The 115343-nt window shown below is 46.9% G+C and carries 105 protein-coding genes and 1 tRNA gene (2 of these 106 cut by a window edge); 11 read left to right on the forward strand and 95 right to left on the reverse strand.

Annotated features, from left to right (window positions below; genetic code table 11):
* The 28 genes from FJ444_RS01230 to FJ444_RS01365 form a co-directional block, all read right to left on the reverse strand.
* Positions 1-1028, reverse strand: the 5' end (the start) of a protein-coding gene (locus tag FJ444_RS01230; RefSeq protein WP_140956088.1) for a flagellar hook-length control protein FliK. The gene continues 1159 nt to the left of window position 1, outside the view; the window shows 1028 of its 2187 coding nt (coding positions 1-1028); it begins with the start codon at positions 1026-1028; its stop codon lies beyond the left edge, outside the window.
* 134 nt (positions 1029-1162) lie between these two features.
* On the reverse strand, positions 1163-1633 hold the full coding sequence (gene fliJ, locus FJ444_RS01235; RefSeq protein ID WP_140956089.1) for a flagellar export protein FliJ: 471 nt from the start codon (positions 1631-1633) through the stop codon (positions 1163-1165).
* Between the two features lie 4 nt (positions 1634-1637).
* Complete coding sequence (fliI, locus tag FJ444_RS01240) at positions 1638-2972, reverse strand: flagellar protein export ATPase FliI (RefSeq protein WP_140956090.1); 1335 nt, start codon at positions 2970-2972, stop codon at positions 1638-1640.
* Entirely contained in the window at positions 2962-3744 is a 783-nt protein-coding gene (gene fliH, locus FJ444_RS01245; RefSeq protein ID WP_140956091.1) for a flagellar assembly protein FliH, read from the reverse strand. Before fliH ends, fliI begins: the two co-directional genes overlap by 11 nt.
* 14 nt (positions 3745-3758) lie before the next feature.
* Entirely contained in the window at positions 3759-4805 is a 1047-nt protein-coding gene (fliG, locus tag FJ444_RS01250) for a flagellar motor switch protein FliG (protein ID WP_140956092.1), read from the reverse strand.
* 11 nt (positions 4806-4816) lie between these two features.
* A complete protein-coding gene (gene fliF / locus FJ444_RS01255; RefSeq protein ID WP_140956093.1) occupies positions 4817-6511 on the reverse strand; it encodes a flagellar basal-body MS-ring/collar protein FliF in 1695 nt (564 codons plus the stop codon).
* A gap of 15 nt (positions 6512-6526) precedes the next feature.
* On the reverse strand, positions 6527-6853 hold the full coding sequence (fliE, locus tag FJ444_RS01260) for a flagellar hook-basal body complex protein FliE (RefSeq protein ID WP_140956094.1): 327 nt from the start codon (positions 6851-6853) through the stop codon (positions 6527-6529).
* Positions 6854-7092: 239 nt separating this feature from the next.
* Positions 7093-7431, reverse strand: a complete 339-nt coding sequence (locus FJ444_RS01265; protein ID WP_140956095.1) for a 2Fe-2S iron-sulfur cluster-binding protein — start codon at positions 7429-7431, stop codon at positions 7093-7095.
* A gap of 32 nt (positions 7432-7463) precedes the next feature.
* Complete coding sequence (locus tag FJ444_RS01270; protein ID WP_140956096.1) at positions 7464-7889, reverse strand: tautomerase family protein; 426 nt, start codon at positions 7887-7889, stop codon at positions 7464-7466.
* 12 nt (positions 7890-7901) lie between these two features.
* Positions 7902-8654, reverse strand: a complete 753-nt coding sequence (locus FJ444_RS01275) for an SDR family NAD(P)-dependent oxidoreductase (protein WP_140956097.1) — start codon at positions 8652-8654, stop codon at positions 7902-7904.
* Positions 8655-8662: 8 nt separating this feature from the next.
* The gene (gene dmpG, locus FJ444_RS01280; protein ID WP_140956098.1) at positions 8663-9697 is read right to left on the reverse strand and encodes a 4-hydroxy-2-oxovalerate aldolase; all 1035 of its coding nucleotides are present in this window, start codon (positions 9695-9697) and stop codon (positions 8663-8665) included.
* Positions 9697-10611, reverse strand: coding sequence for an acetaldehyde dehydrogenase (acetylating) (locus FJ444_RS01285; RefSeq protein ID WP_140956099.1), 915 nt, complete (start codon positions 10609-10611; stop codon positions 9697-9699). Before FJ444_RS01285 ends, dmpG (FJ444_RS01280) begins: the two co-directional genes overlap by 1 nt.
* A gap of 2 nt (positions 10612-10613) precedes the next feature.
* Positions 10614-10853, reverse strand: coding sequence for a tautomerase family protein (locus FJ444_RS01290; protein WP_140956100.1), 240 nt, complete (start codon positions 10851-10853; stop codon positions 10614-10616).
* A gap of 24 nt (positions 10854-10877) precedes the next feature.
* Positions 10878-11672 carry a 2-oxo-3-hexenedioate decarboxylase gene (gene dmpH, locus FJ444_RS01295; RefSeq protein ID WP_140956101.1) on the reverse strand — a complete coding sequence of 265 codons (795 nt, stop codon included), beginning with the start codon at positions 11670-11672 and terminating at the stop codon, positions 10878-10880.
* Positions 11669-12466, reverse strand: a complete 798-nt coding sequence (gene dmpE, locus FJ444_RS01300) for a 2-oxopent-4-enoate hydratase (protein WP_140956102.1) — start codon at positions 12464-12466, stop codon at positions 11669-11671. Before dmpE ends, dmpH begins: the two co-directional genes overlap by 4 nt.
* A 9-nt stretch (positions 12467-12475) precedes the next feature.
* Positions 12476-13936, reverse strand: coding sequence for a 2-hydroxymuconic semialdehyde dehydrogenase (locus tag FJ444_RS01305; RefSeq protein ID WP_140956103.1), 1461 nt, complete (start codon positions 13934-13936; stop codon positions 12476-12478).
* Between the two features lie 187 nt (positions 13937-14123).
* Positions 14124-15185 carry an NADH:ubiquinone reductase (Na(+)-transporting) subunit F gene (locus FJ444_RS01310; protein ID WP_140956104.1) on the reverse strand — a complete coding sequence of 354 codons (1062 nt, stop codon included), beginning with the start codon at positions 15183-15185 and terminating at the stop codon, positions 14124-14126.
* A gap of 2 nt (positions 15186-15187) precedes the next feature.
* Positions 15188-15562, reverse strand: a complete 375-nt coding sequence (locus tag FJ444_RS01315) for a phenol hydroxylase subunit P4 (RefSeq protein ID WP_140956105.1) — start codon at positions 15560-15562, stop codon at positions 15188-15190.
* 76 nt (positions 15563-15638) lie between these two features.
* Complete coding sequence (locus FJ444_RS01320; RefSeq protein ID WP_140956106.1) at positions 15639-17153, reverse strand: YHS domain-containing protein; 1515 nt, start codon at positions 17151-17153, stop codon at positions 15639-15641.
* Positions 17154-17162: 9 nt separating this feature from the next.
* Positions 17163-17432 (reverse strand): MmoB/DmpM family protein, encoded by a 270-nt coding sequence (locus tag FJ444_RS01325; protein ID WP_140956107.1) that lies wholly within the window; start codon positions 17430-17432, stop codon positions 17163-17165.
* An 8-nt stretch (positions 17433-17440) separates the two neighbouring features.
* Positions 17441-18439 (reverse strand): phenol hydroxylase, encoded by a 999-nt coding sequence (locus FJ444_RS01330; RefSeq protein ID WP_140956108.1) that lies wholly within the window; start codon positions 18437-18439, stop codon positions 17441-17443.
* Between the two features lie 25 nt (positions 18440-18464).
* Positions 18465-18746: a phenol hydroxylase subunit gene (locus FJ444_RS01335; protein ID WP_140956109.1), complete on the reverse strand. Its 282-nt coding sequence runs from the start codon at positions 18744-18746 to the stop codon at positions 18465-18467.
* An 18-nt stretch (positions 18747-18764) separates the two neighbouring features.
* Positions 18765-19694: a catechol 2,3-dioxygenase gene (locus tag FJ444_RS01340; RefSeq protein WP_140956110.1), complete on the reverse strand. Its 930-nt coding sequence runs from the start codon at positions 19692-19694 to the stop codon at positions 18765-18767.
* 396 nt (positions 19695-20090) lie between these two features.
* The gene (locus FJ444_RS01345) at positions 20091-21806 is read right to left on the reverse strand and encodes a sigma-54-dependent Fis family transcriptional regulator (protein ID WP_140956111.1); all 1716 of its coding nucleotides are present in this window, start codon (positions 21804-21806) and stop codon (positions 20091-20093) included.
* 105 nt (positions 21807-21911) lie between these two features.
* Positions 21912-24326, reverse strand: a complete 2415-nt coding sequence (locus FJ444_RS01350; RefSeq protein ID WP_140956112.1) for an RND family transporter — start codon at positions 24324-24326, stop codon at positions 21912-21914.
* Complete coding sequence (locus FJ444_RS01355) at positions 24326-25456, reverse strand: YCF48-related protein (RefSeq protein WP_140956113.1); 1131 nt, start codon at positions 25454-25456, stop codon at positions 24326-24328. Before FJ444_RS01355 ends, FJ444_RS01350 begins: the two co-directional genes overlap by 1 nt.
* Positions 25457-25515: 59 nt before the next feature.
* Positions 25516-26865, reverse strand: a complete 1350-nt coding sequence (locus FJ444_RS01360) for a DUF1329 domain-containing protein (RefSeq protein WP_219993856.1) — start codon at positions 26863-26865, stop codon at positions 25516-25518.
* A gap of 20 nt (positions 26866-26885) precedes the next feature.
* A complete protein-coding gene (locus tag FJ444_RS01365; protein WP_140956114.1) occupies positions 26886-28565 on the reverse strand; it encodes a DUF1302 domain-containing protein in 1680 nt (559 codons plus the stop codon).
* Positions 28566-28844: 279 nt separating this feature from the next.
* Between FJ444_RS01365 and FJ444_RS01370 the strand changes: the two genes are divergently transcribed.
* Positions 28845-29762 carry a LysR family transcriptional regulator gene (locus tag FJ444_RS01370; protein WP_140956115.1) on the forward strand — a complete coding sequence of 306 codons (918 nt, stop codon included), beginning with the start codon at positions 28845-28847 and terminating at the stop codon, positions 29760-29762.
* Between the two features lie 61 nt (positions 29763-29823).
* Here the strand turns inward: FJ444_RS01370 and FJ444_RS01375 are convergent, their stop codons facing one another.
* The 4 genes from FJ444_RS01375 to FJ444_RS01390 all read right to left on the reverse strand — a co-directional run bounded on the left by FJ444_RS01375 (position 29824) and on the right by FJ444_RS01390 (position 35078).
* A complete protein-coding gene (locus FJ444_RS01375; RefSeq protein WP_140956116.1) occupies positions 29824-31170 on the reverse strand; it encodes a sigma-54 dependent transcriptional regulator in 1347 nt (448 codons plus the stop codon).
* Positions 31171-31173: 3 nt separating this feature from the next.
* On the reverse strand, positions 31174-32328 hold the full coding sequence (locus FJ444_RS01380) for a PAS domain-containing sensor histidine kinase (protein ID WP_140956117.1): 1155 nt from the start codon (positions 32326-32328) through the stop codon (positions 31174-31176).
* 247 nt (positions 32329-32575) lie between these two features.
* Positions 32576-34000 carry a sigma-54 dependent transcriptional regulator gene (locus FJ444_RS01385; RefSeq protein ID WP_140956118.1) on the reverse strand — a complete coding sequence of 475 codons (1425 nt, stop codon included), beginning with the start codon at positions 33998-34000 and terminating at the stop codon, positions 32576-32578.
* 277 nt (positions 34001-34277) lie between these two features.
* Complete coding sequence (locus FJ444_RS01390) at positions 34278-35078, reverse strand: flagellin (RefSeq protein WP_140956447.1); 801 nt, start codon at positions 35076-35078, stop codon at positions 34278-34280.
* 273 nt (positions 35079-35351) lie between these two features.
* Between FJ444_RS01390 and FJ444_RS01395 the strand changes: the two genes are divergently transcribed.
* The 3 genes from FJ444_RS01395 to FJ444_RS01405 are packed head-to-tail and all read left to right on the forward strand — an operon-like array spanning position 35352 to position 38643.
* A complete protein-coding gene (locus tag FJ444_RS01395; protein ID WP_219993857.1) occupies positions 35352-36407 on the forward strand; it encodes a zinc-binding dehydrogenase in 1056 nt (351 codons plus the stop codon).
* Positions 36400-37878, forward strand: coding sequence for a PfkB family carbohydrate kinase (locus FJ444_RS01400; RefSeq protein ID WP_181405020.1), 1479 nt, complete (start codon positions 36400-36402; stop codon positions 37876-37878). The genes FJ444_RS01395 and FJ444_RS01400 overlap by 8 nt, the downstream gene beginning before the upstream one ends.
* 3 nt (positions 37879-37881) lie before the next feature.
* On the forward strand, positions 37882-38643 hold the full coding sequence (locus FJ444_RS01405) for a nucleotidyltransferase family protein (protein WP_140956120.1): 762 nt from the start codon (positions 37882-37884) through the stop codon (positions 38641-38643).
* Here FJ444_RS01405 and FJ444_RS01410 read toward each other — a convergent pair.
* From FJ444_RS01410 to FJ444_RS01580, 35 genes are all read right to left on the reverse strand, one after another.
* The gene (locus tag FJ444_RS01410) at positions 38633-40423 is read right to left on the reverse strand and encodes a thiamine pyrophosphate-binding protein (RefSeq protein ID WP_140956121.1); all 1791 of its coding nucleotides are present in this window, start codon (positions 40421-40423) and stop codon (positions 38633-38635) included. The two genes, FJ444_RS01405 and FJ444_RS01410, sit on opposite strands and share 11 nt — an antisense overlap.
* A 2-nt stretch (positions 40424-40425) precedes the next feature.
* Positions 40426-41220, reverse strand: coding sequence for an SDR family NAD(P)-dependent oxidoreductase (locus FJ444_RS01415; RefSeq protein ID WP_140956122.1), 795 nt, complete (start codon positions 41218-41220; stop codon positions 40426-40428).
* 11 nt (positions 41221-41231) lie between these two features.
* On the reverse strand, positions 41232-42440 hold the full coding sequence (locus FJ444_RS01420) for a methyltransferase domain-containing protein (protein WP_140956123.1): 1209 nt from the start codon (positions 42438-42440) through the stop codon (positions 41232-41234).
* Positions 42433-43452, reverse strand: coding sequence for a 4-hydroxy-2-oxovalerate aldolase (gene dmpG / locus FJ444_RS01425; protein WP_140956124.1), 1020 nt, complete (start codon positions 43450-43452; stop codon positions 42433-42435). Before dmpG (FJ444_RS01425) ends, FJ444_RS01420 begins: the two co-directional genes overlap by 8 nt.
* Positions 43445-44329: an acetaldehyde dehydrogenase (acetylating) gene (locus tag FJ444_RS01430; RefSeq protein WP_140956125.1), complete on the reverse strand. Its 885-nt coding sequence runs from the start codon at positions 44327-44329 to the stop codon at positions 43445-43447. The genes dmpG (FJ444_RS01425) and FJ444_RS01430 overlap by 8 nt, the downstream gene beginning before the upstream one ends.
* Positions 44330-44409: 80 nt before the next feature.
* Positions 44410-45486 (reverse strand): alpha-ketoacid dehydrogenase subunit beta, encoded by a 1077-nt coding sequence (locus FJ444_RS01435; RefSeq protein ID WP_219993858.1) that lies wholly within the window; start codon positions 45484-45486, stop codon positions 44410-44412.
* The gene (locus tag FJ444_RS01440) at positions 45476-46435 is read right to left on the reverse strand and encodes a thiamine pyrophosphate-dependent dehydrogenase E1 component subunit alpha (RefSeq protein WP_140956126.1); all 960 of its coding nucleotides are present in this window, start codon (positions 46433-46435) and stop codon (positions 45476-45478) included. Before FJ444_RS01440 ends, FJ444_RS01435 begins: the two co-directional genes overlap by 11 nt.
* Positions 46432-47085, reverse strand: a complete 654-nt coding sequence (locus FJ444_RS01445) for a class I SAM-dependent methyltransferase (protein ID WP_140956127.1) — start codon at positions 47083-47085, stop codon at positions 46432-46434. Before FJ444_RS01445 ends, FJ444_RS01440 begins: the two co-directional genes overlap by 4 nt.
* A gap of 12 nt (positions 47086-47097) precedes the next feature.
* Complete coding sequence (locus FJ444_RS01450) at positions 47098-48087, reverse strand: GDP-mannose 4,6-dehydratase (RefSeq protein ID WP_140956128.1); 990 nt, start codon at positions 48085-48087, stop codon at positions 47098-47100.
* A complete protein-coding gene (locus tag FJ444_RS01455; RefSeq protein WP_140956129.1) occupies positions 48084-48647 on the reverse strand; it encodes an SIS domain-containing protein in 564 nt (187 codons plus the stop codon). The genes FJ444_RS01450 and FJ444_RS01455 overlap by 4 nt, the downstream gene beginning before the upstream one ends.
* Entirely contained in the window at positions 48647-49582 is a 936-nt protein-coding gene (locus tag FJ444_RS01460; protein ID WP_140956130.1) for an NAD(P)-dependent oxidoreductase, read from the reverse strand. Before FJ444_RS01460 ends, FJ444_RS01455 begins: the two co-directional genes overlap by 1 nt.
* Positions 49579-50847, reverse strand: a complete 1269-nt coding sequence (locus tag FJ444_RS01465; RefSeq protein WP_140956131.1) for a hypothetical protein — start codon at positions 50845-50847, stop codon at positions 49579-49581. Before FJ444_RS01465 ends, FJ444_RS01460 begins: the two co-directional genes overlap by 4 nt.
* A 20-nt stretch (positions 50848-50867) precedes the next feature.
* Positions 50868-53105 carry a bifunctional 2-polyprenyl-6-hydroxyphenol methylase/3-demethylubiquinol 3-O-methyltransferase UbiG gene (locus tag FJ444_RS01470; RefSeq protein ID WP_140956132.1) on the reverse strand — a complete coding sequence of 746 codons (2238 nt, stop codon included), beginning with the start codon at positions 53103-53105 and terminating at the stop codon, positions 50868-50870.
* 39 nt (positions 53106-53144) lie between these two features.
* On the reverse strand, positions 53145-55466 hold the full coding sequence (locus tag FJ444_RS01475; protein ID WP_255438879.1) for a hypothetical protein: 2322 nt from the start codon (positions 55464-55466) through the stop codon (positions 53145-53147).
* The gene (locus FJ444_RS01480; protein WP_140956133.1) at positions 55463-57367 is read right to left on the reverse strand and encodes a sulfatase-like hydrolase/transferase; all 1905 of its coding nucleotides are present in this window, start codon (positions 57365-57367) and stop codon (positions 55463-55465) included. The genes FJ444_RS01475 and FJ444_RS01480 overlap by 4 nt, the downstream gene beginning before the upstream one ends.
* On the reverse strand, positions 57367-58578 hold the full coding sequence (locus FJ444_RS01485; RefSeq protein WP_140956134.1) for an acyl-CoA reductase: 1212 nt from the start codon (positions 58576-58578) through the stop codon (positions 57367-57369). Before FJ444_RS01485 ends, FJ444_RS01480 begins: the two co-directional genes overlap by 1 nt.
* Positions 58579-58580: 2 nt before the next feature.
* Positions 58581-59684, reverse strand: a complete 1104-nt coding sequence (locus FJ444_RS01490) for an acyl-protein synthetase (RefSeq protein ID WP_181405021.1) — start codon at positions 59682-59684, stop codon at positions 58581-58583.
* 64 nt (positions 59685-59748) lie between these two features.
* Entirely contained in the window at positions 59749-63237 is a 3489-nt protein-coding gene (locus tag FJ444_RS01495) for a 6-hydroxymethylpterin diphosphokinase MptE-like protein (protein WP_140956135.1), read from the reverse strand.
* Positions 63238-63263: 26 nt separating this feature from the next.
* Positions 63264-64634 (reverse strand): AMP-binding protein, encoded by a 1371-nt coding sequence (locus FJ444_RS01500; RefSeq protein ID WP_140956136.1) that lies wholly within the window; start codon positions 64632-64634, stop codon positions 63264-63266.
* Positions 64631-65398 (reverse strand): SDR family NAD(P)-dependent oxidoreductase, encoded by a 768-nt coding sequence (locus FJ444_RS01505; RefSeq protein ID WP_140956137.1) that lies wholly within the window; start codon positions 65396-65398, stop codon positions 64631-64633. The genes FJ444_RS01500 and FJ444_RS01505 overlap by 4 nt, the downstream gene beginning before the upstream one ends.
* Complete coding sequence (locus FJ444_RS01510) at positions 65379-65621, reverse strand: acyl carrier protein (protein ID WP_140956138.1); 243 nt, start codon at positions 65619-65621, stop codon at positions 65379-65381. Before FJ444_RS01510 ends, FJ444_RS01505 begins: the two co-directional genes overlap by 20 nt.
* Before the next feature lie 2 nt (positions 65622-65623).
* Positions 65624-66214: a GNAT family N-acetyltransferase gene (locus tag FJ444_RS01515; protein WP_181405022.1), complete on the reverse strand. Its 591-nt coding sequence runs from the start codon at positions 66212-66214 to the stop codon at positions 65624-65626.
* Complete coding sequence (pseG, locus tag FJ444_RS01520) at positions 66207-67241, reverse strand: UDP-2,4-diacetamido-2,4,6-trideoxy-beta-L-altropyranose hydrolase (RefSeq protein ID WP_140956140.1); 1035 nt, start codon at positions 67239-67241, stop codon at positions 66207-66209. The genes FJ444_RS01515 and pseG overlap by 8 nt, the downstream gene beginning before the upstream one ends.
* The gene (gene pseI / locus FJ444_RS01525) at positions 67238-68311 is read right to left on the reverse strand and encodes a pseudaminic acid synthase (protein WP_140956141.1); all 1074 of its coding nucleotides are present in this window, start codon (positions 68309-68311) and stop codon (positions 67238-67240) included. Before pseI ends, pseG begins: the two co-directional genes overlap by 4 nt.
* The gene (pseF, locus tag FJ444_RS01530) at positions 68304-68996 is read right to left on the reverse strand and encodes a pseudaminic acid cytidylyltransferase (RefSeq protein ID WP_140956142.1); all 693 of its coding nucleotides are present in this window, start codon (positions 68994-68996) and stop codon (positions 68304-68306) included. Before pseF ends, pseI begins: the two co-directional genes overlap by 8 nt.
* Positions 68993-70138, reverse strand: coding sequence for a UDP-4-amino-4,6-dideoxy-N-acetyl-beta-L-altrosamine transaminase (gene pseC / locus FJ444_RS01535; RefSeq protein ID WP_140956143.1), 1146 nt, complete (start codon positions 70136-70138; stop codon positions 68993-68995). Before pseC ends, pseF begins: the two co-directional genes overlap by 4 nt.
* Entirely contained in the window at positions 70135-71133 is a 999-nt protein-coding gene (pseB, locus tag FJ444_RS01540) for a UDP-N-acetylglucosamine 4,6-dehydratase (inverting) (RefSeq protein WP_140956452.1), read from the reverse strand. The genes pseC and pseB overlap by 4 nt, the downstream gene beginning before the upstream one ends.
* 276 nt (positions 71134-71409) lie before the next feature.
* Positions 71410-71721 (reverse strand): hypothetical protein, encoded by a 312-nt coding sequence (locus FJ444_RS01545; protein WP_140956144.1) that lies wholly within the window; start codon positions 71719-71721, stop codon positions 71410-71412.
* Positions 71718-72146, reverse strand: a complete 429-nt coding sequence (fliS, locus tag FJ444_RS01550) for a flagellar export chaperone FliS (protein WP_140956145.1) — start codon at positions 72144-72146, stop codon at positions 71718-71720. Before fliS ends, FJ444_RS01545 begins: the two co-directional genes overlap by 4 nt.
* A 21-nt stretch (positions 72147-72167) precedes the next feature.
* The gene (gene fliD / locus FJ444_RS01555) at positions 72168-73619 is read right to left on the reverse strand and encodes a flagellar filament capping protein FliD (RefSeq protein WP_140956146.1); all 1452 of its coding nucleotides are present in this window, start codon (positions 73617-73619) and stop codon (positions 72168-72170) included.
* A 9-nt stretch (positions 73620-73628) separates the two neighbouring features.
* Entirely contained in the window at positions 73629-74078 is a 450-nt protein-coding gene (locus tag FJ444_RS01560; protein WP_255438881.1) for a flagellar protein FlaG, read from the reverse strand.
* A gap of 98 nt (positions 74079-74176) precedes the next feature.
* Positions 74177-75001, reverse strand: coding sequence for a flagellin (locus tag FJ444_RS01565; protein WP_140956148.1), 825 nt, complete (start codon positions 74999-75001; stop codon positions 74177-74179).
* Positions 75002-75976: 975 nt separating this feature from the next.
* A complete protein-coding gene (locus tag FJ444_RS01570; RefSeq protein WP_140956149.1) occupies positions 75977-76804 on the reverse strand; it encodes a flagellin in 828 nt (275 codons plus the stop codon).
* 465 nt (positions 76805-77269) lie between these two features.
* Positions 77270-78097: a flagellin gene (locus tag FJ444_RS01575; protein WP_140956150.1), complete on the reverse strand. Its 828-nt coding sequence runs from the start codon at positions 78095-78097 to the stop codon at positions 77270-77272.
* Positions 78098-78447: 350 nt separating this feature from the next.
* On the reverse strand, positions 78448-79272 hold the full coding sequence (locus FJ444_RS01580) for a flagellin (protein WP_140956151.1): 825 nt from the start codon (positions 79270-79272) through the stop codon (positions 78448-78450).
* Positions 79273-79526: 254 nt separating this feature from the next.
* Between FJ444_RS01580 and FJ444_RS01585 the strand changes: the two genes are divergently transcribed.
* On the forward strand, positions 79527-80471 hold the full coding sequence (locus FJ444_RS01585; protein WP_140956152.1) for a hypothetical protein: 945 nt from the start codon (positions 79527-79529) through the stop codon (positions 80469-80471).
* Here FJ444_RS01585 and flgL read toward each other — a convergent pair.
* From flgL to FJ444_RS01650, 13 genes are all read right to left on the reverse strand, one after another.
* Positions 80458-81681 carry a flagellar hook-associated protein FlgL gene (gene flgL / locus FJ444_RS01590; protein WP_140956153.1) on the reverse strand — a complete coding sequence of 408 codons (1224 nt, stop codon included), beginning with the start codon at positions 81679-81681 and terminating at the stop codon, positions 80458-80460. The genes FJ444_RS01585 and flgL overlap by 14 nt on opposite strands.
* A gap of 5 nt (positions 81682-81686) precedes the next feature.
* Positions 81687-83819, reverse strand: coding sequence for a flagellar hook-associated protein FlgK (gene flgK / locus FJ444_RS01595; protein WP_140956154.1), 2133 nt, complete (start codon positions 83817-83819; stop codon positions 81687-81689).
* Between the two features lie 26 nt (positions 83820-83845).
* Positions 83846-84799, reverse strand: a complete 954-nt coding sequence (gene flgJ / locus FJ444_RS01600) for a flagellar assembly peptidoglycan hydrolase FlgJ (RefSeq protein WP_140956155.1) — start codon at positions 84797-84799, stop codon at positions 83846-83848.
* On the reverse strand, positions 84799-85908 hold the full coding sequence (locus FJ444_RS01605) for a flagellar basal body P-ring protein FlgI (protein ID WP_140956156.1): 1110 nt from the start codon (positions 85906-85908) through the stop codon (positions 84799-84801). The genes flgJ and FJ444_RS01605 overlap by 1 nt, the downstream gene beginning before the upstream one ends.
* A gap of 9 nt (positions 85909-85917) precedes the next feature.
* Entirely contained in the window at positions 85918-86601 is a 684-nt protein-coding gene (gene flgH, locus FJ444_RS01610; protein ID WP_140956157.1) for a flagellar basal body L-ring protein FlgH, read from the reverse strand.
* Between the two features lie 18 nt (positions 86602-86619).
* A complete protein-coding gene (gene flgG / locus FJ444_RS01615) occupies positions 86620-87408 on the reverse strand; it encodes a flagellar basal-body rod protein FlgG (RefSeq protein ID WP_140956158.1) in 789 nt (262 codons plus the stop codon).
* 41 nt (positions 87409-87449) lie between these two features.
* The gene (gene flgF / locus FJ444_RS01620) at positions 87450-88193 is read right to left on the reverse strand and encodes a flagellar basal-body rod protein FlgF (protein ID WP_140956159.1); all 744 of its coding nucleotides are present in this window, start codon (positions 88191-88193) and stop codon (positions 87450-87452) included.
* Between the two features lie 125 nt (positions 88194-88318).
* Complete coding sequence (gene flgE, locus FJ444_RS01625) at positions 88319-89704, reverse strand: flagellar hook protein FlgE (protein WP_140956160.1); 1386 nt, start codon at positions 89702-89704, stop codon at positions 88319-88321.
* A 15-nt stretch (positions 89705-89719) separates the two neighbouring features.
* Positions 89720-90400, reverse strand: coding sequence for a flagellar hook assembly protein FlgD (locus FJ444_RS01630; RefSeq protein WP_140956453.1), 681 nt, complete (start codon positions 90398-90400; stop codon positions 89720-89722).
* Positions 90401-90435: 35 nt separating this feature from the next.
* On the reverse strand, positions 90436-90858 hold the full coding sequence (flgC, locus tag FJ444_RS01635; protein ID WP_140956161.1) for a flagellar basal body rod protein FlgC: 423 nt from the start codon (positions 90856-90858) through the stop codon (positions 90436-90438).
* Positions 90855-91259 (reverse strand): flagellar basal body rod protein FlgB, encoded by a 405-nt coding sequence (gene flgB, locus FJ444_RS01640; RefSeq protein WP_140956162.1) that lies wholly within the window; start codon positions 91257-91259, stop codon positions 90855-90857. The genes flgC and flgB overlap by 4 nt, the downstream gene beginning before the upstream one ends.
* A gap of 101 nt (positions 91260-91360) precedes the next feature.
* Positions 91361-92194 carry a protein-glutamate O-methyltransferase CheR gene (locus tag FJ444_RS01645; RefSeq protein WP_140956163.1) on the reverse strand — a complete coding sequence of 278 codons (834 nt, stop codon included), beginning with the start codon at positions 92192-92194 and terminating at the stop codon, positions 91361-91363.
* A gap of 20 nt (positions 92195-92214) precedes the next feature.
* The gene (locus tag FJ444_RS01650) at positions 92215-93141 is read right to left on the reverse strand and encodes a chemotaxis protein CheV (protein ID WP_140956164.1); all 927 of its coding nucleotides are present in this window, start codon (positions 93139-93141) and stop codon (positions 92215-92217) included.
* A 191-nt stretch (positions 93142-93332) separates the two neighbouring features.
* Between FJ444_RS01650 and flgA the strand changes: the two genes are divergently transcribed.
* The 3 genes from flgA (at position 93333) to flgN (ending at position 94904) form a co-directional block, all read left to right on the forward strand.
* Positions 93333-94019 carry a flagellar basal body P-ring formation chaperone FlgA gene (gene flgA, locus FJ444_RS01655; protein WP_181405023.1) on the forward strand — a complete coding sequence of 229 codons (687 nt, stop codon included), beginning with the start codon at positions 93333-93335 and terminating at the stop codon, positions 94017-94019.
* A 102-nt stretch (positions 94020-94121) separates the two neighbouring features.
* Positions 94122-94460: a flagellar biosynthesis anti-sigma factor FlgM gene (gene flgM / locus FJ444_RS01660; protein ID WP_140956166.1), complete on the forward strand. Its 339-nt coding sequence runs from the start codon at positions 94122-94124 to the stop codon at positions 94458-94460.
* Positions 94461-94472: 12 nt separating this feature from the next.
* A complete protein-coding gene (gene flgN / locus FJ444_RS01665) occupies positions 94473-94904 on the forward strand; it encodes a flagellar export chaperone FlgN (RefSeq protein WP_140956167.1) in 432 nt (143 codons plus the stop codon).
* Positions 94905-94931: 27 nt separating this feature from the next.
* Here flgN and FJ444_RS01670 read toward each other — a convergent pair whose 3' ends face one another.
* Positions 94932-96749, reverse strand: a complete 1818-nt coding sequence (locus FJ444_RS01670; protein ID WP_140956168.1) for a DUF885 family protein — start codon at positions 96747-96749, stop codon at positions 94932-94934.
* Between the two features lie 123 nt (positions 96750-96872).
* Positions 96873-97370: an LPP20 family lipoprotein gene (locus FJ444_RS01675; RefSeq protein ID WP_370298001.1), complete on the reverse strand. Its 498-nt coding sequence runs from the start codon at positions 97368-97370 to the stop codon at positions 96873-96875.
* Positions 97371-97590: 220 nt separating this feature from the next.
* On the opposite strand from FJ444_RS01675, the gene FJ444_RS01680 reads away from it, so the two are divergent.
* On the forward strand, positions 97591-98772 hold the full coding sequence (locus FJ444_RS01680) for a flagellar assembly protein T N-terminal domain-containing protein (RefSeq protein ID WP_181405024.1): 1182 nt from the start codon (positions 97591-97593) through the stop codon (positions 98770-98772).
* 30 nt (positions 98773-98802) lie between these two features.
* Here the strand turns inward: FJ444_RS01680 and FJ444_RS01685 are convergent, their stop codons facing one another.
* The 4 genes from FJ444_RS01685 to FJ444_RS01700 form a co-directional block, all read right to left on the reverse strand.
* A complete protein-coding gene (locus FJ444_RS01685) occupies positions 98803-99225 on the reverse strand; it encodes a group 1 truncated hemoglobin (RefSeq protein ID WP_181405025.1) in 423 nt (140 codons plus the stop codon).
* Positions 99219-100007, reverse strand: a complete 789-nt coding sequence (locus FJ444_RS01690) for a DUF3034 family protein (protein ID WP_140956170.1) — start codon at positions 100005-100007, stop codon at positions 99219-99221. The genes FJ444_RS01685 and FJ444_RS01690 overlap by 7 nt, the downstream gene beginning before the upstream one ends.
* Before the next feature lie 65 nt (positions 100008-100072).
* The gene (locus FJ444_RS01695; protein WP_140956171.1) at positions 100073-102388 is read right to left on the reverse strand and encodes an EAL domain-containing protein; all 2316 of its coding nucleotides are present in this window, start codon (positions 102386-102388) and stop codon (positions 100073-100075) included.
* Entirely contained in the window at positions 102385-103029 is a 645-nt protein-coding gene (locus FJ444_RS01700; protein WP_181405026.1) for a methylamine utilization protein, read from the reverse strand. Before FJ444_RS01700 ends, FJ444_RS01695 begins: the two co-directional genes overlap by 4 nt.
* 429 nt (positions 103030-103458) lie before the next feature.
* On the opposite strand from FJ444_RS01700, the gene FJ444_RS01705 reads away from it, so the two are divergent.
* Positions 103459-103535 (forward strand) — tRNA-Arg (locus FJ444_RS01705).
* A 142-nt stretch (positions 103536-103677) separates the two neighbouring features.
* On the opposite strand, the gene FJ444_RS21760 is transcribed toward FJ444_RS01705, so the two are convergent.
* Entirely contained in the window at positions 103678-103929 is a 252-nt protein-coding gene (locus tag FJ444_RS21760) for a helix-turn-helix transcriptional regulator (protein ID WP_140956173.1), read from the reverse strand.
* Between the two features lie 121 nt (positions 103930-104050).
* Between FJ444_RS21760 and FJ444_RS01715 the strand changes: the two genes are divergently transcribed.
* Entirely contained in the window at positions 104051-104869 is an 819-nt protein-coding gene (locus FJ444_RS01715; protein ID WP_140956174.1) for a hypothetical protein, read from the forward strand.
* Positions 104870-105453: 584 nt separating this feature from the next.
* Here the strand turns inward: FJ444_RS01715 and FJ444_RS01725 are convergent.
* The 8 genes from FJ444_RS01725 to FJ444_RS01760 all read right to left on the reverse strand — a co-directional run.
* Positions 105454-106770 (reverse strand): DUF6602 domain-containing protein, encoded by a 1317-nt coding sequence (locus tag FJ444_RS01725; RefSeq protein WP_140956176.1) that lies wholly within the window; start codon positions 106768-106770, stop codon positions 105454-105456.
* Between the two features lie 291 nt (positions 106771-107061).
* Positions 107062-107853: a M48 family metallopeptidase gene (locus FJ444_RS01730; RefSeq protein WP_140956177.1), complete on the reverse strand. Its 792-nt coding sequence runs from the start codon at positions 107851-107853 to the stop codon at positions 107062-107064.
* Between the two features lie 12 nt (positions 107854-107865).
* Complete coding sequence (locus FJ444_RS01735; RefSeq protein ID WP_140956178.1) at positions 107866-111153, reverse strand: type I restriction endonuclease subunit R; 3288 nt, start codon at positions 111151-111153, stop codon at positions 107866-107868.
* Entirely contained in the window at positions 111150-112682 is a 1533-nt protein-coding gene (locus FJ444_RS01740) for a nucleotidyltransferase (protein ID WP_140956179.1), read from the reverse strand. The genes FJ444_RS01735 and FJ444_RS01740 overlap by 4 nt, the downstream gene beginning before the upstream one ends.
* Complete coding sequence (locus FJ444_RS01745; protein WP_140956180.1) at positions 112679-113617, reverse strand: CBASS cGAMP-activated phospholipase; 939 nt, start codon at positions 113615-113617, stop codon at positions 112679-112681. The genes FJ444_RS01740 and FJ444_RS01745 overlap by 4 nt, the downstream gene beginning before the upstream one ends.
* Positions 113618-113625: 8 nt before the next feature.
* Entirely contained in the window at positions 113626-113859 is a 234-nt protein-coding gene (locus tag FJ444_RS01750; protein ID WP_140956181.1) for a DUF2188 domain-containing protein, read from the reverse strand.
* A complete protein-coding gene (locus FJ444_RS01755; protein ID WP_140956182.1) occupies positions 113859-115088 on the reverse strand; it encodes a restriction endonuclease subunit S in 1230 nt (409 codons plus the stop codon). Before FJ444_RS01755 ends, FJ444_RS01750 begins: the two co-directional genes overlap by 1 nt.
* Positions 115078-115343, reverse strand: partial view of a type I restriction-modification system subunit M gene (locus FJ444_RS01760; RefSeq protein WP_140956183.1) — the final stretch only. 1288 nt of this gene lie beyond the right edge of the window; only the last 266 of its 1554 coding nucleotides appear in the window; its start codon lies beyond the right edge, outside the window; it ends in the stop codon at positions 115078-115080. The genes FJ444_RS01755 and FJ444_RS01760 overlap by 11 nt, the downstream gene beginning before the upstream one ends.

Below are 115343 nucleotides of genomic sequence, written 5' to 3' on the forward strand. Positions count from 1 at the left end.
ATGGCTACCGACAAAGGCTGTGGTGAAAGCACGTCTGGGTTTTCTGTATTTTCTGTATTTTCCGCTACCGCGCCAACGTCAGCTTGAATTGTTGTGGTGCCCAATTTAGGTTCTACCGGCAATGCCAGCTCGCTGCCTTCATCATTGGCCGAATCGTTGGCTTGCTGCTTTTTAAGCTGTGCCACCAACGCCATAAAATCCGACAAAATCGCTTCGGACTGCTCAATGGAAATAACTGACGCATCTCCTTCCACATTACCCTCTGCATCGCCTTCTGCGTTCATTTCGGGCGAGTTAGCAATTTGCGCTATCAAGGCTTTAAGGTCAGTCTCTAGTTGTGCTTTGGCAGCATCCTGCTCTGCGGTTTTTACGGCGTCAGCCATTAAAGCAGCTGTAGATTCGCCATTGACTTCTTCGGTAACGCCAGTCGGTGAAGGTGACTGATGCTGTGTAGCGCCTGACCACTTTTGTTCAAACGCGCGCAGCGCGTCAACCAGTGCCAAATAGTCAGTTTCCCCGTTGACTGCATCCAATTCAATAGCAGGAACAGCGGATTCCAGGTCGTCCGCCAGGGTGGATTCAACCCACTCTGACTGCTCGATTTGTTCAGTACCCGATGTGTTATCTGCTTTGCTAAGTGTCGCGGTGTCTTCAACAACGTCTTTTGAGTCTTTGTTATTTGCAGTATAGGCTTCTTCAGCACCTGGCTTTTCAGAGGCTTCAGGCTTTGCCGCTGCTGATTTGGCGATGTCCTGGCGGTTGCTTACGGACGAATCAGACTGCGCAGTCTCTGCGCCTCTGCCTTTAACAGCAGGCTGTTCAGCAGATTGTTGATTGGCAGGCATTTTTGAGGCGTCTGCGGGACGACGGGGGGCTTGCTCTTTATGTGAAGCGGCTTGTTGCCCAGAGAACACGTCGGCAAACTGACGCCCGGAGGGCTCAGCAGTCACTGGCTCAGGCGAAAGCGTTACCGGATTATCCGGCAAGGCGGCAATTTGTGTACTCTGCGTGGCAAGCTGTTGCATCATAACCGTGTCCTCATCACCTAACTACTTGATAATTGGTGCTTGTTACTTTTATGCTAAACATAACAGCAAAGACCGTTCCAACTTTGGAAATAACCGTGCATATGCGAGCGCTAGGCGGCCTCATTGAGGTAACGTTAGCCCGCCAGATACTGATTTCGCAGAATACGCTGCAAAGCAAACTCGTCGTTCAGTTGTTGTTCCTGACGGTTTTCGAGTTGCACAAGTGTGCCTTGTTTTTTATCAATGAGCTTTTCAACGGCCTGCCGCTTGCGTTGCTGGGTTAGCCATTGACGCTTGCGTTGACTGGCAACCACACTGGCTTGGGCAATAATTTGATTTTGCTGCTCACAGGCCTTATCGAGTTTGGCCACAAACGACAACTTCTGTTGATAATGCCGTGCGCCAACACCCTTGCCACCTTCTTGCTGTAACTGACGCATGTACTCCAATCGGTACTGTTGCAAGCTCGCCAATTTGGCTTTTTGTTGCTGATGATATTGCTGGGCAATGTTGAACGCGTTAAGCGTATTTTTTTCTTTATCGATTTCAAATCGAAGTACTACCGACATTTGCTGAAGCGATTGGGCAACCTTAGTGCGGCTCATTTACTCACCCCTTTCCAAGGCCACCGGCCAGCTTTGCCATGGCCGCCAGACTCTCGTCATAGGGCAATACCTGTTTCATACCTTGCTGCAACAAGGCATTGATGGCGGGCTCTGCATTAATAGCAAGATCTACTCTGGGGTCGGTGCCACGGGTGTAGGCCCCCAGTGTGATCAGGTCTTTGTTTTGCTGATAAGTTGAATACACCTGCCGGATGCGACGCGCCTGCAACAAGTGTTCTTCACTGACGACTTGCGGCATAACCCTGCTAATGGACGCTTCGATATCTATAGCCGGATAGTGGCCACTGTCAGCCAATTGACGCGACAGTACAACATGGCCGTCCAATATCGCCCGCGCTGCATCGGCAATCGGATCCTGAAGGTCATCGCCTTCTGTTAATACAGTATAGAAAGCCGTAATTGCCCCCTGATTTTCGCTGCCATTGCCCGCGCGCTCAACCAAAGCTGGTAGGCGGGCAAACACTGATGGCGGGTAGCCTTTGGTTGCTGGCGGTTCCCCTACAGCCAGTGCTATTTCACGCTGCGCCATGGCATAACGCGTCAGAGAATCTATCAACAGCAACACATTCATACCCTGGTCGCGGAAAAATTCCGCCACGGTCACTGCGGTTTCGCAGCCTTTTAAACGCATTAACGGGGACGTATCGGCAGGCGCAGCCACCACGACAGCGCGCTCGCGCTCTTCAGGTGTCAGAATGTCGTGAATAAATTCTTTTACTTCCCGCCCCCGTTCACCCACCAGGCCAACCACCACTACATCAGCTTTAGCACCACGTGTCATCATGCCAAGCAGTACACTTTTCCCTACCCCGCTACCGGCAAACAGGCCCATTCGCTGACCAATGCCAACGGTGTTCAGGGCATTAATTGCACGTACCCCAACATCCATCGGCGTGTTAATCGGGCGGCGCGTAAGTGGATTGATAGGCGGCTTTACGGTAGGCACACGGGTGGTACTTTCCACCGGCCCCAGACCATCCAGCGGCTGACCGTTACCGTCAATGACGCGTCCCAGTAATCCCAGCCCAACCGCCAAACCGCTATCGCGGTTCAGGGGCAATACCCGGGAGCCCGGAACAATGCCGCGTACCGCTTCGGTGGGCATTAAATAGGTAATATGCTCACCAAAACCTACTACTTCAGCTTCAATTTCGCCGTCAACGGTTTGTACCATACACTGGCTGCCAACAGGCAACTGACAGCCTACTGCTTCAAGGGTTAAGCCAATACCACGAACCAGTTTCCCAGCCGCGACAATGGGAGGATTCGGTACCTGCTTTTGCAGTTGCTGCAGGTGTGAAAGCAAACTAACGCTCATCAGATAAGCCTTGCTCTAACAAGAATTTATCCAGTACGTTTTTACAGCGGCGTTCAACCGACAGATCCACGGCATTGTTTTTGGTAACAATGTCACATCCGCCGCGAGCAAGCGCCGGGGTTTCAATTAAGGTCCAGCCTTTGTTTTGCAGGGTATCTTCCCCGAAATGCGCAGTGACCAATGCAATATCGTCAGGGTGCATGTGAATTTTAAACTGCGTTTCTTCCACAGGCAGTGCCTTAAGCCCTTCGCTGAGGGCTTGCAAAATAACCTGTTCAGATAACGTCACTTCGGTACGAATAACCGAGCGCGCCAATGCTACCGCCAACTTAACGATTTCTTTGCGCACCTGTGCGTCTATCTGAAGCAAAGGTTCGTGCAGTTTATCGGCCAGGGATTGCCACAATTCAGATTGCTGATTGATCTGTGCCTGACCTTCCTCAAGCCCTCGCTTCAGGCCTTCGTCATGGCCTTGGGCCAGCCCTTCCGTTTTACCGGCTTCCAGACCTTCTGCTTTGCCTTCGTCGTATCCGGTTTGTTTACCTTCTGCGAAACCTTCATCGTAGGCGGCCTGGCGAATAGCTTCAATTTCTTCTGCGGTAGGGGGCAGAATTTCTATCGGCGCTTCGGGTGGTTCGTATTTCCAGTCACTGCGGCGATTTAACGCATTGGTGCGCGTAAGATCCAGCTCTTCGGGATTGTCAACATGGGGCAATTCCCAGTCACGGGCACCTTCGAGTTCTTCCAGCGTAAAACGTTTAATGGTTGTCATACATCATGCCGGTGTTAGAGGAACTCTTCACCACCGCCTCCGCCAAGCATAATTTCACCGGCGTCAGCCAGTCGGCGGGCCACAGACAGAATTTCTTTCTGAGCAGTTTCCACTTCACTGATCCGCACCGGTCCCAGCGCTTCCAAATCATCCACCAGCATTTCAGCCGCGCGTTTAGACATATTTTTGGTAATTTTGTTTTTAAGCTCTTCGTCGGCGCCTTTAATGGCTTTAAGCAGCGCGTCTTGCTGCACTTCTCGCAGAATGGCCTGAATTCCCCTGTCGTCCACATCCACCAGGTTGTCGAATACAAACATAAGATCCTGAATTTGTTGGCTCAGTTCTTCGTCTTGCTCGCGGATAGCGTCCATCAACTGTCCTTCGATATTGGTATCGAGGTAGTTCATGATATCGGCCGCCGACTTCAGGCCGCCCATTTTCGCTGCCTGCGTACCGGCCTGACCAGCGAATTGTTTCTCCATGATTTCGTTCAGTTCCTGCAAAGCTGCTGGTTGAACTTCTTCCAGGTTTGCCACACGCATTAACAAATCCAGACGCACTTTTTCCGGGAACTGCGACAAAATTTCGGCGGATTGCTCCGGTTCCAGATAAGACAATACGATAGTTTGGATCTGCGGGTGTTCGTTGCGAATGATGCTGGCAACCTGCTTGGAGTCCATCCATTTGAGCGAGTCCAGACCTTTGGCCCCGGAGCCCATCAGGATCTGATCGATCAGGTTGGCAGCTTTGTCCTCGCCCAATGCTGCGGTTAATGCGCGTTTTACGAAGTCCTGGCTTTGGAATCCGATGGTCGAGTAATTTTGGATCTCATCAATAAAGTTCTTATGTACGGCAGTAATTTTTGCTTGCGTCATATCCTCTATGCGGGCCATTTCGGCCCCTAGCTTTTGCACCTGTTTGGGTTCCAGGTGCTTGAGGATCTGTGCGGCATCTTCTTCAGACAAACTGAGCAGCAAAATGGCCGCTTTCTCGACGCCTTCTAATTTACTGACGTCGTAGGCAGGTTCTTTTTGTTGTTGTGTAGCGAGTTGTTCTGCCATGGTTTTACCCCTTACTCATCCTGCATTAACCAGCCTTTCACCACCTGCGCAGACAGCTCCGGCTCATTGGCCACCAGCGCGCGAACGGCTTTCAGGACATCTTCATCTTTATGTAAATCAGGTAACATCAGCGAGCCATCTGGCGCAAAGCCTACCTGACCTTCATCAAATTCCTGCGACAGCATATTAATAGTGTCGTCACCCAAATCCAGTCCTTCATCAGCGTCGAAGTCGTCGCCTGCTTTCGAATCGGCAGGGTTGATTAAGCGTGACAACATTGGACGGATCACAGCCAATATTAGCGTAAGTACCACTAAACCGCCCATTACCCACTTCACCAGTGGCATAAAAAACGGCTGCTCCCACAGCGGCAGTTCTTCTTCCATACCGGTATCGATGCGGCTGAAAGGCATGCTGACCACTTCTAAACTGTCACCACGGGTAACGTCAAAACCAATGCCGCCTTGTAATAAGCGACGAATACTTAACAGTTCTTCCGGGCTGCGGGCTTCGCTGGTTACCGTGCCATCTTCACCACTGGTTTGCAGATAATCCACCGCTACCGACACGCTTAATCTGCGAATCACACCGGTTTGCTGCTTAGTATGGCTGATAGTGGTATCCAGTTCATAGTTGCGGGTAGATTCTTTGGTGGTGCGACCCGGCACCGGCGCAACCTGGCCATTGCCACCGGCCTGCTCAGGTATGGTGGAATCAAGCGGCGGCTGATTACTTACTGCGCCGGGGATACCTGCCGCAATAGAGCCTACGGAGTTTTCTTCTACTACCATTTCACTGCGCACGGCAGGCAAATCCGGGTTGTAGCGGCGCTGAGTTTGCTCAACGGCGGTAAAATCCATGGTTACGTCAACCTGCGCAGTGTAGTTGCCAATCCCAATCACGGGGATCAGAATCGCGTCAATTTTTTCCTGATATTCGGTTTCGCGCTGACGCTCAATTTCATATTCTTTGCGCGCTCTGGCACTCAGCGAATCCTGAGAACCAGAATTCAGCAAGCGGCCGTTGCTATCGGTAACGGTTACACGCTCGGGTTCCATGCCTTGTACAGCAGACGCCACGATGTCTACCACCGCATCCACTTCTTCACCGCTGATCGCCGCACCGCGGTTGGCAGTAAGTACAACGGTAGCACTGGCCTTTTTCTCACGACGGGCAAACACATTTTCTTTGGGCAGCGCCAATAATACACGGGCCTTTTTAATACTGGCAATGTCTTCAATAGTGGCGGCAATTTGTTTTTCACGGGCGTGCTTTAAGCGCTCCATTTCAACCCGCTGACTCACGCCAAAGCCCATGTCCTGCATAATGATATCAGCGCCTTCCTGCTCGGCCTGCGCCAATCCCTCACGACTCATGCCCAGCTTGATTTTCTGATACTCATCTACGCGTACATGAACAATATTGCCTTCAAGCTTGTATTTAATTTGATTGGCATCCAGATAATCGAGCGTTTCGATCAGCTCTTCCGTATCCATTTTGGCTAATGGCCGTAAATCAGGTTCCTGTACAAATACAATGACAAAAATGGCAATCGCTACCGATATTACCAACACAACTACCAGAGTCATCTGACGCATCATGTCGGTATTATTAATGGTATCCATAAAGCCAGACTTTTGTTCAGTCTCGCCGCCAGCGCCCATTGAGTCGCTTACTGTCAGATTAGTACCCGTTGCTTCAGCCACAGTTAATTACTCCACTTACACCGGCATATTCATGATTTGCTTGTAGGCTTCCAGCACTTTGTTTCTTACCTGAACGGTCGCTTCAAAGGCGATCCCGGACTTTTCCTTGGCCAGCATGACATCTGCCATACTTAACGAGCGGTCACCCATTTCAAAGCGTTGCTGCATATCTTTCGATTCAAGCTGCATACCATTCACTTTTTCAATGGCATTATTCAGCAACTGTGCAAAGTCACTTTTGGAAGTATTCAGATCCAACTGAGGCTGCGGATTTACGTCCAGACGGGTCTGCGCGATCATAGCCTGCATTTCCTGATACAAACTGTTGGCTTTAACGTCCATAACGGCTCCTGAATGTGTGTATTTCACCGAACAATGAAAAACGGTGACAACTCTTTGACGATTATGACTGGATACAGCAAAAGCCAGACCAACTTGCAAATGCCAATAAATTCAAAGAGCTGAGTAGGATTGCCAAAAAAATGGCGGCGAAAAAATAAAGCGGGAATCAAAAAAGTAAATGCATGTCGTTTGCCAGAATGACATTTTCAATTAACGACATACAAATAGTCAGGAAAAACTTAAGGGGTATTTGATGCCAGGCTTTGCGTTGCCCCGCATTTTTCAATCCGGTATTTACATTTGCCAATGACATCGATTGTCATGTCTGAATCAGGGAATACCTTACACGCCAACACAATACCAGCACTAAGTTCATCTGTACTGACATGCTGCGCACTCATTTTCTTTGTTTGATACTCACCCGCTATTACTTCAATTTTGCACACACCGCAGCCACCACCTCGACATCCAACCGGGATCCCTTTACCTGCATAGCGCACCATGCCATGTAATAGTGATTCGTCAGGCCCGCAAAGAAAGTAATCCTGAGTATTGGCAATCTCGATCCTGAATGGCATAGCTGCGCCCCGCAGTGTTGTAAACCAATCAATCAGCCCGCTGATTGATTGGCCGCTCTGGCTTCGATTTCGGCTTTGCGCACGTCAGAAGCCAACTGACCGGCGATACACCAGTTTTCAGCCTCTACAGTGAAACAATTGCCACGAACATCACGCTTATTCACATTTAATACAGCAACCAGCATATCGGTGAAGCGGGCGGCAATGGCTTGCCGTTGCTCGATAGTGCGCCCCTTGAGCACTATAAACTCAAAAAACGGCGCGTTTGGACCGCCTTGACTCACCAGCTTGCCACCCACACCAACCAGGTTTGGCGCATGTAATTCAATAAATACGCGTATTCTGTCGATGGGGCTGTCCAGCACATCAGCATAAATAGCCGTAGCTTGTTCTACAATTTTCTCAATTTGCTCGTCACAAATATCGAAATCCACGAGATGAAATTTAACGATTGGCATAACAAAACACTCCTATGGCAAACCTTTACGACGGCCGGCATCCAACATGATAGTTGAGCCAGTCATACCAATTGCACGGTCATCCAATAAGTTGCACACAGCCCAGGCCACCTGATCAGCGGTAGTAAACTGGTGAATTGATGATTCATCGAGTAATTCATCCAGTACTTCTTCCACAGCCACACCGCGCTGTTCTGCCCGCGCAGTAACAACCCTTCGCAAGCGCTCGCTGTCAGCCGGTCCAGGCGCGATGGTATGAGCGCTGATTCCTCTGCGACCATAAGCAATGGATAGCTGGCGCATTACGTTCACCAATGCTGAATTTGCCACCCCTGCAGAGGCTGCGTACTCCGTTGGTTCCAATCCATAATGCCCGCCAATTGCTACGATGCGAGCGGATTGCGTAAAATGATCATCGGCAGCCCGGGTAAGCCGCAGAATGCCACCCACTTTAATATTCACCGCATCGACCATCGCTGAAGTTGGGGCGGTTAGAATTCCTCCCGCTACCGTCACACCCGGGCCATGAACAACCATTTTAACCGGGCGATCAATAGCTGCCCCGATAGCGTCTATCGCACTATCATTGCTTATATCAGCCTGGCAAATACTCACTTGGGCAAATTGCGAAGCGAGTGTCGTCAGCGCGTCTGCGCTTCGGCCAACCGCCAGTACATGCAAGCCCTGCTCCGTAAGTTGCCTGACAATTTCGGTACCGAAAGTACCGGTTGCTCCTACAACAATAGCTAAGTGTTGATACAACATTCGAGCACCTATACCGCTTCTTTCAGCAGGCCTTTGGCTTTAGCCAGGGTCATGGCTGTATCCTGGATCATGTCTTCCTGACCACCAATCATCTTCTTGCGCCCCAGCTCTACCAAAATATCGCGAGCCGATAACCCATACATCTGAGCTGCGCGTTTTGCGTGTAGCAAGAAAGTGGAATACACACCAGCGTAACCCAGCGTTAACGAATCCCGGTCAACCCTCACCATGTGGTCCATCATGGGTGTAATAATGTCTTCCGCGATGTCCATCAACTTGAACAAATCCGTCCCGGTGGGGATATGCATTCGTTCCAGTACCGCGGCCAGTACTTCAAGTGGCGTATTGCCAGCACCTGCACCCAATCCTGCAACCGATGCATCTATACGTGTCGCGCCAGCCTGAATAGCCGCAACCGAATTTGCCACCCCCATACCCAGATTGTGATGGCCGTGAAAGCCGATTTCGGTTTCAGGTTTCAGTTTGTCTTTCAGCATGGTAATGATTTCAGTGACATTTTCCGGCAGCATGTAACCTGCTGAATCGGTGATATACACCGTATTCGCCCCATAGGATTCCATTAATAACGCTTGCTCTGTTAAGCCCTTAGGCGTGTTCAGGTGAGACATCATCAGAAAGCCTGACGTATCCATGCCCAACTCTCTGGCAAAGGCGATATGCTGCGGCGAAGTGTCGGCTTCTGTACAATGAGTAGCTACATGTACACTTCTGGCGCCGGCTTCATAGGCCGACTTTAGTTCACTCATAGTGCCTAAGCCGGGGATCAGCAACACTGAAATTATCGTCTTCGAAACCGCGTCTGCCACCGCGCTGATATATTCTTCATTGGAGGCCAGTGCAAAACCATGTTGCAGAGAGTTCCCGCCTAAGCCGGCACCGTGAGTAACCTGAATATAAGGTACGCCGGCAGCGTCCATCGCCGTTGCGACTTTGACCATTTGTTCAACGCTGATTTGCTCTTTCTTGGCATGCATGCCATCGCGTAAACACATGTCATGCAAAATAATGTTTTTACTGGTCATTACGCAGCCTCCACAGGGGTTAAAGTGATTTTGCCATTGAGGATTTCTTCGGCGAACATCTCCGCCGTGCGGGTTGCGGCAGCCGTCATAATGTCCAGGTTGCCTGCATACTTGGGCAAATAATCCCCCAACCCGGCAACCTCCATAAATACCGCTACTTTGTTATCAAAAAACGTGGGGCCGTTTACCAGTTTGTAGCCAGGTACATATTTCTGTACTTGCTCAATCATGTTCAGGATGGACGCTGTGATCGCCGCCTTATCCGGTTCGCCTTCCGTCAGGCAATAAATCGTGTTACGCATAATGATAGGTGGCTCGGCCGGGTTAATGATGGCCAGTGCCTTGCCTTTTTTCGCACCGCCGACTTTTTCGATGGCGTTTGACGTAGTGAATGTAAACTCATCCAGGTTAGCGCGAGTACCAGCTCCAATGGATTTACTGGACAAGCTGGCAATAATTTCAGCGTATTCAACACCCTGAACCTGAGATACTGCGTTTACGATAGGAATAGTTGCCTGACCAGCACAGGAAATCATATTGACGTTCATTTCCTGTTTGTCGGCGTGCTCTTTCAAATTTACGGGTGGCACACACAACGGCCCAATTGCTGCGGGAGTAAGGTCAATCATCATTACGCCTTTTGCATTCAGTTTGCGGCTATTTTCCGCGTGCACATACGCACTGGTTGCGTCGAAGGCGATCTGGATGCCGTCCTCTTCCACATGAGGAAGCAAGCCATCCACTCCCTCAGCAGTGGTTTTCAGACCCAGTTTACTGGCTCTCGCCAGGCCTTCTGATGCAGGGTCTATGCCGACCATCCATACAGGCTCCAACCATTCACTGCGCATTACTTTATACATTAAATCGGTACCGATATTGCCCGACCCAATCAAAGCACATTTAATCTTTTTCATTTCTATTTCCCCTCTGCATTTGCTGGTAACGTCTGTACTACAGACTGTTGGGCACTCGCTCGCTCCGACATTGTCATGCCTGAGACAAAAAAGTCGTGTTCGCCATGTTCCGTGATCAAAATTCGAACCGACTCCCGTTTTACACCAAGGGATTCAACCAGGGCGTCAGTAACCGCTTTGGCCGCTGTCGCTTTCTGTTCTTTGGTTCGACCGGTCATCAGATGCATTTCAAGAATTGGCATGAATGTTTTCCCTCATCAGCCGGCTTACTCGAACCGAAGACTGACACTACCCAAATCCTGATAACGTGCGATGACGTTATCTCCCGGCTTTACCGCAACGGCAGCGGTAATCCCACCGCTCATTACAAAACTGCCAGCGGGCAGGATTTCACCCATGTCGTGCAGAATATTAACGACCATGGCTACCGCATCAGCCGGATGCCCCATTACGGCAGCGGACGATCCCATTTCAACAATTTCACCATTGAGCTCCATCGCTACACCAATGCCATCGACTTCGATATCATCAACATAGCGGGGACGACCACCTGCAACGAAGCGTGCCGACGAGCTGTTGTCTGCTATCACACTGGGTAAATCGAACTTGAAGTTTTCATAGCGCGAGTCAATTACTTCAACCGCAGGCATAACAAAATCCGTAGCGGCCAATACATCTGCGCGCGTGCAGGCCGGACCGCTTAAATCCGCTTTAGTGACAAAGGCCACTTCACATTCCACTCTGGGATGAACCATGTCGTGTGTGCTAATAGCGGTGTTTTCCGGGCGCGACATGGCGTCGGTCAGAAAGCCGATCGAGGGTTTATCTACGCCCATCTGCACCATTTTTGCTTTCGAGGTTAAACCCGCTTTCCAACCAATCAGTTTTTCACCTTGCTCAATAAATCGCGCCCGCAATGCATTTTGTACGGCATAGCCGTCTTCAACCGTCATCTGCGGAAATTCTTTGGTGAGCATCGCAATATCATGTGCGCGACGCTGAGCGCCTTCTACACGTTCACAAAAACGTACAATCTGCTCTTGCGTTAAGTTGGTTTTCATACTTTTGTGCTCCCGGCAAAATTCACTTTACAACCGCCCACTCCGGCGATGTGACACACCAGCTCGTCACCGTCGGTGACAGGGACCAGTGCAGACTGAGAGCCCGACAGGATCACTTCACCTGCTTTAAACGGAATGCCCAGTTCACCTAGCGTATTAGCCAGCCAGGCAACCGCATTAAACGGCGAACCCTGCACCGCAGCCCCAACGCCCGTTGAGAACAACTCGCCATTTTTGTAAAGCGTCATACCTGCCATAGTGATATCCACTTTACGTGGATCTGCCTTAATGTTGCTGACCACATAAACGCCACAAGAGGCATTGTCTGCAACCGTATCCTGGATTTTGATTTTCCAGTCATTGATACGCGAATCGACAATTTCGAAACATGGACTGACATAATCCGTTGCCCGGATAACATCGATGGCGGTGATCCCCGGACCAATCAGATCTTCTTTTAATACAATCGCCAGTTCCGCCTCTGCTTTGGGCTGAATCAGCTCATTCAAGTCAATCGTTTCGCCTTCCTGATACACCATCTTGTCGGTTAATTGACCGAAATCAGGCTGGAATACACCGAGAAAATCCTGCACGGCTTTACTGGTTACCCCGATTTTCTTACCAACTATTTTTTCGCCTGCATCGAGACGTCGCTGAATAAACTGCAACTGAATTTGATAAGCCTGTTCCAGCGTGATGTCGGGGTATTGTTCAGTGAACGGCACTAATGTATTGCGGGACACCATAGCTTCATACAAGGCATTCCCGAGTGTGTTAATTTGCGAATTATCCATGATGGTTCCCTATAGTTTTATGCACACGTTGCGCAATTCGGTATAGAACTCAAGGGAATGCACCCCACCTTCACGGCCTATGCCTGATTGTTTTGAACCACCAAATGCAGTGCGCAGGTCGCGCAGGAACCAACTGTTCACCCAGCAAATACCTACATCGATATTGGCCGCCATGCGATGAGCTCGGGGCAGATTGCTAGTCCAAATGGTAGTAGCCAGCCCGTACTCAGTATCGTTGGCAAGATTAACGACCTCTTCTTCCGTATCGAAGGGACGAATGTGGCAACAAGGGCCGAAGATTTCTTCGCGAACCACCGTTGCATCATCAGATAAGCCGGTCCAGATTGTGGGCTGGATCCAGTTGCCGCCTTTCAGCGCCTCAGGCACGTCAGGTACGCCGCCCCCTGTTACCACGGTAGCGCCCTCCTGAACTGCTTTGTTGTAATAGGACAGCACTTTGTTCTGATGCTCTTTACTGATTAGCGGGCCATAATTAACGCCTGCGTCTTCGGGCCTTCCGTAGTTAACGGCTTCTGCTTTTTCTTTCAGTGCGGATACGAATTTGTCGAAAATAGGGCGTTCAACGTAAACGCGTTCGGTGCCTAAACACACCTGACCGGAATTTAAGAACGCTGAACGTGAGATACCTTCGATCGCTTTATCGAAATCGCAGTCAGCAAACACGATACCCGCGTTCTTGCCGCCCATTTCAAATGACACATCGCGTGTGCCTTCCGCCGCGGCTTTCATGATGGCAGTACCGGTGCGGGTCTCACCGGTGAAGGTAATGGCATCGACATCTTTATGCTCAGTCAGGAATGCGCCTGCCGAATCCGGTCCAAAACCATTCACTACGTTGTAAACACCTTTGGGTACGCCCACTTTGTTCATCACTTCGCCCAGTAATACCGAAGTCAGTGGCGTTTCCTCTGAAGGTTTAACCACCACGGTATTCCCACATGCCAAGGCGGGCCCAACTTTCCAGGTCATTAACATGAATGGCGCGTTCCACGGACTGATAACGCCTATCACGCCTTTAGGGGTGCGAACACCGTAGTTCAGCGCGCCAGCGCCATCTGGTGTATCCAGCATGAAACTTTCCGTTGGCACGTTTTTGATAGTGTCAGCAAAGATCTTGAAGTTTGCCGCGCCGCGAGGAATAAAAACATGACGCATCACATGCGATGGCTGGCCGGTATCCGCCATTTCAGCTTCAACAAAGTCTTCGAATCGACGTGTTATTTCATCTGCCACTTCGTAGAGCATTTCAACGCGTTGATTGGTGGTAAATGTTGCCCATTCACCTGATAAAGCCGCTTTTGCAGCAAGTACAGCCTCATTCACATCACTGCGTCCAGCTTCGGCAATACTGGCGATAACTTTGCCTGTAACCGGAGATACTTTGTCAAATCGCTTACCATCTCTGGCTGCAACAAACTCCCCTCTTATAAAATTATCTACTTGGCGCATATCAATTCTCGCTTATGGCTTTGAGCAAGCCCTTAAATTTATATTTACATCTCAATAACACATAGGGTCAGTGTAAATCCCACTACACATACCGTCTAATACCATTTACCTGACAACTTAATACCCTGAGGGTATGAATTAAGTTACAAAAAAACACATCCCTGTGTGCAATGGTTGGGTAACCTGATTAAATGTTTTTGAACAATGGACTGCGCACTTGTTGCGCATCGGCAGCTGAGATAAATTTCTCGGTATAGATGTCTCTTTCAAATAGCCGCCCCTGCATTAGCGTGTTTATGCAGGCGTCGATCATAAGAGGCGGTCCACACAGATAGGCCTTATGGCCACTGAAGTTGCCGTCAAATGCCCGTTGAGCAGCTTCATGAACAAATCCGGTTTCGCCAGCCCAGTCGGGCTCATCACCAGGATCTGATAAAGCGGGAATATACGTAAAATTGCTGAACTTCTCTGCCAGCGCTAAAAACTCGTCGTGATAATAAAGCTCAGTGCGGGTGCGCTGACCATATACAAGCGTTATTGGGAGGTCACAGCCTTCCTCCAACAGCTCTACAATCATGGAGCGAGGACTGGATAATCCCGAACCGCCCGCCATAAATATCATGGGCATATGAGCGGATTTTTTCACAAAGAAGCGACCATATGGCCCACTCAGTGAAATGTCATCGCCCACTTGCAGTTGCTCGTGAATGAAGGCGGTGCCTACGCCTCCCGGCACTTTGCGGATATTCAATTCAATTTCACCGGACTCAGCAGGTGTACTGGCAATCGAGAATGCTCTGCTACCGATTTCATCAGGTAAATTCAAATTAATGTACTGCCCTGCCTGAAAATCAATGCCATCGACATCTTCCAGTTTTAACCAGATACCTTTAATGGTTGGGGTGAGATCTTCAATACGACTTACCGTACATTGATAATCCTTAACAGGCAGATTGCGGGAATCCGGATCGTCTTCAATCTCTGCTTCAATAACCAGATCGCTTTCTGGTATTGCGCAGCAAGCGAGACATTTATTCTCATCCCGCTCAAAGTCCATAAGAGCAAAACTCGATGCTTCGCCGTGATCAACCTCACCTTCAAGCACCTCAATTTTACAGGTAGCGCATAATCCATGGCAGCAGGCATGAGGCAGATAGATACCCGCCCGCAATGCCGCATCCAGAATTGTCTGGCCCTCATCCACTTCTACGGTTTGCCCCAGCGGTTCGATAGTGACTTCGAAGCTCATACTTATTCTCCCTGAGGCCTTTCTTGTGGCTTCACCAAGGTGGATAAACCCGGGGTTTTGAAACGAAATTGTTCCTTGTGAACCAACCCATTTTCCTTCACGGTTTTATTGAAATCCGGTGTCCAGGGTTTGCCGCTTTTGGTCCACTCAATGGTATCCCAATCGATTTTGTTGAAATCCGGGTCAGGCTGCATGAGCGGCTTAAGTTGCTGCTCAAGGATGTCTCCCAATTTCTGGTCGGGAGCACCAAATAACATAAAGGGAGCAGCCATAAGCATGTGGTGATCCCAACATGCAAATAGCAACTGATGCCCATAAAAATTTTCGACTCTGTCTTGGGAAGGAAATTTGTACTCGCCGTTTGCGACAACTGCCATAATTATTCTCCTGCTATCGCCTGTCTTATTGAGGCGTTGGCCACCTGCTGTAGAAGATGGCTGTTACATACTTTGGTTAGTCGGTAGACACCTGTTTACGCCATTTTTCGAAGTTTGCTTTGTCTTCTGAGTTGGCGTAGTCACCCGCTGCGGTTGGTTCAAGGCTTACCCATTCCATCCAGGCTGCCAGGTCACCTTTCAGCGGCGCTTGCATCAGCGCAGGCATGGGTAACCAGGCCTGAACATACTTTTCAGGCTCTTGGTCGAATACGTGCTGACAACCATCAGAACAGAAGTGATATTTTTCACCTTCAAATTCCGTTTCGCGATGAGCCAGTTGGGTAGGATCATCCGGCTCCGTAAACAAGCAGGGAAGCTGACAGGTCTGACACAGTTTGGGCAGACCAAAGTTATTGTATTCACCGCCTGCTTCTTTCTGAGCAATGGCATACTCCCAGCGGGGCAAATAGTATTGTTCGAAAGTTGTTGGATACTTTTCTTTTAACCACTCAATATCACTGGCGGTCGGTGTCCATGAATGGAAAGCGGTACCGAATTTCCACTGATACAATCCCAGCATGATTTGATGCGAAGTATGGTCAATTGACTTTTCTACATCATCCCAATGCATAGGTTGACGAATGCCATAGCGGGCTAAATCGCGGAATAATGCATTACCGTTTTCCACACCATAAATATTCCAGGCTTCACGCCAGGACATGACGCGCTTGGGCAACATGTAATCCATCATGGCAGCCACTAACGTCAACAAACGACAACCACGCCAGAACCACTTATCAATCCATTTTTGCACAATGGGAATGTTGGCCGGATCCTGTTCGAGCATAAACTTAATGCATTCAAGGCCCAGCGTCATATGACGCGCTTCATCAGATTGTGCAGAGAAGCCAAACGTACAGGTTGCCATATCTCCGTTGTATGCTGCACCGGACATAAAGGGCACAAACAGCAGGTTGGTAAGCACGTATTCAAAAGAGAAACCAATTGCAATCAAAAACTCAAACGGTCCGGCGGACATGGCATCATCAAAAAATGAACGCGGTACCGATGTGTACCAAATGCGGTCGCGCTGCTGCGCAAAATCCTTAAAGCCGTTATAGTACTTGTTGTAATTCGACATGGCATGAACCTGAGTCTGCGCGTGGCGAATTTCGTCAATCGACTGCATTTGACAGGCCACCTGAGGGCCTACTCCGGCAAACTCACGTCCCACTCGAGCAAACCCCCGGTGGGCAGCATATTCACCCGGACTAATCCCCTGCAGGAATAACTTGATTGCGGTTAAATAACGCGCGTCAGTCACATTCAAATGACCATTATTCTGCGCGTGAGCATCAATAATCGCGTAGTACTTGCGTTCCTTTTCAGCCTGGTATTTCCAGTACGCATCCATCGTTAAACGGAAAGGATCTTCCCATTTAGACCAATCGTGAATTTTAATGCCTTCGTAATCCACGTAGGGGTAGATTTCTTTTTCATCGCGATAACTTGGCTCCCAGGCCAGATCACGTGTCATCAAGCGATACTTCTCTTTAACGTTCAGTTTTCGAGGGGTCTTTTTAATATCCACAATAACCTCCTAGCTGTTCCAGGTGAGTGTCAGCGCGTCTTCGTCTTCATCGACGTTCCCGCTGAGCGTAATTAGGTTGATGTTGAGTTCCTGCATATCGAACTCACGGCCAATTTCTTCTTCGATGGTTTCGCGACGCACAACCAAACGCCCCTCAGCCTGCACTTTAACCATGGCGGGCTCGTGGATAACTTCAGCGAGTGGATTGTCCTGCTCGATGGCATCAACAATCGGGCGGGTATCTTCGTTAGCCTGTAAAATAATAAATACTGTTGACATGAGACTTCCTACCTGAACAGGCCTGCTTTACTGGCGCGTGTCATGAGTTCATCATGAACTTCACTCACCAGCTCGTCGGCATCATTGCCTTGGACAGCCAGCGCGACGACTGGCAATAACACAGAGGTGAAATGATTAGCAGCGCTACCTACCCACTCTTCCAGTACAGCTTTATTTTGCGGCGATTCATCGGCCATGGTTTTCAATACCGAGTCTACCCAGCGAACCGACTCCTGATACCAGTTGGTCATGAACTGGGTAAGAATGGAGATACCTGAGCCGCCAAGTTCTAACAGGTGTTTATCTGCGATGCGCTGATACACCAATGGGTAAAGCAGCCCGTCCAGAACAAAGTTCTGCTTAATAAATACTTCGACGGGATCGCGCACGCACATGAGATCTTCCAATGAACGACGCAGAGGTTGCCACGCATCACTGTTCATCCAGTCCTGTTTAGCAACTTCAAGTGATTCAACATCGCCGATCATCAGGCCCAGACGTGACAAATATTGGGCAATGCCAAGATTGTCCATGGCATGGTAAATACAGGGTTGGGTAAACACGGTACCGTAGCCGTAACCGCAAACCAGGGTGTTGTTTAAGTTTGACGCATAGTTAACGTGACGCAGAGGAATCAGCAGATCCTGAGCGATTTTCAGTACCTGATCGGGCAAATTCTCAATCAGATTAAGAGACTCAACCGTTTTGAAATTTGACTCCATGGTTTCCTGTTGCCGGGCCCGTGTCAGCGTGTAGGTGCTGTAATAAAACTGGCGTGGATCTTTTAAGTCATACCAATCAGTCATCCGGATTTTACTTAAATTGGGGTCGTAAAGTTCCTGTTCCGGTGCCCAGGTTGGCCTGTAGTGTAGATTTTCTGTGGCCTGCAGATCGTAGCTCGCCTCCTGATAGCGCGATGGTATTTTCTTGTCGCCGAAGCGACGTTTCAAATGTGTAAACGTCTGATTTTTCTGTTCGATATTGACGGTTTGTACATCTATTTGCATAACTCTTTCCTCTTAACCTGAATGGCTACTCACCACGAAAATGATGGGTGGCATCGTGCAGACTCCAATTGAAGGCGCGCTTTTCCTCGTCATCACAACCCTGGTTGTCCTGTTCAAGCAAGATCGCGTTTTGTTCGACACAGAACTGTTCAAAGTCGTGTTGCCGGAGCACCATTTCTAACGCCACTTCAGGCTGGCCTACACTAAAATCAAACTCGACAAATCCGTCGTCGCGCCTGCCCGTTACCCGCACAAAATGCAATGATGTGTCGAACTGTTCTTTGGGCGCTGCAATACTGTCGTTCATGATTTACCCTCCGGATCCTTAGCTCACTACGGTAAGGAAGCTTTCGTGTAATTTGCGCTGAGGGTAATCCAGGCCCTGAGCGAAGTTATCCCAGGTCCAGGTAATAGTGTCGTAGTCGGGGTAAGGGTGATAGCCGCCCATAAAGGTTTCAAAGCGGTTACCGGATGGATCCCAGGCGTAAATGGTGCAGCCTCGGGTGATACCATGGCGTGTCGGGCCAATATCAACAGCCACTTCGTTCATCGACATAATGTCACCTGCACGAAGCACCTGCTCCCAGCTATCCATTAAGAATGACGTGTGATGAAGTTTGCCTGGCTCAGGATATTCAACAAAAGCGATATCGTGTACTTTATGTGAACAGGACAGCCAAATTCCCATTTCAGTTTGATTGTCTTCCCCGAGCACGCGCTCAACCAGGAAAAAGCCCAGTACATCTTTAAAAATTGCTTTTACCTTTGCGATATCAGGTCCGTACAGCAGCATATGATCAAGGCGAAGTGGCGCAATTCCGTGCTCACTTTGGGAATACCAGGGCGCAGGGTTAGTGAGTCCCATGCCGTTGCCCACTTTCGTTTTCTCTGCAAACAACTCAAACTCGTGGCCCGATGGCAAGGTAAATCGAACACGCTCACCGGTTTCCAGCATATCACCCGCTTCAATACGACGAGTCTCCACGCCGTAGGCATTTAGGTCTTTTTCAAGCTTATTGAGGGTTTCACTGTTCAGCACTTTAAAGCCAACAAAATCCACACCGGCCTGATCGGCTTCGCGAATGATATAGCTGTTGTGGTCCTGTTCGTCCCAGCATTTAAAGTACACACGCCCCTGATCATCCCGACCAGTCTCAACAAGCCCCATCACCTCACCATAAAACTTAACGGCTTCATCCAAATCTAATACACGTACTGCAACATGCCCTGGCCGTAATACACCTGTCATCGCCATAATATGTTCTCCAATTTTTGTTTCTGTTTTTCATTTTTGAGTTACATTGCGTTAACTATTACAGATACCATGCCAACTATTTAAGTCGCTGAATTTATTAAAATTTATCAAATGTAAGTGTTTAAAACCGATCAATTGTTAATAAATATTTAACGATTTTGTTAAACGCTTTTAACGGCATTACATTTTTGTAATGCTGAGAGGAACAGTGACAATTTAGGGTTGAAGTAATGCGTGTATTAATGAGTAAGCACGCAACCAGAATTGAAGTGAAGTAAACGCAATTAAGACGAGAAAATTGTTCGTATGACGAAAATAAACACTGAGTGAAGGTGGCAAATAGCAGAGGTGAAACAGGTTGTCAGTGGGCTGCTGACAACCTGTATATAGAATGGCTTAACGGGGTTTTTCGTTGATTCGGTAGGCGAGTTGACGACGGGTTACACCCAAATACTGGGCGGCATGGGTCAGATTGCCATTGGCTTTTCGCACTGCCGCCTCAAAAATCTGTTGTTCGTGTTTGTGCAGATTAAACTCATCCTGCTCTATCAGCCCATCGTAATACTGATCACTTTGCGGGTCCTCACAGCTAAGGGGTTGAATCAATCCTTTGTCATTTACCTTACTGACACTGTGATGCTCAATATCAACATCAATGTCAGGCGGGCTGACAAACAAATGTTCCAGTTCGATTAAACCGCCTTCGGTAGCAAGTAATACACCCCGTTCAATAACGTTTTCCAGTTCCCGTACATTACCGGGCCAGTCGTACAATCGCAGAACCTGCATAGCCTGCTCAGACAGGCCTGACAGACGTTTTTGATAGCTTTGGGAAAACTTATCGATCATGGCATTGCATAAAAGCAAGATATCCGCCCGTCGATCCCGCAACGGGGGAATACTCACCGGATAAGTAGCAATGCGGTAATAAAGATCGGCGCGAAACTTACCCTCTTTAATAGCCTTTTGTAGATCTACGTTAGTCGCCGCAACGAGCCTGACATTGACTTTTCTGACTACATCATCACCGAGGCGTTCAACCTCGCCACTTTGTAATACTCGAAGCAGTTTTACCTGGGCTGAAAGAGGTAAATCACCCAGCTCGTCAAGAAACAGAGTTCCTCCATCAGCGCGTTCGAATCTACCCGGGCGGGATTCCTGGGCCCCGGTAAACGCACCTTTTTTCACCCCAAACAACTCTGCTTCTATGAGTTCGTGGGGAATTGCACCGCAGTTTACCGCAATAAATGCATTCTCTTTGCGGCCACTGTGTTCATGCAACCAACGCGCGAACACTTCTTTACCCACACCGGTTTCACCAAGCAAAAGCACATTGATAGGCGAATCAGCAGCGCGTTTTAACAAGTTAAGCGCACTGGTAAACTCTGGCGATGCTCCCACCAGTCCGTCAGTGTCGTAATTAGCCTGTCGTTTCCCCCGAAGCTGACTGAGTTCTTTTTCAATCTGACGTAAAGACGGATTCAGGGGGTCATCACGAAACAAGTCGATGTAGCTTTCGTCGTCCCAGCAATCGGCGGGTTTACCAACGAATTTACAATGATGATCACCTGTGCACATGCACTGGGTTTCTTTAAATACAATAAAGCGACGAAAGAAGCGGCTGGTATATCCGGAGGCGTAGCCAATAATTGTCCAGCAAGCCGGATCGTCAGACAGTCCCATAGATTGCAATTGCGCTTCTGCCTCCCAGGAATTTTCGACTATCACTTCACCGAAGAACCGCCCGGTCTCCCAGTCGATTTCCGCTTCGGTAATATGCGATCTGACATGCCCTTCAAAGGCGTGTAACTCTGGGCCGATGCGGAATACATCATAGCTGTTAATGTTGTCGGCGAGCTTATGCGCCAAGTCGGCATCCTGCTCACCTGCAACAAATCCTATGCGGATCAGTAATCGCTTTACCGTATCGTCATCCAAATAATCAAATAACTTGGTACGCAATTCCATTAACGCTTTGGCGTGTAGCAGTAATAGCCGGCTCTCGCCTAACCAAATTTTACCTGTTTCCTGATTAAAACGCAGTTTTGAGCGAAGATCGAAGCGGTCGACAACGTCTTTTTCTTCCTGCGCTATTTTTTGAGCTGCAATCATACTTCTTTCCAAAAACAGGGGTTAGGAGCAATTCGCTTCATCATACCTATTTACCGCAATAGTGTTAACACATTGTAAATGCAAAATACCGGCCATTGACAAAACCTATAATGCCTTTTCACGTTGCGTAATGTTTTTCACTGGCAATAAAAATCGCGCTAACGCGGGTAGCAGGATAAGTGCCCCTAACATGTTCCAAATGAACATAAAGGCCAGCAATATGCCCATATCAGCCTGGAACTTAATGGGTGAAAATACCCAGGTAGCTACTGCAATTCCCAGCGTAATACCTGTTAACACCACCACTTTTCCAGTAAACAGCAAAGCATCATAGTAGGCATCCGACAGGCTTAATCCATCCTGTAACCGGGTCTTCATAACAGTAAGAATATAAAGCGCGTAATCCACACCTATTCCGACACCCAGTGCAATAACGGGTAATGTGGCCACCTTTACGCCAATATTCAGCCAGACCATTAGGGCCTGACACAAAATGGACGTCAGCATTAGCGGCAAAATGGCGCACACTACGGCTCGCCAGGAACGGAAAGTAATGAAAGCAAGTACAATGACAGCCCCATATACATATAACAACATTTGGGTATTGGCTTTCTCCACCACAATATTTGTAGCGGCCTCTATACCAGCATTACCCGCCGCATTCAGGAACTGATATTTTTCGGTGTTGTACTGTGCAGCAAAGGCTTCAACTGTATGTACAACGTCGTTAAGCGTGTCAGATTTATGATCTGTCAGGTAGGCGAAAATGGTAAGCAAGTCACAGTTTTGATTGAACATTTCACGCGGAGCACGGGTAATGATAGCGTTTAGCATTCCCTGAGAACGCGGAATACCGTACCACTTTAAATTGCCTTCATTCATACCAGCATTGGCAACCTTGGCCAAACCCGCTAACGAGGACGTGGTAACCACCCCCGGAAGCTGACGTAACTCCTGCTCCAATGTATCCACCGCCATCAGGGTATCGTAATGGGCACAGGCATATTGTTCTGTCTTAACCATTACCACATAGACATCCGAACTGGTAGCGTAGTTTGCAGTCATGAAAGCATTGTCGAGGTTATAACGAGAGTCGGGCCTAAGCTCCGGTGCGCCCTGATCAGTGTCACCAATTTTCACATTCATACTGACTATACTGCCTGCAATACCTAAGAAGATGGCACTAACAACCGTAGCCGAGGCGTATTTTTTACGTGTAAACAGGTCCAGAAATGCCCAGAGTGGGTGCTTTTTGTGCGCTACATCAGCGTTATCTCGCAATTCTGCTTTAATACTCCGCTGCGCGGCAGATGCATCAACACCGGTGTAGGAGAGCAATACAGGGAGCAAAATAAGGTTGCTGAAAATCAGTACCGCAACACCAATACTGGCGGTCACCGCCAAATCCTGGATCACAGGAATATCGATGACCATCAGCACAGCAAAGCCTACGGCATCTGATATCAGCGCGGTTATCCCGGCCAGAAAAAGTCGACGGAATGTGTAACGTGCCGCCAGAAGTTTGTGAATCCCCCGTCCGATGTCCTGCATAATGCCGTTCATCTTCTGCGCGCCATGACTCATGCCAATAGCAAATACCAGAAATGGCACCAGTATTGAGTACGGATCCAATTCATACCCCAATGTAGGTAGCAGACCAAGCAGCCATATAACGGCAATCAAGGAACAGCTGACAACTAATAATGTACTGCGGAGGCAACGCGTATAGACAAACAGGACGGCGGTTGCGATGGCGATCGTTATTGCAAAAAATGCCAGTACCTGTTGGAGTCCGTCGATGAGATCACCAATGACTTTGGCAAAGCCCGTGATATGGATTTCGATACCGTCTTTCTGATATTTCAACCGAAGCGTTTCAAGCTTTTCAGAAAATGCCTGATAATCCAGTTGATTGCCATCCGGATCCACTTCTCGTAAAGGCACCAATATGATACTCGATGCATAATTGCCCGATACCAGTTGCCCTACTTCACCAGAACGTTCTACATTTAATCTCACCTGATCCAGCGATGCCTGAGAACCGTCATAGTCATCGGGAATCACCGGACCGCCATCCAGACCTTCTTCGGTAACACCTGTCCAGCGCACAGCTGGTGTCCACAGCGATTTCATAAAAGGCCGCTCAACACCTGGCATCAAAAACAATTCATCATTTAACTGTCGAAGCGTGTCCAGATAGTGCGCGTCAAAAATAGACCCTTTGGTATTATGAACTGCTATTCGCAGCGCATTGCTGGTATCCGACAGCTGTTTTCGATTATCCAGAAAATTAAGGATATACGGATGGTTACTGGGGATCATTTTTTGAAATGCGGCGCTCAGCGTGAGTTGCGCAGACTGATAACCCAGCACGCAGGTGATCAGTAAACATAGCAGTATTATCAACGGCCTGAAGTTAAATATTGCCCGCTCAAGTAGTCGACCAGAACGGGTATCAAAGTCTTCAAGGTGTCGAATAAGTGTTTCGCCTTGTGACGTTAACGGAGTGTGGTTGGTCATTATTGTACTTCCCCGCTTAGTAAATTAGTGTCTGTGACTACATGGGCACCACGTGCTGTTGAAACAGCAAAGCCATTGGGGATCTGAATAATGTCGGTGATACCACCAAATGGCGCCTGCCCCATCAGGCTGAATGATGTTGCAGCGTCGCGGCTCAGGAAAAGTTGACCGCTTTGATCGGCGAGTAAAATTGTTTTTTCGCCGGTAACCAATCCACTGGTTAAGGTGACTTCAGAATCGAGTTCAACTCGTTTCCATCGGCCTTTACCTTTGTTTTGACGCCAGACATTTCCGCGCAAACCAAACAGCAATCGGGTCCCATCTTCAAACAACAGGCCATCAAAGAAGCTACCGTAATAAGGCGTCTCAAGTGTTGAAAATGTACTGCCGTCATCGCTAGAAGTGAAAACAGCAGCCTGCTCACCAAGAAAAATCAGTTCATTGGCCGAACGAACCACTTTATATAGGTGTTTGCCTGAAGGATTAGGCAGTTGCGCAATGATGGAATGCCAGTGCTCCCCACCATCATTTGTTGCGAAAGCCAGTCCATAGGCACCAATTGCCCATCCATCGAACTGATTGGCAAAGTAAATATCTAAAATAGGCTTATCGGCACCTTCCTTAATCAGGTAACCGGCATTACTTCTTGCTCGCTCTCCTCGCACATCACCTGCTTCAATAAGTGATTCTGCCTCAGCCAAAGCGAGTTGAGCTGCCTGTTCGCCATCGAGCTGTTTGTGCCAGGTATTTCCACCATCGTTGGTTGCCAGTATCACGCCACTGTGACCAACCGCCCAGCCATTCAAAGGATCGCTGAACGTAACCGCCGTTAACGTAACTGACACAGGCACAAATTTGGCCTGAACCCAGTGCAGCCCCTGATCATCCGACTGCAAAATTACACCGCGCTCGCCAACAGAGATTAACGTGTTACCAGCACGAGCCAAGCCCAATTGAAGTGCCTGAATACTGGCCCTGTTTTGCTTTGCAGGTGACACAAGAACATCCTTGAGTGTAGATTCGGCAGTGCCTTCTGCAGTCACTGAAGATGGCGCAACCAGTAACAGAATAGCCAGAAAAAAAGAAGACGAAGAAAAGCCGAACAAGCTATCTACATTATTTCGTTTCATGAACACAATCCCGGATAGGTATCAGTGAAAAGGCCCGAAATAACGGGCCTGAACAAGGGTTAGCGAACAGCATCAGCTGCCACAGCATCACCGGTAAAGAAGGTTTCAGGTTTAACGTCAACCACCCGGAAAGTCTCTCCGTTAAGTGACTGAATGACACTCATCGTCTTCGCCTGCAAATTGAACACGGTTGCCGTTTTAATTAGTGTCGCAGGTACGGCAGGCACCACGAAAGGAGTAACCTGAGTGGTTCGCCACAAATTGCCTTCAGCGTCGAATCCGTCCATCAACAAAATAACCCAGGAATCTTCGTCTATGTAATACGTCCGGGTAGGCACAGCGTGACGCTTGCCATCTGCAACGGTTGCCTTAACTTCCCATACGCGATGCTTTTCCCAGCGAACGTGTTGTGGATTCAAGTGAAAATCCGCAATAGCTTCTTCTGCACTTGGCGCAATAAAGCCGTTGTTGTTGTAAGGAACAAATAACTCTTTCTTACCTACCAATTCCCAGCTGTAGCGGTCAATATGCCCCAACAATCCCTGAACTTCATCGAAGTAGTTGGCGCCTGATGCAACAAAGTCAGGCGTATCATAAGCAACGGTAGGCGCCCGACGAACCCGACGCTGCCCTAGTAGGTACTGCCAGGCCTTGCGCGGGTTATCAGCGTCAATGCTGTCGCGAATGACCAGTGATTCACCTGCTTTAAATGGCGGCTCCATAGTATTGAACCGGAACATTGAATATTCGCCATTCCAGTTATCCGGATCCGCATCACGGTAATAAGGCGGGTACTGGAAAGAGATTTCGTTGCGGGTTGCCAGCGTATGTGAACCATCCGCGTTACCTACCACATTTTTAAAAGTGTATTCAATGGATGGCGCTTCTACCCGTAGCAGGAAATTCCACATTACCTCAAAGCCATTTTCAGGCATTGGAAACGGAATACCACCGATACAGCCTTCGATGCTGTAACCACCTTCGGCCAGTTCACAATTGGTCACGTTGGCCTTAACTGCATCGTAAACATAGGTCGGTGCAGCGGCTGTGCGGTGCGACGGATAGATATCAAGGTAAAAGGTGTCCGGGTACTTCTTCAGTAACTCGATGGTTCCACCGGAAAGCTGCGCAGCGTATTGCTGGTAATTGCCAGCATCAATGCGATAGAGCGGTTTTTCATCAGCAAATAGTTCCAACGGTATATCTCCCGCATGCTTGCCGGCCAACTTTTCAGTCTGACCTCCAGTCCACGCCGGGATCGAGCCATCGGCATTACCCGCCGCAATGCCTCCCAATGGTGTTAATTCAGTGCCGAGTTTGGCGGCATCTTTACCAGCGGCCATGGTGGCAGGGACAACAGCCAAAGTCAGGGCCAGCGTCATTGCGGTACGAATTTTATTAAACATCATGATTCTCCTGTCTTCGAACATTAGAAAGTGCGTTGAACCGACAACGAAATGAAATCCCGGTCGCCGTGAAAGTTTTTGTAGGAAAGCGTGGGCACTGGCGTGTCGTATTGAATAACCGAGCCTGCCTCGCCGAGGTATTTGGTAAAGTTCACGGCAAATCGCCATGTGCGGTTGTAATCACCTTTAAGACCAATGCTGGCGTTTCCGCCATGCTCAGCGGGGAACAGAACCCCATTTACCGAAGAACGACCGTCAATGCCATAACCAAACCCAATAGGCACCTGCAAATCTAGGCCCGGTAAAACCTGGAAGTAATCCGGCACAAACACAAATTGAATAGCACTGGCATTTTCGGTTGCCAGCGGATCCAGTTGATCAGCATTTTCAGAGATATTCAGGCGGCGGTTAAACGCAAACTCGCCGATGAATGAAGCAGCATCCCACACACTATTTTCGTTCAATATTGTGATCATCGACGCATTAAAGTGGAAGGTATCGCCACGTGGGAAGGCCGAGTTGTCGCCCCCATCAGAAACCGTATCACCGGGCAAAATAACCGTGTTACCCGTGGCCACCAGTGCCATATCCTGACGCATCGACATTTCAGCTGCGATATTAGTTTCTCCCACCAGTGTGCTCACACTCAGGCCATAAACCTTAATATCTTCAGCAAACACCTGGGCGTAATCACCAATACCACCGTCTCTCACATTGATACCGGGACGAACATAAAACTGTGGTAGCTTGTCGTGGAATTGTGCCGCATAGAAGCCAACTTCATAGTCGTTTATTTTATAACGGGCCTGAAAACCAAATTGCCCGGAATCGTCAGCAGTAATATCTTCTGTGCGATGCACGATGGTACCGGGGCCTAAAATAACCGTTTCACCGCCCTTATCCACGAAATCGGCAAATGCAAAGTAGCTTCCCGCGGCAGGAAGGCGTGACTTGCGCCATTCAAACTGATAGTACGCAGCCAGGGTTAGCTTTGAGTTAACCTGCAGCTGAGCGGCTAACTGACCGGTGGGTCGTGCCACTTCCTTAAATTCAGACTGGGGGACTGATAATGCGCGGGCCAGATCCAGACTGGTCATCGCGCCGGCAACCGCATTCGAGCCAAAGAACAGACTCTCACCATAGAGTTGGGTAAAGCGACCCGCTTTCACATTCAGTTGCTTGCGGCCGAAGTTAAACCCGCCATACACAAATGCATCCATAATTTCGCCGTATTGACCATGCAGATCTTTGGTTTCTTCAGCGAACTCACCAGCAGGAACCGATTGCGCGTTAATCAGAGCCCCACCTAACGCTGCCGGGTTATCGTTGCTGTCGTGATATACCGAGTCATACCAGCTGGCCGCACTGACGCGAAATCCGTATTGTTTTTTGTAGCGCAAATCAAATTCTGAGAGTAAATCCAGGCGATTCGAAATTAACCCTTTACCGAAATTAAGATCACCGTCATTAGTATTGGCCTGGGGGCCAAGCGATGCGTCGGCAACGTTGGGATCAACATCAGCAACCCTGAAAGAAGCGCTGTATTTCACAGTATTGTCCCAACGGATCCGCAAATCCGGGTTACCGGTATCAATAGTTGTAGCCTCGGTGTGCGCTGAAACCGTCAACCCAAAAGCGACGGCGGCGGCGAGTGCGTTGCGTGACAACGTTTTATTATTTTGTTTCACCCACACGTCATTCATTGTGTTCCTCCTAGAGTGTTTCACTATGCTGAGTTGCGTGATAGTGCACTCCACTCCAACTACTATCGAATCCACTAAAGAAGCCGCATTCGCTACCGAGTGTGGTGTTAAGAGCACCCGAACAAACTGAATCAGAGATGGTTCGAGATGCCTTTATCACTGCATAAATCACGCGTTGTGAACGAAATGTATAATTACTGTTAATTACCTTCCAATACTATTGACACCCCCTCTTGATACCCTTAGGGTATGACAGGTTCATATAAGGAGTAACCTCTGATGGATGTTCGACAGTTGCGTTATTTCGTCGCAGTAGCGGAAGAAAGAAATATTGGTCGTGCTGCGAAAAGATTATTTATTTCACAACCGCCGTTAACCCGACAAATTCAGCAATTGGAAGATGAGCTTCAGGTAAAGCTGTTTGAGCGCACCGCTAAGGGTGTGGACTTAACGTCTGCAGGCCAACTTTTCTTACGAGAATCCCGCAATATTTTAAGCCTCATTGAACTGGCTCAGGAGCGCACGCAGCGCGCTGGAAAAGGTCAGTTGGGCCGACTGGATGTTGCCATATTTGGCTCGGGGATCCTCAATACCATTCCTGACATTCTGAAGCGCTTTAAAGCGGCCTATCCTGGTGTCAATATCGTGCTGCATCAAATGAGCAAAGCGGAACAAATTGAAGCACTCAGACAAAAGCGCATCTCAGTGGGATTTAACCGCCTACTGGCTCCCCTGCCAGACATTGACTCAACAATGATTTTACGAGATACGCTCATGGTGGCCATTCGGGAAGATCACCCCCTGGCTAGCCAAAATGTTATTGATATCAAACAACTGGATAACGAGCCTATTGTTGTATTCCCCAAAGGCGCGCGTCCAAATTTCGTAGATTTGGTGTCGCGAGTCTTTCAGGATTCAGGCACCAGTATGAATATCTCGCAAACCGTGATAGACGCGGTTACCGGCATTGCGTTGGTGTCGGCCGGATTCGGTTTTTGCCTGATCCCCAGTTCAGCCAGTGTGCTCAAGCTTCCTGGTGTAACCTATTTACCGTTAACTGGCTTACCGAATAACGCCACGGTAGATTTAAGCTGTATTTATCTAAAGGAAGATGATTCACCGTTACTGAGCGCATTTCTGGCTATTGTTCACGAATATAAAGCCAGTTCATTAGACGCAACGGTTAAACAACGCTAGCCGTCAGTTTGTAGCGCCAACATGAAAAAAGGCGCTTCAGCGCCTTTTTATTCAGTGAAAATCATGCTGGCACGTCTATGCCCTGATCACGCATTCTTGCCAGCTTATAACGAAGCGTACGCGGGCTGATCCCCAACTTCTCGGCAACATCTTTGCGCTTGCCTTTACAGGCATTCAGCGTATCTAAAATGATCTGATGTTCCTGATGACGAAGCTCTGAGCCCAGGCGACTGTTGTCTTCTTCAGGTTCATCGAACACAGGTGAACTAGCTGGTTGCGCTGACAACGACTCAATCATCAGGTCGGTTGCGTCAATAGTAGTCCCTTCACACAGGATTAATGCGCGTTGACACACGTTTTCCAGTTCGCGTACGTTACCTGGCCAGGCGTGTTGCAACAGTTTATTGCGGGCCGAAGCACTCAGCGTAAAATTACCCAGTCCTTGCTGGCTTGCATGCCGCGAAATTAGATGCTCAGCCAGTGGAATGATATCCCCACTGCGCTGACCCAAGGGCAACCAGGTGATCGGAAATACGTTTAAGCGGTAGTACAGGTCTTCTCTGAAGTCCCCTCTCGCCACAGCTTCTTTTAAGTCACGGTTGCTGGTAGCGATCACCCGCACATCCAATTCAATGGTTTTACGCGCCCCCAGACGTTCAACTTCTTTTTCCTGTAACACCCGTAACAACTTAGCCTGTAACGCTAAATCCATTTCAGTAATTTCATCGAGTAACAACGTACCGCCCTGGGCTTGTTCAAACTTGCCCGGACAAGCCTGAATTGCACCGGTAAACGCGCCTTTCTCATAGCCGAATAACGTTGCTTCCAGCATATTTTCCGGGATAGCCGCACAGTTGATAGCCACAAACGGATTAGCGGCGCGCTGGGAATTGTCATGGATGTATCGCGATAGCACTTCTTTACCTGAACCACTCGGTCCCAATACCATCACGGTGGCTTCCGAACGGGCAACTTTGCGCGCCAGCGTTAGTAACGCTTCACTGCGCGGATCGCCTACCACCGGCTGACGAGATTCCACTTTTTGCGCTGGTGCATAACGACTAACCAAATTCAGTAACACTTCAGGAGCAAACGGTTTCGACAGGTAGTCGGTTGCACCATCACGCATTGCCTGCACCGCATCGTCGATGGTGGCATAGGCTGTCATTAACAAAACAGGTAAATTGGCGTCTTTAGCCTTAATTGCTTTAAGCAGTGCCAGTCCGTTCATTTCGCCCATTTGGATATCGCTGATCACAATATCCACCGGCTGCCGCCCCAGCATCATAATGGCTTGCTCAGCGCTGTCTGCCGCGACAACCTGATAGTCTGCCAATAACAGCGTATCTACCAACGCCTCACGCAGGCCGGCATCATCTTCTACGATCAATACAGTTGTTTTTGGCATGAATTACCCCTTAATGACCGACGTTAATGGTTCAACGTCAGTGGAAAACGCCCGCGGCAGCATTATTGAGAAACATGCACCGCCGTCTGGCAAATTGGTTACCTGAATTTTACCCTGATGCGCATTGGCTACTGATTTCACCACTGCCAAACCAAGGCCTGTACCATGAGTTTTGGTAGTGAAAAACGGCTCAAAAATCTTTTGTCTTACCGTGTCGCTCACACCCGGCCCCTGATCGGATACAGCAACGACCAACCAACGATTTTGCAACCGAAACTGTACCTGAATAGTGCTCTCTTTAGGGCTAATCTGGCTGGCGTTTTGAATGAGGTTTAATACTGCGCCTTGCAGTGCAGTAAGGTTGCCGGTAATGCGCGCGTCAATATTCTGGCCTTTGAAAACCAGCTGTTGATTCATGCCCGCTGCCATGGTTTGCGCTGTGGCTTCGATAGCATCGAACAGGGTTTCAACTGAGATGTCGTTGACCACTTGTTGTTCGCCACTTTTGGCAAACAACAACATGTCATTTACCTGACTCTCTAACTCTTTTAAACGGTCTTGCAGTTTATTGGCAAACTGATGACTGGCATCAGCACCTAACCCCTTACGGGTTAAATTGGCTGCATATAGCATGGCAGCCGATAATGGCGTGCGAATTTGATGTGCCAGTGAAGCAACCATTTTTCCTAATGAAGACAATCGCTGTAAATGACTCAGGCGCGCCTGCAACTGACGGGTTTCGGTAAGATCAGTGAGCACGATAAGCTGGCCGGGTTCGTTCACCAAAGGTGTGATAGATAGCTTAACTCTGCGCCCGTCGAACAACGACACTTCATGGCCATCATCCGCTCTTGGTTTAAATGAACGGGCAATAATGGTTCGCCACAATTCACCTTCCAGGGGTTCGCCTAAAAACACTTTTGCCTGCTCGTTGGCCTGACGCACGATCCCCTGAGCATCGATTACTACTACGCCAGCGGGCATAACCTGTAACAAATGGCTCAGCCGCGACGCCTGTTGTTGGAGTGAGGCCAGTTCCTGTTGCTGAGCTTGTGCTTTGTCACGGGCAACACTTAAATCTGTGAGCGTAGCGCCGGCGCCGGACTGGGCGTCGGTGATATCCTCAATGAGGTTGGCAGAACGACTTTTTAATGCCATGGGATCCTCGTCAATTTGCAGACACTATTTAACATATCCAAGGGGATAGCATTTGCCGTGCCAAAAATTAACGACTATTTTTCAATGAGTTATAAATTGCCGCAGTGGCAATATTATGTCAATTTACTGACGAAATAGAGATAATACCAATTTGCATACAGAGGAAGTGAATTACTTAAAATAGCGATGTGAATTGCGAAAGTGATGTGGCAAAGCGCTTAATTCAGCGCCTAAAAGTACAACTGACTTATCGCTGAATATCGTATTTACGCATTTTTTCGACCAGTGTTGTGCGGCGCATACCGAGTTTATCAGCTGCACGTGCCACAACCCAATCCTGTTGTTCGAGCGCTTGTTGAATGAGATTAATTTCAAGCTCTGACAGATATTCTTTGAGGTTAACACCTTCGTCAGGCAGAAAGCCATTCATGACAGGCTCCGCTTCAGCTTCATCCTGCGCGGCACTTTCGGCGAACAAAGCATTAAATGCCTCACGCTCCAGTACTTCTTCCGGGTAGTCGGGCTCAAAAGGCTCTACATCGCCATATTGGTATTTTGGGGGTAATTCCTGAACGTCAACAATTTGTCCTGGATAGAGGATCATCAAACGCTCAACCAGATTAGACAGTTCCCTTACGTTACCTGACCAGTTATGCTCCATTAGGGAGCTGATTGCACGCTCGGTAAATTTAACCGGCTCGACACCTTCTCCGTGGATCCGGGTAATGAGCTCCTGCAATAACAACGGAATATCTTCACGACGCTCGCGCAATGCGGGGCTATCAATAGGGAATACATTCAGTCGGTAATACAAGTCTTCGCGGAATTTGTCTTCCGCTATCATTTTTTCCAGGTCCCGGTGCGTTGCAGCAATAATGCGCACGTTACATGCCATCGGCTTATGACCACCGACCCTTTCAAAAATGCGCTCCTGCAATACACGCAGCAACTTTACCTGCATCTGCAGTGGCATATCGCCAATTTCATCGAGGAACAACGTACCGCCTTCAGCTAATTCAAAGCGACCTTTTCGCGAACTAATCGCACCAGTAAATGCGCCTTTTTCGTGACCGAAAAGCTCACTCTCCAGCAGTTCACCGGGAATGGCTCCGCAGTTCACAGGAATAAACGGGCCATCTTTGCGCTCGGATAAAAAATGCACGTTGCGGGCAACCACTTCCTTGCCTGTACCGGATTCACCCAAAATCAGTACCGTTGCATCGGTGGGTGCGACCTGCTCCACTAACCGGCGCACTAGTTGAATTTGCTCGCTCTTGCCAACCAGACTACGGAACAACCGCGTCTTCATGGGCACAGCACTGTTGCGCACAGGATGACTGCGAATGTATTCCTGACAACGGTGAATGGCCTGGGTGAGCACAGGGTAAGTAATCGGCAGGTTGACATGCCCTACCAGATTGCCAACTGTAGGAACTGGCTGTTCCCCCGTGTGAACAGCCACAAAAGGATGCATAGGAAACGACTTCACCAGGGCAATCGCCTGTTCGTCGGAAGACACATCCAGCAACACCGCGGTAGGTGATAACTCGGTTAATTGTGCAGACGCTTCAGAAACAGCGAAGGAGCGGCAGGACTCGCCCAAAAATGTCAGAATTGTTTGTAAATTCTGAACCAGAGCTTGGTTGTCACTGACAAGCAGAATATCCTTCATTCGTTCCCCGAAACGCGTTTGTTATTATTCACTAGTTTATACCAATCCTCGCGCATTTGTGCAGTGGGGCAGCAAAGTTCTTTTGGAGAATTGCCATATCCCATCTTGGCGGCAGCTTGGCAGCAGCCTGGCAACATTTGTTCAAGTTGAAATTTGCCGGAGGATTGTATATTGCGCAGAGCAATTGTAGCGGTAACGCAGTGAATCGCAACGAAAAAGGCGGATCTCAGATACAAAAAAGGCTGGATAACCAGCCTTTGTCTAAAAATGCGGCAATTTAGCCGTTTAGTAAACTCAATACTGAGCCCTGTTGCTGATTTGCCTGAACTTGCACAGACAATGCAGCCTGCCCCAACACATCATTGGCAGCTTGCTGTGACGCCGCCTGCGCGTAATCTGTATCCTGAATACGACTTCTTGCTGCAGCAGTGTTTACGTCTGATTGCGACAGGTTGCGCGCCGTGCTGGCGAGTTGATTCTGTACTGCGCCTAACTCACCGCGGGCACTGCCAACCACATCTACAGCGGCATCGGCCGCTGCCAGGATATCTTCACTGGACTGACTGGTTACATCAATATTCAGCACACCGCTCAACTGACTGGCGATGTCTTTAGTGCCCACACTGATCTGCTGACCCGCTTGCGCACCCACCTGAAAATTAATGTCGCTGTCTGACGATAACAATGGCTTACCCGCAAAATTGGTTTGCTCAATCGTTTGCGAGATATTTTCCTGCAGTTGCGTAATTTCTGATTGGATGGCCTGTTTATCGGCTGCACTTAAAATACCGCTTCCCGCCTGTACTGACAGCTCGCGGATGCGGTTTACGTCGTTATTAATACCTTCCAGTCCGCCTTCAGCGACCTGCGAAAGAGAAATACCGTCATACACGTTATTGATCGCCTGACGGTTGCCCTCTACCTGAGAAGTCAGGCGGTCGATGATTTGCTGCGCCGCAGCGCCATCAGCCGCACTATTGATTTTTTTACCCGATGCCAGCTTTTCAAACAGGGAATCCTGTTTCTTTTGAACCTGCTGAAGCAACGAACCACCAGAATCTGAATTGAAGTTAATCATCATCCTCTCCTCTACCACAATCAAATATAGCAAAACATCGACGAAAAAGTAAGCAACCAAGCAGTATTCAGTTATAGCCTCTAATAACTATGTATAATTGTTCGCTCCCTATTGCGTCAATAATCTAACGCTTGGTATTGGAATGATTTTTGAATAACAACAAGATAGTTAAACTGAACATCCAGAAAGATGATGGTTACGGGCCTGATAACGGGTTAATTAAGGCAAAATATATTTAGGCCGATAACAAGTAAATCGTTGCGAATAAGTATTATGAGAACAATCACAGCCGCCGTGCTCAGAGAATGTGGCAAGCCACTGGATATAGTTAACAATATTACTATCCCTGAATTGGGTAATGGTCAGGTATTGGTTAAAATTCACTATACCGGCGTGTGTCATTCTCAGTTAATGGAAGTATCTGGTGCGCGTGGCGTAGATCGCTATTTACCTCATATGCTCGGACATGAAGCAACAGCAACTGTGATTGATATAGGTCCAAATGTATCCACGGTTTCGCCTGGCAATAAAGTTGTACTGGGCTGGTTAAAGGGATCAGGTGTCGACGCGGGGGGAACGGTATACGAATCCCCCATAGGTAAAATTAATGCAGGCCCTGTAACCACATTCAGCAATTACAGCGTGGTATCAGAAAATCGCTGCTATCCTTTACCCCCGCAAATAGGATTAAAGGAAGGCGTGCTGTTCGGATGTGCCCTGCCTACCGGTATGGGAATGGTGCAAAACCAACTGTCACTGAATCCAGAAAACAGCGTTGGAATAATGGGATTAGGTGGAATTGGTATGGCTGCGCTGATCGCTGCGGTAAATTGTGGCGCCAGACTCATTGTGGCCATCGATACCAATGATGACAAGCTGGCACTTGCCAGACGTATTGGAGCGCACGTTACCCTGAATCCAACAAGAGACGCGCTGACCGAATCAATCCAACAAGCTAATAACGGCGAACTACTCGATTACATCGTTGAAGCAGCCGGCAGTTGCCGAACCATTGAATCTGCGTTCGCGCTGATCCATCGCCAACACGGCAAGTGTGTGTTTGCCTCGCATCCCAAACAGGGTGACAAAATTCATTTAGACCCGTTTGAGCTTATTTGCGGAAAAAGCATTGAAGGCTCATGGGGAGGCGGTGCCAACCCGTTGACACTCTTGAATCAGGCTGCAAACGACGAAAAGTCACTTGCACCTCTACAACACTTTTTGTCCGACACATATACACTCACACAGATAAATCAGGCCCTGGAAGATTTAACCAATCAAAAGGTAGTCAGAGCCATCATCGAATTGGATGGTAACGCACATGAATGATAAACACGCCACACTCCAGCAGATTCTTGCCGCCAAACAAGCAGGTAAATCTGTGTGCTTTGTTTCAGGTAACTTCAATATAATTCATCCAGGGCATTTGCGCTTTTTGCTGTTCGCCGCAGAGCAAGCCGATTTGCTGGTAGTTGGTCTATACGACAGACATGAGTCTCTGAGCGCCTGCTTTGACAACGAAGAAAGGCTGATGGCACTAAAAGCACTAAATTGCGTTGATGAAGTAATTGTAGTGAACGGGGATCGTCTGAATGTAATTGCCCAGATTCAACCTGACGTGATTGTGAAGGGCAAAGAATTTTCCAAAGCCGATAACCCTGAAAAAGCCATTGTAGATACCTATGGTGGGCGTTTAATTTTCAGTTCAGGCGAAAAATTATTTTCAAGTCGTGAGTTACTCCAACAACAATTGCGTCAAAACACACAGTTATCTCAGCAACTCCAGCGCTATCATGAACGCTATGACGTCGCGCAGGATACGCTGTCGCATTTCCTTGAAAAATTCAGTAACCTGAATGTCGCAGTACTCGGCGATATCATTGTTGATGAGTATCAGGAATGTCTGGCAATTGGTATGTCTCAGGAAGACCCCACTATTGCCGTTAGTCCACTAGAGTCTTTTAGGTATCTGGGCGGAGCAGGTATCGTTGCGGGACATGCCGCAAGTTTAGGCGCAAACGTGACCTTTTTTAGTGTCTGTGGACGCGACGAGCACGGCGAATTTGCCCAGCAAAAGCTTAATGAATACGGCATCGAAGCCGTCCTCAAATACGACGCTTCCCGCCCCACCACACACAAACTGCGCTATCGTGCCAAGGATAAGACGCTCCTGCGGGTTAACAGTTACCGCAGGCACGATATTGACGCGCCACTGATCAATGAGTTTGTTCAGGCATTTGAAGCGAATGCGGCGCACTATGACATCGTACTGTTTGCCGATTTTAACTTTGGCTTGCTGTGTCCTGCGCTGGTCAATCGAATCAGTGATATATGCCGGGCGAAGAACATTCCCATCGTGGCAGATAGTCAAACCTCTTCACAGGTTGGTGACTTAGGTAAATTTAAGGATTTACTGCTGACAACACCAACCGAAGTGGAAGCACGTCAAACCATGCAGGACGACAGCAACGGTCTGATTGAGGTATCCAAAGACCTGGTGGAAAAACTAAACGCACAAAACCTCATGGTGACACTGGGAGGCGAAGGTGTACTTATTCGCCATATGAACGAGGACGGTTTACTGGAAACCGATAACCTGCCTGCGTTTGCAGACTCAGCCATCGATACGGCAGGCGCCGGTGATGCTATGTTTGTTACCTGTGCTTTGATGTTGGCCAGTGGTGCCAGTATCTGGCAAGCCGCCTTTGTCGGTAGTGTGAGCTCCTCCATACAGGTAAGCGTGAGAGGTAACGTGCCTATCGCTAAACAAGCAATTTACCGCAAACTGGGAGAGCTCTGACCCATGCAGGCAGTTTTACTGGCTGCAGGGCTTGGTACCCGTCTGCGGCCGATTACCAACTCGCAGCCTAAATGCATGGTGCCCATCAACGGACAACCGCTACTGGATATCTGGTTGAAGCAGCTTACCCACTCTGCATCGATCTCCGACATTTTTGTTAACACGCATTACTTTTCAGATGTAGTGGCAGCCTTTCTCAACGACAAATGGGCTGCCTTCCCGCAGGTGAAAAACTGGTATGAGCCTGAACTACTGGGAACTGCCGGCACTTTGAAACACAATGCTTCACAACTCCTCAGTGAGGATGTTGTGGTGATCCACGCGGATAACCTGTCGGCCTTCGACCTGGATGCTTTTATTCAGGCACATCAGCAACGCCCCGATGGCTGCGAAATGACCATGATGGTATTTGAAACCGATACGCCGTCGTCTTGTGGCATTGTCGAATTACAGGGAAACACGGTGGTAGCCATGCATGAAAAAGTGGCTAATCCGCCGGGCAAACTGGCCAACGGTGCAGTTTATATCATGAGCCAACAGATGTTGCATTGGATTGTAGAAAACGAGGCGAATGATATCAGTACTCAGGTCATTCCAGCCATGCTGGGCAAAATTCAGGCCTGGACCAATCACATGTACCATCGGGATATTGGCACACCTGAGAGTTATGCTATTGCTCAATTGGAATACAAAGCGAAGCGCTACATAACACGTGCTCCGTTTATTGAGCAAAGCACGTCAGATTCTAATAAACTCAGACCATAGGCACTTTCATTAATCGTTTAAACTCATCATCTGATAATTGCGGTGCCATTCTCTCCAACGGTAATGGCGTGCTTGTGCCATCTTCATTGAACGTTTTGTCTTGTACAGGAAACACTTCAGAACGGGGGTCAACATAGAGCTCTATGACTTGCGGGCCCATTTTTTGACAACCAGAACTTAACCACTGTTTGATATCCTGCTCTGAGCGCAAATTCACATAGTCTATGCCGTATGCTGCCGCAATATTTTTGGTTTCCGGTAAGCTTAGGTCTTGCTCACATGTACCCACAAACTTTGACTCGAAATAGTCTTTCTGGGTCTGCTTTATTGCCTGATATCCATCATTGTTAACCACAACAATTTTGATATTCAGATCGTGGTGCCGAATGGTTTGTAATTCGTGCACATTAAACTGCAGACTGCCATCACCAATAAAACAAAATACGCGATGTTGTGCCATATTGGCGGAAGTAGCAATCCCTATGGATTCAGGTAGCCCAGTCCCCATCGCACAAATACTGGTGGTGCAATGCAATTGTTGACTCCGTCTTAATTGCACCGCCTGAAACGTTGAAAACAACACGGTACCACCGCCATCCGCCACAAAGACATCCTGCTCACCGGCGTAGGCAGATAATTCGCTTATCAGTTTGTAGGATTCAACGAAATTATCAGTCATCCACGGCAGTTTACTGTAGTCGAGCTCGTTCAGGTATTTGTATTGTTCCACCGTCTCACACCAGTCTTCGATTGGCCCAGCCTCACTGCAGGTAGCCCGTAAATAGATGAGTGCATCACTTACAGGTACCGGTACCGACTTTAGTTTTTCCAGCATAGGTTGTGATAACTCATCACAATCGATGTTTACAGAGAACACCTGCGCTTCACGGGCGAAGTTCTCGGGAATATTACCGATAATGCAAGAGCCCAGACTGGTCCCCATTGCGATGACTAAATCTGCATTCTGAATACAAAAATTAGCGCCTCGCTGACCATAAACCCCAACCCGACCAAGGCAAAGTGACTGATTATCGGCTTCGATTAGATTAGCCCCTTGCCAACTCGTCACTACGGGTAAAGACAACGTTTTAAGTAAACGATTAAGTTCGGTTTTATCCTGGCGACACCCACCGCCCACTAAAAATACCGGACGCTTCGCACTTTTTATTGCCTGAGCTAACTCGATAAGCATACCGTCGGATTCAACGTCAGATGTGCACGTTTCAATCTCAACCGCTGATATCAGGCCATTCTCGGGTACATCTCGCCATTGCATATCCAGAGGGATATCAATCCAGACAGGTCCTGGCCTTCCCTCATGAGCGGCTGCCCAGGCGTCTTCAAGCATCTGGGGGAATTGCGACGGTTCCATTATGGTCTCTGCAAATTTAGTGATGGGTTTGACTAAATTCGAAATATTAAATTCCTGTAGCGCTCGCTGACGAATATTCTTAAGAGGAGCGGATAACTGCGTTGAGCGAGCCTGCCCGGACACAACGATCATTGGCGTAGAATCCTGCCACGCAGCAAGCACGCCTGTTAATGTATTGGTTCCGGCAGGACCTGTCGTTACCACCGTAACAGCGGGTACATCGTTGTATTTTGAAGATGCGACAGCCGCCAGTGCAGAGGCTTGCTCGTGGTGATTAAAATACGTTTTGATCTGCGATGACTTGGCCAGAGAATCAAAAATATGGCATGCAGCGCCGCCTGTAACACCAAAACTGTATCTGACCCCTTTTTTTTCTAAAAAGTGAACAAGATAATCGGTTAACTTCATGATTAATCCAGGTAATTACTGTACATGTAATGTTTTGCCTGGCCGGCATCGACAAGAACATTTGATCCATGAAAAAAACTTGCGCGTTTTGAACATTGTAATACCACCTGACACGCCACTTCTTCAGGTCTGCCAAAACGTCCAATAGGGCATCGATCTTTCAGGTATTTTTGAGCGTGTTCACTGTCTTCTTTATATTTTCCGCCCCAATGTCCATCTTCTGTAATAATGACGCCAGGTAATACAGCACTCATTACAACATCGTTATTCTCAATTGCCAGAATACGTCCCATTGAACGGGTATAGGCAGACATGGCTGCTTTCGAAGATGAATAAGTCACAGGGCCACTGTTCTCCAGTGCAGCACCAGCGGAAATATTTACGATACGCCCCCAATCCCGGGCTTTCATTCCGGGTAAAAACTTATTATTAATCTCGATAGGCACTTCCAGGTTTAAGCGAAATACCTTTCGCCAATCTTCGATAGCGCAATAGGGATCGGTAATACCCTGCGTCGTTCCCGCATTGTTTACTACGATATCGACCTGCTCAAACAAACTGATAGCGGCATCGTAAAGCGCATCGATTTCACCAGGAGACACCAGGTCTGTGACTAATCCACCGTGACCGCTGCTGATACTATTCAAGGAAGACAATATATCTTCGAGTTTCTTTTCATCTCTTGATGTCACAAAAACACGAGCGCCTTCACTAGCCAGTTCCAACGCAATGGCTTTGCCAATTCCCGATGCACCACCGGTGACAACCGCGTTTTTACCCTTGAGTCCCAAATCCATAATTTTTCTCGCTATATTTCGTAGGCTACATTGATGATGTTTCTCGGAGTCCACTCAATGGCTTTATTCATCATTTTTAACACATTGGCGCGAGACGATACGGCGGCAAGAATGAGTGCCACGTTTGAGAAATCAATATCACTGCTACTTTTAATTTTCTTTTGCAGGTGTAAACATTTGGTTTGATGCTTGGTTTCATCATCATCAATAATAAAGGACAGTAGTTCTAAAGCAGGAATATGGTAGGCATAAACGCTCAGCATCAACCCCGCGCCAAAGCCGACTAATGGCCCAAGACCTGCCTGTTGTTCCAGACAATCCTGAGCAACCTTCATGCGCTGTAAAAACACATCCCGGGCATGGCTTATCTCAGCCAGATTTACCTGCTTATCACTGAGTGTTGCCTTACCCTTTTTAAACGCAAATAAACCGACGCCCCAGTGAAAATGATTTATATCGAAGTATTCAAGTGAGCAGTTCAGTCTTTGTAACATCACTTCAAACGAATGACGGCTGTAGTAGTTTAAATGCTGATGGAAAACCTGATCGAACCGACGCCCTGAGCAAATGGTTTCCATGATAGGTACCTGTACCAGGAACAAGGTGTCGTCGTTGCCTTTCTCAACCAATTTTTCGATAAAGCTAAAAGGCTCTACAACATGCTCCAGAACGTCTTTACAAATAACGACGTCAGGGGTGTTTTCCAAACAAACATTTTCAAAGAAGTCAGCAACTACATGACAATTGTCGGGCAAGTCAGTGGTATCAAGCTTTCCAAGCACAGGGTCAATGCCTGTGTAGCTGGTAAAGTGATCTTTCATATACTGGATCATATACAAATCATTGCATCCGACTTCCAGCACATTGCCCATCGAATCATTATTGATAACTTTACCTGCAAACTCCAAAAACGTTTCGTAGGACTTCCGGGCGCTGTAGCTTTGCGAGCTACGAAAAATATAATCGCTCCCTTCACCGTATACGAGCTTTTGGTCAACCACGTTTTTCAGCTGACAATGCGTGCAACTTTCACAGTATTGCAGCACTAAATCAGAACGAGCATAAGTCTCAGGCACATAGCTATCACTGGGAATATAGACTTCAGTAAAGGGAAAGTCTGCCCAGCTTACTACTTCGGTTAATGCGTCGGAGTTACAAATCTCACATGTATGCCTTACCTTATCCAGTGTGATATGTTCATAATTTTTATAATTACTCATTGGCAACTCGTTTTTGTAAGTTAACGGCGATCTCGTAAATGAGGTCTTCCTGCCCCGCCACTGCTTTTCGATTAGACAGCTCCTGGCAAATTTCTTCTACTGATACGCCAAATCTTGCAGACGCAGAAAGTATGTGTTTTTGGAACGCACCACATATGCCGTAGAAGCCACTAATGACACCGCTCTCAGTTATGCAAGGCAAGGTCTCGATAAAGGTGGCTTCTGCATAAGCGCCCGCCTGAAGCAGTTTCATTAAATCGACATTTGTCGAGAATTGTTCCTTATGCAATGCAGCAACCATCGTCTCGATAGGCGTATTACCCGCCCCAGCGCCAAACCCTCTGGCTGTCCCGTCTACGATTTTCGCGCCACACTTCGCCGCAATCACGGAATTAGCCACAGACAAACTCAGGTTATTATGACCGTGAAATCCGACATCGATATTAAGTCCTTCCACCAGCGTTGAGATCTTGTCCGTCGTTTCCGACATAGAATATGCCCCGGCTGAATCCATCAACGTTACGCTGCTCGCGCCATAATCCTGAAGCTTCAATGCCTGGTCTAACAAGGTCTCTGCGCTCACCATGTGAGACATGATCAGGCTGGTCATTGCCGTTGCACCTTGTTTACGTACGAACTGAATATGCCTTTTGGATAAATCCGCTTCAGTACAATGCGTACCAAACCGAAAAACACTGATTCCTTGTTCGATGGCCGGAGCAATATCTCTTTCTACAGTGGCAAACCCTGGGATCACAAAATTACAAATTTTGATGCGTTTTGCCGCATCTAGTGCTGCACGATTAAGGCAGGCATCTGAGAACTTACTGAAACCCACTTGCGCACTTGATGCTCCCAATCCCAGGCCATGCCCGACTTCGGCAATATCCACACCTGCTGCATCAATCAGTTGTACATATCTGGCCACACTTTCTGGTGTCAGTGAGTGTCCGATAGCGTGACTGCCGTCTCTTAACGACGGGTCAAGTATGGTAATCTGTTGACTAGGCATTGGCAGCTCGCTTAACGACTTGATTCGTAGATTGAGCAACAGCAATGGCTGCAGCCGTAATAATATCCAGATTTCCGGCGTATCGAGGCAAGTAGTCACCAATCCCTAGCACCTCAATACTCACCATCAAGTTCTTCCCGTCATAAACCGGCTGCATCGTGATTCGATAACCAGGCACATACTGGCTTACAGACGCAGCCAGCTCATTGACAGAACGGGTGATTTTTTCTTTATCGTGTTCACTGAACGCGTTACGCGAGGAGGCAAATACCGTTGATTTCATGTTGATACACGGCTCCGCCGGATTCAAAATCAATATGGCTTTCGCGTCTTTCACCCCGGTTAACCGCTTCAGTACAGACTCAGTGGTGGTGATATAGTCATCAAGATTGTCTCGAGTAGCAGGCCCTGCGCTTTTTGAAGCAATGGTATTTACCACTTCAAAATAATCCAGATCAGGAATAGCCTGTTTCAGAGCGTAAGCAATAGGAATAGCTCCCTGTCCACCGCACGTCACTAAACTTAAATTTTGAGCACAATGCACGTCTTGCAGGTTAACAGAGGGAATAATTGGAATGCCGATGTTCGACGGTGTCAGGTCAACCACTTTGACATGGGATTTCTTAAGGGATTCCCAATGAGAGCGATGTGCGTCAGCACCTGTACAATCGAATACTACATCCAGTGTATTAAGTATTTTTAACACACCGTTGATGCCATCCGTGGATACAGTGATTCCGTGCTTTGAAGCAATAGCCAAACCCGGGCTGTCTTTTCTTCTGCCGGCAAATAGTTTGCAATGCATCCCATCAGTCCTGAGTACTTTGAGAAGCAAATCGGTGCCAATGTTTCCTGAACCTATAATTGCTATATTCATATTTCTATCGCTGTTTTGTAAGGCCCAACTCAAACACTACCTGTGCTTGTATAGTAAAACATATCGTTATCTGTGCTTAACTAAAAAGGCCCTTTAAACCACTCACCAGGCACGTCATGTGGTCTGGTCCGGTCATTTCCAATATTCTGATAAACACTCTTTGGTATTTCACGCTGTAATGACGACATTACCATCTTTGTAATGCTATCGGCTGTTGGGTAAAAATGTTTAGTCAGCGCAATACTGGTGGGTTCCGGGTAGTCCGGTAAGCCCATTCTGATTGGTACCTGTTTTAGTGAGCCAAAGCATTTCTCTGTTACACTGCACATTATTTCGGAAGCAACAGAAAACGACGTATGTGCACTGTCACAAATAATGACACGTCCGGTTTTTGATACTGAATCGTAAACCGGCTGCCAGGTTGCAGGTTCTAGCTCAGAAGTTTCAACCACGTCGGTCTCAACTCCGAGCGCTGACAGCTGTTTCGCTGCTACCAACGCCTCCAGTACCATGTAGCTATTCGCCACTATGGTAAAATCAGTTCCCGTTCTGTGAATCCTTACTGACTGTGGCTTTGCTGTAATATCACCAATCCTTGCCTGCTCGCACTGCTGCTGATGCAACCAGCGATGCTCGATAAAGATCACCGGACTGTCATCCATAATGGCAGAATACAGCTGATTAGCTACTGCATCCGTTGTACTGGGAACGATCACTTTCAAGCCAGGAATATGCGCAAACCACGACTGTAAATTCTGCGCATGGGTGGGCCCCTGCCCCCAGCCGCGGCCAATAATCAGCCTGATAGTCAAAGGGACTTTCATCTGTCCGTTGAACATGTAATGCCATTTTGCGGCGTTGTTGACCAACTGATCCATGGCCAGTAAAAAGAAATCCAGGCGTTGGTGTGTCATTAACACCCTGCTGCCAGCTAACGCAGCACCAACAGCAATACCGGTCATGCCATTTTCGGCAGTAGGCATATCAAATGCCCGCTGTTCACCAAAGGCTTCACCCAAACCGGAAGTTGTGCCGAAAATCCCTTTTGGATCGGTGAGGCCTAATCCAAAAACCAGCATACCCGGGTCGGCCTTCATGGCTTCATGCTGAGCACGATTGACCTGCTCGGCGAAGGTCGTCATAGCCTTATTCTGCATAAACATACTGCCCGTTGTTAGCTGGATCGGGAAACGGCGCTGCTAACGCGCTGTCAAACGCATATTCAATCTCGCGTTGCACTTGGTTTTCCAAGTCTTCAAATTCTGCTTGTGAAAGCCCTTGTGCAGACAATGCATCAGCCAATACTTTAACCGGATCCCGCGACAACCAGTGTTGTACTTCCTCCTCGGGACGGTAACCTAAATCATCGTCGAAGTTGGGGCCACAATGTTCGCGGTGTCGGTAAGTATGACATTCGATTAGTGCAGGGCCGTTTCCGGCACGAATGCCGTCAATTAACTGTGCACTCACCGACGCCACTTGCTCGACATCATTCCCGTCGACATCAACGGCGTTCAGCCCGATTGCTTTTGCTAATTCAACAATAGAACGGTTTGGGGGTTGTCTGACAGACATAGGGCTATACACGGAGTAGCGGTTATTTTCACACACAAACAGCACTGGCAGTTTCCGCAATGCTGCGAAATTGGCAGATTCGTAAAACGCGCCTTCTTCGGTAGCCCCTTCACCAAAGTAGCTCACCGACATTTCATTCAGGCACTGGACCTGCTGATGCAACGCATTTCCCACTGCCAGGGGAATACTGTTCCCCACGATTGCGGTACTGGCCACAAAGCCAGCGGCTAAGTCACTTAGGTGCATAGAGCCACCACGGCCACCCGTGCACCCTGTTTCCTTGCCATACAATTCAGCAATAAGTCGCTCGAGTGACCCACCTTTAGCGAGGTAATGCGCATGAGCGCGATGAGAACTGTACACTTTGTCGGCAGTAGTCAGGTTAGCGGATATCCCTACAGCAACGGCTTCTTGTCCTATCGACAAATGGGTAGGACAACGCATTTGCTGTTCACTGTATCGCGCCGCAATGGCTTCTTCGATTCGCCGAATACGCAATACCTGCTGATAGTACTTGAGTAATGCACTCATGGGATAAACCAGAAGTAATCGCCGGTGTAGCCGACTTCGTTAAAAAAGGCTTTCCACTCATCAACGTGCATAATCGTCTTAGCGGTGAGGTTCCATTCGTACATACGCGCTTCTTCTTCAGCATTGCGATAGGCATCAACGGTAATGAAGGCGTTGCCACGCGATACGCGCATTATTTCCTGTAGGGCCTTCCCACACTCTTCTCTTTCGAGGTTGTGTACGGTATTAACACTCATCACCAAATCAAAGCTGTCGTCGTCGAAAGGTAAGTTAGTCGCACACCCCACCTGCATGTTAGCGGCCACTTCGGGTTTTGCATTGGCGATGGCGTATTCGGATATATCAATACCCTTGCCAGTGATACCTGGAATAATTTGTTCCAGATCGTAAAGAAAGAATCCTTTGGCACAACCCACGTCCAGTACAGCACTTTCAGCACTTAAGCCGTATTGAGCCCGAAGATCAGGGATAACCGGTTGCCAAAACCGGGCATTGTAGCTAAATCCGCCATAGCCAAACTGGCGATCGCCATCGAAAAATTCGGCACCAAACTGGCGGGCAATGGCACGAACTTCTGGTGTTTTCTCTTCGCTTCGGGCCTGCGTGTTGCGCTTGGTTTTTGGATAATTTCTTAGCAGGTCGATTTCCATGTAACTGATTTCCTATTCTTTGTGTTCGTAGGAGAGCGGCTGATGCTTTAATACGTCAAAGTAAGTGTTTACCCAATTCAACGTTTGCTCAATACCACTCTCTAAACTAATTTGGTCACGCCAGCCCAATTGCGACCTCAATTTGGTCGCGTCTAATAAATAAGCTGAATCTTTGCCCGGACGGTCTTCTGTGATTTGGCATACGTTGTGTATATCAACGTGCATCAGGTCACATATCATTTCAACCAGAGCCCGGATAGTGACTGTGCGTTCCGTAGAGATATGATAGCTCTCACCCAGCGTACCCTGCTCGCAAATGCGTTGTGTGGCAGACGATACGTCGTCGATATGAATAAATGATCGCTCTGAATGACCACCGCCGTGCAACGGCAGTGTTTGCCCCAATAAAATACTCATGATGGTTTTGGGAATGATTCGATAGAGCTGCTGGCCCGGCCCGTACACATTGGCCGCACGTGTCGATACCACCGGAAACTTGTGGACGTCAAAGAAAGTTTGCAAACTCAAATCAGCTGCAGCGCGGGATACCGCGTAAGGGGTACTGGGACGATAATGATCGTGCTCGGCAACAAACCCCGACATAGAACCATAGACTTCCGGCGTGGAAATATGCACGTAACGGTTCAGGTAATCTTTGTGACGCAAGCGATTGTGAAACTTGATGGTTGAGACCGCGTTGGTCATAAACCAGTGTTCAGGCCAGTCCCAGGATTGACCAACCATACTCTGCGCAGCAAAATTCACTACCGTAGGCACTTTGTATTTATCGAGTAGCGCGTCGATAGCATCGAGATCTTTATTTAAATCCAGTTGGTGGAATGCCAGATTACTGTGCTCAACCCACTTATAAGGCAGAAGCGCATCAACCGGTTCTGCTGAACGACTGATTGCTATCACCCGTTTTCCCTGCGCTAACAGATATTTGGCATAACTTGCACCTGAAAAAGAATTACTGCCTAAAACGGCAATGGTGTCAGTCATTTCGCCAGCTCCTCATGCAAATATTGCATTAGCATATGCCCGACAATCAGTTGCAGGTCTTCGGCCACCTGCATATCGTCCACCGCATTGTGAATAGCACAATCGGCCAGTGTTAACGCCTTGCCGCCACTGTAGCCAAGTAAGGCAAATGACGTCATACCAATCTCTTTGGCCACTTCGAGTGCTTTTACAATGTTTGGTGAATTGCCGCTGCCGGACAGCACCATTAGCACATCACCCACCGAGGCTTTAACCACCAGCTGATGAGAAAAAATCTTGTCGTAACCTAAATCATTACCCAGACAAGTAAGCACCGACGTGTTGGCGGATAAGGCCTCCACTTTTAGTGCACGCTCACCACTTGGGCAAATTCCGTATAGAAAATCATTAGCAAGATGCACGGCATTACCGGCACTACCACCGTTACCACAAATAAAAACCTGCTTGTTATTCGCAATACAATCTAAAAGCGCGTCGCCAAGTTGGCTGATGGCATCTATATTCAGTGCGGCCACCTGTTCAGAAAGGCGCGACTGATACCGTTCAATGAGTGCTTTCATCAGAGCACTTCCTGCTGCATCCACTTCAGATTATACCAACGGTCTTCGTTGGTTAATGCACCTGAATGGTATGCCGCGGTGATTTCGTCAATGGCATCCTGCACTGTCTTCTTGGGAGCAAAACCGGTTGCCAGTAGTTTGTCTGAATTCACACGATAAGAGCGCGGATCATTAGAGGGTGTTACGGTAATCTGAGTATCGATACTCTTGCCGATACGATCAGCGATATCCATTATGGTGATATTTTCAAAACCGGCGTTGTAGACACCCGTGACTTCCGGATGCTCAAGCAGGAAAATATAAAGGTCGGTAATATCATCAATGTGAATATTGGGCCTGGCCTGGTCACCACCAAATACGGTGATCTCGCCATTCATCAGAGCCTGCATGGTAAGCATGTTCACCGCTACATCTAATCGCATGCGCGGAGACAACCCACACACCGTTGCTGGGCGCACAATTTGTACGGTCATGGCGTCAGCATAGCTAAGCAACACGCGCTCCGACACCATCTTAGTTTTGTTGTATTCCGAAATAGGCTCCAGCGTTAAATCTTCGGTAACCTGATCTTCGTCTTTTACGCCATACACACTGCCCGATGACGCATAGATAAAGTGTTTGATACCTTCCCGGGCTGCTCTGTCAGCCAGTTGCATGGTGGCCAGGGCACTGACTTCCCAGGTTAATTTGGGGTCTAAGTCACCACAGGGGTCATTGGCTACAGAGGCCAGGTGTATAATGGCATCGATGCCAGACAAATTGATATTGGCCGTGTCGCGAACGTCGTGTTTAATAACGTTGAGCTTTTCATGTTCAGGCAGAAAGTTACCAAACCACTGAATATCAAGGGCATCGACCGAATAGCCTTTCGCAAGCAGTTTCGGAATTAACACCGAACCTTTATATCCACAAGCGCCGGTTACTAATATTTTCATTGGATAGTTACTCCAAATTTTTGTGTTATCTCAGACAGTACATTTTCTGCGGTCACGTCGTTCCAACAGATAAATTGCCCATCCCCGCCACCTTTGATTTGATCGCAGTCTTTAGCAAATCCAATACGTTCGAGATGTTCATAAGTATTTGATGTGCAACTAGCATTATACATGCCAAACAAAATATATCGACATTGCTTCATAAGCAGACAGAGCGCCAAAGGCCCACTGCTGATGGCCAGATTCAACCAGGAAAGATCATAAAGCGCAGCTCTCATTTCAACATCGACAGCAGCCAAAGGGCATTCAACAACCCCGTCCCAGTCAAGCGGAATCAATGCTTTAGCAGTATCACGGACCACTACAACATCGTATCCTGAATTAACTAACCTGCTGGCAACTTCCCGCCAGATTTCAACCTGACTGTTTCGGCCTGTGTGCGCGTCAGACTCCCGTAATGTGATCGTTACAAGCTTATCCCGAACAACATCGCGCGTAGAAAGCCATTCTATCAACTGACGTCGACAAATTTCTGACGGTTCGACAATACGATGTTCAATATCAGCATCCATGAACCGAAATAATTCGAAGTAGTGATGTTTTGCAACCGGATTGACGAAGTTGTGATTTTCGGGATAGCAAAATTCTGCGGATTGAAATAATTTTCTTGCCTCAGCCCGATTGCCTACAAGGTGTAAATCCGCAGTCGGGTCGACCAGTTTAACCAGAGGTAACAGTAAGTGAGTAACACGGAAGTTCATCTCACTAACCGAGAAGAAATCAATATTGGCTCTGAAGCCATTATTGTCGCCTGGTGCAATAATTACTTTAAGTCGCGCTAGTTTTCGCTCATTGGCAACCAATCTGCATTTCACCAGAAATACCAGGAAATCAAACGTCGGTGGCGCGACCCGCATATCGTATATCACCGTTAGCACGCTTCTGTTATCCAGACAGGCCTGAGGGTTGTCAAAATACGGATCTGTCAAATACATTAATTCGCTTTTTTTGGCGTCAAACCAATGTAATCTGGCATCTTCCACGCCATTAATGAGTGGCAACAGTTCGCCATAATCATAGACAGCGATGACAATGCTATCGAAAGCATCGCACCTGAGCGAAGATAGTGCCTGTACCGACTGACCACGAAACTCACCTTGCCCGGATGAATTGAAAAAAGTGAAATCGCAAGATACATCGACCGTACTCAGGTATTGCTCTGCGCTGCTACCTGTACCGATAACGGCAACCTGTTGTTTTTTCATTTACTCACCGTCATAAATGTTCAGGCAAGATACACGCAAGCGACACCCTGCTCTTCGAGCGGCTCGGCGAGTTGTGCAGACGATCCCACCGACGTCAGAATAACCTGGGCGGCGGAATCTGTGTCAAAGTCAGCCGGAGTAATAACGGGTAAACCTGCAAACTGCTGCCCGGCTCGTGCCTGTGAATCAATAAATCCACTCACCTTCACCCCTTTTTTAGCCAGTGCCTCACCGACCTTCTGCGCAACCACTCCGGTACCCCAAATGTGGATGTTGTCACGGCGTGCTAAATTCATCGCCTTCGCCACCAGCTTATTGACAAAGGATTGCGCCACCAGTTGCATGTCAGCTTGCACCGTAAGATCGGATGACTTACGGTATTTTTCGACCAGGTTAAACAAGCCAAACCGTTTGTTCTGCTCCCATTCAGCAGCCTGACGCAAAATGTGAGACGTACTTTGATTGTGAGACAAAGCTATCGCCATCTTATTGAGTAATGCGCCAGCATCGAAAAGCTCGGCCATTTCCGACCAAAGGAATTCGCCAATCTGATCCTGCTGTTGTTCAACGGCCTGTTTAAATACCGCCGTTGCTTCAAATACCAGGTGTTTACCCGTATTCAGTATGGCTGCGGCTTGTTCACGCTGATCTTCGTAAAGGGCGATTTTTGCCAATGCAAAGCAGGCCTCTACCGCTTTGACATTGAGCACCGGGCAGAACGCGCTGCAATTTGCATCCAGAACGCGTTGAAATAATCCCTTTGCCCGTAAAAAATCGCCTTGCTCGTAACACTTGATAGCGCTCAGATACGCCAGTGAGACTAACCAGCGTATTGCAAAAGGATGACGTTCTGTATCACTCTCGAACTGATCCAACGCCGTTTCAGCTGAATCCAGCCAGGCATTGATTTTGGTAGAGTTAGCATCCAGTGAATAACCCTGAATGGTTAACAACAGACAGTGATCTTTTGCCCCGCTGGCTAACAGCGACTCCACGTAGCGACGACGAATATCGGCATCTTCTATGCGTTGGCCAACCTGAACCAGCTGACGGTGTAACCAGGGATTGTGATAACCCGCGTCAAAGTCCACATAGGCAGGTAATGAAGCCTGTGGGTATTGTGGGTTGCTGTATGCTAACGACTGCTGAGACTGCCACAGCGGGTGAGTAAGATCCGGCGTCGCGACCACCACCAGCCACTCTGTTTCAATTTCCCCGGCGTCTACCGAGGATTTGTCGAACCGTCGCGGTGTTGAGGTTAATTTAAACCCACCCGGTGCAGTTTGATGATAGCGTGCTTCAATCACAAAACCGTATTCAGCAAATAAGGCAGCAAACTTTTTCCAGTCGAATTCGTGAAAGTGATAGGGATTGGGATCTTTGCCGGTCTCATCCACCCACATATACGGCACGCTGGCAATTACCCTGCCATCCGGCTTCAAGCTACGCAAACACAGTTTGAAGAATGAGTGATAGTCTTTTACGTGTTCAATGGTTTCAAACGACGTGATCAGATCGAAGGGTTCAAACTGCGTATCCGCATAACAATCAATATCCAGCGTTTCATAATGCAGTTTGCCATGACCATAGACCTGATTGGCGTAACTCACACTTTCACTACAAATATCAACCGCAGTAATGTTGTTCAGGCGGTCATTCAGTGACATCAGATAACTGCCGTACCCCAGGCCACAGGCACAATCCAGTAACCTGTCTCCGGGGCGAATAAAATGCTGTGCAAAAGCATAACGGAATACATGTGCATCTGAACGACAGGAGAACTCCCTTAGCATGTCCATGTGCAAATCGCGCTCTGCCAACAGGTTGTTCAGCGTGCATAACGGGTGACCTGTTTTCTTGATTCGACGAAAGGTTGTCGTGTCAAATGCCCGGTTGTCCTGTAACCCTGCATAGTCGCGTTGCAGCCACTCCCGGGCATCCAAATGAAACCCGGCCTGATAAAACAGGTTTTCCAACGCTTGTTGTCCCAGCTGATCGTTAGCGGATTTTGCTACGGTGACATACAGTTCATGTTGCGCCTGCCACTGCCCGGTTAACGTTTCCAGATAACCAAACAGATCAGCAACATGCTGCTGCTCGCACAAGAAATGTTGGTCGCCTTGCGCGTTGGGATTGGCCAGCATGACAGGGGAATAATGTTTCGCCATGCATGCCTTAACATGTTCGTTAAACACGCTGAACACGGGCGCATCTGTGTAAGGTGCCATTGGCAAACTATGATCAGCAGACAGTTTCATGGGTATCTCACGCTCCGGCGTAGGTCGGTTAATTATGTTCTACAAACTCAAAATATTGAGGTTGCCCAGGCCACGTTCTACAGATTGCTCGTGAATATTACGGGCGATCTCTTCCTTAAACGCGAAAGACGAAATAAGAATGTTCCCGCACCCTTCATCCAGTGCCTGTTTTAACGGTTTAACAGTAAAGCCGGCAACTTCATAGGGCCCTGAGATATCCGCTTTTCGATCAATCAGATGTTCAATATTCAGGTTATATCTGTTCAGATAAGGCAGCAGTTTTTCGAAAAACAATCCGGCGCCATACACCGAAAAGGATTGCCACTGTTGATCCAGTATGCGCTCTACCAGGTTTAACACATCCGTATCGGTGTCCATCGACATCAATCCATACTGGCGGGCCAAAAACTTGTCATCACACAGGGTTATCACCGCCTGTGGCCAGTGGATTTTACCTACTTTAATTTTGGGGTACTGGCTGAACGTCAGGTAAAAATCAGCGATTGGCCACTCAGCCACTTCTTTACACTGGGCATCAGTAATAATCGGATATGCCAGATTAGAACCGAAGTTATCCTGATGAAGCAGTTCGGTAAACAACTGTGCTTCGGGTTTACACGGCAGTTGTAAATAGCGAAACAAGATAGGCAACACCTGATCTGCCGTGGCAGTTGGCAAATCATAACGATGATGCACCGAAAAATAGGCATGTAATCCGGCCAGGAACGCCTTCACATTTGCACTGTTCTCTTCAATCCTGTCAGCCTGAACCGGTGTGGCATGGGCATCGTCGCTATAGCCGGTCACCGTACCACAATCGCCTACCAGGAACGGCTCGATACACTCGGGTGAACGCGACAACAACTGACGAACGTTGCGGCTATCAGATTGCGCACCAATGAAGGTGCTGAAATGGGTTTTCTGTGCGTAGCGGTAAATGCGCTCAGAACTGTAAAACAACAGGTTAGCCGCGCTCTGACAGCAGAGAATACATTCAATGTGATGAGGAATGGTGCCGCCGTTCCCCAGATCCACCACACAACTTTCAGACAATGGTGTGCCAATGTGGTGTTCGTAATAACGCACAAATCGCGCACGCTGCTCATTAATATACGCTTCAACTGCAGCTTTGTTATCTCTGGCTTTGTCAGTAAGCAGTTTCAGTAAATTCATGCCCTGATGAAACACGCCGTCAGTATCGCGAATGGCGACGGCTTCATACTGATGATAAATGTCATCCTGTGGCAGTCGAAAATCGCGATAGAAATCACTTACTGAGTATCCCCGGCGCTGGACAAGCACATACACTAAATCTTCAAACCACTGCTCAGCCGTCACGTCGATTGCAGGCCAAAAGGTAGATTTACGCGACGCATAGAGTTTGTGGACCGCGATGCCTTGAACCTGTCGATGTGCCAGTCGCCATTCAACTATTGGGGCGAATACTTCCGCTTCGCGCATCAGACACAGAATACTGCGACTGTTTGACGATCTGGCCTGGTCGATGATCCAGTCAGCAAAGGCCAGTAATATCGGCCCCCACACAAATGTTGCGAGGGAGAACGCCGTTCCCGCACCGGTTGGCACATACAAGGTGCCGGCAATTAGCCGGGCAGCATTAAAAGGCTGCGGCGTGCTGAATAGCCCCGCTTCCTGACGAAGGATCGCGATCTGCTCCAACGCACTACCCAGTAACTCTGCATGCATACCTAACTTTACGGGCATGTCCCGATCAGCAACCCGGTTATCACCCACATGCAACCAATTAGCATAATCAATCTGGTATTGCGTCTGAACAAATTGGAACAAGGTGCCCGAAGCTTTATTCTTCTGATATTCGCTGGAAACAAATAATGGCAATGCCAACAACTGCGGATAGTGCGTAAAAAAGGTTTGTTGAATTTGTGTTTTGCTCAGATACATATCTGAAATAAGCACTACAGGCACATTCATGTCACAGAGTGCTTCAACCAATTGCACCATTTCTTCGCTAACAAAACCGAATTCGGCTTCGGTAGCGAGTTCTGCCACAAGTAATTCAGCACGCACCTCTGGCTGGAAAGGTAACCCGTCAATAATGGTTTCTAAACTCACTTCACCGTGAGTGCTTTCACGTTTGACCCGCACTTCAGTACTGACGCGCAGTTCACAATATTCGGCTGCCGTCATGGGTAACGATAGCGCAGATTGCACACGCTCAAAGGCGTATTTGAATATTTCCGCAGGCCTTGTCACCCGTCGGTATACCAGGGTATCAAAAATATCCAGAGAAACCAGTTGTATACCTTGCTCATGAACGGTCGCAAGTGCACGCTCAACAAAAGGAGCATAACCGGATACGGTTGTAGTAATGCCATTCATGCTTGAATCACTCCGCGGGCCGATAACATCTGATAAAGCAAGGCTTTGGCATAGGCCTGTTCTTTGGTATCCAGCGTCTTACGATTCTGGTCACTGCCCAATAGTGAGACCTGATTGAACAGTCGATCCATCCATAACAATTCGCCGTCGCGAATAAATCCGAAGTTTGCCGGGGAATTGCCTTTTAATGTGGCGGAATGAGCAAAGTACGCAAACTCGCGATCGTCGAGGCCTAATGAGCTGCCCAGACAATCGTAGGCATAATCAATCCCCAGTAAATCGAAAAACGTCGGAAACAGGTCAAAATGACTCGAATGCTCAAGTGTTTTCGAGGGTAAATTCGGGTGACTGAGCATAAAGGGGACGTGTATCTGTGGCAGGATCACGGAGTTGCTGTGAAAGCTATAGCCAAACTCACCAAAGGATTCACCGTGATCGCCGGTAAACACGACGATGGTATTGCTAAGGTCCAGCTTGTCACCTAATCGACGCAGAAACTCATCAAGAATAAAATCAACTTCTTCTACTGCATTCAGATATTTGGCTTTTTGACTATTACCGCGATGGCGGTTAAAACGGGCGCTATCCACAATTTCGTAAGGCATGTGGGTCTGATCGTTGATCACGTGCAAGAAAAAGGGTGTGTCGGCGACTTCCTCTGCAATCACGTCAACCATATTCCACAAGCGGTAGTCAGCCTGTAATCCGTTTGCCGGAATATCCTTGGTACCCCAAACACAATCAAAGCCAATCCGCGACAGTAAGCGATGATAATCGTATAAACCCGTGTCGGCACTATCGACAAATAAGGCTTTATAGCCGTGCTTCTGCAAGTGTGAAATATGCTGGGGTGACTTGCCCGGAAACAGCGAATCAGCCTTATTGTAAGGATTATTCGAGTAAAACCCCGTGTACATTTGATTGGTTGATACCGTGGTATTCGGACACAGGCTAAAATGCTGTTTCGACATCCAGCTATTACCAGCAAGTCGCTCTGCTAGTCTGGAATGTGCGCCCTGTCCGCTGTTAGGATTGATATAGGGATTGATATAACAGCCCAGCGATTCCATAGTTACCAGAATAATGTTCGCCTGTTTACATTGTCCGAAGTATCGGCTTTTTTCTTTGGGTGGAGTGTCAGCTGAAACGAATTTTTGATGCTCGGTACGAGCAGCAAATCCCTCGGGTGCATCAAACTCGTCACTGGCAACAATATTGGACAGTAAAGTGGGGGCAGTTAAAAATTCGTGCTGAGACACGAACAACTTGCGCATTAATATCATCAGGCCGATTAACGCAACGACACCAAGAAACGTACTGCCAGCTATGTCCATGGCTATCAAGGGTAGATCAGGTTGCCAGCTCATTACCATCACCATCAGAACCAGCAATACGCCCACTTCGGCAATACCCGCCTGAATGCGCCAGCGACACACTGTAGAGAGCAATACGCTTACAACCAGCACGTTGAGCGGCAATGTCGAAGCAATAAGTGAGACCATCGCCATACACCAAACCACCGGAATAAGTAACGTGATCGGAAAACGTGAAAACAGGGCAAGTAAATGGGGCAAGCCTTTTGCCAGCCCTCTGCTACCTGTGAAAAACCAAGCCAGCGTCTGGCGATTAATTTCAATGCGATACTGCACAAACAACACGGCGTCCAGCCACACCAACACACCGTACAATCCCATTACAACAACAGCTATCAACGTAAATGCAGGCCAGTTAACAACATGGACAAAGAGTACGATCGCAGACGGCAATAGCAGGCATACCAGATCGTCGAGACAAATCTGTTGAGTTAACGCACCGCGCTGCCCGCGCAGTGTTTTTACCGCACGCAGCAGGCATAGACTTATCAGCAGTGTAGTAAAAGCAAACGCTAACGCTTGAAACATTAACCCCAGTCCAGTTGAACATAACGAGATAGAGACACTAATAATCGATAGCCATCCCACTCTGGTGAAAATGTCAGCGCTTTACCCACCGACACGCACCGATCTACACCTTGTATCGACGGTTCGGCCAGTAACTTTAATAGTGCATCGCGTTCTACCCCCCAATAGGTAAGGGTTTGCACGCGGGCGGGTAAACAATTTGCAAGGTCGTCAAGACTATCCAAAGATTGCAGGTAAAACAGCGCATCCCCACAATGCATAACCATCATTTCAGTATTGACCTGATGGACCGGTATAACACTCACGCGGTTCATTACCAGCGGGGCGTCGGCAAACGACTGACATTGTAACCACTGAGATACTACAAGGTGCTCGTTTACTCTGGAAATACCTTCGTTAGGATTGGCATTTTCACTTAACGCTTGATGATTTAACACACGAGCAAATTCACTTTGCAGATTTTTGTTGCCCAACCAAAACAGCACACGAGGAGATGAACAGGCTTGCTGCGCATAGGGTTTGGCATCCTGCCAGAGCAACTCGCACAAGGTATTCAACTGCTCACCATCAGTGAGTTTGTCACCATTTATAACCACTGCCGAATAGCGGTCAGCGAAACTGATGTCCCGGCATCGGGGCTTTGCGGCGTACTGCTTAATGCTTAACACGCTATTGTCACCGCCCCACAACACCCTTGCGTCTGCAATCTGAGCCAATGCTTGATTACTTTCATCGCTTTTTGCGCCCTGAACAAACAGGTTTCTAAGCGCAATATCAGAATACTCCGGCAACGAAAATAATCGTTCCAAGCAGGCCAACAACAGATGTTTTGCCGGGCTATCTGCACTGCCTAGCCTCACCACATTTCGGTTTCCCATTAACAACGCGCATACCCAACTGTATAAAAACATGGTATCCACATTGTTTGGCGTGTAATGCACTACCGTACCGACGGGTTTAATTAATGCCTGTTGACCATAACCGTTTATCTGCTTCACCAGTTGTTTAATGTTGCCATCTCTCAGCCAAAATCCAAGTGCGACAATATCGGGAAACGCACGACTTGCAGGGTCTTTCAATAATGTGTCTGACAACGCCTGAATGAAATTGAGTATCGATTGTGACGCCACTGGCATCGGCGGATGTGTTACAAGGTCATTCAAAGACGATGACGCAGGTAGCACACTATCGAACAGATTATGCTTATCCATTACTACGCTCCTGAGCCCATCGAACTGCTGGTATCACTGCAGCCGCGCACTTCCACTTTTGGCAACCGCCCTTGCACCGTAAAATAGGTGCCTGACCGGCCACACATACAATCGTCCACGCCGTGTACGGTCCCGCGGTCCTCTGTTAAAATGCTATAGCCCGGGTAGGAATACGGTAACGTTGACAGTACTTGGATCAGGCCGCATTCACCTGTTTTCACTAATGAAAGATCATAGGGGTTTCTAATTAATACCTCTGCAGTAACCGGAGCATGTAGCATTCCCTGCTCACACTCCATAAAAACCGAGCCAACTTGTTCAGCCATACCATAAAAGTTGGTTACAGCAGATATTCCTGCCACAGCAAGAAGTTGTTGTTTAAACGTCTCATTACTGACCTTCTGCGCTTCCAGTTTTTTCCATCCACCACTGTGAAACAAATGTGCATGAGGTAAATGTACCGTTATACCTGACGTTTTTAGTGCGCTGACGAAATGTTGCCATACCATAAAGGTAAAGCCGAATACCAATACTGGCTGGTCCTGGTAGCGTTGGCAAAACGCAGATATCGCGTCAGAATTGAGGGTCATATCCGGGTTTAGCGCGTAAGTATGGTCGCGGCCAAACATCGCCAACCCCTGAATGCCGGCTGCTCTGGCATTGAGCTTTCCATCTGCGCCTTTGACGTCAGGACTATCAATAATCAGCATGGGTAGTCGCTGTTTGCCTAAAAACTGTTGAAGAATTTTCACCAGTGCTTTGGATTGCATGCGACTGGTCAGGCTGTCGAGGAAGATCCTCGACGGCACCTGCCCACTGGTACCTGACGACATCAAACACTTCACAACGTCGTTATCCGGCACACTTTTAAGCGCAAACAGCTTAAACAAACGCACAGCCATGAACGGCAATTGCTCCAAGGGTGTATTATGGGAAACCGGCTGTCTGAACATATTGTGGTATGGCGTGCAATGCTGACTATGATGCTGATGCAATAGCGCAAACACCGATTGTAATCGGGTCTTCTTTTCAGACTGAGATAAGCCATAAACCGGCTCATCCAATAACGCATTCAGCGCACTCTGATAGTCTTCTGCAATCGTCATAGGAACCGGTTTCCTAACCTTAATCCACAATCATTATTGTAATACGCCAAAACATTCATCTGCCTTAGTCCTTGTGGAAGGTGCGCTTTAAGTTGAAAAACTCTTTTTGCGTTACGGTTTCCCCGAGTAGATGTTCAGCACTCAAGGGCTCCTGTACCCATTCAGCTCGCCCGCCCAGCGCATCCCGAATAGCGGGATGATTGGGGTCCCGTGGAATGGCAAGATAACCGGGATACAATATAAAATTATCCCACGCGGGTAATTGTTCCACCAACTCAGACAACCACGCCAATGATGCGTCACGGTTTCCCGCCACAAAGCTGAAACGCGGGATAAACCACAGCGCATCTTCGCGCATTAAAAAGCACTTTTTCATTTGAATTTCGTACATGCGCTGATTCATGACCGGTTTGAAACCCAGGCAAATATCGGGTGCATCTGCGTCAAAATGCGGCAGTGGGACAACCATACTGTAACTGTGTTTAGCAGAAGCATCCGGCTTCCAGTCCAATGTCGGACCGACCATCGCAAGCAACCAACGACTGTCAGGTGCAAGTTGTTGCTGAACCTGATCAAGTGCTCGCGGCTCATCAGCCCAATAGATGCCCGAAGGAGCAGACAGCAGGGCATTCGAATCCGTCACGGTTTCAAACCAGTTACTATAATCAAACTCAGCGCCCGAACAACGGCCGGAAAACTGTCTTACCAGAGGTATAACAGGCTTAACCGGCAGGGCTCGCAGATATTCCCGTTCGCGCAAACCGCCAAACGATGAGGTAATATCAAAGCCAAACACATTGGCATTGATCTTAGCGGCGATTTGATTAAAACGTTTACTGAAAATTGCTAATGCCTCTTTCACAGCGTCTTCATTATTTTCTGCTGCATCGACTTTTAACAAAAACGCATTGGCGAAGTTAATCGTGCCGTACAGGTAGTAAAACAATAAAGACCGGCCTTTAGCGTAGGATGAAAAAAGTTGATTTTTTAGTCGCTCTACTAACCATGGAATATCCTGTTCACCACTTCGTGTGGATTCGATATGTTCTGCCATTTTGGCTAATTCTCGACGTGTAATAACCGATTGATAACGCTGACTAAAGTCCTCTTTGTAATTCGCTGCCTGGATCGGCGAAAACGCCTTTTCTTCCATACTAGTCATGGCCGCAACCTTCAGCGCAGGTGTAGACAACACCAATACGTTTTCGATAGGCAATGGCTGGGAGTAATTAATACGGGCACCATTGCTGGTGTTGTAACAATCCCCTTTATAATTCCTAAGTAAGTCTTCCAACAGCATTTTGGATACTTTAAATTCGTGCTTTGTACTGACTTTAGGCACAAAATTGCCCGGCACGATTAACCCTGTGTTGTTTTTCTCCTCGTAATCGTACAGCGGATTCCCCTGCTCGTCGTAATATCCCGACGACTTCGAGTGGTGATGCGATTTGTCAATGAATCCCAAATCGATACCAAACAAATAAAGTTGTTTAAATCCGAGTAAGGTAAACAAGTTCAGAGCGAAGTTACTAACCGTAGGAAAGGCAAAACTCAATTGCGCATATTTCGACTGTTCTAACAAATTCAGGTTTGACGAAGTGGATGACTCGCCTTCTTTGAATGCGACCATCGTCGATTTATACAACTCACAGGTATCAGGATGAATGCCGTTGCACGAAAGCAGCGTAATTTGTTTCAGGTATTCTTTATTGCCCAATCGCACGGCCCAATCGTAGGTAGAACGATTCTGCTCAATCTCGGCGTGATAATCGGGCACAATGCCGTGTCGATGCAAAGTCTGTAGTGCCGTACCACAACTCACAACAATCACACTATCGCGATTTTCCTTGATTACTTCTATGGAATAATCCAGAGATGGTCCATTGCCTACAAGAAAAACCGGACATTCTTTTTGGTCAGCAGATATCAACTGCGCGGCATTTTTCAGCAGATGAGGATAACCCCGACTGATCCCCTCCACCGTTTGATTTATACCGTAATATGCGTGGTCAAAGTACTCCCCCATCGCGATAACAACCTGCAACTGTTCACGCAATTGAGAGATAGCCTGGTTTAATTCTGCGTTATAGTAGGCCTGATAAAAATACGTCTGTGCCAGATTATAGGGGCCTATGGCATAAAACTGACTCAATAGGTCGCGAAACAAATTCGCGCCGTCGTCACCAATATTGATATAGATTCGATAGCCAGCATCATCCGTCTTTTTAAGAATACCGGCCCAATCAATAGCATGCAGAGACGCATAAAAAAAATCTCGATTTGGCTCGCACAGAAACAATTTTTCAACCTGGTGATTATCTAACAGAGACTCAAGTTGATAACCCGCTCCCAAACCGAACATAATCAGAGACTTAATAGTATCTGGCAGTGCGCCGTTCTTTTCACTAATCGAGCGCAACAGCGCCTCGCTCTCAAGTACCATTTTATAGTGCAGATAATGACGTAATTTAGTGCCGTTGTAGCCCAATACCAAACCATCCCTGTTGGGGTGCGAGGCATAGGCACTATATGCCACGGCAGATTCTGATTTGGGTGACTCGCCGTACCAAGTGTGCATGCTGGATTTACTGAGAAGATTACATTCCTCCTCAGCGCTTAAAACGGTCTGCCAGTTTGACGGTGAATAATCTTTAAACTGCTGATATATATCTGGGAAATAATGTTCAAACGCAGCAAGATTAAGCTGAAAACGGGCATTTTTTTCCACCGCAGGTGTTAATTTGTCAATGTCTGCTGACTGTAGCCAAAGTGGTTCAAATTCGTCACGCTTAAATACGGCTTGAATGGGCAACCCATGAGTGAGGTTTTCCTGCCAGCCTCGTTCTCTTAGCTTGCGCGATACCATGTTAAACACTGGACTGTTATAGTGTTGATATAAATAGAATTCATCAAAATCAACATGTTCACGCAATTCACTGATGTCGGCCGGGATATCACGGCCATCTTTTTCCAGTTGAATGAACAGTGCAGTGCCTTTTTGCTGAGCCAGTGAAAAAATCTCTTTCCAACTGCTGATCATGCATGAACAGGAAAAATACTGTGCCTCAGGTTCATAAATAATCAGATTTTTGATCTGCGCGGTTTGTAGCAATAATTTAATGTGCTCACCCAGGCCAACTCCCAGCACCACCATTACATCGACACACTGCGGAAGCGGCGGATATGACAGCCATTGCTGAACGCCATCCCACTGCGTCTGGTTATTTTCAGCTGCAGAAGCACTGAGCTGAACACATGGTGCATGTGTCAGAAATTGTTCTACTTGTTGCTGCACCTCGCGCTTGGGATGAAAACCGTATAACACTCGTCCGGTTCCGTAATCAACCACATTTGGCTCACCAAATTTATTACAGAAAATCGCTATATTATGGCTCACGGCATTTCTGACAAAAGACACCAGATTGGGAATATTTCTTTGGAATGCAAGGATGTTTTCTTTCAGGCGCAGCTGTATCTGGCTGGCAAGCTGCGCTTCCAAATCGGCTTGTACGGCTTCGTTGTCTTCAACGTGCAACTTAATATTTTTTAACATGCTTTATAACCAAATCCAGTCGCTAATTATTGCGGGCCTAATACCCTGTTAGCCAATTGTTGATAGTCGGGTTTGCCATTGGATAACAATGGCCACTCGCCTAAGCCAGATACCATTTGATTTCTTGCAGGCAATAATGGGTGTGTTGCCATTTTCTCCTGTAGTGCTCCCAGATGCTTTTGTAGCGCGAAAAACACAACTTTATTGTCTTCACCTACGCATCGAACTTGCATAGCGTCATCACTGTAAAACTGTTCCAATGCATCCAGATTAACCCGCTCGCCTGCTACTTTAATGATGCGCTTGATACGGCCCACTATAAAAAAATCACCCTCTTCGTCCTGCCAGGCCAGATCGCCTGTAGCCAACCAGTCTTCGGGATTTAGCTCAGCCAGTTGTTCTGCGCATTCCACATAACCGAGCATCACATTTTGGCCTTTGTAGTAAAGCTCACCCGCATCGCTATTCTGCATTCTGATCTCGAGCCTGCCACCAGGAATTGCCTGTCCGATTGAATCCGGTTTCTTCAATACCTTCTGTGGTTCAAGGAACGCTATCCTGGCAGTCGCTTCAGTTTGTCCGTACATTACGAAAAACTGTTTATGGTTAGTGTGAGCATATTCTCCGAGGGTGGTTACATCTGTTGATGCCAGTCTCCCCCCAGCCTGCGTAAAATAACGCAACGCGGGTAATTCCATGCGGGTAAAGCGCAGTCTCAGCAACATTTCGTAAAACGACGGCACACCGGCCAGAGAATGGACCGGCAGGGTTTTTACTTTTTCCCAGAATGCCTTATCAAACACGGTATAGCGGGTGAAACCAATACTGGCGCCACGCAATAAATGCGTATGCAATACCGACAACCCGTAAGAGTAGCTCAGCGGCATAGTCGCAAGGGTAATATCGTCCGATTCAATCGGAAGAAATGCCAGAATCGATTCCGCATTTGCCAGCAAATTGCGTTGCGACAGAGCCACACACTTGCCGGCTCCCGTGCTACCTGACGTTGACAACAAAATACTCAGGTTGCAATCGACCGCAATCTCATCACTGTGACGCAGCGTTAGTGCGCCATCACGGATCACAGCATGTGGCCTCAATGCGTCGCAATACCGTTGCAGAATAAGATCATCGCAGGCAGGATTGAGTAACAACACCACCCAATCCAAACTGAGCGCACTCAGATAATCCACCACACCGGCAATGCTGTTGTCGATAGTCAGCACGACCACCGCTCGCGGAGGTAATTGCATAGATAACCATGTTTGTCGACGCTGATTAATCATTTCAGTAAGCGTGCGATAGCTAACCGACTGCTCATCATCAAACAGTGCTGTTTTAGCACTGTGCTGATGTGCCCCGATAAAGGGAATGGCAGTCTGCTGATGCTTGTTCACGGCGTAAACATCCCATCTACCGGCAGAATATGTCCGGTTGTATAGGAAGACTGAGAAGACAACAAATACACTATCGCATCCGCTACTTCTTCAGGTTTTCCCGCACGCTGCATCACGGCTCGTTGCAGTACTTTTTTGCGCGCATCCGCTTCGTAATGGTCGGTGAGCGGTGTTTCAATAAACCCCGGAGCTACCGCGTTTACTCTAATTCCAACCGGGCTCAGTTCTTTGGCGAGTGACTTAGTCGCCCCCGTTAGTGCAGCCTTGCTTGCGGCATAGGCACTCATACCGGCACTGCCTTGCTCCGACACCATGGAAACAACATTCACTATGCTGCCTTTGCGCAATCTACTCATCAGCCGGGCGGCATATTGCATATGCTGATACGGTGCCAAAAAGTTAACGTTTAGCTGGAGTTTCAATTTGTCCATGCTGGTTACCGACAACGGCGATTCCATCATCACACCGGCATTATTCACCAAGCCGTACAAGGGTGGTATGAGGCCGTCTGATACCTTTTTCTGAATATCCCGGAACGCGTCTTTTACCGCCTGCTCGTTAGTAATGTCGTAAACGAGGGGATGTACGCTTTTGCCTGCTATTTTACACAGCGCGACAAGCGCTTCTTCATCGCGCCCGGCAGCCAGTACCGTTGCGCCCTGCGCCACACAACGGGCAACGACTGCCCGTCCTATTCCACCTGTTGCACCAGTGATCAGTACGGTAGAATGATGTAATGCGCCTTTAGGCAAAGTTGATGTCATATTTTTGCAATATCACTTTGGCTTGTTTAACGGAACTCATATCAATGATGTCGTCGGTATCGAGCATCACATCAAAAACATTTTCCAACTCCGCAATGAGGATCATATGTGCGGTTGAGTCCCACTCAGGAATTGTGTTGTATTGCAGTGAGTCGGTGACTGCGTCAGGCTGCACACCCAGCGCAACGGTGAACGCTTGCTGCAATTTCTGCTGATTATCCATAATTACCTCTTAACGTTGGTTGCTTTGCGTTCCCGCGAGAGAAGCTGACGAAGTATCGCGGTCTGCTCTGTATACTGATTATAATTGAGTTCCAGCACACACACATCGCCCTGACTGATAATCTGATACCCCAACTTTTCATTGTATTTCATTGCCTGAGTATTCGACGATTTCACAACGGCGCGAAACTGCTGCACGCGAAAGTGCGCAAAGCAAAAGTCATACATGGCAAGGGATGGCGCAAACGCGATAATATTGTTCTGATAGGTGTGATCGCCAATATATAACCCCGGTTCAAGCACACTGGCTTGCGCGGCGGACTTGCCCATCTCCAGGGATTTTACATTGGTTACCCCAATCAGTCTGTCACGGAACTGTACAATCCAGTGCAATTGTTTGGGATCGTAACTGGCCTTTTTAAACCAAGCGAGCTGCTGCTCTTCTGAAATCAGCGCAGTATCCAGCATTTGTTGGCGAATTTCCGGCTGATTCCGCCATGCGCGCATTTGCATCTGATGCACCTGGGCAATTGGCTGCAGGGACACCTGATAAGCGCTGAATTCCCACTGATTTACGGGTGTTTCACTACGCATGACGTTGCCTGTGTTGCGCAATGGCATCCAGCACGTTAAACGCGCCTTCAGTAAACGCAAATGCCGCTGCGCGTTGATGCATATTATTCAACGCTGCCTGATTAGCCCACAAAATGGCAGCGCGTTCAGCAAGTTCACGCAGTGGTTGCGCCCCGGTAAAATCGAACACCTCACACCAGCCCTGCTCGGCAGCCTGCTGCGTGGCGGAGCGCTGATTCTCAGCAACGCAGAGCAATAGCGAGGGAGTGTGACAAGCCGCCAGTTCAAACTGACTTCCGCCTGCGGCGGCAATGGCTAACCGGGCATTATTCCATACATCCGCCATGTCCTGACAATTTTCAATCAGTTGAATGGCGCTGGGGCTGCTCTTCACAAAATGCTGTAAGGCGAGACGTTGATGCTGACTGACTCCCGGCCCCATTACTACGCGCAATGGTGCGTCAGGTATCGCTTGTGTTATCGCTTCCAAAACGGGAAGTGTTAATTCAAATGGATCGCTGCCGCCCATATTGATGGTAAGGCTCACCCGCTGTGCCAAAGGCAGGGTAAAACCGGTCGTAAATTCGCGTCGCAATAGTCGAAATTCAGGTCCAAGACACAAGGTCGCACCCGGGTTACCCTGCATGTAGTTCGCACGCAGATGTTCCCCTGCGGGATTACAAATCACATCCGCAGCTTGCCACCCTGCTTGCTGAATATCGTCAAACATCACCAAGGGTACAGGCAGATCAGATAACTGCTGAATAAACCTCTCGGTGTAAGCATATCCGTCGATCACAATGGCCACTGGCAATTCGGTACGGCAGTAGTCAATAATACTCTGTGCCAGATGAATTTGATCGTCGCTGGCTTCAAGGATGGTGCCCACCCAATCGTGGCGCGATAAAGCCAGTTCTTTAGCTGTTTTAGTCAGCCAGAATACACTTTCGACATGCTGAGCGTCGGCAACTTGTGCAAGTGCCTGGCAGCGCATGATATGGCCGATGCCGCTTGCGGCAGAGCCGCCTGCGCAAAACAACAACTTCATGGGGCGATATGCTCCCACGACAACGCGGTGCCTTTCGCGATAAACCCCATTGCCTGCTTGCCTTGCACGGTATCCCAGTGTTTCGGCGCCAACCCAAAAGCAGGCCGTACTATTTTCAAATTATCCGGCCCAAACGCTTCTCCAGGTTTGATGTCAGTGCTTGCATAAATGGAACGACGATATTGTTTAGACTTCTCTTCCGCCCGGCTCCCGCCATAACATACCTGCCCCAGTGCCTGCCAGGCGCGTTGTGACTCAACCACCAGCGCACTGAGCTCAGACGGTTCTAAAGAAAACGCCGCATCCACCCCGCCGCCGTTGCGATCCAGTACAAAATGCTTTTCGATTACCGTAGCCCCCAGCGCCACTGAAGCTACCGCGGCACCAATGCCCCCGGTATGGTCACTTAAGCCTACCTGACAACCAAATGCTGAACGCAAATGCGGAATGGTAACTAAATTGGTATTTGCCGCTTCAGCAGGATACGTGCTGGTGCACTTTAACAGAATAATATCCTGGCAACCTGCTGCACGCGCGGTATTTACTGCCAATTCAATTTCACTGAGCGTAGCCATTCCAGTAGACATGATTAACGGCTTACCTTTGCTAGCGGCTTTGCGGATCAACGGGATATCTGTGAGTTCGAACGACGCGATCTTAAAACAAGGTACGTTCAGGCTGTCGAGAAAATCCACAGCATGCTCATCAAATGGCGAACTAAACGCCAGCATGCCTAACGAATTGGCCAGCGAAAATAACTCGGCGTGCCATTCGTAGGGTGTTGCTGCCTTTTGGTACAAACTGTATAAACTGGCGCCGTGCCACAGGCTGTCCTGCTCTTCAATAACAAAGCCCTTTTCCTGTACGTCCAGCGTCATGCTGTCCGCCGTGTAGGTTTGCAGTTTAATAGCGTGAGCACCACATTCAGCTGCTGCTTTAACCATGGCTTTTGCCGTATCCAGTGATTGGCTGTGGTTGCCGCTTAACTCGGCAATAATAAAGGGCGGTTGCTGGCTACCGATAGCTCGGTCGCCAATCATGATGGACGACGGGATCTGCTGTTCAGTCATGGTTTATTTGTTCCTGGTAGGCTTTGTACATCAGCTCAGCGCGTACCCAATCTTCTTCTGTATCAATATCCTGCACCAAATAATGCGGCAATACCACAGGAATACTCTGCGGACTGAACATAGGATGATGAGCAAGCCAGGCGTCTCGGCGCCCCCAATAGAACTGACCAGCATCGTGATACAGTGTTTCCAGATCCTGAGAGCGTTTACCGATTTGCGCCTTGTCTACCGGCGATACCCCTTGCCCATCCATTCTAATTGCGCGCTGAATTGGAAAATCAAAGGTTGTCACGGAAAATGCGTACTGCATATCGGAAGCCAGACTGAGCTTTTGGCATCCTTCAATCAGCGAAGCGGGCGATAAAAATGGCGCAGTAGCATAAATACAACACACCAGTTCAGCGGGTTGCTCGAAAGTGCGGATAGCATGCTGCACAACGGGTGTGGTGCCGGTAAAGTCATCCGCCAGTTCGGCTGGTCGCAGAATAATATCAGACGCACCGCTCGCAAGCGCAATGTCTGCGATGTCGTTGGAATCGGTTGAAACTACTATAGCGTCAAACAGGCCGGTTTGACGTGCAGCACGGATTGAATAACTGATCAGGGGCTTACCCGCAAATGCACGGATATTTTTGCCTTTAATTCGTTTACTGCCTCCGCGGGCAGGAATAACTGCAATCTTCACCTCAGTACCTCTGTTAACTGTCGGATAACCTCCTGTTGGTTATCGGCTGTTAAGGCAGGAAATAAAGGCAGTGTAATGGCATTCTGGTAATAGTGTTCAGCGTGCGGAAACTGGCCGGCTTTAAAGCCAAGACGCTGATAGTAAGGATGCAAATGAATGGGAATATAATGAACATTAACGCCGATACCGCGTTCCCGTAACGCCGTAAATACTTCAGTGCGGTCATGCCCAATAAGTTCTATGGTATACACGTGCCAGGCACTGTTCATATCCAGCACTGGCCGTTTTAACGGCAACGATTGCAAGGCGTCATCGTACACTTTTGCCAATGCTCTTCGCGCCTCAACAAACGCTGCTAACCGGTTCAGTTGAGACCGCCCCAGCGCCGCGTGCAGATCGCTTAAGCGGTAGTTGTAACCCAAGTCAATCTGCGCATAGAACCAGGGTTCATTGCGATGGGCAGCGTCAAACACCTGAGGATCGCGGGTAATACCATGGCAAGCAAAACGCCTTGCCGCATTCGCCAGATCTTCATCGTTAGTCATTACCGCGCCACCTTCTGCACTGGTAATCGATTTTACCGGATGAAAACTCAACACTGTCATAGCGGAATATTTACACGCACCCACTTTATTGCCGATAGCATCACAAGCCCCAAGCGCATGAGCGGCATCTTCGATTAACACTATCCCGAAGGGTTCAGTTACTGCTGCAATCGCCGCCATATCACAGCTACTTCCAGCAAAATGCACCACAATCAATACTTTGGGAATACGTTGCTGAGCAACGGCCAGGTGCAACTTGTCAATCAGCGCATTAACACAGATGTTCCGGGTAACCGGGTCGATATCGACGAAATCGATTTCTGCGCCACAGTAACGGGCGCAATTTGCCGATGCAGCAAACGAGTTAGGTACCGTCCACACTACATCGGATGCCGTTACACCGGCAGCCAAACAGGCAATGTGCAACCCTGACGTAGCGCTATTGCACGCCACGGCATATGTCGCACCAGTAGTTTCGCACAACGCATTCTCAAACAGGGGAACCTGTTCTCCCTGAGTCAAAAAGCCGTTTTCCAGAACCTGGGTTACCGCTTCAATATCATCGTCGAATATGCTGTGCTTGCCATAGGGGATCATAAGGTACTCTTATCCAGCGCCTGTAATTCTTCCACCGATAAAAAGTGCGGGTTGGTGCCCGAGTGATACTCAAATTTGTCGGTTACCGGCTTACCCTTTTCTTGCAACTTATTCACTTTGTAATTCACGTTTTTATCGAAAAAGATAATGGCAGGCGCAATCACATAGTGATCGTCAAATTCAATGGTATGGTGTGCCATTTCTTCTGGCACCATCACTTCGTGCAGTTTTTCGCCCGGACGAATACCTACTACCTTGTAGTCGGGTTTACCACTCATGGCTGTCACCAGATCGGTGATCCGGATAGAAGGAATTTTGGGAACAAAAATTTCACCGCCTTGCATGCGCGAGAAATTCTTCACCACAAATTCCACCCCCTCGTCCAGGGTGATCCAAAAACGGGTCATTTCAGGGTGCGTAACAGGTAATTCGTCACAGCCATCGCGCAACAGTTTTCTGAAGAAAGGCACTACCGAGCCTCTGGAGCCTACCACATTGCCATAGCGAACTACTGAGAAGCGCGGCCCTGTGGCGCCAGAGATATTATTAGCTGCAACAAACAGTTTATCGGAAGCCAGTTTAGTGGCTCCGTACAGGTTTACCGGGTTGGCAGCCTTGTCGGTAGACAGGGCGATAACGCGGGACACGTCGTTTGCAATTGACGCATCAATCACATTCTGTGCGCCATTGATATTCGTTTTAATACACTCATTTGGGTTGTATTCGGCGGCCGGTACTTGTTTAAGCGCTGCGGCATGTACCACATAATCAACGCCCTTCATGGCAATTTTAAGGCGCTCATTGTCGCGCACGTCACCAATAAAGTACCGCATACATGGCGCATTGAACTGCTGCTGCATTTCAAACTGTTTGAGTTCGTCGCGGGAGTAAATGATGACTCGCTTTGGTTTGGCTTCAGCCAGCAAATAACTGACAAAACGTTTGCCAAATGAGCCAGTTCCACCCGTGATCAGTATGGTACGATTATCAAACACATTCATGTCTTCACCGTTCTTATTTATTGTCAATGCACTGGCAGAATAAGCGCCCCGCATCGATGCGAAGGGTGTCAGTACCCCTGACACAGCGTCAATAAGTTGTCGCCCTCTTCACAATTACACACCTGAAATTGCATGCCATGGTCTCGCGTTGTAATCACTTAAACGAAAACGTATGGAATACAAATGCTTAAGTAGCCATTTCCAAAGCAAATATAGTCAGTATGCAGTTAAAAAGCTATTTAATGTCGTTAAATCCCGGCTAAATGCCGCTTATTTATACTTTTTGATCGCTGTTTGACTGCGAATAAACTGGCTAACATCGTCCTTAGCTGACTTTAGCAAGGTTTGCGCCATATTCTTCAGATTGTCGTTAACAACCATTTCCTGTTGGGCAAATTGTTTCGCTGTCGCGTTGTCGAGCTGGCCAAGAATTGAATGGATAAGCTGATCGCGCTCATTGATGAGAGTATTGAACTGTTGGTACTTGTCGGGAGAATCAGCGAGCAGACACTCGCTGATTTGCTGATTTAACGCTCGTAAGTTATCCGGCGTTAATGCATGATTTAATTGGTCGATATTCACACAGCTTCACGTTTTTGACGCTGCGCTTCGAAAGCTTCCTGTTTGGCTTCTTCAGGAATTTGAACCCAGGCGTCGCGAATAGGAGTAAGCAGGTTAGTCACTTCATCCAGCAACTGCAAGCTATTCTTTACATGCGCTTCATTGAGTCGGTCTAACATGTAATCGTAGAGGGCATACAGGTTTTCAGCTGTCTCGCCACCCAATTTTAAATCCAGCGTATCGCGTAAATTCATGATAATGGCAGACACCCGCGAAATCAGCTGTGATTTTTGTTCAAACTCACGTCGCTCCATTGCGCCTTTGGCATAGGCAATCCTGTCTAACGCGCCCTGCATTAACATCAGGGTTAATTTGTGAGGATCCGCGGTTGCAATATCTTGTTTGAGGTTGCCTTTCCGATAAGCATTAATGCCGGTAAGTGCCATGTTAACTCCTAAAAATTCGCATTAACCCAGTGCCGCTAACAACGCTGAACCGGTTTGGTTTAGCTTGGCTACGGTTTGGTCCAGGTTGAGATATTTGTCACGTAAAATTTGTTCGTAATTTGACATGCGTAGTTCAAAGCGTTCTCTATCATCATTAAGCTGATCGCGGTCATCTTTCGCTGAACGCTCGCGCAAACTAATCAATCCGCTGAAAGACGTGTATTCTTTGGTGATCTCATATAAACGCGTGGCAATACCCTGGTTTTCGTCGGTAAACAGTTTTGCAATTTCATCAAAATTATCATCAATCGCATCACTTAAACGCTCTTCACCGGAACCCAAACCAAAGTCCAGACTACCGATTTCGAGCTTGCCATCTGACGTCAGTTCAATGCCCAGTGCAAACAAGCTGCCCAGCGACGAGGAATCCACTCTCGAACCAACCACACCTGCCAGCGCCCCACTGATACCTCTGAGCAGTGAATCACCTGCTAACGCGCCATCTTCTTCCAGCTCAGATTCACCGTAACGGGTCAGGGATTTGATATCCGTAATAATTTTGTTGTAATTATCAACAAAATCACGGATTTTTTTATCGAGACCTTCTTTGTCGTAACCAATTTCCAGCGTTGACGTTAAACGCGTAATGCCGTCAACATCAAACGGGGATTCCTTAGTAGCCTCAAACGATACGTTTTGAATGGTATTTTCAAAATTGTTGGTGTCACTTTCTACCGCAATACCATCAATAGTAGCCTTCGCATTAGACGCCGACTTAATAGCAGTCAGATAGGTGGCCGTTTCTGCAGAATCGGTAGTCGTTAATTTATCGAGCTCCGCGCGGTTGCCATCATTAACGATTTTTAAATCATTGCCCGCACCGGTTACGGTAGACGAGAACACCAGTTTAGCGCCACCAGCGGCAGTACCCGTATCAATGATGTTGGCATTAACACCGAAGTTATCACTGTGATTATTAATTTCTTCGCGCAATTCCGCTAACGACATATTCTGCCTAACAGTAATAGTGAAGCTGTCGCCAGTGCTATCTATTTTGAACGTCATGGTGGCATCGCCAGCCGCGTCCGTTAACACTTTGTCAGTGCTGGCGGCAAAATCCGCATCGGCTGTTTCGAAGCGACTGCCAGAGGCCAGTTGTGATACTGCAATTTCATAGGAACCGCGTAATGCGGAGTTTGCTGCTTCCGCTGTAAAGATCTCGGAATCTTCATTGGGATGGGTAATAGTAGGCTCGCGGCCGTTGATATCGGAATCACGGCGCATTTCATCAAGCGTATCTTTGAAATCAGACAATTTAGACTTTATTTGCCCCAAAGCGGAAATTTCAGCTTCGATCTTTTCTTCTTTGGCGTTCAGTCGCTCTTCTTTTGGCGCACGCTCTGCATCGAGCAATTGCGACACCAGGTCGTCAAGCGCAAGCCCAGAACCAACACCTAACGATTGAATTGTCATAATTCACCTCTACACTTTATTGTTTAAAAGCACCCCCACACTACTTCCGATGTCTTGTTGGAGATCTTTTATACGTTCCGCAAGCCTCAACACCTCATCTGATGGAATTTGTCTGATGACATCACCTGATGAAGAATCTTTTACCGTTACCACAGACCGCTTGGTATCGTCGTCAATGGAAAACGCCAGATTGCGGTTTTGTACCTGCAAAAATGACTGTATTTCCTGAACCGCGACATCCAGATCCTGGCTACGCCCCTCTCTCTGAAAGTTATCGGCAGAATCAGAATTAGCTTGAATATCTTCTGCTGAAGGCGTGCTATTTTTTTCCAGGTTTCGCTGGTTTAGATTTTCCTCAATACGCGTCTGGCTTAACGATCGCTCGTTTTTGACCTCGTTTGCGCTATTGCTATTAATACCAGCAAAATTCTGGCCAATTTGTGACGTTGAAATTTCCACAATTAACCCCCTGATTACAAACGCCAAAACGGGCCTGCTTATAGCAGATGCCCGTTTACCATCTTAACTCTTATACCGGAATGTTCCGGTTAGCTAACTTAGCCCAGCAGCGACAACGCTGTTTGTGGGCGCTGGTTAGCCTGGCTCAGTACAGAAACAGACGCCTGCTGAATAATCTGATTTCGTGTTAATTCGGCAGTTTCTGCGGCAAAGTCAGTATCACGAATACGTGAACGTGCGCCTGACAGGTTCTCAGAAATGCTGCTTAAGTTACGAATAGTCGATTGGAAGCGGTTTTGCAAGGCACCTAGTGATGCACGCTGCGCACCAATTGCAGAAATCGCTGTATCAACCGCCGTTAATGCTGCAGAAGCACCAGTCACAGACGATACTGAAACAGTACCCACACCCAAACCAGAGGCTCCGAATCCACCTGAACGTGACAGGTTTACAGAGATAGTCTGTCCACCGTTTGCACCAACCAGGAATTTTGCGGAGAAGCCACCAGTCAGAATATCAACCCCAGCAAACTGTGTGTCTGTAGAAATACGAGACAATTCGCTTACCAACGCTGTTACTTCCTGTTGCAGTGCCACACGGTCAGCAGAGCTGTTGATACCATTTTGTGACTGAACTGCCAGTTGGCGAATACGCTGCAAGCTGGTTGTAACCTCAGACAATGCGCCTTCCGCAGTTTGCGTCAGTGAAATAGCATCGTTAGCATTACTTACAGCCTGATTTAAACCCTGAACCTGTGTGGTCAGACGGTCAGAAATTTGCAGACCCGCAGCGTCATCTGCTGCACTGTTAATACGGAAACCTGACGACAAGCGCTCAAATGATGTACTTAGCTTGTTACTGACATCAAATAACTGACGCTGTGCATTCAGGGCCGAGACGTTTGTATTTACATATAAAGACATTATCTAACCTCCTGGGGTCACAGCTGGTCGAATATAGTGAATTCTGCTAAGCTGTAACCTTACGTACCTAATTCAGCGGACTGATATCCAGCTAAACCACCTCATATTTGTAGCGCCCTCCGGCAACTACGCAATTCACAGAATGAATTACCCCTCAACTATAGGTATCGGCCATTCCTTGAGTTTCTTTAGCTTTTTTTCTTTCTTTTTTAAAATATTTTTTAAGCCATTGTTTTAAATGAATTTTAATTTAAAATATTTTGCTAAAGTTATCGAACTTAAGTGAAATACAGGCCTTTTCTCAGCTTGGTTTGAGATATTTTTCAAAAAATTTATGGGCAATATGGGCAGGTTACGCCGTAAGGTTACGCCACTTAACCAGACCAATAGCAATGCAGAATCATGACAATCGAAACGGCATTACAGTGGCAGTAAAGTCCGTTAGCGGCAACTCATCGCCCCAACGCATTGCCATGCGGCAAGGATTGTTTATGCTTTTGTTCGGATTTGGCCATAGCAAACATCTATGGAATGAAAACCCATGCGGGGATTCCCATCCTTGTGCGAGCCTTACCGAACTACTGCACAATACAAAGAGACGCTGCATCGCAGGTAATCCCTGAGACAGGAAGCATTATGAAGGGAAAAAATAAAGAATTTACGGTGTGTCAAAAAAACGTTGGCACAGGATTTGTATGGTATTACCTTGTAAGTTGACTGGTGTTTACTCGGCAATAAAAATAAAAAAGGCCGGGTCTAAAAGGCGACCCGGCCAACTTGCTCACGTTAGGAGTTTTGAGCAAATTCGGTTTCTGCTGGCTGGCAGGATTAGTAGTAGTATACTGGCCTCTCAACCTAAAATTCTACACTCTCAGTTCTGTTAGTCGGCGTTTTATTCCTTTTATTGGTGGCCTTTCGGCCGCCATCCTTGGCTGGGGTTGGCCTCTCAGTTCCACCCTCTCTTTGTATTCAAGTTTAGCCTAATAACGACAATGCTGCCTGTGGTCGCTGATTGGCCTGGGCAAGCACTGTTGTACTTGCTTGCTGGATTATCTGCCAGCGGGTAAGTTGTGCCGTCTCGGTGGCAAAATCTGTATCTTTAATGCGCGATCTTGCCGCTGACACATTTTCCGAGATACTGCTTAAGTTCCGAATCGTTGATTGAAAGCGGTTCTGGATTGCACCTAAGTCTGCCCGTTTGGCGTCGATAATCGAAATCGCTGAATCTATCGTAGTCAGTGCGCCAGATGCGCCCGCTGCTGTTGCTACGGTTAGATTATTCCCGCTCGTCAGGCCTGAGAAACCAAAGCCGCCGCTGCGCGAAATATTCACACTGATAGTCTGACCGGCATTTGCTCCCACCAGGAAAGCAGCTGAATAGGCCCCTGACAATATATCGACACCACCAAACTGCGTTGTTGCGGCAACACGTGAAATTTCCGTTTTCAGTGCTGATACTTCTTTTTGCAGTGCCAGTCTGTCTGATGAAGAGTTAATACCGTTCTGGGACTGGATAGCCAGCACCCGTATGCGTTGTAAGGCCGTTGTTATTTCTGACATTGCGCCTTCGGCTGTCTGTGCCAGAGAAATCCCGTCATTTGCGTTACGCACCGCCTGGTCAAGACCCATAACCTGGCTGGTCATCCGGTCAGAGATTTGTAACCCTGCTGCATCGTCTGCCGCGGAGTTGATGCGAAAGCCTGAAGATAAGCGTTGGAACGCAGTATCCAGACCATTTGATGAGGTGAACAATTGTCGACGAGCATTTAGCGACGACACATTCGTGTTAACGTATAGACTCATGGATTTCTCCTAACAGTTAAAGTAATCGCGTTGTATTTATTGTTGTTATCAACGCAGTTTTAAAATTCACTTCAACGTGTTGGCACAGCCTATGCATTATCTTTTGCGTCAGTGATAAAAAACTGACGCTTTGCTTGGCGAATGCCTGGTTAAGCAGCGCTAAACTGAGCAAAAGCTCTTGCTGGCGGCAGGTATGATGTTCAGACCTCATACCTCTCACTACCTCCTGGCTTCATTCCTGTCAGTCAGCAGCTTTAGCACAGCACAAAACCCCAGGGTTTTATTTAGCTTGCTTAAACACGTTGTCTTGCAAAAAACACTCTACTCATCGGTCGATTGCAGTCTGCCCCCACATATTGCAACTCGACCGTTTTTCTTAGTTTCTACTCATCGTTATTTGATTATGGACTGCAGTCTGCCCCCGCATTTTTACAGTCCTGAGCATCATCATGCGTTCACTCGATGCTATTGCAGTAACTGCAATGCTGCTTGTGGACGCTGATTAGCCTGGCTAAGTACCGTAGTACTGGCCTGCTGGATAATCTGCCAGCGTGTTAACTCTGCCGTTTCAGTGGCAAAGTCTGTATCCCGGATCCGTGACCGTGCGGCCGACGCATTCTCGGAGATATTGCTTAAGTTTCTGATAGTTGACTGGAAACGGTTTTGTACCGCACCTAAGTCTGCCCGCTTGGCATCGATAGCCGAGATAGCCGCATCGATCACCGGAAGCGTTGCTGAAGCCTGTCCGGCTGTCAGTACACTGGCGTTATACCCGTTGGTAAGGCCAGAGAAACCGTAACCGCCCGGACGAGACAAGTTAAAACTGATAAACTGACCTGCTTGTGCACCCACCAGGAATGCGGTAGAGAAGGCCCCTGTCAAAATATCGCCACCGGCAAACTGTGAGGTTGCAGCGATACGGCTGATCTCCAGTTTTAGGGCTGATACTTCTTTTTGCAGTGCCAGTCTGTCTGCAGACGTGTTGATACCGTTTTGTGCCTGAATAGCCAGCACACGGATGCGTTGCAGCGCAGTGGTGATTTCTTGCATGGCGCCTTCAGCAACCTGAGCAAGAGAGATGCCGTCATTGGCATTTCGAACAGCCTGATCAAGACCCATAATTTGAGACGTGATCCGATCTGAGATTTGCAATCCAGCCGCGTCATCTTTGGCGCTGTTAATCCGGAAACCGGAAGACAGGCGCTCAAAAGCGGTACTCAAATGCAAATTAGAGGTAAATAGTTGCCGCTGAGCATTCAGCGACGACACATTCGTGCTAACGTATAAGCTCATTTTGTAATCTCCTAACGATTTTGTATTACCCAGGTTTTTATTGTTTTTGTTAACCTGGTTTGGCCGATCATGTTGTTGTTATTGGGGCGATCAGCCTGGCACTTTTGCGTATTTATTATTTTTGTTCGCAGTGCCTTTGTAATAGTTATCGTACGGGCAGGAGAAATCCTTTAGCCTTTTTTTACTAAATTTTTTTAAGCTTATTTTTCAGTTAGTTAGAAGCAGCAAGGCGCCGGACTTTCGTCCGGCTTTTTGCTCTTTTTTTAAAGAGTGAGCCTACTCTCTGCTGTCAGGTGGATACCTGGTTCACTACCTCCTGGCCCCATTCCCTGACTTAGGAATCACGTGGATTAACCTAATAACTGCAACGCTGTTTGTGGACGCTGATTTGCCTGCGACAATACAGTAGTACTTGCCTGCTGGATAATCTGGTTACGCGTCAGTGATGCAGTCTCTGTTGCGAAGTCTGTATCTTTGATACGAGAACGTGCGCCAGATACGTTTTCTGCGATGTTGCTGAGGTTACGAATAGTAGATTGGAAGCGGTTTTGCAGAGCACCCAATTGAGCACGTTGCGCACCGACTGCGGAAATTGCAGTGTCGACTGCAGTAAGCGCTGCTGATGCTGTGGCAAAAGAGGACACTGACACTGAACCAACGCCCAGGCCTGATGCACCAAAACCACCGGTACGAGACAGGTTTACAGAGATGGTCTGACCGCCGTTGGCACCTACCAGGAACTTAGCGGAGAAGCCACCGGTCAGAATATCTAAACCACCGAACTGCGAATCAGTAGAAATTCGGGACAACTCACTGATCAGTGCGTTTACTTCCTGCTGAAGCGCCACGCGGTCTGAAGACGAGTTAATACCGTTTTGCGACTGCACAGCTAACTGACGAATACGCTGTAAAGCGGTAGTCGTTTCGTTAAGTGCACCTTCAGCGGTTTGCGTTAATGAAATAGCGTCGTTGGCGTTACGCACGGCTTGGTTCAGACCTTGGATCTGAGAAGTCATACGATCGGTAATTTGCAGACCCGCCGCATCGTCAGATGCACGGTTAATGCGGAATCCTGATGACAGACGCTCAAATGAAGTGCTTAATGAGTTAGACACATCGAACAACTGGCGTTGCGCGTTTAATGCGGACACATTGGTATTGACGTACAAAGACATAAGTCTCTCCTACACTCTCAATCCAGCTGGAGCTGGCTGCCGGGATCTCCGGCGTTACATTGTATTAGTAGTCATCAAAACCTGAGGGGTAATTGATGAACTGGCTCTCTCAAATCCTATATCGACATTCTTGAAATTCCCTTTAATAAAATTTTCAAAAAATCTTTAGCGACGGATCGGAAACGCTATACTGAGAGCTCAACAGCTTTGCCGTTGGCACAATTCAAGTGGCATCCATGTTTCAAGAGATAAAATTGAAAATTCAATTAGATAACATAAAGCGAGTGTGTACCGGGCAACGTCATAATGCCTTTGGTGATGCCGTGATCTTTCAGGATCAGTTATTCATCAGCTATCGCAGTGGTACTCATCACATGAGCGACGACGGAAAAATCATCGTTGTGCAGTGCAACCTCAACGGCCAGAGTGTGTCTTATCATCCGCTGGTACTGCCGGGTTATGATTTACGGGATCCGCATTTCACTCTCACCCAGAGCGGCAAACTCATGTTGATTGCTCACACACGCTCTTCCCCGGCACATCCAGTACCCGAAACCGTGAGTTGGTTTTCAACCGGGAATAACACCTGGTCAGGTATACACTTCCCTGGCCCCAGGGTATGGTGGTTGTGGCGGGCAAAAGAACATAATGGCATGTGCTGGGGGCTGGGTTATCTGCGCCAGGCCAACCAACTCAATTTGTATGCGGGTCAGTTACGCGGGCGAATGGAGTTAAAGCGTGAAGCCATCCTGTCGAAAAAGAAACACGGACTGGGGTATCCCAACGAAAGCGATTTGGTCTTTACGTCTGATGATCGTCTGATCGCGATTGTACGACGTGATGCCGATACCTATACCGCTCAATTAGGCATAAGCAAGCCGCCCTACACTCAGTTTAAGTGGCAGGATCTGAAAATGTACATTGGAGGGCCTGCTATGTTGTTACTGAATGATGATTCAGCATTGGTTGCTGGCAGACACTGGGATGGCAAAAATTTGCACACCCGGCTTTGGCAACTCAATATCACTACGGCAAAATTAACCACCCTGGCGGTGTTACCCAGTGCAGGTGACAATGGTTATCCGGGACTGGCAATTCACAACGACAGGTTATTGATGACGTATTATTCGTCTCACATCGATAACCAAAGCCGAATGTATCTGGCCACATTCAGCGTTGACCAGACTAGAGATAGTTAAATAAACTCAGGTTGGAAATTTTTGGAAAAGTAGACAGCGCGGCAGTTAATGCCGCTTCCTGTTTCGCGAACTCTGCAGAGGCTTCGGCATAATCCACATCCTGAATAGCTGAACGCGCTTCTTTGGTTGCCACTTCCAAATCCAGATTGGTCTCGTAAACGGATTCAGCAACATTTAAGCGCGCACCAATCGACGACACCTCAAATCCGATTTTTTCAAGTGCATTATCAATGCCCACTAAGGCATCACTCAAGCCTTCTCTGAAGTCTGAATCACTGACATTCTCATTACTTAACACGGCTTGTAGTTCATGCAGTGTTTGCGCAATGTTTTTCTTTTCAGGTGCGTCCAGCTGGAAATTAAGGGTAGAACCAGTATTACCAGTTAATGTGAAATCGATACCCGCAAATGTGAAAGGTTCGCCACTGGTATAGCCTTTGGTGGCCACAACCGCACCGGTACCGGTATTGGTGATTTGCACCTGGGTGGGCGAAATCACACTGACCTGGTAATTATTATTTGCTGCGGTTACCGGATCGTAATTATTACGGTAAAACTTATCGAAATCTCCCTGACCTGCCACCAGCGCATAATCCACGGTAATCCCTGAAGATCCGGTAATAGTGAAATTGCGGCGGGCTGCCACATCTTCAAATACTGATTGCCCCGATGTGCTGCTGCGGATCGTAACACTGCCAGATAACTGAACTTCATTGGTTCCACTGTCGCCCTGGAATGTGTACGCATTCCCCGATGCGCCCGGATTGAATACGAATGGCTGAGTTTCCGACTGATAACCGGCAAAGTAATAATCGCCATCGGCATTTTGCGAGTTCATTAAATCAAACACTTCGTCTTTGATTTGCGCGATTTCCGATGCCAGCGCTTTGCGGTCGGCATCCGATAACAACCCGTCACCGGCTTGTAATGCCAACACCCGAGCGCGATTCATGGTGTCGGTCATGTTGCGCAAAATCGATTCCTGCTGTGACAAAGAGCCCGTCACCAAATCGTTATTGCGCTGAAACTGCTTCAGGCTGTCGAGCTCTTCTGTCATACGGATGACTTTTGCCGAGCCCACCGGATCATCTGATGGCTTGTTAATGCGCTTGCCCGACGACAAGGCAAGCTGTGTATCCGCCAACCCGGCCTGATTATCCATAATGGCGCGGATATTCTGATCGTAAAGCTGATTGGTTGTAATTCGCATAGACACTACCTAACCGACGATAAAATGGTGTTAAACAATTCCTGTGCGGTAGACAGGATCCTGGCGGCAGCCGCATACGACTGCTGATATCTCACCAGATTTGCCGCTTCCTCATCCAAACTCACGCCCGACACAGAATCGAACCATTCAGATGACTGTACCTTCATCGCTTCCGCAGCTTGTAAAGCAATACTCGCCGACGACGCTTCCTCTCCGATTCGGCTCACCAGTGTCGAATAGCTCTCATGCAATGTGCGTGGCTGACTAACACTGTTAGTACTTAATTTGGTCAAGCCCTGCTTTTGTAAGCCCGCAAGAGCCAGCGCATTGGTATTGTCGTAGCTGCCGTCAGTATTGTAGCTGATGGTAAAGCTGTCGCCTGCAACCGGTTTACCCTGCAAGCTAAAATCATACCCCGGGTAGTCATTCAGCGCAGAAAACGACGCCGGCCACGCCGGAGAACCTGTCGCTTCGGCTTGTGCTAGTAAGTTGGTGTAATCAGTTACGCCACTGACACTGGTGATCACATTTGCTGGTGATTCACCATCCAGCACATTAAAACTGGTTTCCGAGGTAAATACGATTTGTAGTGGCGCCCCCACTGTTGCACTGGGCGAACCGGCCAGACCGTGTATACCACCTGAGCCATCAAACGCTGAGGCATCAGCACCTAACGACGCATCCACTTCAGTGTTTGTCACTTTAGTGGCAACCACCTGGGCATCACCCAGATTACTGTTGCTCACGTCCACCCGAATCGGGCTGGCAAACGCCAAATCTTCCGGGCGCGTAGTAGCCATCTCAATATCACTGGCACTGTATTTAACCGGCTGGAATAAAAATTCATTGCCAACGCTATAACCCGATGCAGACTGGAATTCAATTTCAATCCCGCCGGGTAATTCAGTAAATCCACTGGTTACGGCAATCCCCGTGTAAGTGACAGGCTGGTTATTTTCATCTTTTTTAGGACTGCCATCGGCATTGAGCAGTTCTACCGATACTTGTGACGGTACCCCGCCAGACACAGCCGTTACCGTAACCCGGATATCCGCGTCCGTTACAGCACTGCCCTGCCCCGGCGTAAATTGCCCCGCTACTTTAAGCGTATCGGGTGTCCCCGAATACGGTAGCCCGGTTAATTCCGGTAATGTAAAAATGTCACCGCCAAGTTGGAAATCTAAATCCATGCCCAACCGGTTCTGGCTATTCACCGCGTCGGCAAAGGCTACCGCCAGTTGGCCAATATCCCGCTGTGCCGGGCCTAATACTTCATCCCGGTAGCGGAACAAGCCACCCAGCGAGCCGCCTAAATCATCTTCGGTGATACGAATATTAGTATTGGCTTTTGCGCCATCGAACGTGGTTGCCAATTGCAGTTGTTTGTACATCACATCAGCGCTATCGGTGAGTTCAAACAAGTTAAAGCTGCCATCTTCTAATACCAACGATTCGCCACTGCTAAGATTCACTAGCAGTGAACCATTGGCGTTGCGGCTTTCGCGGATCTCGATAGACATTAATCCTGCTAGTTCGTTAATGGCATTATCGCGTTCGTTTAGCAGTGCAGTGGGCTCGCCACCGGTGTGATTGCCTTTTACAACCAGAATGGCTTTGTTCAGATCGCCAATGGTTTTGATCAGGTTATTTGAGCGGTTAACCATACTCTGAAATTCAAGGTTGAGTTCATCTTCCTTGTAATTCATAAAATCAGCAATGGAGCTCATACGGCGGAGCATGGAACTCCCCTGGCTCAACACCAGGTCGCGCGATGCCAGATTAGTTGGATCGTCAGCGGCAGTTTGCACGGAGGCAAAAAATTCACTCAAGCCGGTGGATAAAGAATTGGCTTCATTAGCCAGCAAATTATCAATGGCTTCTGTTTTGTTATAAAACGTTTCCCACTCGCCAACCTGAGTAATATCGCGACGCATTTGATTTTGTGCGAACACGTCGATCACGCGCTCGGTGGTGGCTTTACCTACCCCACCCAATATTTCATTAGTGAATACCGTACGCTCGCGAACATAGCCTTCTGAATTTACGTTGGCAATGTTGTTACTGGTGGTCGCCAACAGGCGGCTGCTGGCGTTAACGCCACTGGTTGCAATGGAATACAGATCAACATTGCTACTCATTATTCAGCCCCCCCGATTATGTGTGTTCATGGTAAATAGCCCTTGAACTGCTCACTGTTCAGCACCGACATAATCTTGTCGGCATACTGGGGATCGGTAGCGTAACCGGCCTGTTGCAGCGCATTAAAATACGCTTTTGGATCAGCCGCCTGCTCCACCGCGCCCTGATAGCGCTGTTGATTTCGAATAAAATCAACGTAGTCAGTTAATCCCTGCTCCAGCGATTCGTAGCTGCGGAAGGCCGCTTTCTGCTGACGCGCAACAGTGCCGTCGAACTCCACCGTATCTACCGTAGCCGCATTACCTTTCCACTGGCTGTTGGCTTTAATGCCAAACAAATTATTGGTGCTATTGCCTTTGCCGTCGTGGATCACGTACTGACCCCATCCGGTCTCAACCGCGGCCTGGGCAATTAACGCTTCCGGTGTTACACCAATCTTTTCGGCAGCCTGTGATGCCACGGGATACAATGCCTGAACAAAAGCAGCAGGATTGTCAAATGCGGCGGTTTTAAATGCTTGCTGTACTGATTCTTCTGACACAGATTCAGCCAACGCCTGAGCGTCGGCTACCTGCGAACGGTTACGCCAGTTTAGCGAGGCTAGATTGCCGTCGTTTCGCAACACACTGGATGGCATATACTGCCCTTTCTCAGGCTGACCGAGTTGCTGCACAATTAATTTAGCCAGCCCCATGCCACCACCACTGGCCATATCTGCAGCCATTTGCTGATCGTGCATGTCGCGGTAAAACTTCATTTGCTCAGAGTTAAAGGGGCTGTCTTCGTCAGCCATCGCATCCTGCGCTTTGCGCATAGACTTGAGCATCATTTGCACAAAGATAGCTTCAAATTGCTGCGCGGCCTCTTTCAGTGCGTCTTTGTCGTCGCTATACACCGCTTCTTTTAAGCGGTTGATACTCGACATATCATGCACGTTACGGGCGCTTTCCAGCGTAGTTTTGCTATTCAACAGGTCCATTAGATCACCACTAGCTCACCTTGCAAAGCTCCGGCCTGACGCAAGGCTTCAAGAATAGCCATCAAGTCGCCAGGTGCTGCGCCGACTTCGTTCACTGCGCGCACTAACTGGTCCAGTGTTACACCAGGTTCAAACTTAAACATACGGCTGTCTGCCATATTAACGTCAATGATGGACTGGGTAGTGACCACAGTTTCACCTTCGGCTAACGCATTAGGTTGAGAAACCTGCTGGTTTTCACTGATCGTGACGGTAAGACCACCATGGGTAATAGCGGCAGGCAACAGGCGCACATCCCGGCCAATTACAATGGTGCCAGTACGGCTGTTTACCACTACACGGGCAGGCGCATCTGCCGGGGTAAATTCGAAGTTTTCCAGGGTTGCCAAAAAGCCGACTCGCTGACCCGGATCCCGCGGCGCAGTCACACGGACAGAAGCCGCGTCTAATGGCTCAGCAATCGCATAGCCTTTCTCAGGCTGCGCGCCAAAACGCTGGTTAATGGTATCGGCCAGTGCTTTGGAGGTAGAAAAATCAGGATAATGTAGATTCAGCGTTAAACTGTCGCCAGAGGCAAATCCACTTGGTACGGAACGCTCTACCAATGCCCCATTGGCAATACGACCAACGGTTGGTGTATTAACGATAATACGCGAGCCATCCCCCCCCTGAGCGCCAAAACCACTGACTACCAGACTTCCTTGTGCAACCGCATAAATATTGCCATCAACCCCTTTAAGGAAGGTTTGTAGCAGTGTGCCGCCCTGTAAACTACTGGCTTCACCAATCGATGACACAGTAACGTCAATAGTTTGACCCGGCTTGATAAATGGCGGCAAATCAGCATGAACAGCCACTGCCGCTACGTTTTTAATTTTGGGTTTGGTGTTGGGATCAAGGCTAATACCAAAGTTACTTAGCATGGTACGGAAGCTTTGCTCGGTAAACGGGCTTTGCTCGCCCGTGCCAGGCAAACCCACTACCAGGCCGTAACCAATTAACTGGTTGCTTCGCACGCCCTGAATACTGGCTACATCTTTAATGCGCTGAGCAAATGCCTGATTGCTAATCAGCATACTACCAAGCAAAACATACATAAAAATTCGCATAGGACCTCCTTACATCGGCCACCATTCAGAGGAGAAGAACTTGGTTAACCAGCCCTTTTCCTGTGAACGGGCGAAACTACCGGTACCACTGTACTGGATGCGCGCATTGGCAATTTTGGTAGACACTATTTCATTTGCAGGAGAAATGTCAGAAGGACGAATGATGCCGGTCAAACGAATGTATTCGTCGCCGTGATTCAACGTGAGCCACTTTTCACCGCGGATCACCAGATTCTGATTTGCCAGCACGTCAACAACCGTGACAGAAATACTGCCATTCAGACTATTGCTCTGGTTCGCCTGAGCATCACCAGTGAAATCATTGGATGAAGTAATCCCTAACTGAATCGACTCAGGACCAATGTTAATGGCATTACCGCCAAGCCCGGTGATAGGCTGTAAATCAACCCCAGTGGCTTTCGACGACGTTGTTCCGGCTGACTTAGATGCAGCTGTATTTTCACTAAGAGTGACGGTAATAATGTCACCTACCCGCCGGGCAGTGACATCAGAATACAGACTGTTGGCCATGTAAGGGCGAAACAAGCCACCGTCTTCAACAATGTGCTCGCGCGGAATATCCGGGATCACAGGCGCAAACGACGGGTCGTTTGCCTGCACATAGTCAGGGCCTGTGCTGGCACAGCCAGTGGTAATCAATCCCGCAATCGCAATGAACATTAGGCGCTGCATAACCGTCTCACTTATTTGTTATAGCTGTTGAATGACCTGTCCAAGCATCTGATCCACCGATGAGATCACCTTGGAGTTCATTTCGTATAACCGCTGACTTTCAATCAGGTTTACCAGCTCTTCTGTTACGTTCACGTTGGAGGTTTCCAGCGTGCCCTGCACAATGGTACCTAACCCCTGTAAACCGGGTACGCCTTGAATTGGCGCGCCTGATACTGCTGTTTCGACATACAGGTTCTGGCCAGTAGGCATCAGGCCAGTCGGATTAACAAAATCAGATACAGTAAGCTGTCCCAATACCTGTGGCTCCGCCTGTCCACGAACCGATGCCGACACTTCGCCGTCCTGTGAAATAGTAATTTGCTGTGCATCTTCCGGAATGGTGATTTCAGGCTGTAACAGGAAACCTGCTCCAGGAGTAACAATTTGCCCTTGATCGTTTAACGTAAACTGACCGTTGCGGGTATACGCAATACTGCCGTCAGGTTGCAGAATTTCGAAAAATCCGCGCCCTTGAATCGACATATCCAACGCGTTGTCGGTTGTTAACAAGTTCCCTTGTGTATGGGCTTTTTGTGTTGCCACTACTTTTGAACCTGCGCCCACCATCAGGCCTGATGGCAATTCTGTATCGGCCGACGAGCGACCGCCCGGCTGATTAATGTTCTGATACAACAGGTCTTCAAATATCGCCCGGTCTTTCTTAAAGCCAACGGTAGACGCGTTAGCCAGGTTGTTCGACACCACGGACACGTCGGTTTGCGCCGCGTCGAGTCCGGTTTTACTGATCCAAAGTGCAGGATGCATATGATTTCTCCTCTGCCTTGTTTCTGTTGATACCGATTGGATTAGATGATGCGCAGCAACATGTTGCCGCGAGTATCCAGGGCGTCAGCTTTCTTCATCATTTTGACTTGCAGCTCGTAATGACGCTGCAAACTCAGCATATTGACCATCTCATCAATCGCGTTCACATTCGATCCTTCCAGCATGCCGGTGCGAATTGACACCGTTTCATCGGCCGCAGCCGTTGTGCCGTCCTTCATGCGGAATAATCCGTCGTTACCTCGTTCCATATCGCGGTATTCCGGTTTAACCAGCTTGAGTCTGCCTACTTCTTCAAGTACCGATTCCGGTGCGCCTTGTGGACGTATCGAAATGGTGCCGTCGGCGGCAATATTCAGGTTATCCAGTGGCACGGGCAAAAATATCGGTCCGGCATCCCCCATCACTACATTGCCATGCACATCTTCGAGCACACCATCGGCACCCAACTGAAAATTACCATCGCGGCTATAGGCTTCTTTGCCCTGCTGATCCTGAATGGCAAACCATCCGTCGCCCTGTACGGCAACATCCAGCTGTCTGCCAGTTTGAATCATTGGGCCACTTTCATAGTTGTTGGTGGGGCTTTCGGTAATGGCAAACACCCGGGTCGGCAAACCTTCGCCGTATACCGGCATAGATCGGGCCTGTTCGAGCTGCGCTTTGAAACCGGTGGTCTGCGCGTTTGCCAGGTTGTTGGCGCGCAAAGACGTTGCAATCAGGTCCTGATTGGCCCCGCTGCTGGCGATATAGAGTAATTTATCCATGACTGCCTTTTGACGCTTTTAATACACTTAGCAGTGAATGTGCAAAGGCGATGCCAAAAGTGCCAAAATAAAACAGCTAAAAGAAAAGGGCTGCCTGGGCAGCCCTTTTACGATAAGAGAAATGCTTATCGGATGTTCAGAATGGTCTGGTTTAACTGGTTATTTACTTCCAGTGAACGAGAGTTTGCCTGAAAGTTACGTTGCGCAATAATCAGGTCAATCAGTTCCGTTGTCAGGTTAACGTTAGCCTGCTCCAGAGCCGAAGAGTTGATCTCACCAAAGGTACCGGTTGTTGCTTCACCTGCAAGTGCCTCACCTGACAGAATACTCTCTTTCCACTGGGTATTACTTTCCTGCGTCAGGCCTTGTTCGTTTGAGAAGCGTACCAAGGCTACGCGCACGATAGGCTCAGACGTCCCGTTTGAGAAAGTTGCGCGAACCAAACCATCCGGGCCGATATCAATACCGGTTAAACGACCAACTGGCAGACCGTCCTGCTCGAGTGAAGTTACCTCAAAGGCAGACGCGAACTGAGTAGGTTCATTTGGCGTAGCGCCGTTAGGATCCAGGTTAAAATCAATCGCAATTTGCTGCGTTGGATCAGAGCCGTTCGCCAAAATTGTTCCGCCCAATGCTTCGGTTACAATTTTAAAATCAGACTGCGCCACCCCATCTGGCGATTCAATGCCAGTAAATTCACCGCCCTGGCTGAAAATGAGTTTTGCTGCTGTTACGCCGTTACCGGTATTGGTGCCTGCAGAATTGACGGCGGTCGTAGGGTCTGAATCCGTGCCGTCAGAGTTCACCAAGTCAACCAGCGTGTCGTCTACCGAGGCAACTACATACCATTCGTTGTCGCTACCTACTGCATTGTCTTTAATGAAATAATAGGTCATAACATGGCTGTCACCCAGCGAGTCATAAACAGTTACCGAGGTAGCGGCGTTATAGGTTAATGGGTCTTCCGGGTCGAAGCTGGCTGGATCCAGCGCGCCTTCACCTGCTGGCAGGTTCATGCGAATATCAACTTCACCGGTTTGCTGTGGATTACCTGATGAATCAGGAATACGCACAGGAACCGTTGTACTTAACGCCACTGAAGCGCTGGTACCATCGGAGTTAACCGGAAAACCAACCAGATTATCGCCCGCACTGTTTACCACAAAGTTGTCGGCGTCGAGTTTAAACTGACCGGCACGGGTAAACGAAAAATCGCGTGAGGTAATTTCTGGTACTGTGGCAAAAAAGCCGTTGCCGGTGATCGCTAAATCCAATGCGGTATTAGTGAACTGTAAACTACCCTGGGTAAACTGCTGCGCAACTTCCTGGGTTAATACACCGTCACCTACTTTTGTTTTACCGCCCGCCAATAATGATGTCGCATATACGTCACCAAACTCAGCACGCGATTCCTTAAAACCTACCGTGTTGACGTTGGCAATGTTATTGGCGGTGGTGTCCAAATCTTTTTGTGCGGCAGATACGCCACTTAATGCAATATTAAAAGACATGAGTTTTCTCTCCTACTAACTGCCGATTTGAATGACGTCTTTAAGATTAATGCTGACATCACCTGCTAAATTTAGAATAATGCCCTGACTGCTGCTTGCCAGGCTCACACTGCTAACGTGTCGGTTGATAGCGGTGGAAATAGCCACCCCTTCACCATTAGCTTCACCAGATGCACTAACAATGTATTCGCCAGCCGGCATAATATTGCCGCGGCTGTCAGTGCCATCCCAACTGAACTGGATGTTACCTGCCGCTTGCGTGCCGGCATTGATTACCCTTACCACTTCGCCGTTTGGACTGGTAATGGTAATTTCCATGTTCTGAACAGTTTGATCGTTTACCACTACACCGCTGACACCTGCGCCATCAGTAGCCATGTAGCCAATGTTGCTTTCTACCAGTACGTTCTGACCAATCAGCCCAGACGCCTGTAACGCCTGATTTGACGTCATTGAAGTGGCAAAAGTCTCAAACTTTTCGTTGAGTTTGTTGATGCCATCCGCAGTAGTGAACTGGGTCATTTGCGACACCATCTGATCATTGTCTACCGGCTTGGTAGGATCCTGGTTCGCTAACTGCTCGGTCAGCAAGGCGAAAAAGTCTTCCTGACTCAGTGCTTGCTCAGAACCATCGACTACCGGAACCGTCTCGTCCTGCCAGTACAGGTTGTCGGTTAAGCCTGTTGTGGTGTTGATTATACTCACAATAGTATCCTCTTAATGGCCAGCCATTACTGGCCCTGGCCAAGCATCATTACGCGACGGAAGATGCGTTTGGCGGTATCAGCTACCTGAATGTTGGTTTCGTAGGCTTTTGACGCAGACATCATATCGGCCATCTCTTCCACAATGTTCACATTGGGCTTGTAGATATAGCCATTTTCATCTGCCAATGGGTTGTTAGGCGCATACTCAACGTTAAGTGGTTTGTTGCTTTCTACCACGCCCAGCACTTTTACTTCGGTGCCTTTCATCTGGTCGTTTGAGGCGCGTTGCAGTTCAGCGGCAAAAACAGCATGACGTGCGCGGTAAGTTTCACCTGCACTACTGCTCACGGTATTGGCGTTAGCTATGTTGCTGGCAGTGGTATTCAGGCGAACACTTTCTGCATGCATACCCGATTCAGAAATTGACATAACATCAAATAAACTCATTGCCCTTGTCCTCCGCTAATCGCTTTTTTCATACCTTTAATTTTGCCATCCAGAAACTGAATGCTGGCCTGATAGCGCATCGATGCGTCTAAGAATTCATTACGCTCGCGCTGCACTTCCACCGTATTGCCGTCACCCGTATCCGGTTGAGAAGGAATGCGGAAACCAATTTCCGCTGACGAGGTCATGCCGCCGCTGATATGTTTTTCATGAGTACGTGTCATTTTTTGACCGCTTGCATACTGCGCCGAAGCCATAGCTTGTTGAAAGTTTATGCCTCGGGCCTTATAGCCAGGGGTGTTGGCGTTTGCCAGGTTACCGGCGCTCACTTCCATTATGTCGTTGCGAATATTCAACGCCTGTTGATGGAAGCCTGTGAGTTTGTCTAGATTAATTGCCATGAGCACTACTCCTAATACTTAGTCACAACTAAGCAAAGGGAGTGCCAATAGAATGAAAATTGGATATTTATTTAAGGAATAAAGCTAAATCAATTAGTTAACTAATCTTTCTTAGCGTAATACAACCCAGGGTTGCATTTTATCATGCGGTAACTCTCTGCCGCAGAGGCAACTGACTCTGACGCGCCAAGGAAGAGAATGCCGCTTGGTTGGAGTTGAGCGGCAATTTGTTGCAGTATTTTTTGCTTGATGTCGGTAGAAAAATAAATCAACACATTGCGGCAAAATACAATGTCAAACTTACCCAGCATGGAATAGCTGTGTAGCAGGTTCAGACTGCGGAAACTCACCATACGACGAACCTCGGCATTAACTTGCATCATGCCGCTTTCGTGCTGCGAAAAATAGCGCTGGCGGCGTTCTGCCGATAATCCGCGCGATAGTGACAGCTCATCGTACAAACCCTGCTCACATTTCTTAAGCATGTTGCTGGACAAATCCGTTGCCACTATTTCAACACTAAGGCTCTTTGCCGCAGGACTTTTGCGCTGGTATTCCAGTACAGACATCCCAATAGAATAAGGCTCCTGCCCTGAAGAACATGCCGCACTCCAGATACGCAATCTACGTTGCCGGGTGGCAAGATCGGGCAAAATTTGGTTGATGAGCAATTCAAATGGATAGGTATCGCGAAACCACAATGTTTCATTTGTGGTCATAGCGTCGATGACTTGTTGCAATAAGGCGCGGTTGTGGCCGGAAATCGCGATTCCCAGTAATTCGTCCATACTGGCCAGTTGATGCTCGTACAACAACCCGGCCAGGCGACTTCTTACCAAATACTGCTTATTATCGCCCAGCACAATACCACATTGCTGCTCAAGAAAATCCCTGAACCTGCGGTACCCTTCAGGTGATACATCCTTATTAACCAATCGGTTAGTACTCCGTTCGCTTATTCAGTGGGGCCAAGCCATTTTTGAACAGCTGTCGCCAGTTCATCCGGGTGGAACTTGGCGATAAAATCATCTGCACCGACTTTCTTAACCATCGCCTGGTTAAATACGCCACTCAATGACGTGTGGAGCACAACATGTAATTTTTGTAACTCAGGGGTATTCTTGATTTCAGCGGTCAGTGTGTAGCCATCCATTTCAGGCATTTCGATATCCGATACCAGCACACCCACTTTGTCTGTCACATCGCCGGTTTCAGCTGCAATCTCTTTCAACCGGTTCAATGCCTCAAGGCCGTTTTTAGCCATCTCAATTTCAAGCCCTAACGTTGTGAGGGCTCGCTTCACCTGATTTCTTGCCACCGATGAATCATCGGCGATAAATATTATTTTATCTTTGTGGGCATCGGTATTCAGTTTACTGGCAACTTCGGCACTCACCTCAGTATTGAGCGGCGAAATTTCATTGAGGATCTTTTCTACGTCCAGAATCTCAACCAATTCTTTATCTACTTCGGTCACCGCGGTCAAATAACTCGCTCTGCCAGTGCCTTGAGGCGGCGGCATAATCGCATCCCAATTGGTATTGATGATGCGTTCAACCGCACCAACCAGGAACCCCTGCACTGAACGGTTATACTCAGCAATGACAATGAATGCCGTTTTTAAATCTTCAATACGGCGACCACCGGTTGCCATACTTAAATCAATCACTGAAATGGTTTGTCCGCGAATATGTGCCACGCCTCGAACCAAAGGATTGAGCTTTGGCATTGAGGTGAGCGCAGGGCATTGCAACACTTCCCGGACTTTAAACACATTAATCCCGAATCGTTGCCGGCCATTAAGACGGAACAGCAACAATTCCAGTCGGTTTTGTCCGACCAACTGCGTGCGCTGATTTACCGAATCCATAATTCCAGACATACATCACCTCAGTGTTAAATATGGGCACAAACCTTGCTGCCCTGCTGTTATTCACGATGGTGTCAATTAAACGTCACTGTGACTCATTCATCGCAAAACTTGCTGATTTACTTTAATAATAGTCAAAATGAAAACATCTGAACATGAAAAAAATTAAAAGATTTTTTACACACCTTAAGAGCGCGTTCATCTTGACCACAGCTATCACAATAGCTCACTTTCCGGTAATTGCCCAACAAAACCCCCAGTCTCAGCATGAAAAAATTAGCGAGGGCGTGGCGCAGTTTATTGACTCTCAAATTAAGATTAATCAAACAGATGATTTTGCTGATAACCTGCAAATTGACGTTACCCCGGTTGACAGTCGCATTACCATACCCGACTGCAACCGGCCATTTGAGTTTGACGTAGATCCTGCAACGCTCTCGCAAAGTTACTTAACAGTGCGAGTAAGCTGCAACGACAACAACTGGTATTTGTTTACCACGGCCAGGATAACCCGAACCCGCACTATTGTAGTTACCGCCAGCATGGTAAGCCCTGGGACGGTTATTTCCTCTGACAATGCGATTCTGGCCGAGATTGACATCAAGCAGTTACGGCATACGCCCTACACGGCACTGGAGGATGTTTCAGGTGCCAGACTGAAATACCGGGTTCGTGAAGGCCAGCCTATTCAAAGTAATATGCTGTGTTTTGTATGTAAAGGCGATAGAATTACCATTACCGCCAGAGCGTCGGGAATGGCAGTAAAAACCTCAGGGGTGGCACTACAGGACGGCGTAATTGGCGATTCAATTCGGGTTGAAAACAGCAGTTCCGGCAAAACAATTGTTGCAGAAGTCGCCAGCACTCAGGAAGTTGTGGTAAATTTATGATACGCTTGTGCCAGGCACGCAATTTAGTTGTAATTAGATCTAAAGAATTTCTGCCTGAGGCCGATATATATACTGAGGTTTCAAAGGTAGTGGGAATTAATTATGGCAATTAATAATGTAAACAATGGGTTACCTAAAGCCCCTATTGACAACAAAGTCAATACGCAGCAGCTAACCCAACAGAATCAGTCTGCAGCGAAACAAGCTGCTACTGCACAGGCTCAGGCGACTGCCGCTCCTCGTCAGGATTCGGTGTCGTTGACGCAGTCTGCGCAGCAGCTTACTCAGGTGCAGAAAAAGAGCGCGGATGCGCCGGTAAATCAGGAAAAGGTCGACAAACTGAAGAAAGCCATTCAAAGTGGTGAATATAAAGTTGATCCACAATCATTGGCGCAGAAAATCGCCCGGTTGGAATCTGAAATTTTTGGACTGAAATCCTAATTAAAGGTAACAATGGCAACCTCAATCTCTGAACAGCTTAATTTGCAGATCGATCAGTTAACATCCCTAAAAACGATGTTAGAAAAAGAACTGCATTTAATTAGCAGCAGAGATGCCGAGTCGCTCATGACTTTACTCAAAGACAAAGAGCAGCTCCTCACAGATATCCAACTCCTTGATGAAACCCTAAACCCAAAGTTAAAGGCGCTTCAAAACGAAGCGCCTTTGTCGTCTGAAGTAAGTGACCTGGTTGAACAGGCCAAAACACTGCTAAGTGAATGCCAGTATTGTACAGAAGTTAACCAGGTAGCCGTAGAGCAAGGTCAGTTAAGGCTAGCACATTTACGCAACCTGATGATGGAAGTGCGCGCCAAAGAATCGCTGACTTACGACAAAGCCGGTAAAAAGAAAGGCGGCTTTTCCGGTAAGGGCGTGAGCGCCTGAATTAACAGGCACTCGATATTACTTCCGTTATTTCAACTGTTTATCAATCCACTCTTGCACATTAGCTTCCAGTACGTTAAGCGGTATTGAACCCGACCCAAGCACTACGTCGTGAAATGCGCGAATATCAAATTTGTCGCCTAACGCGTTTTCAGCCTGATCGCGTAATGCCAATAGTTTTAACTGTCCGATTTTATACGCTAACGCCTGCCCGGGCATGGTGATGTAACGGTCAATTTCGTTAATGATGTCTTCTTTGCTTTTGGCGGCATTTTGCGTGAAGTAGTCGATGGCTTGCTGACGTGACCAGCCTTTGTAGTGAATGCCAGTATCAACTACCAGACGCACTGCGCGCCACATATCATAAGTGAGTTGCCCGAAACGAGAATAAGGATCCTGATATAAGCCCATCTCATAACCTAAACGCTCGCTATAAAGCCCCCACCCCTCTATAAATACCGTAAAGCCCTGCAACCGGCGGAACATGGGCAATTCGCCGAGCTCCATTTGTAACGCAATTTGCAGGTGATGTCCCGGTACCGCCTCGTGCACACTCAGTACTTCCATTTCATACTTTGGCCGTGTGCCGGGTTCGTGAAGATTGACGAAGTAATATCCCGCTCTCAGGCCGTCTGCTGAAGGCGGTTGGTAATAAGCCGTGGTAGTATCTGGCGCAATCGCATCAGGTATAGCCTTTAAGCCGTATGGCATTCGCGGCAACTTACCGAACAACTTTACCAGTTCAGGATCAAGCCGTTTACTCACTGCCAGATAAGCGTCGAATAACGCTTCTGGCGTGTCGTAATAGAACTGGGGATCCGTTCGCAGGAACGTAATGAATTGATCAAAACTGCCATCAAATCCCACTTCTTTCATGATTTCAAGCATGGCCGCACGGTTTTTGGCCACTTCCTGCAAACCTATTTGATGGATCGCGTCAGGGGTTAGATCCGTTGTCGTGTAATACTTCACCAGGTGTTCATAGTATTCGCGACCTTTGGGAATCTCCGACAAACCATCGGTGTCGCGGCACGCAGGCAAATAAGACTGATTAAAGAAATCAGTAAACGCTGTATAAGCCGGGATGACCTGATCAGCAATTACCGTTTTTGCGTGGTTTTGTAACCGTTGCTTGTCCTGCTCACTAAACGCCTCAGGCAATTGCTTGAAGGCTTTATAAAATAAGCTCTCCTCGGCGTTTTCCACCAGTTGCTTTTCCAGCTGACCAGATACTCTGGATAACGTCTTTCTTGGCGGCAAAACGCCTGTGTCGATACCCAATTGCATTAATACCGTTGTTTGTTCAATAACAGTAGGCAGAGCCTCCAGTCGTTTTAGCCAGCGCTCATAATCAGCCACCGTATCCAGAGGGACATAGTTGGCAAAATTATCCAGAGTTTGCACTCCACCTCGTTGATTAACCTGCATGAGATAAGACTGGTACTGGTGTTCATCAATGGCCATTTCCAGTTGCCATCTGAACAAATCGAAATTTAACTGCTGTGCTTTAGATAAGCTTGCTTTGTTTATTGCCAACAATTCTGCCAGGGCATTTTGATCGTCTGTATGTCGCTGATTGATCGCGTCAAGGCTCAAATCACTCCACTGAGCGTGCAGCGTATCGTCGCCTAATCGGTAGTAGCTGGCCATTTCTGGATTCTGCGAAATAAAGCGTTGCCACTCTTTCTCTAAAAATTGAGTAAGCTGACTGTCGGTGCTGGATACAGCGATTGCTGACACACTGTTGCTGGCGGGTTGATTGGTTGTTGATGTGGTATTACTGCAAGCGACAAGGCTACAGCAACTTGCGATCGCAAGAGGGATCGCCAGAAGCGAAGTTTTCATAGTTATTCCGTCGTAATGGGTGGCCCGTTTTACAATGGCCTTTTTATAATCAGAAAGAATACCAATTACTATAGCAAGCGAATACCGTTGCGCGCATAGCAGAACAGAATGTTTGCTACCGACTTAATAATAACGCACGTTTTTCACACGCTGAGGACGGGCAGTAGATAAATAGATGTTATACACCTGCTGCATATCCAGCTGCAGCTCCGTTGCATAGGTATCCTCGCCTACCGGATAAGCCTTCACTACCTTGGCACCGCGGATCACACCTTCTACCGATGCTTGCAACTGAGCATTGTTTATCACCATGTTTGCCAGAGACTGTTTGCCGTTTATGCGTTGCCCGTATACCTGCTCAGCAAGTTCACGGTACGCATCAAGCTTGGAAGCCTTCATCGCCATGATATTCTTTTCAGAATCATTCGCGCCCATTTGCGATCCAATTGGCGCATAACCGACTGCGGTAAGTACCGGATATTCCGTTGGTTCAACAGTTTCCCATTCTACGTGCTTATCGAACAATGACGTACAGCCAGTAACAATAAACAAGGTAATAGTTACTGCTACCAGTCGTGCTAATTGCGCTAGCCGGGTGAGTTTAACTGAACAATTCATCATGCGTTGCACCGTGTCATAACCACTGTAATGCAATTAAACAGGCAATATTCGTGCCCGTGTAAAATACGGAACGAAAAATGCTTCGAGATAGTATTCACGACATGATTGACGTTACTATTGCCGTGTTGTCCGATACCAGGCATAACGCCGAACCCCGGGGAATCGCCGGAAAAACGGGCACACAACAATAGCAGTAAAAACGCTGACACCGAGTATGAATATGGGTAACAAACTAAAGTATGCGCCTATCAGCACAGCTTATCAATCGGCGCTATTCTGCCTGCTAATTTGCCTGACAGGGCAATCTTATGCCGCCTGGTTTGAAACACAGGGACAGGCTGCTGTGATAAATGGTAATAAGGTGCAAGCCAAACAGGACGCCACTCAGGAAGCGCTGCGACAGGCAATGTTGTTTGCCGGCGCATCGGTAACCAGTGTCCAGCAACTCACCAATGGCCTGCTCAACAGTGAGCGGCTGGAAATATCGGCATCCAGTGAAGTAAAGGAGCTCCAATTAGTGTCGGAAACCTGGCACGATAACTATGTTACTGTGCGAATTAGAGCAGACATATTTCCCGCTGAACAACAGTGCGACTCCGCCAGTTACATGAAAACCATTGCGACCAGCTATTTTCCGGTGATGGAGCGCCAACATACTCAGGACGGCCAGATTCAGGAAATTGGTGAGCAATTCGCGCGACAACTTCAACAAGTATTCGACAACGATGCGCAATATGGTGTGATTAATGCGCTCGAGCCTTATACCATTCGCTGGCAAACTCGCCAGGTAAGGGCACAGGCAACGGCGCTGGCTGCTCAAACTCGCTCACAATTTGTACTTACCGGGGTGATTGAAGATATCAGCGTACATCGCCCAGAGCATTCCACTCTGGCATTTTGGGAAGACAACACCCCTACCCGTAGCTTTCGTTTCAGAACCGAATTGATAGACGGTGTAAATGGCGCGCCCATATTCGCTAAAACCTACAGTATGTCTGCTGAATGGGAGTTCGACAAATTTGCCCAGTTAGATGCCAGTAACCACGCGTTCTGGCAAAGTGCCTTTGGCAAAGCGCTGCACGATCAGGTGTTACAGATACAAAGTGATATTGATTTGTCGCTTGCCTGTGTGCCTGCAACTGGTCGGGTTATTCAGGTTGTTGCCAATAACGAATTGTCCGTATCGCTGGGCAGGCAACATGGGGTAATGGTGGGTGACGAACTGGCGTTGTATCAGATCCAGGAAATCAATAACCCACGGGGTGATACCTTCCTTCAATACCGTATACATCCGGTTTCGGTAACGGTAGTTGAAGCCTACGCTAACAGTTCACTGGTGAAAGCCAGCGACGACAGTTTTCTTGCCAATATTCAGCCAAACGATTTTGTTGTCAAACGTTAATCGGGGTAACTCAAGAAACGCGCATGGTTGTTATTTGTATAGCATTTGTTTCCTGGTGAAGGTCATTCTGCTAATTAACTGATTCTGCAATCTATGAGGAACATTGGCTTTGTCCATAGCAGTAATAAACAAATCGACAGTAAGATTAAATTGCGCTTCTGTAATGTGCATGCCCCCATGTACTTGCTCCATAGAATCACCTGTATAATCACAAGGACCATCGGCGAATACACAAAGTTGCTGTGCAAATTTTTCTGTAAAACGGTCGATATTGGTGTCAGCGAAAAAAGGGAGTATTTCATTATTAAATTCAATTTCACGAACAAAGTTTTTTACTACTTCATCTATTTTCGCCTGCCCGCCCAGTTGAACATACAATGTTTCAGAACGACTAACGCAGCCAGTCACAAAGAGCAATCCACAAACTGCAATAAATAATAGACCTTTCACCATAACTGGCCTCCAACTGATAGATAAAGACCTTTTTGGGCCGGTACACCAGCAATACTGCCTAAATCAGCCCAAGCCATCGTAAAATTAACCCGCTTTGACGGAATGTAGGTAATAAAGACATCTATCCAATCATCTTCCCCTACGCCAAGATTATCGGGCTTTTGACGGTATTCCATGCCTGCCGCAAAATGACGGGAAAACAAGACCCCAGCACTGGCTTCAAGCATAAGTTCGTAATCATCATTTGTTGCACCACCAAAGCCCAACAAACCAAGCTGATTGGCTTTGGTAAGACGCCCTGAAACATTCCATACCAGATTGTACCCAGCTACTACTCCGAGATGTACCTTAGTAGCCGCAACATAGAAATCTGTTCCTTTGGTATCGTCGCTGCCTAACAATTGAGCAACAGCAGTATCCTCGAGATCTTTGTACTGTAATCCGATACTAATTTGCGGCCAGTCTGAGTAAATAACGTCGCCGTAAAGCCGCACTTTCGCACCATAGATGGATTGAGTAATCTCCCCACCCAATGAAGTAAGGCCAAACACTTGTCGCGCCACACTGAATTCCGCGCGATCAAATAAAGAGATATTTGCTCCAATTACGTTTAGTCTGTAATCCGGTAAGCTGACCTGAGTGATGAATGCACTTGCTGAAATCTGATCGCGAGTATCGTATCCTGATAGCGTTGCCCAAGGAACTATTCCGCCCCCACCACTTCCCTCAATTGTATTTAGGCCTGCTGTTCCGATAAGCTTGCCATCACCGGCAACTGCCATACTACTCACGAAAAGTAATATTATCCCCACTAGTTTTATACACCGCACGCGAAGCTCCAAACTCACTAAAAGTATTCAGTCCTATCTAACCATTCGACTAATTCTGATAAAGGTAACGGGCGGGTAATGAAATACCCCTGAGCAGTGTCACAACCCCATTCAGTTAAAATGTTCATTGTCTGAGCATCTTCGACGCCTTCAGCAACTACTTTCAAATCAAATATGTTAGACAAACTCAATATTGTATGAACTATTTGCTGATCTTCACTATCTGCACTTAAGTTCAACACAAAACTCTTATCAATTTTTATATCAGTAACCGGCAAATGCTTAAGGTAAGCCAAAGACGAGTAACCTGTGCCAAAATCATCTATAGCTATACTAAAGCCCTTATTCCTGAGAAAAGTCAGGTTATCGATAGCCAGATTGGCATCAGCAACTAAATCGCTTTCTGTGATTTCAAGGGTGATATCACGTGTAGACAAACTATTTTCATGCAATAACTGAATCAGCTTTTCCAACAGCGGTCTGTTTTGTATATCCTGCATGGAGAGGTTAATAGCGGGCTGTAAAGAAATGTTATTTCCTTTGAGAAACAAGACATCGCGAATTACCTGACTAAATACCCAGTCTGTAACTTTTTCAATGAATCCAGCTTGTTCTGCAATACAAATGAATTCGTCTGGTGGTACAAATCCCAATGTTTTACTATTCCATCGAATCAGTGCTTCCAGACCGTTAACTTTACCGTTATGTAAATCAACCTTGGGTTGATAAACCAATGACAATTCATCCTGCTGGGTCTGCAACACCTTTTTGAGTTCGGTAATAATATTGAGACGCCGTAAATAACGCTGTTCAACGTCATTGTTAAAGTATAAACACCACGCTGCTCCCTGCTCCCCCTCATCGAGAAGAATATTCATCTTTCTGAGAAGATCTTGTGTACTGGTTGCATCCTCAGGGCAATTAATGATTGTAAAGATAATCTTAACTGACATGACCACCTGGTTGGTAATGACGGGTAATTCCAGGCTCGCATGAAATGATTCAATCTGCTCCTGTGTGAGCGGCTCATTGGCAAACCAAACCAATTCGCCTCCGGACAATCTGGCAGCAGTTCCAGACCATTCTTTTATCCTCTCCGCAATGGTTACGATACAAGCATCGCCATTTGAATAACCATACAAATCATTAATTGTTCTAAAGTCGCGAATATTAATACCGATTACTTGCAGTTTTTTTCCTGAATTAAGTTGTTGCTCAATCAGCGTTTCCATATACCCCCGATTGTACAAACCGGTAAGTAAATCCTGTCGGGATTGCGTCAGAATGCTCTCCTGTCGTTGCTGAATACTGTCTTTCATTCTTACAAACGCCACAGACAACGCATTTATTTCCCTAAGCTTCCCATGGGTACGAAAACTTTTATCGTAGTTTCCATTGGCAAGTTGATTAGCTGCATCAACCAGGCTGGCCACTGGTTTACTCACTCGATGAGCCATAAACATAGATACCAATAGTGAACCTGCAATTGCCATAAGAGAGATAACCAGAATACTAAACTGAAGCGCTGAAAAATTGTCGAAATGATTCGAAACATCAACGGCAAGAGTAATCGTTACTTCTTTACTTATAGTGTCAGGCAAGGCTATTTGTCTTATCAAATACGGCGCACTTCTGAAAAACGTCACGTCAAACCAGTTGAGTGTTTGCTGATTTGCGGCAATTACACGCTCTGCTTTGTAACGTGGCAAGCTGCTGTGTAACACAACTGGATTAGAACTGCTTTGAGAGTGTAAAGAAACGATGATATCTGCTTGGATGATTGACTTCACATCGCGTAAAAACGCATCGCCATTTAAAAAACCAATTCCGGCGATAGCAATTGGATTGGGAGCATAAATCGGTAACATAATGACCTGATAAAGGCCGTCGTTTACAATCAGTGCGTCGTCCGCTCCCCCGTTTTCGAGTACAGACCGTACAATTTCAGGAAAGGGAAATGCGGTGTCTTTAGCAAAAATCGCGGGTTGGCTTTCTATAACTTGCCCGGATAAATCCAGGATTGCCATGAAGTCAGCGTCTATTCGCTGACTGTGGTTTTCTAACACACTTTGAATAGTCGGAATATCGCCTGTTGCGACAGCTTGTTTGAACCCAAAGTCATCTGTTAATACACGGGCAGAGTTTAGCAATTGATTGCTACGTTCAGCCATAAGCTGCTCCAACACCGTATTGGCTACATCAATATTCTTTGAAACCTGGTCTAATGCAGCTTTAGACGTAATCGTCCACACATTGGCCATGATCAATAATGCGGTAATAAATACGCCGAAAAACAAAAGCTGAAAAAGTGATTGCCGGAGAGAGATCGTCATTGCCGATTAAACTTACCACTGCCGAAAGTGTTCTTGTTTAAAGCAGAAGAAGACACCCGACTGAAGGTTAATTCGTAATCTCGATTAGTATCAAACTTAGCAGGCATTCGCTGTAAGTGATTGATAGAAAACTCAGGATGCCAAACCGAAAATTCTCCATCAGCAATTTCAATTTCGGCAATACCTTGGGCATTTGTTGTCCACACTCTGCCATTCTCTTTTACGTATATATAGCCAAGCATTGAGTCATGGATATTGCAACCTAAAACGACGATGCCTGGTTTGTCGAATAAAATTGGCGGGACGTTGTCATTTGCATACAGCTTAATTTCAAACGGCTTTGGTTCTGAAAAACTGTATACATGATGCCGAATGTTATCACTATTAGGAAAAGTAACTGTGGTCCCCTGATCAACAATTAAAATTTCCGGGGAAAACTGTTTATTCATTTGATCCATTACAGCAGAAAAGCCAACTGTACTTTTGTCTGAGACAGGTAATAAATCCCTTGAGCTAATCACAGCGTTAGCAAATGGTCTTCCCTGCTCATCAATGACGCGCACCGTGGCAGCAAAACTATACTGAATATGAAAACACCAGTTAAACACAATCAAACAAATGATAAGAGAGTTTCTGCTCATAGAAATCGGCATATATGTGTCTTCTATTTTTCTTTTCAGGTGTTTTGTGAAAAGTAGACTTGTTGTGGTTAACGAGAATAGCAATTTTAGATTGGGTTCTGCAAACTAATGTGCAAAAGATGCTAGTCCTTTACAAATTCCAAAAAACAAAACCTCTGACTGTTATCGCACATTCTTATTGTCTATTCGGCAGATAGTTACAATAACAGAGCATATTAAGCTCTCGACGCAAACCCAAGATTTTCAACACAGGTCAAATTACCAACAAATAAACCAGTAAATTCAACGAGGCAGTTAACATAATGCATCATAATCGTTATGATAGCCGCCTCGTCCCTGTAGTTTAATGGATAAAACAAGGCCCTCCTAAGGCTTAGATCCAGGTTCTTATGTACTATAGGGGTTAGTGCAATAGTCAAAGTCTCTAAACAGGACGTAGCTCAATTGGATAGAGCATCCCCCTCCTAAGGGGAAGGTTGTGGATTCGATCTCCACCGTCCTGGCCAATCCTTTATTTATCAATAATTTAAAATCAATTTTGCAGGTAAATCTGTATAAAATAAGAATAGATATTGGAACAGGTCGCTCTTTAATTGGTTCGAGGTAATGAAGTTACATGTGATAGGTTTAAATGCATTAACTTTGCAATTAGTTTTGTTTGACTATTCTCTTAGTTAGTTTTTTTAAGCCTATAGCGGGATCTACTTTCAATACTTCACAATACTGAACATACTCAAATACATTCAGCTTTCTTTCATGAGTTTCAACCTTCACAACAAACTGATGTGGCTCATTAAGTAATTCTCCTAGATCACGCACACTCAAACCCTGCTCATTGCGAACAGTCTTAAGCCATTGTATCAATTCGTGATAACGAGGATCATTTATGTGTTTTATCATTACAGCATTTTATTCTTCTTTTTAATTGGCACCAAAACAGTGCCGATGCTACACTCCCTTTGGCACTATTCTGGTGCCACATAATATATCAATAATTATTTAAAATGGCATTAGGAGTGTTATGAATACGGTAAAGCTAACTGCTTATGACGATTTCCAAATTCTCATGCGTGCTGGAGTAATTAAAATGCTCCACAACATTGCTTACGAAATTTCGGTAGATGAAGGTTTGAACAAGCACCTTCGAAAGGTCAGAAAAAAATCCTGTAGTACTAACTTAAACGTCAAAGTAGCTGAAGCAACTTTACATTTCGTTTATGAACATCTGCACATTGGCGGGTTGAAGGACATTCTGACAGGTCGTTACAACCTCAAAAGTATATATGAGCATGGACTCGGAATTACAAAATATAACGAATGTAATTGCTTAATCCCAGACGGTTGGGTGGTTGTCAGAACAGAGTTCAATGATGGGAAAATTATTCACCGAATATTTTCAAGCTGGGTTAAAGATGATGAGTGGCGCATATCATCCGGAGATCATGCTTTTAGCTCTTTAGTTGACTTTGGAAGCTTTTTTGTATGGAAACAAAAATCAGGAACTGTTTACAAGTTGATGAAAAATCGAGCTGACAACTTATCATCATTTGCTCGTGAAGTTCTTATTGAGCAAATATTGGAGCCTGCTGAAGATTGGGGCTTTCAGGTGTTGTGGATGAACAGTGATGATTTGCATCATGAAATAGCATTAAAAAATGATATTTTGCGCCTAGACACTCACTTACTAAACACTCTGCCTAAAGAGTCAACAGAAGATTCCGCGCTTTACCTAAGTGAATTGTTTGAAAAAATTGAATCTAGTAACTTCGGAGCGCTCTCCCTATTTACGAGTAGTGCTGAAGATATCGCGAAGAGTTACTCCGGCAATAAGAAAGAGTAGCGATTCAAGAGGCTCGTTATAACAGCGAAGTTATTCAATGTGTCTTTAAACACTGATTCCATAAATTTCTTACATATTCAGAAAAGTAAGAAAGTTGCTCGTTCAAATGAAATGGTTCATTGATAAGACACATTACATTTGCTGTTACGGTTTAACAGACATGCGGCTGCGTACCAAGAACATAAGTTCGAAACAAATTTATGCTTAATATAAACAGTTAATATTATTTATGGGACTTCTATCCATGATCGTAACAGTTGGTAAAAACCTAACTATCCCGTTACCTGATGAACTTTTGGAGGGCAGCAAACTAAGTATCAATGATATATTGCTATGTACAGTCATAGAACATAATCGTTCCATTAAACTCGAAAAATTTGAAGATCAAACATTAAGCGACGAACAAATCGAGGCCCATGGTTCATTGGCTAGAATCGAAATGCTGAACCCAAAATATTTCGAATAAGCCGTAGTGCTGAATAAGCTGTAGTTCACAGAATAAGGGAATTACCTGCTAGAGAAGCGAAAAAGGCGCTATTGCCTATTAACGGGAGAAAGGCTCATTTTATTTCAACGATTATAGTTTACATAAAGATGAAATTAGAAATTACGAACTCTTGTTCTTGCCCTTTAAGCCAAATATCTAGCATTTTTCTGTCAGTAGAAATGTAACCAGTATTATCGTCAGCCGTAGCGATGAAACTAACAGACTCAATTGGACGAAGAAAACCGTTGTCATTCATGAAATATCCAGAGCTAAGAAGCTCTTCTGTAACATCTTCAAAGGTGGTTCCAAACTTGTCTGATAGCCACTCTGAGCCATCAGATACATCAAACTCGCCACCGCGCCAAATCATTAAATTAGTTAACGTAATGGCTGCTGCACTTAACTTCGCAGGCTCCCATTTGGTATTAGCTTCTCTTTTTAGGATTTTCTCTGATGGCTCATTAGTTCTATACCACCAACCAACATTATCGCCCTCGCGACGTACTGTTGCGGTTAAAAGAGGTGCTAAATTTTCAGTTTCTAGTGTATCTTCCCAAGGCATCGTAACATCAAAGTATTGTGATATCTTTGACCAAATTATTTCCAGCATGATGTACGCTGGATTGTGTCGAGTAGAAGAAATAGCAACCCAATTATTTACACCTTGTAGAGCCATGTAAGGGAAGCCATTATTCTTTACCAAACAATAGTTATTTGCGGTAACTAATGTAGGAAATGAAGGGATGCCAAAACCATTACCATTGCTATCTTTTTCTTGGGCAAGAATATCAACAAACGCATTTCTCAATCCAGATTCAGTTTTATATCCACCATAACCATGAATAATACTAACTGGCGCGTAGCATTCTTGAACCAGCGAATAAAATAGCACACCATCTTCTGGCTCCAGATCATGAATTTGGCGATATTTTACAGGTGACGGTTTGCCAGTTATTTGGGAGAATAACTTACCCGCCACATGTAAATCTGGTTCATAGTCATATTCGATAAGTTTTTTTTCAAATAATTGTCCGTAACTTTTTCTTATTTTACTTAGGTGCTCTAAAGCGTCTTTAAAGTCAGGTTTGTTTAATGTTTTCTTTACTTCAAAAATACATAAAACAGACTCAATATCATATATGTATTGTTCAGTTAATCCATATTTAATCCCATCACCATGAACAAGCATACAGTCAATTTGTTCAGGTTGCATCTCACCTTCAATTGAGATAAAACCTGATACTACTTTTAGATCCAATGCTTTTGGGATCGTAAACCGATTATCTATACCTTGACGGGTTATCTCTTCATAGGCACTGCCTAACGTTGGCATATGGGGCATTTTGACACCATCAAGCCTTTTAGCCTCTTCAGCTATAAACTTTTCTAATATTTCGGATGCTTTTCTTATCATTTTTATGTCCTATGCCAACTAATCTAGTCCATGACTGATTTGAATCTTAATCAACAATATACATGTTGAAGCATTAGATAAAATTGGTCAATTAGCAGAAAAATGATATGTAAGTTCTCGTTATGCTAAAGGAGCGAGTCAGAAGACTGCTTGGTAGTGGACATTTTTGAGTTACGAGTCGGCAAAAATTGACAGATTTCGGATTGGAAAAAGCATGAAAAAAGCTCTAACCCTGTGGCCAATTTTTATTGTCCGCAACAGTCACTAGTGCAAACTGATATTAATTCTGAGTTATTCATTCAAATACAACTCTGCCATATCGTCTAACTTGGCTTTAACTTCTTTCCAGTTGGGCATTACTTGTGTCAGCAAACGCCAAAACTTCTCACTGTGGTTATGTTCGGCTATATGGCAAAGCTCATGCAAAATTACATAGTCAATGCACTCTTTAGGCGCTTTTACCAGGTGAGGGTTTAGCATCAAATTACCTTGGGTAGAGCAGCTGCCCCATTGTGTCTTCATGGCCATTATTCGAAATCGTGGCAGACCTTCTACCCAAGTGGCTTTAAGTAACATTTCATTTAAACGCTCATGAAAGGTTGCTTTTGCTTTCTGTTTGTACCAGGTATTCAAAAGTCCCTTAACTGTTTGTTTTTTATTAGGCATATTTGCTTTCAAGGTTACGTTAAGTTTTCCTCTGGATAGCTTTACACTTGGGACCAACTCACTGTTTTCGATTACCTTAAGCATATATCTCTTACCAAGATAAAATACAGGTTCGCCACTTATGTACTGTTTTTCAAATACATAGTCTTTTTGAGAAGCAAACTCACGTATGCTGTCCCAAATCCATCTGGCGCGTTTCAAGACAGCATTATTTATGGACTCAGTAGTGGCATCATCAGGAACAATGGCAACTACACGCTGATCTGGGTGAACTTTAATCACTACTTTTCTGGTTCGCGAAGTGTTCGACATAGCTCTACGAATAATATCGTAGTGAATAATTTCACCACCATAGGCGAACACACCGGTTTCAGACGTACTCTTTTGAATTTCTGCTGGGATAGCTTTTTTCATCATTTCTACAAAGGCTTAACTACGCGAAATTCCAAGACGAGTAATCTTTAGTACTTCTTCGATGTAGCGCTGAGCATCCTGAACTCCTAAATCTGCAAACAACATTGGCAACAATTTCATACTAATCGCATTGTCGATTTCAGAAGGGTTAATCGAGTACTCAGCGACAGCATTATTAACTACTTCATCAATACTGAAGGCATATTGGGTTAGCTGTTCATCACTAATCCCTTTATTGCTAAAGTAATCTTTGCCTAGAAGATGTTGAAACAGGCCATAGTAAGCTTGAGCGTGTTTATTGAGCTTGCCATTTTCATCATGGAAGGCATCTGGCATATCCTGAACTTTGCGCTCTTTTACATCCTGTTCGAAATCAGCGAATAAGATGTACTGTTTAACCGGGGCATCAAACATCGCTTTTGCGTCTTCAATTGCCTTTTTCAAAAGCTTTGAGAAATACTCTTGCGCGTAGGGATCATCAGCTAAATCTTGCTCGATCATTTTAGTAATACGACCGGTGATTTTATCGGTTTGGTTACGGGCTTCATCATCCGTCATGTCAGTAGGCTTAACATTTTTTCCAAGATTGCCGACCAAATATGCGCCGTCAGGCTCTTTAATCTCAATACCTGCGATATGCTTATCCAACAGGCTCTTAATATCTTCGGCATATTCATCGTAATCGATGGTTTCGTTCGCATCCTCTCTCACTTGCTTTCTAAGAGCGACGAACATTTTTAAATCATTTTTAAATAGATCTCGCTTACCTTCGAACGATTTATCTTCAAAGTAAGTCGCTGATTGCAGCGCAACTTTCATACAGTTTGAAAATGCTGTCAGGGCAGAGTAAAAGTCGTCTCGTTTTTTTATATTACTATCAACAAGCTGACCTTCGATATCTTCAATTTTGGGGGCAAGAACCTGGCGTAAAGCTGGGCCATCTTGTTTGTTTTTAACCGCACTAAATATCTGCCACAAATCACTGTGAAGGCCCGGAAGCTTTTTATACTCAGTGTCCATTCGACTATAAAGACCTTTAAGGTCGTCAATATCAAATCCGCCTTGAGTGCGTTCTGCGAGGTCCTGATACTTTTCGATTGTTGTATCAAGCTCTTTTAAAATGCCTCGGTAGTCGATGAGGTAGCCAAACTGCTTTTTGCTGTGTAATCGGTTAACTCGGGCAATCGCTTGGATTAGGTTATGCTCCTTCAACGGTTTATCAATATAAAGCACCGTATTTTTAGGTTCATCAAATCCAGTAAGCAGCTTATCGACAACAATCATTAAATCAGGGCCATCATTGTGCCCGTATTCTTCAATAATGGCTTTTGTGTAGGCTTTTTCATCATTCGAACCCACATTATTTTTCCACCAGTTTTGAACAACGTCTTTACTTTCTTTATCTACGGCATCATGGCCTTCACGGGTATCAGGAGAAGACATAGCAACAACGGATGTTAGTTTGCCTATTTTATCTAATGCTTCTTTGTAACGAATTGCAGAGGCTTTCGAATCGCAAGCCAACTGGCCCTTCAACCCTTGACGCTTGAAGTTTTGGAAATGGTCTGAGATATCGTAAGCGATCAGGTCAATACGCCCTTCGGTTTGATATATCTGACCTTTCTGTGAAAACTTTCGTTTCAGATCTGCTCTTTGCTCGTCGGTGAGTTTGCTTGTGCTTCTGTCAAACCAGGCATCTATCGCTTCATCATTCACGTTCAGCTCAGGAATACGTTCTTCATAAAGCAAAGGGGTTACTGTTTTGTCTTCAACAGCTTGCTGCATTGTGTATGAATGGATGATTTTGCCGAATTTATTTTCGGTTTTATCGTCTTTCAGTAATGGTGTACCAGTAAAGGCAATAAACGAAGCTTTGGGCAGCATCTGCTGCATGCGGATATTATTTTCGCCGTTTTGGCTCCGGTGGCCTTCGTCTATCAGAACAAGAATATTCGGGCTGTCGTTAAAACAAATTTTGTGTTTAATCGCGGAGCCAAACTTATTAATTATGGAGAATATGACCCGTTCATTCCCAGTACCAATTTGTTCAGCAAGACGACGACCTGAGGTCGCCATAGCAGACTTCTTGTCTCTGTCTGTGAGTACACCACCAGAGGAAAAGGTGCGACTAAGCTGATCTTCTAAATCAACCCGGTCGGTGACGACAATCACACGGCAATTGGCTAACGACTCCAGCCAAATCAGAGCCTTTGATAAGAACACCATGGTGAATGACTTACCGCTACCAGTGGTGTGCCAGATTACACCGCCTTCCCGAGCCCCTCTTTCATCAAAGGTGTTAATACGTTCAAGCATGGCTTTAATGCCAAAGACTTGCTGGTAGCGAGCAACAATTTTTCCGGCTTTCTTGTCGAACAAAACAAACAACCGGACCATCTCTAATAAACGCTCAGGAGAAAGTAAACTGATAATCAATCTATCCTGGTCAGTTACCGTTAAATCTCCTGCGTTAACAAGCGATAGGTAGTCATCTTTGGCCGCTCGGGTACGGTGTGCAAAAAGACTATCGAGTTTGTTTGATTCCAGCCTTTTGTTCTTGAGACGAACAAATTCGGCTTCGGGAATCATTTCTTCTTTCCATTTAGCCCAAAACTTTTCAGGTGTCCCACATGTAGCATACAACCCATCATAACCATTGACCGCTAATAGCAATTGGCTGAAAGCATAAAGGTGAGGTATCTCACCTTGTTTTTGATTGCGAATATGTTGAGATATCGCTTCAAAACAGGTTGATTTACCTTCTTTGTTTGAATCTGGTCGCTTTGCTTCAATAACAACAAAGGGAAGGCCATTTACAAAGCATACGATGTCGGGAATGCGATTTCCTATGCCCTGAGCATTTTGTACAACCATCTCTTCGGTAAAGTGAAAGCTATTGTTTTTCGGTTCTTTCCAATCGATTAGTTGAACTGTCATCGACGCCTTTTTACCGTCAATGAACTCCGTCACGCTTATCCCATACATCAATGCGTTATAAAGCTTTTCATTTGCCCCCTGTAACCCTAAATTCATTGCAGGGCTTAGCTCATGCATTACTTTATCAATTGCATCTTCAGATAACAGGTGTGATTTACCAGCAAAGGAGAAGTACTGTTTGGCAAGAAAGCTTCTCATCACAGATTGCAAAATCACTTGTGATGAACTTTTTCCGGACTTTGATAGCTGACTACCGCGCAATAACTCACACTGAGTTGAAGGTATAAACTCATATCCTAGGTTGCTAAGAAGTGCTAAAGAGGGAATTTTTGCGCTGAATTCTTCTTGGAAACTTACACTCTTCATACAGAGAACCTATCTCTAATGCTGACTACAAACTCACCAGTTCTCGCGACGCATACCTGATCTTTTATGACGAATCCTTCAACCCAATGATCACCGGTGTAGGAAGTAGATTCTATTCTATAAATTTCGTCTGAGGCTGTATTCGGCTGAGGAGATATTTCGCCTCTAAGCTGTCCTACATTTGCCGCCTCTTGCCCTGTATTTACTACCTGCCAATAAACGTCAAATGGTGCAGGAACGTCAGTCTTTAATTTGAACTTTAGTTCCTTTCCTTTGAGTAAAGGCTGTCCAGATTTAAACTCTTTCCAATATATGTTGGATTTATAACTTGCTTTAATATCCGCTGAATACATATTTGGAACGATCGGGTATCTCAGTTGTTCCTTATGCGGCACATTAAAGCTTAGTGCAGGTAAATTTGTTGGTTTGTATACATCAACAAGTGACTTGGTAAACTTATCTTCTTCGATAAAGTTTTCAATATTGATGAAGTCGTCTCTGAGCCAACCCACCCATTGGAAAAAAGCGTTTGCTCTTGCGTTATTATCCTCATGCCATCGGTCAGCGAAGTTTTCGCTTGGATTAGCTGGGTTGGGGATAAGCCACTTTCCATCAGACGTGCGAGTTATCAATGTATAGGTATTTCTTGCGTAGTAATCATTAAAAACAAAGCTATTGCTTAATTGATGAGAATGCTGATTTAAAGATGATATTAGATTTCTCAACGTGTCATAGATAGTTGCTTCATTGTTATAACAATTGGCAGCTAATACAGTAATGATCATTGAGATTGGCTTGAAGCTTTCTATATCTGATTGCGAGAATCTTACGTCACGATGTCTTTTTAATAATTGAATAGCCCTTTGTAACGGCGTTTTAACGTGAATATTGGGAACATCGTTAATTGAATTGTACAACTGTCTTTGATTATTGAAGATACGTTGCTTCTGACGATATTTTTCTAGTTCAAATGCAGCGCCATTTCTTTCGTAAAACCATTCAGCAAATCCTTTCGGGTTGCTCGTTGTCCAAGAGTAGCTGTTTTCTTGATCTTTATTTGTAGCTGCAATTGATTGGGGTCGCGCCAATAAACTGTTTTCTGCTACTGAAGGGAGAATATCCATATGGAATCCAACACCATCATCTTCAGCATAATTGAGAGTCCAGCAGCGCTTTCCTTCATCATCTAACAATCGGGCATAAGTGCCATTCTCTCTAATCCGTTGTCCAACCTGATTTTTCACAGTGGAGGCTAGTACTGCTTGTTTTAAATGCCCCAAGTTGCAGACCAAATCAATGTCATAATCTGCATCTTTACTATTTTTGAATGGGCGAATTTCTGTTCCAAGTTTAAAAGAGCCTTGAAGGTATACCTCTGGAACACGAAATGTGCCGGGATAGTCACCTTGCTCTAGATGCGATCTCATTGAATTAAAGCGATCAATCGCTTGTTTGTATTTAGTTGGAGAAATGTCCAACTTTTTAGCCGCTGTTAACAGGGCCTCTTCCCTAGAAACTATTTGAGTCACGATACACTTCCTCCCAAGACAAAGTTATTAATCTCTTTACTTCCATATGTAAAATCCTTGTCAGCTAAACTAATCAAATTATCGATTTCAGAAACGTCATCAAGTGGGAGATCAGTATCGGACTCAAAATCAATTCTTAATATTTGCTCAGGCTTCAAATGAAGCTTTAGATAATTCAACGCGCTTTGGCTCTGAAGCGATAACATAAAATTTATGAATTCTTTATGCCGCCAGCCCGTTGCAAAACCCCAGCCTCCCTTATGCTTTAAACCATAAGCGACTTTGGAATGACCGGTGCCGATGGACACCACTTGTATATCATCGTAATTTATCCCTAGTCGTTTTTGAGCATCAATAACGGCCACTAATGCGGGGTTGTTTGCCCACAGGCCACCATCTGATAACAAATACTCATCAACTTTATGAGGGTCGAAAAATGTTGGGGCTGAGCACGATGCTAGAACAGCATCTCTGACTTTGACTGACCTATCACGAATAAAATCTGGGTGATAAGCCGATTTAAATACGTGAACGCCACCATTACCTACATCTGTTGCTGGCAGAATCAGAGGTTTTGCTATTTGCCCAAGCGTATAATCATTAAATACACCTTTAAGTACGTCAGATAAGCTTCCGCTTTCATATACACTTTTAAGCATAAGCTGAGTAGCTGTACTCTGTATTTTAAAGGGAATCCTCGACTTTTTCTTTTTGAAAATATCCGCGCCATGTTCCTTGTACATGTTAACCATTTCGGCTGCACGGATGTTACATGCAACTCCAGCCGCAATTATGGAACCCGTACTAGTGCCAGCTATCATGTCGAATGACTCTAAGAGATTGATTCCGAGTTTTTCTTCGAAACATTTAAGTATGTGCGCAGGGTAAACACCCCGAATTCCGCCGCCATCGATGCTCAATATCTTAAAAGTCATATGTATCCTTACTTCTTGTCTTTAGGTGGGTGTGGGTCATTGCCATAGCTATTGCCAGCTCTGATCTTGCCATCCCGTCCATGTATTTTTGTATCTGACTGTTGGTTTCTGGCTATATCTTCAGCTCTATCTATAGCCTCTTGCTGAGTATTGGTAACCTTTGTAGCTTTGCTATTTCCCGCTCCTTTCACCGCCCAGCCATCAGGGTGTTTTACTACGTGTTGATTTTTACCTTTTGGCATTATACGACCTCCATTTCGTCAATTTTTATTCTGCGCTTGCCTGTTAACAACTGCTGCATAAGTGCCTTTTTCTCTTGCCTTAAATCAGCAAGCTGTTGTTGCAGGACTTCAACCTCTTTTTCTGCATTTGATAAACACGATGCAATGACGTCTATTTCTTCTTCATCTGACGGAATAGAGAACTTGAATTTATGTAGGTCACTAGTGTTAATGGAATTTATGGTTGCCCCTAAATTCATATTCACTTGTCTAAAAAATTCATCTGATTGGAAAAGTTGACTCACATATAGAGGGTATTTACCTCTAAAGAGTGTCATAAATGCACCATGAGCTTGCCCTATAGCGCGACCTTTAATAAGAGTACTCTTACCAATGAGATTTTTACTTCCGTTTCGAACACAAACTAAAATATCGTTTTCTTGAGTTTTTGATTTAACTTTTAAGTCTGCATTTACAAAAACGTTATCTTCGAACGCAAGCTTGCTGTCTTGAATGTTTGATGAGCGAAGTACAAGCATTCCGTCGTCGGTGGTATCAGATGGCTTATAAGTCAAACCTGTAATACATTTACCTATATCGCCTAGTTGGATCTGCTTCCAGGCCTTAGTAAATCCAACAAAACGTTTTTTGCCTGTTAGTAGTTGTTGCATTAGGGCTTTTTTCTGCTGTTTGCTGTTGTCGATTAGGTGCTCGGTGGTGCTAATCGCTTTATCCCAGGTAGATAGGATTTTGGCGATCTTTATTTCTTCTTCCTTTGATGAAGCTACCATTAATGGTAGTTCTGACAATATTGCAGTGTTCATGTTTGGCATAGTCTGCCCAACGGCATTTTGTTCTAGCCATTTTTTGACTGCGTGTTTTTGTAGAAAATATGAGAGAAATATCGATGAATGTTCTGAATTAGGTGTGGCTTTCAAACATCCTGTACCGCAAATAGCTGATTCATCTCCTTCTTCGATGAGTGCGAACCGGCTAACATCACCTCTACGACTAAATAACAAATCCCCGCTTTTTAGGTGATGTTTGGTCAGCTCACTCGCTTTTTCTACAGGGATTTTTGCTGCGGATTCATAATTTGCTCTAAAATTGTGAAGGTCTTTGGGCATTAATACCGCCACCCCCTGATCGCAATATTCATGTGCGTGTAACTGACTGCCAAAAGGGCCAGTCTGTAAATTTCCGGAACAGACCTTCCCAAGAGATGTTAGTTTCCATCCATTAGGCACCATAACCCAACTCCTTTAAGTAACCTTCCATTTCGGCTTCAAGGGTTAGTAGTTCGCTTTTTAGTTGAACGCGCTCATTACGCACTGCAACCAAATCGATTTCTGCTTCTTCTTCAAAGGTATCCACATAGCGAGGGATATTGAGGTTAAAGTCGTTCTCTTTAATTTCATTGAAACTAGCCAGGTAAGCATACTTATCGACGTTTTCACGGGCTTTGTAGGTGTCGATGATCTTCTGGATATTCTCTACTGTTAACT

The organism is Aestuariibacter sp. GS-14, assembly GCF_006494365.1.
Lineage (GTDB): Bacteria > Pseudomonadota > Gammaproteobacteria > Enterobacterales > Alteromonadaceae > Alteromonas > Alteromonas mangrovi.

Bases quoted from the DNA above. Each gene is read 5' to 3' on its own strand.
- FJ444_RS01485 (WP_140956134.1), bottom strand. From the start codon at position 58,578: ATGGATAAGCATAATCTGTTCGATAGTGTGCTACCTGCGTCATCGTCT.
- dmpG (WP_140956098.1), bottom strand. From the start codon at position 9,697: ATGACCAGTAAAAACATTATTTTGCATGACATGTGTTTACGCGATGGC.
- FJ444_RS01310 (WP_140956104.1), bottom strand. From the start codon at position 15,185: ATGAGCTTCGAAGTCACTATCGAACCGCTGGGGCAAACCGTAGAAGTG.
- FJ444_RS01695 (WP_140956171.1), bottom strand. From the start codon at position 102,388: ATGACGATCTCTCTCCGGCAATCACTTTTTCAGCTTTTGTTTTTCGGC.
- FJ444_RS01575 (WP_140956150.1), bottom strand. From the start codon at position 78,097: ATGAGCTTATACGTTAGCACGAATGTGTCGTCGCTGAATGCTCAGCGG.
- fliG (WP_140956092.1), bottom strand. From the start codon at position 4,805: ATGGCAGAACAACTCGCTACACAACAACAAAAAGAACCTGCCTACGAC.
- fliI (WP_140956090.1), bottom strand. From the start codon at position 2,972: ATGAGCGTTAGTTTGCTTTCACACCTGCAGCAACTGCAAAAGCAGGTA.
- FJ444_RS01460 (WP_140956130.1), bottom strand. From the start codon at position 49,582: ATGAAAATATTAGTAACCGGCGCTTGTGGATATAAAGGTTCGGTGTTA.
- FJ444_RS01375 (WP_140956116.1), bottom strand. From the start codon at position 31,170: ATGCCAAAAACAACTGTATTGATCGTAGAAGATGATGCCGGCCTGCGT.
- FJ444_RS01270 (WP_140956096.1), bottom strand. From the start codon at position 7,889: ATGCCAATCGTTAAATTTCATCTCGTGGATTTCGATATTTGTGACGAG.
- FJ444_RS01415 (WP_140956122.1), bottom strand. From the start codon at position 41,220: ATGGATTTGGGACTCAAGGGTAAAAACGCGGTTGTCACCGGTGGTGCA.
- FJ444_RS01390 (WP_140956447.1), bottom strand. From the start codon at position 35,078: ATGATTAACTTCAATTCAGATTCTGGTGGTTCGTTGCTTCAGCAGGTT.
- FJ444_RS01285 (WP_140956099.1), bottom strand. From the start codon at position 10,611: ATGAAAAAGATTAAATGTGCTTTGATTGGGTCGGGCAATATCGGTACC.
- dmpG (WP_140956124.1), bottom strand. From the start codon at position 43,452: ATGCCTAGTCAACAGATTACCATACTTGACCCGTCGTTAAGAGACGGC.
- FJ444_RS01470 (WP_140956132.1), bottom strand. From the start codon at position 53,105: ATGAAACTGTCTGCTGATCATAGTTTGCCAATGGCACCTTACACAGAT.
- fliJ (WP_140956089.1), bottom strand. From the start codon at position 1,633: ATGAGCCGCACTAAGGTTGCCCAATCGCTTCAGCAAATGTCGGTAGTA.
- FJ444_RS01325 (WP_140956107.1), bottom strand. From the start codon at position 17,432: ATGTCAACAGTATTTATTATTTTACAGGCTAACGAAGATACCCGCCCG.
- FJ444_RS01420 (WP_140956123.1), bottom strand. From the start codon at position 42,440: ATGAGTAATTATAAAAATTATGAACATATCACACTGGATAAGGTAAGG.
- fliH (WP_140956091.1), bottom strand. From the start codon at position 3,744: ATGACAACCATTAAACGTTTTACGCTGGAAGAACTCGAAGGTGCCCGT.
- FJ444_RS01495 (WP_140956135.1), bottom strand. From the start codon at position 63,237: ATGTTAAAAAATATTAAGTTGCACGTTGAAGACAACGAAGCCGTACAA.
- FJ444_RS01735 (WP_140956178.1), bottom strand. From the start codon at position 111,153: ATGAAGAGTGTAAGTTTCCAAGAAGAATTCAGCGCAAAAATTCCCTCT.
- flgL (WP_140956153.1), bottom strand. From the start codon at position 81,681: ATGCGAATTACAACCAATCAGCTTTACGATCAGAATATCCGCGCCATT.
- FJ444_RS01570 (WP_140956149.1), bottom strand. From the start codon at position 76,804: ATGAGTCTATACGTTAACACGAATGTGTCGTCGCTAAATGCTCGTCGA.
- FJ444_RS01690 (WP_140956170.1), bottom strand. From the start codon at position 100,007: ATGGCAGTTGCCGGTGATGGCAAGCTTATCGGAACAGCAGGCCTAAAT.
- FJ444_RS01680 (WP_181405024.1), top strand. From the start codon at position 97,591: ATGGGTAACAAACTAAAGTATGCGCCTATCAGCACAGCTTATCAATCG.
- pseG (WP_140956140.1), bottom strand. From the start codon at position 67,241: ATGAAGTTGTTGTTTTGCGCAGGCGGCTCTGCCGCAAGCGGCATCGGC.
- dmpE (WP_140956102.1), bottom strand. From the start codon at position 12,466: ATGGATAATTCGCAAATTAACACACTCGGGAATGCCTTGTATGAAGCT.
- fliE (WP_140956094.1), bottom strand. From the start codon at position 6,853: ATGGACGTTAAAGCCAACAGTTTGTATCAGGAAATGCAGGCTATGATC.
- FJ444_RS01305 (WP_140956103.1), bottom strand. From the start codon at position 13,936: ATGCGCCAAGTAGATAATTTTATAAGAGGGGAGTTTGTTGCAGCCAGA.
- flgN (WP_140956167.1), top strand. From the start codon at position 94,473: ATGGCAACCTCAATCTCTGAACAGCTTAATTTGCAGATCGATCAGTTA.
- FJ444_RS01365 (WP_140956114.1), bottom strand. From the start codon at position 28,565: ATGAATGACGTGTGGGTGAAACAAAATAATAAAACGTTGTCACGCAAC.
- FJ444_RS01745 (WP_140956180.1), bottom strand. From the start codon at position 113,617: ATGACTTTTAAGATATTGAGCATCGATGGCGGCGGAATTCGGGGTGTT.
- flgK (WP_140956154.1), bottom strand. From the start codon at position 83,819: ATGAGTAGCAATGTTGATCTGTATTCCATTGCAACCAGTGGCGTTAAC.
- FJ444_RS01440 (WP_140956126.1), bottom strand. From the start codon at position 46,435: ATGAGTGCATTACTCAAGTACTATCAGCAGGTATTGCGTATTCGGCGA.
- dmpH (WP_140956101.1), bottom strand. From the start codon at position 11,672: ATGAAAACCAACTTAACGCAAGAGCAGATTGTACGTTTTTGTGAACGT.
- flgH (WP_140956157.1), bottom strand. From the start codon at position 86,601: ATGCAGCGCCTAATGTTCATTGCGATTGCGGGATTGATTACCACTGGC.
- FJ444_RS01515 (WP_181405022.1), bottom strand. From the start codon at position 66,214: ATGCGTAGTGAAACACCCGTAAATCAGTGGGAATTCAGCGCTTATCAG.
- FJ444_RS01725 (WP_140956176.1), bottom strand. From the start codon at position 106,770: ATGATAAGAAAAGCATCCGAAATATTAGAAAAGTTTATAGCTGAAGAG.
- FJ444_RS01605 (WP_140956156.1), bottom strand. From the start codon at position 85,908: ATGCGAATTTTTATGTATGTTTTGCTTGGTAGTATGCTGATTAGCAAT.
- flgC (WP_140956161.1), bottom strand. From the start codon at position 90,858: ATGAGTTTATTTGATGTTATGTCAATTTCTGAATCGGGTATGCATGCA.
- FJ444_RS01370 (WP_140956115.1), top strand. From the start codon at position 28,845: ATGGATGTTCGACAGTTGCGTTATTTCGTCGCAGTAGCGGAAGAAAGA.
- FJ444_RS01675 (WP_370298001.1), bottom strand. From the start codon at position 97,370: ATGATGAATTGTTCAGTTAAACTCACCCGGCTAGCGCAATTAGCACGA.
- FJ444_RS21760 (WP_140956173.1), bottom strand. From the start codon at position 103,929: ATGATAAAACACATAAATGATCCTCGTTATCACGAATTGATACAATGG.
- FJ444_RS01290 (WP_140956100.1), bottom strand. From the start codon at position 10,853: ATGCCAATTCTTGAAATGCATCTGATGACCGGTCGAACCAAAGAACAG.
- flgG (WP_140956158.1), bottom strand. From the start codon at position 87,408: ATGCATCCTGCACTTTGGATCAGTAAAACCGGACTCGACGCGGCGCAA.
- flgB (WP_140956162.1), bottom strand. From the start codon at position 91,259: ATGGCAATTAATCTAGACAAACTCACAGGCTTCCATCAACAGGCGTTG.
- FJ444_RS01430 (WP_140956125.1), bottom strand. From the start codon at position 44,329: ATGAATATAGCAATTATAGGTTCAGGAAACATTGGCACCGATTTGCTT.
- FJ444_RS01685 (WP_181405025.1), bottom strand. From the start codon at position 99,225: ATGGTGAAAGGTCTATTATTTATTGCAGTTTGTGGATTGCTCTTTGTG.
- FJ444_RS01275 (WP_140956097.1), bottom strand. From the start codon at position 8,654: ATGTTGTATCAACACTTAGCTATTGTTGTAGGAGCAACCGGTACTTTC.
- FJ444_RS01345 (WP_140956111.1), bottom strand. From the start codon at position 21,806: ATGATTGCAGCTCAAAAAATAGCGCAGGAAGAAAAAGACGTTGTCGAC.
- FJ444_RS01650 (WP_140956164.1), bottom strand. From the start codon at position 93,141: ATGTCTGGAATTATGGATTCGGTAAATCAGCGCACGCAGTTGGTCGGA.
- FJ444_RS01700 (WP_181405026.1), bottom strand. From the start codon at position 103,029: ATGAGCAGAAACTCTCTTATCATTTGTTTGATTGTGTTTAACTGGTGT.
- FJ444_RS01450 (WP_140956128.1), bottom strand. From the start codon at position 48,087: ATGACTGACACCATTGCCGTTTTAGGCAGTAATTCTTTTTCAGGTGCA.
- FJ444_RS01730 (WP_140956177.1), bottom strand. From the start codon at position 107,853: ATGATGAAAAAAGCTATCCCAGCAGAAATTCAAAAGAGTACGTCTGAA.
- FJ444_RS01750 (WP_140956181.1), bottom strand. From the start codon at position 113,859: ATGCCAAAAGGTAAAAATCAACACGTAGTAAAACACCCTGATGGCTGG.
- FJ444_RS01380 (WP_140956117.1), bottom strand. From the start codon at position 32,328: ATGGCATTAAAAAGTCGTTCTGCCAACCTCATTGAGGATATCACCGAC.
- flgE (WP_140956160.1), bottom strand. From the start codon at position 89,704: ATGTCTTTTAATATTGCATTAAGTGGCGTATCTGCCGCACAAAAAGAT.
- FJ444_RS01435 (WP_219993858.1), bottom strand. From the start codon at position 45,486: ATGCAGAATAAGGCTATGACGACCTTCGCCGAGCAGGTCAATCGTGCT.
- FJ444_RS01330 (WP_140956108.1), bottom strand. From the start codon at position 18,439: ATGCAAATAGATGTACAAACCGTCAATATCGAACAGAAAAATCAGACG.
- FJ444_RS01335 (WP_140956109.1), bottom strand. From the start codon at position 18,746: ATGAACGACAGTATTGCAGCGCCCAAAGAACAGTTCGACACATCATTG.
- FJ444_RS01410 (WP_140956121.1), bottom strand. From the start codon at position 40,423: ATGAAGTTAACCGATTATCTTGTTCACTTTTTAGAAAAAAAAGGGGTC.
- FJ444_RS01505 (WP_140956137.1), bottom strand. From the start codon at position 65,398: ATGACATCAACTTTGCCTAAAGGCGCATTACATCATTCTACCGTACTG.
- FJ444_RS01510 (WP_140956138.1), bottom strand. From the start codon at position 65,621: ATGGATAATCAGCAGAAATTGCAGCAAGCGTTCACCGTTGCGCTGGGT.
- flgJ (WP_140956155.1), bottom strand. From the start codon at position 84,799: ATGGACCTGTTGAATAGCAAAACTACGCTGGAAAGCGCCCGTAACGTG.
- pseC (WP_140956143.1), bottom strand. From the start codon at position 70,138: ATGATCCCCTATGGCAAGCACAGCATATTCGACGATGATATTGAAGCG.
- FJ444_RS01445 (WP_140956127.1), bottom strand. From the start codon at position 47,085: ATGGAAATCGACCTGCTAAGAAATTATCCAAAAACCAAGCGCAACACG.
- FJ444_RS01580 (WP_140956151.1), bottom strand. From the start codon at position 79,272: ATGTCTTTGTACGTCAATACCAATGTGTCCGCATTAAACGCGCAACGC.
- FJ444_RS01360 (WP_219993856.1), bottom strand. From the start codon at position 26,865: ATGATGTTTAATAAAATTCGTACCGCAATGACGCTGGCCCTGACTTTG.
- FJ444_RS01355 (WP_140956113.1), bottom strand. From the start codon at position 25,456: ATGAAACGAAATAATGTAGATAGCTTGTTCGGCTTTTCTTCGTCTTCT.
- FJ444_RS01265 (WP_140956095.1), bottom strand. From the start codon at position 7,431: ATGCCATTCAGGATCGAGATTGCCAATACTCAGGATTACTTTCTTTGC.
- FJ444_RS01480 (WP_140956133.1), bottom strand. From the start codon at position 57,367: ATGTTTCAAGCGTTAGCGTTTGCTTTTACTACACTGCTGATAAGTCTA.
- FJ444_RS01400 (WP_181405020.1), top strand. From the start codon at position 36,400: ATGAATGATAAACACGCCACACTCCAGCAGATTCTTGCCGCCAAACAA.
- FJ444_RS01670 (WP_140956168.1), bottom strand. From the start codon at position 96,749: ATGAAAACTTCGCTTCTGGCGATCCCTCTTGCGATCGCAAGTTGCTGT.
- FJ444_RS01465 (WP_140956131.1), bottom strand. From the start codon at position 50,847: ATGAAAAAACAACAGGTTGCCGTTATCGGTACAGGTAGCAGCGCAGAG.
- FJ444_RS01385 (WP_140956118.1), bottom strand. From the start codon at position 34,000: ATGAAGGATATTCTGCTTGTCAGTGACAACCAAGCTCTGGTTCAGAAT.
- FJ444_RS01715 (WP_140956174.1), top strand. From the start codon at position 104,051: ATGAATACGGTAAAGCTAACTGCTTATGACGATTTCCAAATTCTCATG.
- FJ444_RS01565 (WP_140956148.1), bottom strand. From the start codon at position 75,001: ATGTCTTTATATGTAAATACAAACGTCTCGGCCCTGAATGCACAGCGT.
- fliS (WP_140956145.1), bottom strand. From the start codon at position 72,146: ATGGCACTTACCGGCATTAATGCTTATCGGAAAGGCAACCTCAAACAA.
- fliD (WP_140956146.1), bottom strand. From the start codon at position 73,619: ATGACAATTCAATCGTTAGGTGTTGGTTCTGGGCTTGCGCTTGACGAC.
- pseI (WP_140956141.1), bottom strand. From the start codon at position 68,311: ATGACTGAACAGCAGATCCCGTCGTCCATCATGATTGGCGACCGAGCT.
- FJ444_RS01395 (WP_219993857.1), top strand. From the start codon at position 35,352: ATGAGAACAATCACAGCCGCCGTGCTCAGAGAATGTGGCAAGCCACTG.
- FJ444_RS01350 (WP_140956112.1), bottom strand. From the start codon at position 24,326: ATGACCAACCACACTCCGTTAACGTCACAAGGCGAAACACTTATTCGA.
- FJ444_RS01405 (WP_140956120.1), top strand. From the start codon at position 37,882: ATGCAGGCAGTTTTACTGGCTGCAGGGCTTGGTACCCGTCTGCGGCCG.
- FJ444_RS01315 (WP_140956105.1), bottom strand. From the start codon at position 15,562: ATGGCAGTTGTCGCAAACGGCGAGTACAAATTTCCTTCCCAAGACAGA.
- FJ444_RS01455 (WP_140956129.1), bottom strand. From the start codon at position 48,647: ATGAAAGCACTCATTGAACGGTATCAGTCGCGCCTTTCTGAACAGGTG.
- FJ444_RS01340 (WP_140956110.1), bottom strand. From the start codon at position 19,694: ATGGCGATGACAGGTGTATTACGGCCAGGGCATGTTGCAGTACGTGTA.
- FJ444_RS01490 (WP_181405021.1), bottom strand. From the start codon at position 59,684: ATGACGATTGCAGAAGACTATCAGAGTGCGCTGAATGCGTTATTGGAT.
- FJ444_RS01755 (WP_140956182.1), bottom strand. From the start codon at position 115,088: ATGGTGCCTAATGGATGGAAACTAACATCTCTTGGGAAGGTCTGTTCC.
- FJ444_RS01475 (WP_255438879.1), bottom strand. From the start codon at position 55,466: ATGAATGGCATTACTACAACCGTATCCGGTTATGCTCCTTTTGTTGAG.
- flgF (WP_140956159.1), bottom strand. From the start codon at position 88,193: ATGGATAAATTACTCTATATCGCCAGCAGCGGGGCCAATCAGGACCTG.
- flgM (WP_140956166.1), top strand. From the start codon at position 94,122: ATGGCAATTAATAATGTAAACAATGGGTTACCTAAAGCCCCTATTGAC.